This is a genomic window from Blastomonas sp. RAC04, assembly GCF_001713435.1.
GTDB lineage: Bacteria > Pseudomonadota > Alphaproteobacteria > Sphingomonadales > Sphingomonadaceae > Blastomonas > Blastomonas fulva.
Genome location: NZ_CP016460.1, coordinates 1,579,499 through 1,691,005, shown reverse-complemented (window position 1 = coordinate 1,691,005; position 111,507 = coordinate 1,579,499). Strand labels below are relative to the sequence as shown.

The window sequence follows — 111,507 nt, the reverse complement described above, 5'->3', positions numbered from 1 at the left end:
AGGAATGCGGGGGTGAAAATGGTGCGTGTGCGTTCCCTGAGCAGAAATCCGGCAAAATATGTGTCCGTTTCACGACCTGAGGCTGGCGCCAGCCGGATTTCCCGGCCTGAATCGTCGCCTAGGGGGCCTGCCTAGGCCGCTTGGGCGGGCATTTCAACCGTCAAAAGCCCTGTTCCGCCAATTATCTATGCAATTGAAAACTATTAGCAACAAGCCATCGGGTTGGCTTATTGAAGGTGCACTTCAGCCCGGGGGCATAGTGCGTACGGACTATATAATGCCTCATTTCGAAACACCCCGGAATTAACATCGGATAGACTTTGCGCGGCTGCGCGTGTAGCATTTTTAATGCGCTGCGACATTGGTAAGCCGGTTTTAACCCCCTCGACATAGAGCAGGATGATGGTCACCAAGGTTCAGTTCACCGTCGATACCGAATTGTCGCTCAAGCTCTTCCAGGAGGGCGCGAGCGCGCAGGACAATTTCGACAGCTCGATCGCCGGCAAGTGCCGCGATGGCGAATTCGGCATCTTCTACCAGATGGACCGGCTGGAGGCTGCAGGGCTGACCGGAGTGTTCTTCGTCGATCCGATGCCCGCATTGGTCTATGGCCCCGGGGTGATCGCGCGGATCGTCGAGCCGATCCTCAAGCGCGGGCACGAGGTGCAGTTGCACATCCACACCGAATGGCTGGAATTTGCCCGCGATCACGAACATGCGCATCTGCGCGGACGCAACATCGCCGATTTCCCGCTCGACGACCAGATCCGTTTGCTCGAACAGGCGCGCGCCTTACTGATCATGGCCGGAGCGCCAAAACCGACCGCGTTTCGCGCGGGCAATTTTGGCGCCAATGACGACACCCTGCGCGCGCTGAGCGCGATCGGGGTGCGCTACGACAGCAGCTTCAACCCCTCGTTCCTCTCGGGCGAATGCGATATCGACCTGCCACCGGCGACGCCGCCGTTCAGCGAGCATCTGGGGGTCGGCATCATCCCGGTGAGCGTCATCCAGGATCGCCCGGGCAGCATCCGCTCGGTGCAATTGTGCGCGCTCTCCGCCTGGGAAATGCGCGATGCGCTGACCCATGCTGCCGAAGACGGCTGGCCGTGCTTCACCATCGTCAGCCACAGCTTCGAACTGCTCAGCCGCGATCGCACCCGCGCCAATCCCATCGTCGTGCGGCGATTCGATGCGATGTGCCGCAACATCGCCGAGCACCAGCGGCTCGAGCCGATCGGCTTCGACGCGCTGGAGCCTCGCAGTCGCAAGTCGATCACCACCTTGCCCGCCAATCTGGTACGCACCGCGCTGCGCTATGGCGAGCAGGCGGTCAGCCGCATCCGCTATGAAGCGGGCATCCTGTCGACCTTCTTCCTCAACGAATTCGCGGTGTTCGAGTCACTCGCTGCCGTCTAGGCGAAGTTGCAGCGCCCCGGCTGTTCGTCAGCCGCGCAACAGCTTGCGGATCCTGGCCTTGGCGCCGATCCGGTCGAGCCACGCGCCGGTGCCCTCGACCGCGGCGTTGAAGCGCTGTTGTCCCGCGAGCAGGGCGCGGTTGGCGAGCGTGGACTTGAGCAGGAACAGCGTCGCGCACTGCACCTGATGGGTGCCGAACAGCGCCTTGTGCGCGCCATCGCCCTCGGTGAAATCGAAATAGCGAAAGCGCTGCTCGGCAAACAGTTGCTCGAGCGCGTGCATCTGCAGAACGGTGCCGGGAGAAAGCTGCGCGCACGCCTGATCATAGCCGAGATAGGCGTAGATCAGCACATCATCGGCGACCGGCAGATACAGATAGGCGGCAGCCCGGCCTTGCAGGAACAGCACATAGGCGCGCAGATTGTCCGCTCGCGCGAGCCTGTGTGCCTCGGCGCGGAAGCCATCGTCCCCTGGCAGTCCGGCATCGAGCAGCCGCGCCTGGTAGGTCTGCTGCGACAGCGGCAGCGCAGCGGCGAAAAAGGCATCGAGCTGATCGGATCGGTGATAGCTGCGGATATCCAGTTCGCCCCCGCCGGCATCGGCCAGCTTGCGCATCTTGCGCTTGAGCGTCGCGCGCGTCTTGGACGAGAACTGCGCCATATAGCCGTCATGGCCCGGCGCCATGTCGATATAATGCCGCGCGTAAAGCTGCGGCTGCGAGGCGACCAGCCCGGCAAAGTCGCGGTCCAGCTGCGCAATCCGCGCGACCGGGACCGATTGCAGCCGATAGCCATCGGCATCGGATGGCAACGGCGCTGCGGGCAGGGGCGCGTTTCGCAGGATGGCATCCAGCCCATAGCCAATCGGCACCAGCATTCGCCGCGCCGCAAGGATCGGGCGGTCGCCGAGCAGAAATCGGACCTGGGTGGCGACGGGTTGCATGCGAGCGATGGTTTCCGGGCAAGGGTGAAGCGATGCGCGCCGGTCTAGACAAGGACGGTTAAGATCGCTTGAACCCAATGGTGCGCGAAACAGGTTTACCCGTTGTTCACCGTCGCGCGATATCCCCTTGGGCGAGTTGCGACCTCGACATCGACACAAGCCGTCAAAAGGACCCTGACATGGCGCAGTCCTGGCCGCAGGCCGTATGCAATCATTGCGGATCGACCGGACCCCGCCTGCTCGCCAGCCTGGGGCGCTTTACCTTGGTCGAGTGTTCGAACTGCGGCCTGGCCTATATCGCCGACCCGCCCGAGCCTGCCGAGCTTTCCGCGATGTATCAAGGCGAAGCGGATTATCACACCGAACTGCACGATCCCCACAGCCCGGCCTTTGCGCGCATGGCGGGCGTGGCGGGCGAGCATCTGGCGTTCACCCGGCGCTGGGCCTCGGGCGGACGGCTGATCGATATCGGCTGTTCGACAGGGCTGTTTCTGGACAAGGCCAAGTCTGCGGGCTTCACGGCCGAAGGCGCGGAGTTTTCCGCTGCATCTGCCCAGTTCGCGCGCGACCATTTCGGCCTGCAGGTGACCGACGGGGATATCCATGCGGTCGATGCCGCGCCCGAAAGCTTCGATCTGCTGACGATGTTCGACGTGATCGAGCATGTCCGCGATCCGGCAGCTGATATCGCGGCGGCACACCGGCTGCTCAAGCCCGGCGGGTTGTTCATCCTCTCGACCCCGAACATCGACGGGCTGTTCCCCAGGGCCTCGCAACCGCTGGCGGGGGTGCTGGGCCACTGGCCGCATCCCGAGCCGCCCTGGCATCTCTACCAGTTCTCGGTGCGCACGCTGACAGTGATGCTCGAGCAGCGCGGATTTGCCTGTCTTGGGACGCAGCATACCTGCATCGACCTTGCCTATACCTTCGGCAGCATGAGCACGCTGAGGCGCAGCCCCAAACGGCTGGCCTATGCGCTGGCGTTCGCGCCGCTCGCGTGGGCGGGGCCGAAGCTGGGGATGGGCGACTGGTTCTACCTGGCCGCGCGAAAGCTTTAGCCGCTGATCTCGTAGGCGATCGGCTTGAACGAGCCGTTGTTCGATTGCAGCGCCGAACAGGCGGTGAGGCCGATGATCAGATCGCGGTGCGCGATGAAGGTCACGGTATCGCCCGCCTTGCTCAGCGGCGGATCGACCCGGAGCTCGCCGGTGGTGCCATCGACCGGCACGTTCATGAAGCAGTTGAATGCCACCGGGATCATGTCCTCGGTCACGCCATAAGGCTCCAGAGCAGCGGCGAGATTGCCGAAGCAGCCGCGGTGCGGATCGGTATCGCCATAGATGATCCGGAAGGTATCCTTCGAGCACGGAGTCAGCAGGAAGTCGTGACGGCCGACATCATCGGCGACGATCTCCAGCATCACGTTGCTGCGGTTGGAATAGAGCAGATCGCCGGTGGTGAGGTAAATTCGGCTGGCGTAATCCAGCGTGCGGCCCGAGGAGATGACCTCGTGAATGTCCTCGCGGTCGAACGCCAGCAGATCAGCCACCTGCTCGCCGCGCACATCGATGACGGTCAGTGTCTGGCCCTTGCGCAGCTCGAACGCGGTTCCCGAGCGCGGCGGGATTTCGCTGCGGGGATCAGAGGGCATGATCGGCAACCTTGCGCTGGCTCATCGGGCATTTCCAACTCTGGTCGACCTGGCGGCCGCTATATTGCCGGGCTTCGGAGACCGTTCCATGCACCGCCAGCATCGGGTTGGCATCGCCCGCAAGCGCGATGTCGCGCGCGATGATCGTGCCGCGCATTTTGTCGTAAAGCCCATTGGCGCGCAATTGCTCGAACTGGTCGTGCAGGTTGAAGATCAGCGCCGGACGCTCGAAGCGCCGTGCGGGGCGGCTGGCATGCGGGTGCAGCCCGACGACGAAAAACGCCTCACCGCCAAAGCTGAGCGAGAAATGCGGATCATCGGGGTCCGAGCTCACGCGCGGATCGGCCTCCTGTCCGAGCCATGCGTCCTTGTCGGTCAGCGATTGCACCCGCTGCCACAGATGCTGTTCGAACTGCTCTTCGTTCAGACCTGCGTCCTCCTCGAACAGCACCGCCAGCGACTGGAACGGCACGGGGTCGCGCGCATAATCCTGCGCAATGGCCATCAGCGAGGGCAGGATGCGCAGATCGTCCCAGCCGGAACGCAGATCGCGCCCGACGATGATCCGCATCTGCCCCTTGCCCAGAGCCGACTTGGCGCCGACACAGGGGAATTCGGGTTGCTTGATAAAGGCGCGAAACCGTTGCGCCAGCGGATGATCGGTATTGCTGCAAGGAATAAGCATTCCACCCCTACGCGGCGATCCCGATCAGGTTGCATCCAGTGCAAGCTGCCGCGCGGCTGCCAGATCGGCGATGAAAGCGGCGCGTTCGGCCGCGGCGCGCTGGCGGTCGGGCAGGCGCAGCAGAAAGGAGGGATGCACCGTCGCCACCAGCCTTTCGCCACCTTCCAGGGTCATCGGCTTGCCGCGCACCGAGGCGATGCTGGCGCTCTTGCCGGTGAGCCCGCGCAGCGCGCTGCCACCCAGCGAGACGATGATGTCGGGCCTGACCAGCCCGCGCTCCTGATCCAGCCACCAGCGGCAGATGTCGATCTCGCCGGTGGAAGGGTTCTGGTGCAACCGGCGCTTGCCGCGCGGCTCAAACTTGAAGTGCTTGACCGCGTTGGTGATGTAGAGCTGCGCGCGGTCCAGCCCCGCTTCCGCCAGCGCCTCGTCGAGCAGCTGGCCTGCCGGGCCGACGAAAGGGCGGCCTTCCAGATCCTCGCGGTCGCCCGGCTGTTCGCCCACCAGCATGATGCGCGAGCCTGCCTTGCCTTCGCCCGGGACCGCCTGGGTCGCATTGCAGTGGATCGGGCAGCGGGTGCATGTCTGCAGGCTGCGCGCCAGCTCCTCGAGGGTCGCTGTTTCGCCCGCTATCGGAGCCTCCATCTCCCCGCGCACGCGCCATTTGTCGCTGCGCGGATTGGCGAGCTGGACCGCGGTCTCGCGCATCCGCTCGACCCGCGCCCCCGCGCCCGCCAGCAGCGGGCCGATATCCTGCGCCTCGGGAAGGTTGTGCCAGTATTTCTTGGGCATCTCGGCGCGCATCGCGGCGATCTTGACCCGCGCGGGGTTGAAGATCGAACCGTAATACATCCGCCACTGCTCCTCCACCACGTCGGAATCGGGCACCTCGTCGCGGGTGCCGCCGGGGCCGAAAGTCAGCGTCTCGTCCTGCCAGATCGCGCGCGCGTCGGGCGTCAGGATCGCCCAGTCCATGCCGTAGAAGCGCTTGCGGAAGAAAGGTGCCGCCAGCCGCACGATCCGGTGTTCGGGCTCGAACCAGGCGACGAAGGATTCGCGTTCGGCATCCTCGCCGCCCAGCCTGCGGAAGCGGACGAACGCGTGCATCTTGTGCAGGTCGCGGCGGATCGCCTTGTCGGACTTGGCCAGCCAGTCGACGTCGTTGTCGGTGCGCCGTTCGAGCAGCCGCCGGTCGCCCAAGGCGCGCCAGACGATGGTGTAGAGCCGCGTCGGCACGTTCGCGTCGCGATGGCAGATCACGCGGTCGAGCGTGGTCACCAGCGCGCGGGGCAGGGCAACCGTGCGCCGGGGCACCAGCGGTGCGTCGTCGGAAAACAGCGAGGCGCTCTCGCCCGCCTGCCGCCAGACGACTTGCTCGGGCGGTACCTCGGCGGCGAGCAGCGCGCGCGCGGCATCGCGCCATTCGGCAAAGTCGCCGGGGGTGTTGAGGATGATCTCGCGCATGTATCTTGGCTTCAGAGCGCGAGGCTCATCTGCTCGGGCGGCGGGGCGAAGCGTGCGCGCAAGTTTTCGCTGTCGGTCAACCCGCCGGGGCGCCAGTCGGGGGTGGTGATGAACGGCAGCACCTTCTTCACCGAGGCGGTGAGCTTGGCCAGATCGCCGATCCGCACCGCGCCCAGCCGCCGCGCGGCGATGATCCGCTCGACCGCCTTGGTGCCGAGGCCCGGCACGCGCAGCAGCATCTCGCGCGGCGCGCGGTTGATGTCGACCGGAAACGCCTCGCGCCGCTGCAGCGCCCAGGCGAGCTTGGGGTCGATCGTCAGGTCGAGCATGCCGCCGTCTGCGCCTTCCATGATCTCGCCGCGAGAAAAGCCGTAGAAGCGCAGCAGCCAGTCGGCCTGGTACAATCGGTGCTCGCGGATCAGCGGCGGACGCACGGGGGGCAGGTCGCTGCTCGCATCGGGGATCGGGCTGTAGGCGGAGTAATAGACGCGGCGCAGTTTGTACCCCGAATACAGGCTGGTTGCCGATTGCAGTATGTCGTCATCCTTGGCCCCATCAGCGCCGACGATCATCTGGGTCGATTGGCCCGCCGGGGCAAAGCGCGGTGGCTTGGCTTTCTTGAGCAGCCGCCCGCGCGCAGCTTCTGCCGCATCGTCTAGCCCGACGCGCACGCCTGCCATCGTCTTGCGGATCGTCGCCGAGGTTTTTTCTGGCGCGAAGCTCTTGAGCCCTGCTTCGGTGGGCAGTTCGACATTGGTCGAGAGGCGGTCGGCATAGAGGCCTGCACGCGCGATCAGTTCGGGCGAGGCGCCGGCGATGGTCTTCAGGTGAATATAACCCCCGAAACGGTGCTCCTCGCGCAGCAGCCGCGCGACCTCGACCAATTGCTCCATCGTGTAATCTTCCGACCGGATGATACCGGAAGAGAGGAACAGCCCCTCGATATAGTTGCGCTTGTAGAAATCGAGCGTCAGCCGCACGACCTCTTCCGGATTGAACCTCGCGCGCGGCACGTTGCTCGACGCGCGGTTGATGCAGAAGCGGCAGTCATAAATGCAGAAATTGGTGAGCAGGATCTTGAGCAGCGAGATGCAGCGGCCGTCGGGTGCATAGCTGTGGCAGATCCCCATCCCGCCGGTCGATCCGATCCCCTTGGTACCGGTTGAGTCGCGCTTGATCGTTCCCGACGAGGCGCAGGAAGCGTCGTATTTGGCGGCGTCGGCCAGCACGCCCAATTTTTGCAGAATCGGTTTTTCGCTCATGCCACCGATATAGAGTCAAGAACAAAGAAAGAACAGGGGCTTGGCGGTGCTCCGCGCCCGGTCCGTCGCGTTTTCTGCGTACCGGGCGCGTGACCTTTGGGATCAGGATCGGATGAAGGCGAGAATATCGGCGTTGAGCGTGTCGGCGTTGACCGTCAGCATCCCGTGGGAAAGGCCTTCATAGATTTTCAGCGTGGCATCGGGGAGCAGATCGGCCTGCAGCAGCGCGGCGTTCTTGTAAGGCACCACCTGATCGTCATCGCCGTGCAGCACCAGGGTAGGGACGGTCATCGCCTTCAGGTCGTCGGTCTGGTCGGTTTCGGAAAAGGCCTTGATGCCATCGTAATGCGCCTTGGCGCTTCCCATCATGCCCTGCCGCCACCAGTTTTCGACCACCGCCTCATCGGGCTGAGAATCCTCGCGGTTGAAGCCATAGAACGGTCCGGAGGCGACATCGCGGAAGAAGGCGGCGCGGTTGGCGGCGAGGCCGCTGCGAAAGCCGTCGAACACCTCCATGTCGAGTCCGCCGGGGTAGCGCTCGGTCTTGATCATGATCGGCGGCACCGCCGCGACCAGCACGGCCTTGGCGACGCGGCTCTGCGGAATGCCGTGCTGAGCGACATAACGCGCAGCTTCGCCGCCGCCGGTCGAGTGGCCGATGTGCACCGCATTCTTCAGGTCGAGATGCGCGGTGACGGCTGCGGCATCACTGGCATAATGGTCCATGTCATGTCCCTCGCTCACCTGCTGTGACCGGCCATGGCCGCGCCGGTCGTGCGCGACGACGCGGAAGCCCTGATCGAGGAAGAACAACATCTGCGTGTCCCAGTCGTCGGACGACAGCGGCCAGCCATGGTGGAACACGATCGGCTGGGCATCCTTCGGACCCCAGTCCTTGTAGAAAATCTGCGTACCATCGGCTGCGGAAACATAGGCCATCATCGTTCTCCCTTGCTGATCGCGGTGATAGCCCGCGAAAAGGACTCGTCGATGACGCCAGCCTGGCGTCATCATCGCTCCGTACGCACTCGCCTTGTGTCCGGTTGCCGCAAGGGTCAGCCGGGCTTGGGCATCGTCCCTGGACGCAGGAAGGGGAACATGTGCGCGACGAAATCCGCCTTTCCGATGCCCACGCCCTCGGCCCGCAGGATGGCATAGGCGGCCATCACATGGAAATAGAGCTGCGGCAGCGCCCAGTCGCGGACGTATTGCGCGGCGGTGAGATCGAACACCATGCCGTTGGGCAAGGTGTGCGCCAGCGGCGCATCGGGCGACAGATCGGGCGCGTCCGCAGCGGCTGCCTCGACGATCCGCAGCGTCTCGGCGATTCGGGCCCGGGCATCGGCGATCGTCGGCGTGGTCGTGTCGGCGTTGCGCCCGTCCGCCAGCAGCGCGCCGACCGAGGCAGGCATTTCCTCCTGCCGCAGGCGGAAGATGCCCTCCTGCGCCTGGACGCACGAAAAGCAGATCTGGGTGAACAGCGGGAACATGTCCGGCGCGAGCCGCGCGCGCATCATCGCTGCGGCCCTGTCGGCGGGCAGCTGATCCGATGCCTTGTCCAGCCACGCGGAGAGCGCCCCGAGCATCTGGATGTAGGTGGGAACCAGCGTGTCTTTCAGCGTCATGTTCGTCTCCGTGCCTGATGCGCGATCATAGGCCGGGACCCCGTCAGGACAAGGCCTGTCCGCCAGACCGACGCGATACCGCGATCGCTGCGGCATGGCCCGCCGCCAGCGTCACCGCAGCGACCGGCACGAACCACATCGGGTGCGGCAGCGCGAACAGGTTGCCGATGGCGAGCAGCGCGAGGATCCCCGTCACTGCGACCGCGGTCCAGCGCGCCCCTGAGAGCCGGAATGCCAACAGGCTGCCGCCGAAAGCACCCAGCCCGTAACCCGCCGCCACTGCAGCGAACAATGCGTCGCCGGTGATGCGGCCATGCGCGAGCATCTCCACCCCCGCAATCGCGAGCCCTGCAGTGACCGTCCCCAGCACCACCGCCAAAATTTTCCGTCCCATGCTCATGCCAAGCTCCTTTCGATGCCTCGATTAGCAGCGGGCGCAAGCGCAGGATTGAACAAAGGGGTCATCGCGGCATCAGCATGTGCGGGGGATAATGCGCGGCGCGGTGCCGCAACTGGCCGGGGGTGGCGCCGGTGAACCGCTTCATTTCTCGCGTGAGATGCGCCTGATCGGCAAAGCCATGCTCGCACGCCAGCACCGCGAGCGAGAATTGCGGGTCGGCGAGCCTGGGATCGCGCAGCACCGCGTCGATCCGGTGGAGCAGCAGCCAGCGCTTGGGCGCCAGATCGGTACGGCCCGAAAACAGCCTGCGATAGTGCCGCGGGGTCGCCTCGACCGCCCTGGCGAGATCCATCGCGCGGTCGGTGTCGCGACAAGGGGCGGGCAGGGTGATCGCATCGCGGTCGGGCAGCCGTACCTCGAGCCACGCAGCAAAGCGTTCGAACAGCGAGTCCAGGCTGTCCGCAGCCTTGAGCGAATCGCGCAACAGACCTGCCTCGCGGCCGAGCAGCGCCGATAGCCTGGGGGGCGGGGTGCCATTGCCGGGGGGCAGCGTGCCAAGCCAGGCCTTGGCCGCCCAGGGCTGCAGCCGTGCGCCCACCAGCTCGCGCCGACTTTCGGCGCGGGCATATCGCGGGCCGTCCTGCACCGGGGTCACCCAGGCGGTGGCATAGCGATGCTCGGGCATGCCCGGTGCCGCGCGCCACCAGTGGATCCCGCGCAGGCTGACCACGATCTCGACATACGGCTTGGGCAAACCGCAATGCGGTGCCCCCGGATCGTCGAGATGCCACAGCTCGAGCACCGCATGATCGAGTGAAGGCGGCGCGGCGCGGGTGGTGAACCTGACATCGCCCGGCATCGGGTGCGCGACCGGCCCGGCCATGGCGTCAGGGCGCATTTCTTTGCGATGGATCGACCATGAACGCGCCGGGCCGCTTGCCGCCATCGCCGCGCTGCCGCGCAGCCGCTGCCGCCCACCAGCCCAGCTGGTCGAGCGTCCGGTCCAGATAGCCGTCCCAGCGCGCGGCATCGACGCCGGCAAGGTAGGTGCCATCCGCACCGAACACTTCGTGCGCGCGCGGCACATGGATCATCGCCGAGACCGGCAGGCAGCCCAGCTCGGACAGGAAGGTGCGCATGCTGACCGCAGCGCGCGTCCCGCCCCACTGGCCTGCCGAATAGGTGACGATGGCGCTGGGCTTGTACGAGAACAGCGAGCTGCCGAAATGGTTGAGCAGGTCGGCAAGCACCGGGCTCATCATGTGGTTGTATTCGGGGCTGACCATCACATAGCCATCAGCCGCGGCGATCTGCTCGGCAAGCCGGTCGAGCACTTCAGGCGCCGATCCGCGGCGATAAGCGAAATGCGGCTTGAAGGGGTGCGGCAGCTCGATCTCGACCGGATCGACCAGCGTGGCAGGCACCGCCTTTGCCTCCAGCCTGTGCATGCATGCGGCTGCCACCCGTTCGCCAAGCCGCGGCGGTTCGGGCGGGCCGGATATGCGCTCCGATCCCAGTATCACGAGAATGCTGCCGGTCATCTGGCTTTCCTTGCTGAAAAACGGACGCACGCCGATCATGGGCCGCCGGCGCGCGCCAAGCCAGACGTTTTTGCAGTGGGCTCAAGGCGGCGGGACGCCGGGGACCTGCTCGTGAAAGGAAGGAAGTGGTGCCCGGGGACGGGGTCGAACCGCCGACACTGCGATTTTCAATCGCATGCTCTACCAACTGAGCTACCCGGGCATCTGGTGGCACCGACGTGCCGCCTGCATCGCCTCACCGGCGATTTGGAGCGCCGCCTATAGGCAGGGCAGGCGGGGCTTGTCCATAGCAAAATCGCGCGACCGTTCTCCCTTTTCGGATTCGGCCTCAATCATAATCCGCATCGGGCTGGTCGGCGGGCGGGCCGGGGACGCTATAGCCTTCGCCCAGCCATTGCAGCAGGTCGCGGTCCTTGCAGGCCTTGCTGCAAAAGGGTGTGAATTCGGCGCGAGCGGGCTTGCGGCACATCGGGCAGGCGCGCGGATTGGGGCGGGGATCGGTCATGACGTGGTATCTAGGCGGTGCGTTCGGCGAGGACAACCGGGCGCCCGCTGCGGCGCTGCAGTGCTTCGAGCAGCGCCGGTTCGCGTTGCAGCAGCCGCGATTCGTCCGACGCCAGATCGAGCGTGATCGGGCCGGTGCCGCGATCGCGCTCGGCGCTGCGCAGCGCGGCGAGCAGCCGCCAGCGCACCGGGTCTGCAGCATGCAGTTCGATCAGCGAGGCGCGGGTGCGTTTGAGCACGATCTGCATCAGCCCGTAGCCGTTGATCGCGGTGCGCTCGCACGGGATGGTCATTGCGGCGTCGAAATAGTTGGCCACGGCATTGCGATCGGCCTTGTCGGCGAGCGTCGGGAAATCGACGACCACGCCGCCGCCGATGCCGTGGCGGCGGATCGCGAGCGCGCTCTGCGTTGCTGCTGCCAGCCCCAGCGCCCGCGGCGCGATGTCGCCATCGACATCGATCACCATCATCGCAGGGGTGGGCGACAGCGTCAGCGATCCGCCGGTAAAGGCGACCTCGCCGGTTTCAGCCTCGGCCAGCAGATCGTGCCAGCCCGAATCGGCGAGCAGATCGGCTCCGTGCGGTGTGGCGCGGACGATCTCGTGCCCATCGGCGGTGATCCGATCGAGCAGGCTCGGGGTCGCGCGCAACGGCGTATCGGCGGAGACCGCGCGCAGCCTGGCGGGCTTGTGGCGCGCGGTTCCGGCCTCGAACAGGCTTTCGCGCAGCACCTCGGCGCGCAGCATCTTGCCTTCGCTCAGCTCCTTGGGGACCGGCTGCAGCATCGCTTCGCTGCCATCGGCCAGCGCGACGCGCGCGCGGTGGCCGCCTGCGCTTTTCGCCAGCAGCCGCGCCTCGACCACCGCGCCGCAGCCCAGCGCAAGATCGCTGCGCTGGATGCGCGCTTCGATGATGCGGCCATGCTCGATCAGCGCGGCGCGCTCCTCGCCGATGCCGTCTTCGTGGATCCAGTGGGTCATGCGGCGGGGCTCAGCAGACCGGCGGTAACCAGCATGCTGCGCGTTTCGTACAAGGGCAGGCCCATGATGCCGCTATAGCTCCCCGCCATCGAGCGGATCAGTGCCTCGGCGCTGCCCTGGATGGCATAGCCACCCGCCTTGCCCTGCCATTCGCCGCTGGCGATATAGGCGTCGACCTCATCGGCGTGGAGCCGCTTGAAGATGACCGCGCTTTCGGACAGCCGGTGCAGGCTGCGGCCATCGGGCAGCATCAGGGTGACGGCGCTCAGCACCATATGGCGGCGGCCCGAAACCAGCTCGAGGCACATCCGCGCTTCGGCTTCGCTTTCGGCCTTGGGCAGGATGCGGCGGCCGACCGCCACCACGGTATCGCCCGAAAGCACCGCGCTGTCGGGGTGCTGGCTGGCGACGACCTGTGCCTTCTGCGCCGCCATCCGCCGCGCATAGACGCGCGGCAGTTCGGCCTTGATCGGGGTCTCGTCGATATCGGCAGGGACAATGGCATCGGCGGTCACGCCGATCCGCGCCAGCAGCTGCTGGCGTCGCGGACTGGCCGATGCAAGGATGAGCGGGGGCATCGCCGCCATGCTCATTTGAAGCGGTATGTAATCCGGCCCTTGGTCAGATCATAAGGCGTCAGCTCGACCAGAACTTCATCGCCCACCAGCACGCGGATGCGGTTCTTGCGCATCTTGCCGGCGGTGTGGCCCAGGATTTCGTGATCGTTTTCCAGCTTCACGCGGAACATGGCGTTGGGAAGCAGTTCGACCACCTGGCCGCGCATTTCGAGAAGTTCTTCTTTTGCCATTCGGCCCCTGCAATGTGGTTCTGGTTATGACGGCACAAACGGTGTGTCATCGAAATGCGCCGCTGTTCCGGGGAACCGCCTGCGCAAAGGTGAGCGCGCCTTACAGACAAAGCGTGCAAAAGAAAAGACGGGAGTTGATGTCGTCTGTCGCAGCGCTTCGCCGCTTGCGCGAAAATTTGTTACAATTCAGCACTGGCTAAGGCTCGGCCCCGCATCATATTGCACTGCAACAGATAAATTCCCCCTCGCGCCTCTCCCCCGGCGTCCGAACCATAAAAAGAGCCGTACCTAGCCATGATGTTTACGCTGCGCCCCCTTGCCGCCCCGATGCCCCATGCCCGTCCGGCGCTTGGGGTGACGCTTGCCACCGCACTGCTGCTGGCGGGGAGCCCTGCGGCCCTGGCGGCATCGCTTGCCGATACCGAGGCGAATGCCGAGGCAGCCAATGTGGCGATCACGGGGGCGGAAACGGGAGCGGCGATAACGGCCGAAGCCGATCAGGCGCAGACCGCGGCAACCCAGCCCGCCGATACCGAGCCCGACAACGATGGCGATACCATCGTCGTGCGCGCAGAGCGGTTGCGCGGATCGATCCAGACCGATGTGCCTCCGGTGACCGAGCTCAACACCACCGACATCGCAAGCTATGGCGCCTCCTCGCTTGCCGAATTGCTCGCGCAGATCGCGCCGCAGACCGGCAGCGCGCGTGGACGCGGCGGCGATGGCCCGGTGGTGCTGCTCAACGGCCAGCGCGTCTCGGGCTTCCGCGCGATCCGCGATATCCCGCCCGAAGCGATCCAGAAGGTCGAGGTGTTCCCCGAGGAGCTCGCGCTCAAATACGGCTTCCGCCCCGACCAGCGCGTGATCAACTTCATCCTGGTCGACAATTACCAGAGCATTGCCGCCGAGATCGACAACGGCCTGTCCACCCAGGGCGGCTATGGCACCACCGAGTTCGAGGGCACCTTCACCAAGCTGGGCAAGAACACCCGGCTGATCGTCGATGTCGAATACGAGATGGCAACCGCGCTGCGCGAAAGCGAGCGCGGCATCGTCCAGCCCGATAGCAGCGCACCGTTCGCGCTGGGCGGCAATATCGGTGCATCGCCCTTTGGCACGGGCGCCGAGATTTCGCCTGCGCTGAGCGCGCTGGCCGGACGGCCGGTGTCGCTGGCAGGGGTGCCGCAGGGGATCACCGGAGCGCCAGCACTCTCGGCCTTCAATGGTGCCGCGAACACCACCGATCTCGGTGAATTCCGCACGCTGATCCCCAATTCGGACCGCATCCAGGCGAACGCGACCTATATCCGCAATCTGGGGCCGGACACCAATGTCCAGGTCAACGCGACCTACACCAACAATTTCGCGACCTCGCTGCTCGGACTCAACACCGCGACGCTGACCATTCCCGCGACCAATCCGTTTTCGCCCTTTGGTCGCGATGTCACGCTGCTCACCGCGTTCGGTGATCCGCGCAGCATCACCCGCACCATCGACAGCGACACCTATTCACTGGGCTTCAACGCCAACGGCGTGCTGCCCGCCAACTGGAAATGGGCGCTGACCGGGGATTACACCCGGGTCGATACGCTGACGATCATCGACCGCGGCGCGGATGTCTCGGGGCTGCAGGCGGCGATCTCTGCGCCCACCGGCGCGATCAATCCGTTCACTGGCACGCTCGGCACGCTGCTGCCCGCGCTGATCAGCGATTCGGCGCAGAGCCGCAACCAGCTGTTCAATTCGCAGCTGACGGTCAACGGCACCGTGGCCGATCTGCCCGCCGGGCCGATCGCGATGACCCTGGTCGGCGGCTTTGCCCGGCGACTGCAGGATTCGACAGACAGCCGGCTGGCCGGGCAGGGCAACACTTCGCTCACCCGCAGCGAGGCGAACGTCTCGGCCAACATCGATGTGCCGCTGGTCGATCAGTACATGAGCGAATGGTTCGGCAAGCTCTCGATCAACGGCAACCTTGGCTATCGCGAGCTGAGCGATGTCGGCGGGCTGCTGAGCTTCGGCTACGGCCTCAACTGGGCGCCGACCGACACGCTGACGATCCAGGCTTCGCTGATCGCCGAAGAGGCCGCGCCCGGAATCAGCCAGCTGGGCGATCCGCGCATCGTCACCCCCAATATCAGCACCTTCGATCTGGCGCGCAACGAGACCGTGCTCGCGACGATCATCACCGGCGGCAACCCGCTGCTGACCCCCGAGGAACGGCGCGACGTCAAGATTTCGCTCAATTATCGCCCGCCTTTCCTCGAAGGACTGGATTTCCTCGCCGAGTTCATCCGCAACCGCAGCTATGGCACCACCTCGTCCTTCCCGGTGCTGACCCCCGAGATCGAGGCGGCGTTCCCCGACCGCATCATCCGCGACACCGATGGCACGCTGCTGGCGATCGACCAGCGCGCGATCAACTATGACCGGGTGACCAGCGACCGGGTGCGCTACGGCATCAACTTCTCCAAGCGGATCGGCAGCAACGACCAGCGCGGCGGTGGCTTTGGCGGCCCTGGCGCCGGTGGTGGACGCGGTGGCCCGCCGGGCGCTGCCCCGGCTGGCGCGGGCGGCCCTGCGCGCGGCGAAGGCCAGGCGGGCGCTCCTCCCGCAGGCGCCACCCGCGGCGATGCCGCTCCGCGCGGCCCCGGCGCCGGAGCTGGCGCAGCTGCCGGAGGCCCTCCGCGCGGCGGGCCTCCGGGCGGCTTTGGCCCGGGCGGACGCGGTGGTCGCTGGAACGTCTCGATCTATCACACCGTCCGCTTTGCCGAGACGATCCGCATCCGTCCGGGTCTGGCCGACCTCGACCTGCTCGGTGGTTCGGCGACTGGCTCCAGCGGCGGCGTGCCGCGCCATGGCGTTGAGATGGAAGGCGGGCTGTTCCTCAACGGCATCGGCTTGCGCTTCACCGGCAATTACCAGAGCGGATCGCGAGTCGATGGCGGCGGGCTGGTCGGCTCGACCGATCTGCGCTTCAACGACATCGCGACCTTCGGCCTGCGCGCTTTCGTCAACTTCGACAACAAGCCCAAGCTCACCGAAGCGGTGTCGTTCCTCAAGGGAAGCCGGCTGCGGCTGTCGGTCGACAACATCTTCAACGCACAGCAGCGCGTGACCACACAGGATGGCACCGTGCCGCTGCGCTACCAGCCCGGCTTCATCGACCCGCAGGGCCGCGTGATCTCGCTGAGCTTCCGAAAGCGCTTCTGAAACAGCGCCAACCAGCGCCAAATTTGCCATGGCTTTTGCAAGTTCCGGCAGGTAAAGACGCCAGCTTGAGCCGGGGCGGACGCCTTTCGGCAAGGGTTTTGATTCAGGGAGTCCCAATTGGCGCTGACACCTAACAAGGACGCAGATGCCGCGCGCGACAACATGTTCATGCGTGAGGTCGATGATGCCCTGCGGCAGGACCAGATGGCTGGAATCGTCCAGAATTACGGCAAGATCATCCTGATCGGCATCGTCGTTGTGCTGCTCGCTCTGGGCGGCTGGTTCTATTACCGCCATGCCACCGCAGAAGCGGCCGGCGAGCGCGGCGAAGAGCTGACCAACGCGCTGGATGCGGTGCGCAACAACAACCTCAGCGGCGCGGCCAATGCGCTCAAGCCGCTCGAAACCGCCGATCAGCCGGGCTATCGCGCAGTTTCGCAGCTGCTGGCCGCAGGCATCGCGCAGGAACAGGACAACCCCAAGGCGGCTGCCGCAACCTTCGCCAAGGTCGCGGTGGACGAAAGCCTGCCGCAGCCGCTGCGCGATCTGGCGCTGATCCGCCAGACCGCTGCGGAATATGACAGCCTCAAGCCCGCCGATGTCATCGCGCGGCTCAAGCCGCTGGCCGTGCCGGGCAATCCCTGGTTCGGCAGCGCAGGCGAGATGGTCGCCATCGCGCACATGCGCATGAACAAGCCCGATCTTGCAGGACCATTGTTTCTGCAACTGTCGGAAGATAAGCAGGTGCCTGAAACCATTCGTTCACGTAGCCGTCAGTTGGCTGGTGTCATGGGCGTCGATGCGGTGAGTGATCCCAGCAAGGCCCAGGGCGTTGCAGAACCTGTCACGGCGGCACTTTCCGCGCCGGCCGCGGGACAGTAATATCAAGTTTGCGGGTCGCTACCGTTGATGATGCACTATTGAAGATTCGGGAGCTGGACTGGCAATGCAAAAAGCGAAATGGGCAATGATTCTCGCGCTGTCGGCTACTGTCGCCGGGTGCGGTGTGCTGGGCGGCAAGGACAAGCCCAAGATCACGCCGACCGTGGGCAACCGCACCGCGATCCTCACCCGCGCGGAAAGCGGCGCGGAAGTCGACAAGGACCTCGCAGGCGTTTCGGTGATCCTGCCTGCGCCCGTCACCAACGCCAACTGGAACCAGCCCGGCGGCAGCGCGACCAAGGCGATCGGCCATCTGTCGATCGGCGAGACGATCACGCGCGCCTGGTCGGCCAAGATCGCAGGCTCCAGCCTGCGCGTCCGGCTGGCGGCGGCTCCCGTGGTCTATGGCGGACGGCTGTATGCGGTCGATACCGATGGCATGGTCCACGCCTTCGATACCGCCACCGGTGCCAAGGTGTGGCAGGTTGCACTCGAAGCGCGTGATGACGGTTCGGCCTCGGTGTTCGGCGGCGGCGTCAGCGCCGATGCGACCCGTGTCTATGCCACAAACGGCGTGGGAGAGGTCGCTGCGCTCAATTCCGCCGATGGCTCGCAGATCTGGCGGGTGAAGCCTGCTGGACCCTTGCGCGGCGCGCCGACGCTGGCGTTCGGTTCGGTCTATGTGATGACCCAGGACAACCAGCTTGTCTCGCTCAACCAGGCAGATGGCTCCATTGCCTGGCAGCAGGGCGGATCGCTGGGCCAGGCCGGCGTGTTCGGCGTTGCCGCTCCCGCGGCAGGCCAAGGCACCGTGGTCGCGGGCTTCTCGAGCGGCGAGCTCATCGCCTATCGCTATGAAAACGGCCGCAACCTGTGGTCCGATGCGCTTGCGCGCACCAGCATCTCGACCTCGGTGTCGTCGCTGACCGATATCGATGCCGACCCGATCATCGATCGCGGCCGCGTCTATGCGGTGGGAGAGGGCGGCCGCATGGCGGCGTACGAACTCGTTACCGGACAGCGCATCTGGGAACTCAACATCGCAGGCATTTCGACCCCGGTGATCGCGGGCGAATGGCTGTTCGTGCTGACCGACGATGCGCGCATCCTGTGCATCGCGCGTGCCACCGGCAAGGTGCGCTGGTCGACCCAACTGCAGCAGTATCGCAAGGAAAAGAAGAAGGAAGGCCAGGTCCACTGGAACGGCCCCGTGCTGGCCGGCGGACGCCTGTTCACCGTCGATACGCTGGGCGAGATCGGTGTGGTCAATCCTTCTGACGGCAGCTTCAGCGTATTGTTCGACGTGAAGGAAAAGGTCTCGCTGCCTCCGATCGTCGCGGACAACACGCTGTACGTCCTGGACGATGGCGGAACGATCACCGCGTTCCGCTGACACCGGCTAAAGCGACGCACCTGATCGCGGGGGGAGACAAAACCGCTTTCCCGCGATACAGGCGTGCGCATGTTACCTGAAATCGTCATCATCGGCCGACCCAATGTCGGCAAATCCACTTTGTTCAACCGTCTGGTGGGCAAGAAGCTGGCGCTGGTCGATGACCAGCCCGGTGTTACGCGCGACCGGCGTCTGGGCAAGGCGGAGCTGCTCGGCCTGCACTTCCAGATCGTCGATACCGCAGGCTATGAGGACGAGGACCCCGAAACGCTCCCCGGTCGCATGCGCCGCCAGACCGAGCAGGCGGTCGCGACCGCCCGCGCGGCGCTGTTCGTGTTCGATGCCCGCGCCGGAATCACCCCGCTGGACGAGGAAATCGCGCGCTGGCTGCGCACCACTAAGACCCCGATCATCCTGATGGGCAACAAGGCCGAGGGCCGCGCTGCCGATGGCGGGCTGATGGAATCCTATTCGCTGGGCCTGGGCGAGCCGATCGCGTTCAGCGCCGAGCACGGCGTGGGGCTTGCCGAGCTTTTCGACGCGCTGCGCCCGCTGATCGAGGACTGGGACGAGGGCGGCGATGACGACACGCAGCTGCCCGCGGTCAACATCGATGCCGAATCGGTGGACGAGAACGCGCTGGAGGCTGCACCGCTGCAGCTCGCCATCGTCGGTCGCCCCAATGCAGGCAAATCCACGCTGATCAACACCATCCTGGGCGAGGACCGGCTGATCACCGGGCCCGAGGCCGGGATCACCCGCGATTCGATCGCGATAGACTGGACCTGGAACCCCGCCGACGGCGCGCCCTCGCGCCCCGTGCGGCTGATCGATACCGCCGGCATGCGCAAGAAGGCCAAGGTGGTCGACAAGCTCGAAAAGCTCTCGGTCGCCGATGCGCGCCGTGCGATCGATTATGCCGAGGTGGTGGTGCTGCTGCTCGATGCGACCCGCGGGCTGGAACTGCAGGAGCTCAAGATCGCCGACAACGTGATCAAGGAAGGCCGCGCGCTGATCATCGCGATCAACAAATGGGATGTGGCGCAGGACGCCTCGAGCCTGTTCAACGGCATCAAGGCCGCGCTCGACGAAGGTCTGGCGCAGCTCAAGGGCGTGCCCGTGCTCACCATATCGGGCATCACCGGCAAGGGCATCGACACGCTGATCAAGGTCGCGTTCGAAACGCGCACCGCGTGGTCGCGGCGCGTCTCCACCGGCAAGCTCAACCGCTGGTTCGAAATGGCGATCGAAACCAACCCGCCTCCTGCGCCCGGCGGCAAGCGGATCAAGCTGCGCTACATGACGCAGGCCAAGGTCCGCCCGCCCGGTTTCATCATCTTTGGCACCCGGGTGGAGGAGCTGCCCGAGAGCTATTCGCGCTATCTGATCAACAGCCTGCGGCGTGACCTGGACTTTGGCGCGGTTCCGGTGCGGCTGACCTATCGCGCGCCCAAGAACCCGTTCGCCAAGGACTGACTGCGGGCAAGCGGCCTATTGTGCGAAAATTGCGGGCATCCGCGCGCGGTTATTGGGACGTTGCAAGACTTCGTTTACCATTGTCGGGGTAATTTACTCTCGGAGTGCTTTGGGGCACGACGGGAGATTGCATCATGTCCTATCTAGAGGCGCCGTTGATCAGCTGGTCGACCTTTGCAGAGGCGCGTGCCACGTTGGGGACCGATTTCGTGCGCATTCTGGGCTATTTCCGCGAAGACGGCACAAAGTCCGTCGACGCGATCGAGGCCGCGATGCGCGACAAGAGCGCTGCCAGGCTGGTGCTGCCTGCGCACACGCTCAAGGGCGAATCATGGCAGTTCGGCGCCGAGCAGCTGGCGATGCTGGCCGAGAAGATCGAGATGACCGCGCGCCATTGTGTCGAAACCCAGCAGGAACCCGACGAGCTGCTCGAGGATATCGTAGGGCTGCGCGATGTGTTCCGCCTGTCGCTGGCGTCGCTTGAAAAGGAGGCCAACCCGCTGGTCGAACGCCGCAGCTTCGGCCGCCGCACGCCGGTCGCGGGCGCCGCAATGGGCGCGCAGCGCAGCTTCGGGCGCGGCTGACCGCGTCTCTCCTTCTGCCCATGGCTTGACCAGGCAGCTTTGCAGTCATATCTGGGCGGCATGGCTATCCTCCCTATTCTTGAAGTGCCCGATCCGCGGTTGAAGACCGTCTCCACACCCGTCGAGACGTTCGACGAAGACCTGCGCACGCTCGTCGCCGACATGTTCGAAACGATGTACGACGCGCCCGGCATCGGGCTGGCCGCGATCCAGGTCGGCGTGCCCAAGCGCGTGCTGGTGATCGATCTGCAGCACGAGGGCGAAGACGGCGAGCTGGTCAAGACCCCGCGGGTGTTCATCAACCCCGAAATCCTCGATCCCTCGGACGAGCACACGCTGTACAACGAGGGCTGCCTGTCGGTCCCCGATCAGTATGCCGAGGTCGAGCGTCCCTCGACGATCCGCGCCCGCTGGCAGGATCTGGACGGCAAGGTGCATGAAGAGGCGATGGACGGGCTGATGGCGACCTGCCTGCAGCACGAGATGGACCACCTCGAAGGCATCCTCTTCATCGATCACCTCTCGCGCCTCAAGCGCCAGATGGTGCTGAAAAAGCTTGAGAAGCTGCGCAAGGCGGCTTGATCGCCAACGTTTTGACAGCTTAGATCAGATCGTCACCCCCGCGTATGCGGGGGTCCCGCTTCTGCGCGTACGTTACGCCAAAGCGGGATTCCCGCATTCGCGGGAATGACGGGTATACTACCCAGTTGTTTCCCCCGCGAAGGCGGCGGCAGTTGTCCCCAGAGCGATGGCTTTGCCCCATTGCCAAGCCTTCCCCTGCGCTTTAGGTTCGCTTTTCGTTCTCCATACCCCGATCGGAAAGTACCAGCATGGACCCCGTGGTCGCCGTCCTTATCGTTGTCGCCCTGATCATCGGGCTCGCCATTGGCTGGTGGCTGGGCGGCAGGCCGCTCGCCGATGCGCGCGCCGAGCGCGAGGAGGCGCAAGGCGCGCTCAAGGAGCTGCAGGAGCGGTTCAACGCCGCGATCCGCGATCTGGCAGGCGCGAGCGAGCGGGCGAAGCTGGCCGACGACCTGTCGCTGCGGCTGGAAGCCGTGCGCACCGACCATGCCGCGCTTTCGGGCCAGCTCGCCGCCGCTGCCGAGCGTGCACGCCAGGCCGACGAGCTGGCAGCAAAGCTCGACACCCTGCGTGCCGACCACGCCGCCGCCGCGCGCGAGCTTGCCACGATGAAGGCCGATGCCGCCAACCATGAAAAGCAGATGCGGATGCTGGTCGAAGCGCGCGAACAGCTCTCGCAGCAGTTCGGCGAAGTCGGCAACAAGCTGCTGGGAGAGGCGCAGGAAGCGTTCCTGCGCCGCGCCAACGAACGTTTCGCGCAGTCCGAAGAGAAGAACGAGGAAAAGATCCGCACGCTGCTGGCGCCGGTCGGCGAACGGCTCAAGACCTATGAGGAGCAGGTGCAGAAGATCGAGGCGACCCGCAGTGAGGCTTATGGCGACCTTAAGGGCTTGATGGATCAGATGCGTGCTGGCCAGCAGCAGGTCCGTGACGAGACCGCACGGTTGGTCAATTCACTTCGCAACGCTCCCAAGGCGCGCGGTCGCTGGGGCGAACAGCAGCTCAAGAACGTTCTCGAAAGCTGCGGGCTGTCGCAACACACCGACTTCATGATGGAAGTCAGCGTCGAATCCGAGGACGGGCGCCTGCGTCCCGATGCGGTGATACGCATTCCGGGTGGACGCACGCTCATTGTCGATGCCAAGGTTTCGCTCAACGATTACCAAGACGCGTTCGAGGCGGAAGACGATCTGGTCAAGTCCACCGCAATGGCGCGGCATTTCCAGTCGATGAAGAATCACGTCAATGCGCTTGGCGGCAAAGCCTATCAAACCCAGTTCGGTGACGCGCCCGATTATGTGATCATGTTTGTTCCGGGCGAGCATTTCCTGTCGGCCGCGATGGAGCATGACTCCACGCTCTGGGATTTTGCGTTCGGCAAGAAGGTGTTGATCGCGACGCCGACCAATCTTGTTGCCATTGCGCGGACGGTGGCGAGCGTCTGGCAGCAGGAGGCGCTCGCGGCCAATGCGCGTGAGATCGCCGAACTGGGCAAGGAAATGTACGATCGCCTCGCGGTCTCCGCCGAGCATTTGAAGCGCGTCGGTTCGGGCCTGTCGAGCGCGGTGGGGCACTACAACAAATTCGTCGGTAGCTTCGAGCGCAATGTACTGTCCACTGGCCGCAAGTTCGCCGCGCTCAACATCGAGACCGGCAAGCGCGAGCTGGAAACGATCGACGAGATCGAAGCGCTCCCGCGCTATGGCGATGCTGCGCTGATCGAGGCGGATGCAGAGGTGAAGGACGCGCCCCAGCTGGCCGCTGAGTAGACGCGCAACCGCCCGCCGTTACCGTCGTCCCGGACCTGATCCGGGACCCAGAGCGAAATCTTGCAGGCACCCGCCCCCGGCTTCGGGGCAAGCCCGGGGTAACCGGGAGTGGTAACGTGGCGGAAGTGTGCGGTACCAAAATCCTCCCCGAGACAAATTCGGGGAGGATCTGGAAGGTCACTGCCCCGTGAACTTCTTCGCGAAGCCCATGATGTCGTTCATCGGGTTGCCGTCGCCGTCGCGATCGAGAAAGCCGGTGACTTTTTTCAGCGCATCCTCGCCGCCGACCTGCGCGAGCAGGTCATTGAGCTTGTCCATCGGCAGGCCGGTCGACTCAGCAGCCGATGCGACGGTGTCCCCGGGCTGGGGGGCGGCCTTGCCGAGCGCGGCCATGGCTGACTGCACCTGCTCTTCGCTGAGGCCTACCTGCTTGGCGAGGCTGGCAATCTTGTCGACGCCGCCCAGCTGGCCGACGATGTTGTTGAGGAAATCCATCGATGCGTGCTCCCACCTCCAGCCGGGCTCTTCCGGCGAACGGGGAGCAAGTTAACATGGCGACGGCGCGCTCGCCACGCCAATCACCCCGGCAGGCGGGCGACATCTGGTAAAATCACCGCACGCCGGGCCTCAACCGAAAACAGCCGCTCGCGCGAATAGAAACGCAGCGGCCAGTCGCGCGCGCCTTCGGGCGCGTCGAGCAGCGCGTTGACCTTGTCGACCAGCGCAAGCGCAGGATCGATGCGCCGCACGAACGCGGCGACCCCGACCGCATAGCAATGAGTGATCGTGGCGTGGAACCCCTGCGCATCGGTGTTTGGCGTCCCGACGCTTTCGTTGTGCCGCCGGATGATGCCGGGCAGTTCGTGCGCCGCATCCAGATCGGGGCGCTCGGTGATCAGCCACAGGCAGGCGGCGACATGCGCCTCATGCGTCCATTCGGCGCGCGGCAGGCAAGCGCCAATCAGCCGCTCGCCCAGGAGGCGAACGGCTGACGACGTTTCAAAATAGCGGATTTCAGCTGCGGGCATCATCGGGCTTTCGACTGGAAAGGCCCGATGCTGTCCGGGCCGGATCAGGCAGCGACGGACTGCCGGACAGGAGCGGCGCTGCGAACGCCTTCATCGACATGGTCTTCGAATTGAGCGAAGTTGTCGATGAACTGGCCGACCAGCTTTTGCGCAGTGGCGTCATAGTCCGTCTTGTCGGCCCAGGTGCCGCGCGGATCGAGGATCGCAGTGGCGACGCCGGGAACGCTCACCGGAACCTCGAAGCCGAAGTTCGGATCCTTGCGGAATTCGGTGCTGTTGAGGCTGCCGTCGAGTGCGGCATTGAGCAGGGCCCGCGTTGCCTTGATCGGCATGCGGTTGCCCACGCCGTACTTGCCGCCGGTCCAGCCGGTGTTGACCAGCCAGCAGGTGACGTTGCCCTTCGCGATGCGCTCCTTGAGCAGGTTGCCGTACACCGAAGGATGGCGCGGCATGAACGGCGCACCGAAGCAGGTCGAGAACGTCGCCGAAGGCTCGGTCACGCCGATTTCGGTGCCCGCGACGCGCGCGGTGTAGCCCGAAAGGAAGTGATACATCGCCTGCTCTGCGGTCAGCCGCGCGATCGGAGGCAGCACGCCATAGGCATCGGCTGTGAGGAAGATGATGTTCTTCGGCACCGGACCCAGGTTTTCGGCCGAGGTGTTGGGGATGAAGTCAATCGGGTACGAACCGCGGCTGTTTTCCGCGAGCGTGTTGTCGGCGAAATCGAGCGTTCGGGTGTCCGCATCCATCACCACGTTCTCGAGCACGGTGCCGAAACGCTGGGTGGTGGCGTAGATCTCAGGCTCGGCTTCGGGCGAGAGGTTGATCATCTTGGCGTAGCAACCGCCCTCGAAGTTGAACACCGCGGTGTCCGACCAGCCATGCTCGTCATCGCCGATCAGCGTACGGCTGGCGTCAGCCGACAGCGTGGTCTTGCCGGTGCCCGACAGGCCGAAGAACACGGCGGTCTCGCCCTCGGGGCTGATGTTGGCCGAGCAGTGCATCGGCATCACGCCCTTGGTGGGCAGCAGATAGTTGAGGATGCCGAACACCGACTTCTTCATCTCGCCGGCATAAGCGGTGCCGCCGATCAGGATCAGCTTTTCGGTGAGGTTGACCGCGATCACGGTTTCGCTGCGCGTGCCATGCCTGGCCGGATCGGCGCGGAAGCTGGGCAGATCGATGATCGTGTATTCGGGCGCGAAATCAGCGAGCTGGTCGGCGGTGGGGCGGACCAGCAGCGTGCGGATGAACTGGCTGTGCCAGGCGAATTCGTTGATCACGCGAACGTTGACGCGGTACTCGCTCTGCGATCCGCCGAACAGGTCCTGCACGTACAGCTTGGGCTTCTCGGCGAGCGCGGCCAGGAAATCGGCCTTCAGCGCGGCGAAATTCTCGGGCGTCATCGCTACGTTGGTCTTGCCCCACCAGACCGAGTTTTCGGTCTCGGCATCCCGGACGATGAACTTGTCGGTGGCGCTGCGGCCAGTGTGCTTGCCGGTCGCGACGACCAGCGCTCCGCCCTTGGCGAGCGAACCTTCGCCATTGCGGAGGGCTTCTTCGACCAGCGCTTCGGTGCCGAGGTTCCATTTCTGGTTATCGGTTGCGGTAAAGCCCTGATCGGCAAGCGAAACTTTGGATTTGTTAGCCACTGGTAGTATTCTCCCATGTCGCGGTCACCGATGGCTGGACTTGCGCCCACTGGCCAGCCTCGACCTCGTGGAGGCGACTCGCATGTTTCATCCCTGATGTTCAATCGTCCAAGACCACTGCCACACGGTCTGTCAATAGCTGCTACCGGTGTCATAACATGGGTCAGCGATTCCGCGTCAGAGCGGTTCGCGATGGTGCGGCGCAGCATTGTGCATAAAGCAGTTGTCCCTGACGCGACGATATGCGACCGGCAGGCAGGTTCATCGAGGAGGTTTCAGCCCTGGCATGGCGGCAGTGATCGCGCTGGTCGACGACGACCGCAACATTCTGACATCGGTATCGATTGCGCTGCAGGCGGAAGGCTTTGTCACGCGGCTGTATTCGGATGGCGAAGCGGCGCTCAAGGCGATCGTCGAGACGCCGCCCGACCTGTGCCTGTTCGACATCAAGATGCCGCGCATGGACGGGCTGGAACTGCTGCGCCGGGTGCGTGAACACAGCGCCGTGCCGGTGATCTTCCTGACATCGAAGGACGAGGAGCTCGACGAGGCGCTGGGACTGGCGATGGGCGCGGACGACTATATCACCAAGCCGTTCTCGCAGCGGCTGCTGATCGCGCGGATCAAGGCGATCCTGCGCCGCGCCGAGCTGATGCGCACCCCCGATGCCGCAAGCGACGAACCCGCCGCCGAACCGATCGTGCGCGGGCGACTGGAGATCGATCCCGCGCGGCACATGGTCAGCTGGGATGGCAAGCGGGTGACGCTGACCGTCACCGAATTCCTGATCCTCGAGGCGTTGGCGGCGCGGCCCGGGGTGGTGAAGAGCCGCAACCAGCTGATGGATGCGGCCTATCAGGACGACGTCTATGTCGATGACCGCACCATCGACAGCCACATCAAGCGGCTGCGGCGCAAGTTCCGCGAAGTCGATCCCGAATTTTCAGCAATCGATACATTGTATGGCGCCGGATACCGTTTCTCAGGCGAGTAACCCGCCCGCGCTGCGCTTGCGCTGGACGCGGCGGGTCTCGCTGACCTGGCGGATTCTGGCGGTCAATATCTTTGCGGTCGCGATGCTTGGCGGCGGGCTACTGTATCTCGACAGCTATCGCGAGCAGATTATCCAGGAACGGCTGGAGCAGGAGCAGCAGAGCATCTGGCTGCTGGCGCACGCGCTCGAACGGCTCGACCAGCCTGACCGCATCGCGATGATGAAGGCGGTCGCCAGCCGCTATGCCTCGCGGGTCAGGCTTTACGACCGGGCGGGGGCGCTGCAGCTGGACAGCTTTGCGCTGGGCCGGCCGACCTACACCTTGCGCGATCCTGCCGACGAGCCCTGGCAGCGCCATGCCGCGAGGCTGCTGGATGAAGGGTTTGACGGGCTGGTCAACGCCCAGAAGGTGGACGCCTATGTCGAGCGCCGTCCCGACAGGCTGGAGAACTGGTCTGAAGCCGTGGCCGCGCGCGACAGCGGCGCTGCGCATGCGCGGATGCGCTATGCGCGCGATCGCACCCCGATGATCAGCGCCGCGATCGCGCTGCCGCAGGGCTCGGGCGTGCTGTTCACCAGCTACAACGCACGCGACATCACCCGCATCGTCCGCGCGGAGCGGTTCAACCTGGCGCTGATCGTGCTGGCGACGGCTTTGGTGTCGGTGCTGTTCTCGCTGTTCCTGGCGCGCACGATCGTACAGCCGCTGCGGCGGCTGGCGAGCGCCGCGGTGCGGGTGCGGCTCGGCCGGGCGCGTGAGGTCGTTGTGCCGCGGCTGCCTTCGCGCGGCGACGAGATCGGCCTGCTGGCACGATCGCTCTCGGACATGAGCCTGGCGCTCCGGCAAAAGATCGACGCGACCGAGGCTTTTGCCGCCGATGTCAGCCACGAGCTCAAGAACCCGCTCGCCTCGTTGCGATCGGCGCTCGAGGGGCTGGGCAGCGTCAAGGACGAGGGGCTGCGCGCGCAATTGTTCGACATCGCGTGCAGCGATGTGCGCAGGCTGGACCGGCTGATCACCGACATATCCGAAGCCTCGCGGGTCGATGCGCAGCTTACCCGCACCCGGTTCGAGCCGGTGGATCTGGGCGAGATGATCGAGAACCTGCTCGATCTTCGCCGCGCGCGCGGGCTCAACCATGGGCGCGAGATCGTGTTCGCGCGGCCCCGGCGCGGGGTGGCGGTTGTGATGGGCGAGGGCACAAGGCTCGAGCGCGTGATCTCCAACCTGCTCGACAATGCGGTGTCCTTCTCTCCCCCGGGCGGGCTGGTGCGGATTGAGGCGACGCAGGTGCGCGGGCCCGAGCGGTCGCGCGTGCTGGTGAGGGTGATCGACGAAGGCCCTGGCGTGGAGCCCAGCGAGCGCGAGGAAATCTTCCGCCGCTTTCACAGCGCGCGCCCGGAAGGCGAGGCCTTTGGCCAGCACAGCGGGCTGGGGCTGGCGATTGCGCGCACGATCATTGAGGGGCATCATGGCGCGATCAGTGTCGATGACCGCGACGACGGCAACACGGGGGCGTGTTTCGAGATCCGTCTTCCGGGGATCGACCAGGAGGGACTGCCGATATCACCGGCCTAAGGCGCGGGGTAAGGCGGACAAGGGGGGAGGACGATGATGCAGCCAGCAGGGCACTGCTCCTATCCGGCAAGCTGTGTCAGCATTGGCGGGGTGGCGCTGCTGATCAGCGGCGAATCGGGGATCGGCAAGTCCGAACTCGCGCTGGCGCTGATCGATCGTGGCGCGCGGCTGATCAGCGATGATCACGTCACGCTGCGCTGCGGCGATGACAGCCGGCTGATCGCATCGCCTGCGCAGAACATCGCCGGGCAGATCGAGGTGCGCAACCTGGGACTGATGCCGATGCAGCCGGGACCGGAATGCCCGGTGGCGCTGCTGATCGAGCTCAACCGCGCAGCGCCGCGCTGGATCGAGCGCTGCGAGCAGCGGGTGATCCTGGGGGTCGCGATCCCGCAGATCCTGCTCACTCCCGACAGCCATGTGCTGCCGATCAAGGCGGAAATGGCGTTGCATGCCTATGGCTTGAAGGGCTAGGTCTGGCGCAGAGCTGCGGCAGCATTCCCTCCGCACCAGGGGTGGCGACATGATCGATTCCAGCACTGACGAGGGCGCGGGTTCCACGTCCGATCCCGTGCCCCAGCGCATCATGCTGGTCACCGGCCTTTCGGGCGCGGGCAAGACCACCGCGCTCAAGACGCTCGAGGATCTGGGCTGGGAGGCGATCGACAACTTCCCCATCAGGCTGCTGCCGCTGCTGATCGATACGCCGCAATCGGCACGGCGCCCCGATCAGGGGCGTCCGCTCGCCATCGGGTTCGACGCGCGCACGCGCGGCTTCGATCCCGCCTCGATCGTGCGGCAGGTGCGCGAGCTGGAAGAGCACCCCGAATATGCGGTGAGCACGCTGTTTCTCGATTGCACGGGCCGCGAACTGCAGCGGCGCTACGCCGAGACCCGCAGGCGCCATCCGCTGGCGCAGGACCGTTCGGCCGAGGCAGGGATCGCCGAGGAGCGCGAATGGCTGCAGCCGCTGCGTCGCTGGTCGGAAAACGTCATCGACACCACCGACATGCCGCTGTCCGAGCTGCAGCAGGAGGTGCGCCGCCGGTTTTCGCTCGAAAAATCCCCCACCAGCGTGATCGTCACCAGCTTCGGCTTTGCCCGCGGAATGCCGCCGAGCGCCGATCTGGTGTTCGACATGCGCTTCCTGCGCAATCCGCACTGGGACAGGGACCTGCGCCCGCTCACCGGGCTGGATGCGCCGGTTGGCGCGTTCGTGATGGAGGACCCCGCCTATCAGGGCGCGGTGGACCGGATCGTCGATCTGCTGAGCTATCTGCTGCCCCATTATCAGGCGGGGGCCAAGGCCTATGTTCACATTGCCATCGGCTGTACCGGGGGGAGACACCGGTCGGTGTTCGTTGCCGAGCAGATAACCAAACGCTTGCAAGAAGCGGGGTTTTGTCCCACTGTCCAGCATCGCAACCTGACGTCAAGACCCGTCGATGCCATAGAAGGAAGCCCCGTGCAGCCGCCCGAATGATGGCGGCACAAGAGGGCAGGGAGAGCTGAAGCAGACGACGCAGGGTCAGGCAGAGATATTCTCAAGAACCAAGTAATTTGGCTCAGATACAGGCATATTGGTACAAGCATCCCCTATGATTGGTCTTATTCTCGTCACCCATGGACGGCTCGCGCAGGAGTTTCTGGTCGCGATGGAGCATGTGGTCGGCAAACAGCAAAGCATTGAAACCATCGCCATCGGCCCGAACGATGACATGGAACAGCGTCGTGCGGACATCGCCAGCGCCATTGCCAAGGTGGACACCGGCAAGGGAGTCATCGTGCTCACCGACCTGTTTGGCGGCACGCCCTCGAACCTCGCGATCTCGCTGCTCGATGCAGGCCGGGTCGAGGTGATCGCCGGCGTCAACCTGCCGATGCTGATCCGGCTGGAAGGCGCGCGCCGATCGATGAACGTGCGCGACGCAGTGGCCGCCGCGCGCGATGCCGGGCAGAAGTATATCAGCGTCGCCTCTGACCTGCTGGGGCAGGAAAGCGCGCAATGATCCAGCAGACGGTGACGATCACCAATGTGCGGGGGCTCCACGCCCGCGCCAGCGCCAAGTTCGTCACCGCCGTGGCGCGCCTGCCCGAAACGGTGCAGGTGCATGTCGCCAAGGATGACAATATCGTTACTGGCAGTTCGATCATGGGGCTGATGATGCTGGGTGCGGCACGCGGCGACAGCATCACCATCAGTGTCGAGGGCGAGGGTGCGGACGCTGCGCTCAAGAAGCTGGTCGGGCTGGTGATGGACGGCTTCGGCGAGGACTGATGGCCCGCTGCGCCCCCGGGTCCGAAACGCCATGACCATCTCCCGCCTGCCGATCACCGGCTTTTCCAACCCTGCGGTCAAGGCAGCGCGCGCACTGCGCGAGAAGAAGCACCGCAGGCGCGAGGAGCGTTTCCTTGCCGAGGGGTTGCGCCTGCTCACCGAAGCGCGCGAGGCGGGGATCGTGCCTGAAGCCCTGTGGTTGGGCCAGCATCGTGATCCGCACCCGCTGGTAGACGCGCTCGAGCGTGCGGTGGCGGACAGCGGCGGTACGATCTACGAAACCACCACCGACATTCTCTCCAAGATATCGGGCAAGGACAATCCGCAGACGGTGCTCGGCGTGTTTGCGGACCTGCCGACCTCGCTGGCAGCACTCGACCGCAACCGGTCGGGAATTTGGCTGGTGGCGCAGGCGATGCGCGATCCGGGCAACCTCGGCACCATGCTGCGCACCTGCGATGCGGTGGGGGCGGGCGGGTTGATCCTGGTCGACCAGTGCGTCGATCCGTTTTCGGTCGAGGCGGTGCGTGCGAGCATGGGCGCGGTGTTCACCGTGCCGCTGGCGCAGGCCGACTGGAGCGATTTCCTCACCTGGCTGCGCGCCGGGCCGGGCCAGCTGGTCGGCACGAGCCTCAACACGACCCACGACTATCGCGGCGCGGCCTATGCCAGCCCCACCTTCCTGCTGATCGGCAACGAGGCTCAGGGCCTGCCTGCGCAGTACGAGGCCGAGTGCGATCTTCTGGTCAAGATCCCGATGCTGGGCAAGGCCGACAGCCTGAATGCGGCGGTTGCTGGCGCAGTGATGGCCTATGAGGTGCTCGCGCAGCAGGGCTGAACTGCCAGGTTCTCGCCGAAATTCGACCTTCCGCTATCCGCAGCGCCGCTGTTGCGGCCGCGATCAGGTGGTCTTGTCCGATCCTGTCCGCAATTTCGTCAGTTCCGCCTGGCTGAGCAGCTTGGCTTCATCCTTGCTGCAACGGCCCAGCGCGAGATCCGCATCGGCAAAGGTGCGCCAGCCATTATGGGTCTTGATCAGCGGAGCATCGCAATACATGCAGTTACTTCGCCAATTCAAGTTATCGTACCATGCGCGCTTGCGATCCGGCTTGTGGCCGACAGCAAGACACGCAAGAGGAATACGAATCGCCATGGGTTTACTATACTGCAGTGCAGCATAAAGCCCTATTGCAAAGCACGCATTCACAATGCAGCTTCACTCAACTTGATATAGTTGTGTGGCATGCAATTGTTTTACAGACAACTGTCGTGTCCAATCCCTGCCGATAGCCTGGGAGATGGCTGCAAGCGCCTGAATCAATTCAATTTGTGATCGGCGTCGCCATCGTCAGCGAGCAAGCCGCCGCTTGCCCTTCAACCGGCTGGTGAGATGATATTGCCCGCACCGGTCGCAGACATAGGGGCGAAGTTCGATATCCGCGGCCAGCGCGGCGGCGATCGCATCGCTCTGGCTGGCAAAGCGGCGCTTGCGTACGCAGATGCTGAGCCGGGTGCGGGGCATTTTTGCAACAGCCTTGGGCATTTCGGCGCGGCGGGATGCCGTGCGCTGCTCGCTCTCTTGCACCAGCATCGGGCTTTGCGCCATGACGATGTCATGATCACCTGCATCCGGCGTCGTGCCCTGTCCGTCCTGGCCCTTGCGGCCGTTGCCTCACCCGTTCCTGCCGCCATGGCGCAGGACCGGCCCGCGCCGATTTCGGAATCCGAAGTGCGCAGCCATATCGCGGTGCTGGCAAGCGACGAGTTCGAGGGGCGTGCGCCGGGAACCGCGGGGGAAACCAGAACGCTCGATTATCTCGCCAAGACCTGGGCGTCCTACGGGCTGGTATCGGGCACCAACGATACCGCACGGCCCTGGTTTCAGCCGGTGCCTCTGGTCGAACGCAAGCCCTATGGCCAGGCGGTGAGCGCCGTGGCGCGCGGCAAGGCGCTCGCGCTCAAGGAGGATGGCGTCGTGCTGGCGGGCCGCAACCCCACCGATCGCGTGACTGGGGAGCCGGTGTTCGTCGGCTTCGGCGTGAAGGCCGATGGAACGCTGAACGCCGATGTTCAGGGGCGCGTTGTGCTCATGCTGTCGGCCGAACCCAAGTTCGCAGGCGCGGCCAAGCTGCCGAACCTGCGCGATCGCCAGAAGATGCTGGCGGATGCCGGCGCTGCAGCGGTGCTGATGACCGCACCCGAAGGCGCGTCCTGGGGTGCTTTGCGCGCGCAGCTCGCCAACGGATCGATGCGGCTGGCCAGCGATGACAAGGGCGCGAAGATCGGCGGCGTGCTGCGCGGCGACGTGGCCCAGGCGCTGATGCGTGCCGCCCGCCTTTCGCCCGACGATGCGATCGCCAGCGCGCAGGATGCGGCGTTTGCGCCGATCACTTTGCCGGTCACGCTCGACCTTGCCACCAGCACGCAGGTGCGCGCGTTCGCCAGCCACAACGTCATCGGCAAGCTGCCGGGCGCACGGCCGGGATCGGGCGCGGTGATCGTGCTGGGGCACTGGGATCACTTCGGCATCTGCCGCAGCGAGGAGGCCGAGGACCGCATCTGCAACGGCGCGGTGGACAATGCCAGCGGCATGGCGGTGCTGCTTACCGTGGCAGAACGCCTCGCGCGCAGCGCCGGGGCCGGTGCGCCGCTCGACCGCGACGTGTATTTCATGGGCACCACCGCCGAGGAACGCGGCCTGCTGGGCGCCTATCATTTCGCCGACAATCCGGTGGTGCCGCTCGACCAGATCCTGGTCGCGCTCAACATCGACACCGTGGCGATCGCGCCCAAGGGCGCTCCGGTGGCCCTGGTCGGGCGCGGCGAGAACGGGCTGGACGAAATCGTCGATCAGGTAGCCATCGCCGCCGGGCGCACCGTCGATTCGGACACCGAAGCCAATGCTTTCATCCGCCGCCAAGATGGCTGGGCGCTCGCCGCCAAGGGCGTCAAGTCGATCATGGCGGGCGGCTCGTTCGCCGACATGGCGCTGCTCCAGGCGTTCCTCACCACCGTCTATCACCAGCCTGATGACGAGCTGACCGATGCCACGCCGTTGGGAGGAGCAGCGGACGATGCCAATCTGCACGTCGATCTGGTGCGGCATTTTGCCGATGAAGCGAAATATAACCCCGCACCCACTGGCGATTGACGCGCAGCTTGGTTACATGGGCCGCCACCAGAAACCAGATTCGGATCAAGAAAGTGGCATTCCGCATGGACATCCCCCTCGGCCTTACCTTTGATGATGTCCTGCTGCGCCCTGCGGCATCGGAAATCGTGCCCAGCCAGGCCGATACCGCGACGTACCTGACCAAATCGATCCGGCTGAACATCCCGGTGCTGTCCTCGGCGATGGACACCGTGACCGAGGCGCGCATGGCGATCGTGATGGCGCAGCTGGGAGGCATCGGCGTGCTCCACCGCAACCTCAGCATCGAGGAGCAGCTCGCGGCGGTCCGCCAGGTCAAGCGCTTCGAAAGCGGCATGGTGGTCAATCCCATCACCATCACCCCCGATGCACCGCTCGCCGAAGCGCAGGCGCTGATGCGGCTGCACTCGATCTCGGGCATCCCCGTCGTCGAGGAATCGGGCCGTCTCGCCGGCATCCTCACCAACCGCGACGTGCGCTTTGCCGAGAACCCCAACCAGCCGGTGCGCGAGCTGATGACCTCGGAGAATCTGGCCACCGTTCCCGCCGATGTCGGCCAGGAGGATGCGCGCCGCCTGCTGCACCAGCGCCGGATCGAAAAGCTGCTGGTGGTCGACAACAACTATCACTGCATCGGACTGATTACGGTCAAGGACATCGAAAAGGCGGTGATGAACCCCGATGCGACCAAGGATGCCGCAGGCCGCCTGCGCGTCGCCGCCGCCTCCACCGTGGGCGAGGCTGGCTTCGAGCGCAGCAAGGCGCTGATCGATGCCGAGTGCGACGTCATTGTGGTCGATACCGCGCATGGCCACTCCAAGATGGTCGCGGTCGCGGTCGAGGCGATCAAGAAGTATTCGAGCAAGGTGCAGGTGATCGCGGGCAATGTCGCGACCGCCGGTGCCACCCGCGCGCTGATCGATGCGGGCGCCGACGGCATCAAGGTCGGCATCGGCCCCGGATCAATCTGCACCACCCGCGTCGTCGCGGGCGTGGGCGTGCCGCAGCTTTCGGCGATCATGGAATCAGCCGAGGAAGCGGACAAGTCGGGCATCCCGGTGATTGGCGATGGCGGCCTGCGCACCTCTGGCGATGCCGCCAAGGCGCTGGCTGCGGGCGCATCGACCATCATGATCGGGTCGATGCTCGCGGGCACCGAAGAGGCTCCGGGCGAGACCTTCCTGTACCAGGGCCGTGCCTACAAGAGCTATCGCGGAATGGGCAGCGTCGGCGCGATGGCGCGCGGCAGCGCCGACCGCTACTTCCAGCAGGACATCAAGGATCAGCTCAAGCTCGTCCCCGAGGGCATCGAGGGCCAGGTGCCCTTCAAGGGCCCGGCGCGCGATGTCGTCCATCAGCTGGTCGGCGGCATCAAGGCGGCAATGGGCTATACCGGATCGCCCACCATCGAATCGCTGCGCCGCAATGCCGAGTTCGTGCGGATCACCAATGCGGGGCTTCGCGAAAGCCATGTCCACGACGTGTCGATCACGCGGGAGGCTCCCAATTACCCGACCCGGTAACCGCGCATGACGCCCTCGGCCCGCGTCCAGGCGGCGATCGATCTGGTCGATGCGATCCTGGCCGCAGCGCGCGGGCAGGGGGCGAGCGCGGACACCCTGGCGCGCAATTTCTTCCGCGAGCGGCGCTATATGGGATCGGGCGATCGGCGCGCGGTGCGCGATCTGGCCTGGCGCGCGGTGCGGCGCTTCGGCGAGATTCCCGATAACGGCCGCGCCGCGATGGCGGGGCTGGCGCGCGAGGATGCCGAGCTTGCTGCATTGTTCGACGGCAGCAGCTATGGCCCGGCTGCGCTCGCCGATGACGAGCCTGTGGCAAGCGGCGACGTGATCCCCGGCTGGATCGAGGCGCGCTTGCCCGCGCTGTTCGACGCCGAGGCAAAGGCCGCCTTGCTCGATCGCGCCGCGCTCGACCTGCGCTACGATCCTGCGCGCACGACCCGGGCGGCGCTCAGCGCACACTGGCCCGAGATAGCCTTCAGCGATGCGCTGCCGCGTGCGGCGCGGCTGCCCAACGGCACCGCGATCGAGGCCAGCGATCCGTGGCTACAGGGCGCTGTCGATGTGCAGGACTGGGGCAGCCAGGCGATCGTGCAGGCGTGCCTGGATGACGATGCGCCCGCGCTGGTGATCGATCTGTGCGCGGGCGCAGGCGGCAAGACGCTCGCGCTCTCGGCGATGCTGCCAGCTGCGCGGATCATCGCCTCAGATACCAGCCGCGACCGGCTCGCGGCCATGGAGCCACGGCGCCGGCGCGCCGGGCCCGATAGCATCGAGACGCTGTTGCTCAACCCCAAGCGCGAATGGGAGAGCCTCGAGCATTTCGAGGGGCAGGCGGACGTGGTGCTGGTCGATGCGCCCTGCAGCGGCTCGGGCACCTGGCGGCGAAACCCCGAGACTCGCTGGCGGCTCACCCCCGAGCGGCTCGACAAACTGGTCGCCGAACAGGCGCGGCTGATCGAGATCGCAAAGCGGCTGGTGCGGCCCGGCGGGGCTCTGGTCTATGCGGTGTGCTCGCTGCTCCCCGAAGAGGGCGCACGGCAGGTCGCGCGCGGCTTGTGCGATCAGCCCGGCTGGCATATATCCTTGAAGACTATGAACATTGGCCGCCCTGTTAGGGCCGATGGCGCGCTGGCCGCATCGCACGATGCCGCCGACCAGCCCGCCGGAATGCTCCTGACGCCGCATCACGACGGCACCGATGGCTTTTTCTTCACAAGAGCGATCCGGTCGTGATAGCCTTGCGGTCAACCTGGGAGACTATCATGCGTTTCACGCCCGCAGCCGTCGCGCTGTCACTGCTGCTTGCCACTGTTTCCAGCACCGGGATCGGCCAGCCGGTGCGCTATGCCGTCAACCCCGCCTCGCAGGCGCTGGTGGACGAAGGCTCGAGCGTGCAGCAGGCGGGCAAGCTCGACGAGGCGATCGGACTGTACGAGGCCGCGCTGGCGGTCGATCCGGGCAACCGCACCGCCTATATCGCGCTGGCGCAGGTCGCGAGCGCACAAGGCCTGCCCGGCAAGGCGATCCGCTTCTACCGCGAGGCGCTCAGGCTCGACCCCAATGATGTCGCCGCACTGGCGGGCCAGGGCGAGGCGATGGTCCAGCGCGGCGCGGTCGAAAAGGCGCGCCGCAACCTGGTACGCATCGAGGCAATCTGCACCACCGGCTGCACCGAGACGAACCGCCTGATCACCGCCATCGACCAGGCCGCCGCCAAGCCGGTGCTGTCGGCAGAAGCGGTGGCGTCCACGCCGACGGTGGCGCCGGTGACCGAGCAGCCCTGAGGGGAGGCTGGGCTGAGGGGCGAGGCGATACCATTCGGTTGATCCCTGACGACCTGCGTTGGAATCTGTCTTTTCAGGCGGTCGAAGAGGATTTGAACCGCGCAGCCTGGCGTGACAGGATCAGATCCTCCCCTACCAAGTCCCCCCAATCCGTTCTCCCAGCACCCCGCGCACCCGTGCGACCACTGCCTCGGGCACCGCGTCCGCCTTGCGCATCAGCACGCCCAAAGTTCGTGTATGCGCAAAGTCTTCCATCGGCACCCGCGCCACGCCTGGTGCGGTGAAGCAATCGGGCATCACCGTCACGCCCACGCCCGCCGCGACCAGTGCGAGGATGCGGTCGTCGCTTCTTGAGCGGGCCGCAAAGAAGGGGCGGACGCCTCTGGCCGTGAAGTGCTGGCTGGTGGCGGTGAGCACCTCGCAATGGCGGCGCACCAGCATCACATTGTCGGCGAGCTCGTGCCCGGCGATCAATGTGCGCGCCGCGAGCGGGTGGCTGGCGGGCAAAGCGAGGCTGTAGCCTTCGGTTGCTACGGGCTGGAACTGCGCGCGGTGGCGTCCCTGCGGCTCAAGCGTCACCGCCAGATCGATCCGCGCCGCATCCAGTCGGTCGGTGAGCTCGCTCGCCCGGCCTTCGACGAACTCGGTGCGCAGGCCATCGATCTCGCCCAGCGCCTGCGCGATGGCCGCGACCACCGGGCTGGGCAGCGTGGAGAGCAGCCCGAGCCGCACGATCGCCTGGGGCTGGCGCTGCTGCATCGCCTGTTCGGCCAGATTGAACTGCGCCTCGATCCGCCGCGCATGCTCGGCGAACTGCGCGCCATTGGGGGTGAGGTCGACGCGGCGGTTGGTGCGGTGGAACAGGCGCTGGCCCACGCTCTCTTCCAGCCGCGCGATGCCCACCGACAGTGTCGGTTGGGTCACGTTGCAGCTCTCGGCGGCGCGGGTGAAATTGCCGTGCTCGACGACAGCGAGGAAATAGCGCAGCAGGTAGCGTTCGATCATAGACAGCGTCTAGGATAAACCCCTTTCAATATCAATTTTCCTTTGTTGACCGTGCCCTCTAAAAGCCGCTTCAATCGACAGATAAACGAGAGGATCATTGCGATGTCCACGATGCCCGATTTCGACTTCGCGCTGGGCGAGGCTGCGGACATGATCCGCGACACCACCGCGCGCTTCGCCGCGGACAAGATCGCGCCGATCGCCGCGAAGATCGATGCCGAGGACTGGTTCCCGATCGAATTGTGGCCGCAGATGGGCGCACTTGGCCTGCACGGCATCACCGTGGGCGAGGAAGACGGCGGGCTGGGGCTGGGCTATCTCGAGCATGTCATCGCGATGGAAGAGGTCAGCCGCGCGAGCGCTTCGCTGGGGCTGTCGTACGGCGCGCACTCCAACCTGTGCGTCAACCAGTTGCGCCGCTGGGGCAACGCGCACCAGAAGGCGAAGTATCTGCCCGGGCTCATCTCGGGCGAGCATGTCGGATCGCTGGCGATGTCCGAAGTCGCCGCCGGATCGGACGTGGTCTCGATGAAGCTCAAGGCCAGCGAAGTCGCGGGCGGATACCGGCTCAACGGCACCAAGTTCTGGATCACCAATTCGGCGTATGCTGAGACGCTGATCGTCTATGCCAAGACCGGGGAAGGATCGGGCGGGATCACCGCGTTCATCATCGAAAAGGATATGCCGGGGTTCAGCATCGGCCAGAAGATCCAGAAGATGGGGATGCGCGGGAGCCCGACGGCGGAATTGGTGTTCAATGACTGCTTCGTGCCGGCGGAGAACATCATGGGTCCGCTCAACGGCGGTGTCGGCGTGCTGATGAGCGGGCTCGATTACGAGCGCGCGGTGCTCGCTGCCGGGCCTTTGGGCATCATGCAGGCGTGCCTCGACGTGGTGCTGCCCTATGTGCGCGAGCGCAAGCAGTTCGGCTCCCCCATCGGCTCGTTCCAGATGGTGCAGGCCAAGGTCGCCGACATGTACGTCGCGCTCAACAGCGCCCGCGCCTATGTCTATGCGGTCGCGCGCGCCTGTGATGCGGGCAAGACGACGCGGTTCGATGCCGCCGGTGCGATCTTATTGGCCAGCGAGAACGCGGTCAAATGCTCGCTCGAGGCGATCCAGGCCTTGGGCGGGGCGGGCTACACCACCGACTGGCCGGTCGAACGCTTCCTGCGCGACGCGAAGCTGTACGACATCGGGGCAGGGACCAACGAAATCCGCCGCTTCCTGATCGCGCGCGAACTGATTGGAGCTCGGTGATGACCGCGCCAACCCTCGACACCAAGATCGACACCAATTCAGACACCTACCGCGCATCTTTCACGCACAATATCGCCCTGCGTGATGAGCTCTGGAGCAAGGTCGCCGAAGCCGCTCTCGGCGGCAACGCCAAGTCGCGCGAGCGGCACACATCGCGGGGCAAACTGCTGCCGCGCGAGCGCGTCGAGCGGCTGCTCGACCCAGGCTCGCCGTTCCTCGAGATCGGCCAACTTGCTGCCTGTGACCTGTACGATGGCGAAATTCCCGGCGCAGGGATGATCGCCGGCATCGGCCGCGTCTCGGGTCGCCAGTGCATGATCGTGTGCAACGACGCCACGGTGAAGGGCGGCACCTATTACCCGATGACGGTGAAAAAGCACCTGCGTGCGCAGGAGATCGCCGAGGCCAACCGGCTGCCGTGCATCTACCTCGTCGACAGCGGCGGCGCCAACCTGCCGCACCAGGCCGAGGTCTTCCCCGACCGCGACCATTTCGGCCGCATTTTCTTCAACCAGGCGAACATGTCCGCCAAGGGCATCCCGCAGATCGCCTGCGTGATGGGTAGCTGCACCGCGGGCGGCGCGTACGTCCCTGCGATGTCCGACGAAAGCGTGATCGTGCGCAATCAGGGCACGATCTTCCTCGCCGGGCCGCCTTTGGTGAAAGCGGCGACGGGCGAGGAAATCAGCGCCGAGGATCTGGGCGGCGGCGATCTGCACGGGCGCAAATCGGGCGTGGTCGATCATGTTGCCGAGAATGACGAACATGCGCTGACGATCGTGCGCGACATCGTCTCGCATCTGGGCCCGATCCCGAAGGTCAACATCGATGTCCGCGATCCGCGTCCGCCGAAGTTCGACGCGGAGGAGCTGTACGGCATCATCCCCTCGGATGTCCGCGCGCCGTATGACGTGCACGAGGTCATCGCGCGGATCGTCGACGGCAGCGAGTTCCACGAGTTCAAGGCGCTGTATGGCAGTTCGCTGGTATGCGGTTTCGCGCATATCTGGGGAATGCCGGTCGCGATCCTCGCCAACAACGGCGTGCTGTTCAGTGAAAGCGCGGTCAAGGGCGCGCATTTCATCGAACTCGCCTGCCAGCGGCGCATTCCCCTGCTGTTCCTGCAGAACATCTCCGGCTTCATGGTTGGTGGCAAGTATGAGGCCGAAGGCATTGCCAAGCATGGCGCCAAGCTGGTGACCGCGGTCGCCACCGCGAGCGTGCCCAAGGTCACCGTGCTGATCGGGGGCAGCTTCGGCGCGGGCAATTACGGCATGTGCGGGCGGGCGTACTCGCCCCGCTTCCTGTTCAGCTGGCCCAACTCGCGCATCAGCGTGATGGGCGGCGAGCAGGCAGCGTCGGTGCTGGCAACGGTGCACCGCGATGCAGACAGCTGGACCCCTGAGCAGGCCGAAGCTTTCAAGCAGCCGATCCGTGATGACTATGAGGCGCAGGGAAGCCCCTACCACGCCACCTCGCGGCTGTGGGACGACGGCATCATCGACCCCGCGCAGACGAGGGACGTCCTTGGGCTGGCGCTCGCGGCATGCCTCAACGCGCCGGTGGAGGAGGGGCCCCGGTTTGGGGTTTTCCGGATGTGATGGGGGTGGTGGGCAGCCAAATCAGTCACCCTGAACTTGTTTCAGGGCCCATTCCGCCTGCCGCGCGGTGGGACGGGATCGAAGCCCAGCGGTACCGCCAGATCGACCCAATGCGGGTTGTCGGTCTCGATCAGGTTTATCTTCCACTGTCGATGCCAGCGCTTGAGCTGCTTTTCCCGCTCGATCGCGCCTTCCATGGTGTCGAACAACTCGAAGCGCATCAGGCGATGGACATGGTAGCGCGAGGTGAAGCCCTTGATCTCGCTCGTGCGGTGCTCGTGGAGACGGCCAAGCAGGTTGGACGTCACGCCGATGTACAGCGTGCCATAGGGTGCGCTGGCCAGGATATACACGCACGGTTGGCGGTCGATCATCTCCTCGAAAATGCCGCGAAATGGGCCCTGAAACAAGTTCAGGGTGACGTAGAAGGTTGCGCTCCATGCTGAAATCCCTCCTCATCGCCAACCGTGGCGAAATCGCCTGCCGGATCATCCGCACCGCGCGGGCCATGGGTGTCCGCACGGTCGCGGTGTACTCAGACGCCGACGCCAAGGCGCTGCATGTGCGTTCGGCCGATGAAGCGGTGCATATCGGGCCTTCGCCGGCGCGCGAGAGCTATCTGGTGGGCGAGAAGATCATTGCCGCCGCGAAACAGACCGGGGCAGAGGCGATCCATCCGGGTTACGGCTTCCTCTCGGAAAACGCCGAGTTCGCGCAATCCGTGATCGACGCGGGCCTGATCTGGGTGGGGCCGAAGCCGGATTCGATCCGCGCGATGGGGCTCAAGGACGCGGCGAAGAAGCTGATGGACGCAGCGGGCGTGCCGACCACGCCGGGCTATCTGGGTGACAATCAGGACCCCGATTTCCTCGCCGAGCAGGCCGCTGCGATCGGCTATCCCGTGCTGATCAAGGCGGTCGCGGGCGGCGGCGGCAAGGGGATGCGGAAAGTGGATGCACCGGCGGATTTCGCCGATGCGCTGGTCAGCTGCAAGCGCGAGGCGGCGGCGAGTTTCGGCAACGATGTCGTGCTGCTCGAAAAATGGATCGAAAGCCCGCGCCATATTGAGGTGCAGGTGTTCGGTGACTCTCATGGGAACGTCGTCCACCTGTTCGAGCGCGATTGCTCGCTGCAACGCCGCCACCAGAAGGTCATCGAGGAAGCCCCCGCGCCCGGCATGGACGCAGCGACGCGCGCGGCGGTGTGCGGCGCTGCGGTGCGCGCGGCCAAGGCGGTGGATTATGAGGGCGCGGGCACGATCGAGTTCATCGCCGATGGCTCGCAAGGCCTGCGCGCCGACCGCATCTGGTTCATGGAAATGAACACGCGGCTGCAGGTCGAGCATCCGGTGACCGAGGAGATCACCGGGGTCGACCTCGTCGAATGGCAGCTGCGTGTTGCGAGCGGCGAGCCGATCCCGCTCAGGCAGGAGGAGCTCAGCATCAACGGCTGGGCAATGGAAGCGCGGTTGTATGCGGAAGATCCGGCGAAGGGGTTTCTGCCGAGTACGGGACGGTTGGAGCACCTGGTGTTCGGTGAGGCAGACCGCGTCGAGACCGGGGTCGAGCAGGGCGGGGCGGTCTCGCCCTTTTATGACCCGATGATCGCCAAGATCGTTTGCCATGGCGAAACCCGCAGCGATGCCATATCCGCGCTGGCGCATGCCGTCAGCGAGACCGAAGTCTGGCCCGTGAGGACCAATGCTGGCTTTCTGGTGCGCGCCTTGTGGTCGGACAGCTTTGTCGAGGCCGATCTGGATACCGGTTTCATCGCCAATGCTGGCGACGCGCTGATCCCGCCCAGCGAGCCCGAGGATGCCCTGTTCGAGGTGGCGGCGAGATTGGTGCACGACAGCACCGAGCCTGTGCACAATGCTGGCTTCCGTTTGAACACTGTGCCCGTGCATCGCGTCACGCTGGCAAGCGGCGGTGAAACCCGAACAGTCGATGTCGCGATGATCGGCGACCAGATCGTGTCCGTCGGAGACGATGCCGCCGACTATTACCTGCCCGAAAACACCGATGCTGCGGTTGTCACTGGGCATATCCAGGGCGACCAGGCGATCCTCTTTGCGGACGGGACAGCCTATGCGTTCGATATCACTGCCCGCGGATCCGGTCATGCGGCGGCGGGGAGCGGTTCGATCCTTTCGCCCATGCCGGGCAAGGTCATCGCGGTGGATGTGACCGCAGGCCAGTCGGTCACCAAGGGGCAGAAATTGCTGACGCTCGAGGCGATGAAGATGGAGCATTCGCTGGTCGCGCCGTTCGATGGCGTGGTGGCGGAATTGAACGCCAGCGAGGGTGCGCAGGTGCAGGTCGACGCTTTGCTGGTGCGGATCGAGGGGGCGGCGGATTGATGCGCGCGCAAAGCCTTCTCCCTTGACGGGAGAAGGATACGCAGCCTTGCTGAGCGCAGCGAGGCTAGGCGAAGTTGGAAGAGGGTGAGTGGCCTATGGGCCATCTATCGTTCTACCGTTGCCGCCCCCTCTCCCTCGGGGGGAGAGGGGTTTAAGGAGCAGAGAAAGCACGATGGCAGGCAGATATTTCGACGAGTGGCAGGTCGGCGACAAGATCGAGCATGAGATCCGCCGGACGGTGACCGAGACCGACAATCTGCTGTTCACCACGATGACGCACAATCCGCAGCCGCTGCATCTCGATGTCGAGGCGGCCAAGGCGAGCGAATTCGGGCAGATCCTTGTCAACGGCACTTTCACCTTCAGCCTGATGATCGGGCTGTCGGTGGGCGATACGACCTTGGGCACGCTGGTCGCCAATCTGGGATACGACAAGCTCGTCATGCCCAAGCCGGTGTTCATCGGTGATACCATGCGCGCGACCAGCGAAGTGACCGAACTCAAGGAATCCAAGTCGCGCCCCAATGCCGGGATCGTGACGTTCACGCATGAGCTGATCAATCAACGAAATGAGGTCGTCTGCCGTTGCCTTCGCTCGGCATTGCTCAAGAAGCGCGAGGCCTGACCCGTCATTCCTGCCAACGCGGGAATCTCGCTTTGGCGCTGCCGCAAAAAGGAAGCGGGACCCCGCGTGCGCGGGGGTGACGATGAGACAGTACCTATAGTCTCATTAAAACAGCTATTTGCGCTGATTTGTATACGATAGCTACGCCGAGCCCCTTGACCCTGCGACCCCGTCCTGCGTCTAATGCGGCGCACCAGAACACTGCTATCCGGGGTCCTCGATTATGCGCGCATCACGTCTTCTCGCTTCGTTTCTGATGGGCGCTGCGGCCATCCAGGCCGCGCCCGTGTTTGCGCAGGACGAACCCGTGCCCGCTGCCCCGGTTGTCGAGACGAAGAGCGCGCCGGGCCCCATGGATGCCACGCTGCGCGCGCTCTACGATGCCGAATGGGAGTGGCGGCAGGCCGAATATGCGCGGGTGAAGGAGGGTGGCCGCTGGATCCAGGGCGACAGCCTGGGCGATGTCACCGCCGAGGCGCAGGCGCGGCGGCTGGCCTATTGGACCGATGTGCTGCGCCAGCTCGATATGATCCCGATGGACCAGCTCTCGCCCGAAGAGCAGGTCAACGCCGCGGTCTTTCGCCAGTCGGTGTGGGAGAATGCCAACAGCATTGAGCACAAGACCTATGAGGCGCCGTTCAACAGCGACACCTTCTTCTGGGGCGGGCTGAACCCGCGCCAGGGCTTTCCCAATGCCGCCAGCTATCGCCGCTATCTGGGGCGAATGAATGACATTCCGCGCTATTTCGATGAGAATATCGTCAACATGCGCGCGGGCCTCGCACGCGGCTACACGGTGCCGCGGGTCGCGATCGAGGGGCGCGATGCGACGATCGAGGCCTATTCCGTCACCGGCGAGGCGAACCCGTTCTACGATGCCTTCCGCACGATGCCCGAGAGCATCCCGGCGGCGCAGCAGGCAAGACTGCGCGCCGATGCGCTGAAAGCAATCGAGACATCGGTCGCACCCGCTTATGCCAAGCTGCTGACCTTCATGCGGGGCGAGTATATGCCCAAGGCGCGCACGCAGATCGACGCGTACTCGCTGCCCGATGGCAAGGCCTTCTATCAGGACCAGATCAAGCTCTACACCACGCTCGATCTGACCCCTGAGCAGATCCACGAGATCGGCCTCAAGGAGGTCGCGCGGATCGATGCGGACATGCAGAAGACGATGCGCGAAACCGGGTTCAAGGGCACGTTCCCCGAGTTCCTGCAGTTCCTGCGCACCGACCCGCAATTCTATGCCAAGACCCCGCGCGAACTGCTCTCCTATGCGGCGTATGTGACCAAGAGAATGGACGGCAAGCTCAAGGAAACGTTCAATTTCCTGCCGCGCTATCGCTTCACCATCCTGCCGGTGCCCGATGTCATCGCGCCGATCTATACCTCGGGGCGCGGCGGGCTGGATAGCTGCCTTTTCAACACTTATGATCTGCCCTCGCGCCCGTTGTACAACCTCACCGCGCTGACGCTGCACGAGTGCATCCCGGGGCACAGTTTTCAGGCGGCAGTCGCGCTCGAGGCGCCAGATCGGCCGGACTTCCGTCGCCAGACCTATTTCTCGGGCTATGGCGAGGGCTGGGGGCTGTACACCGAATGGCTGGGGACAAAGCTTGGGTTGTACGAAACGCCTTATGAGGAATTCGGTCGCCAGACCTTCGAGATGTGGCGCGCGGTGCGGCTGGTGATCGATACCGGCATCCACACCCAGGGCTGGAGCCGGCAGAAGGCGATCGACTATCTGGCGGTCCACACCGCGCTGGCGCAGCGCGATGTCGAGACCGAGGTCGACCGCTATATCTCCTGGCCCGCGCAGGCGCTCGCCTACAAGCTGGGTGAGCTTGCGCTGCGCAAGATGCGCGCCAAGGCCGAGGCGGAGCTTGGCGCCGGGTTCGACCAGCGGCCGTTCCACGACACCTTCCTCAACCTGGGCTCGGTGCCGCTGCCGGTGATGGAGGCCAAGATGGAAGAGTTCATCACGCGGGAGAAGGCCAGGCTGGCCAAGACCGGCAAGCCGCGCAGCTGACCCTTATTCGTCGCCGTAGATCGCGACGCTCCTGCTTCCGTCGCTGCTCGCCATGCCGCGGTACATGCCCGGGGTGTCGAAGCTGTAGCCCTGATGGCCCCAGGGGGTGAGGTAGATGATCCCGCCCGAACCGCCCAGCGCGCCCATTTCGCCGATCACCGCATCGGCGATGGCCTGCACCTCCTCGGCGGTGAGCGCTGCCGCGATCAGCCTGGCCTGTGCCGCTCCGTCGAGCCGGGTGCCGCCGCGCTCGGCTTCCTGCGTCAGGAATTCTGCACGCGCTTCGGCCTTCATCCGGATGCGGGTGCAGATTTCGTGCGCCACGCCGACGCGGATGAAGAATTCGCCCGCGCCGGTGGCGGAGATCGCACACGCGCGGTCATCGGCATAGGTGCCAGCGCCGATCAGCGGGGAATCGCCGATGCGGCCATAGCGCTTGCCGGTCAGGCCCCCGGTCGAGGTGCCCGCTGCGACATGGCCCTGCGCATCGCGCGCGACTGCGCCGACGGTCCCGTATTTCAGATCGACATCGAACCAGCCGACCTTCTTCGCCTTGAGCTCCTCCAGCTGGCGCTTGCGCTCGGGCGTGCCGAAATAGGCGTTGTCGACCTGCTCGAGACCCTGTTCCTTGGAGAAGCGGTCCGCGCCTTCGCCCGAAAGCAGCACGTGCGGGCTTTCCTCCATCACCTTGCGCGCCAGCAGTATGGGGTTGCGGGTGTGGTGCGCGCGCGCGATTGCGCCGGCCTTGCGATCGATACCCTGCATGACCGCGGCGTCGAGCTCGTTGGTGCCTTCATAGGTGAACACCGCGCCGTGCCCGGCGTTGAAATTGGGGTCGTCTTCCAGCACCAGGATCGCCGCCTGCACCGCGTCCAGGGCTGCGCCGCCGCTCTGCAGCACGGCCGATCCGGCCTCGAGCGCCTTGTCGAGCGCCCTGCGCACCGCGGCGTCGGTCTCGGGCGAGACACGCGAGCGTTCGAGAATTCCGGCGCCGCCATGGATGACCAGCGACCAGCCCGGCTCTGCGGTGGTTTCGGGCTTGGCGGAGGTGGGGGCGGCAGACGACATCAACAGGGCTCCAAGCAACAGGATCAGGCGCATATTCAGCTCCCTTGGTCCAAGGCGAACGACAAGGCCGGGCGATTAAAGACCTTTGGACGGTCACGCAAACTTTGAGTGGAAACCGCAGCTGTGCTGTCGCAATGTCTCACCGGGGCAAAGGTTCCGCTGCAAGGGGAAGGCAGGCATGGATCAGACGATCACGATCGAACAGGATGATCTGAGCGGGGAGGATATCGTCGCATTGCTGCGCTATCATCTCGACCAGATGCAGCTGCATTCGCCGATCTGCTCGGTGCATGCCTTTCCGGTCGAACGGCTGCGCGCGGGCGATGTGACCTTCTACGCGCTGCGCGTCGATGGGCGGCTCGCCGGGTGCGGCGCGCTCAAGCAGATCGATGCCCGCCATGGCGAGCTCAAGTCGATGCGAACCGATCCTGCATTCCTGCGGCGCGGCTTGGGCGAGGCCATGCTGGTGCATCTGATCGCCGAGGCGCGCGCGCGCGGCTATTCGCGGCTTAGCCTCGAAACCGGCCTCCCAGAGCCCTTCCACCCAGCGCACGCATTGTACCGCAAGCACGGCTTCGAGCGGTGTCCGCCCTTTGCCGACTATACCGATGACCCGTTCAGCATGTGCATGACGCGCACGCTCTGAGCCCGGTCAGCGCACTACCGAGACCTCAGCGGTCCACACCCGCGGCCATTCCCACACGCCGCGGCACTCGCCCATTTCGTGCTTTTCGCTGAGGCGGAACATCTCTCCATCCCAGACATAGCTGCTGGCGACGCCGCAATCGCCGATGCTGCGACCCTTCGCGCGATCATAAAGCGTACCCGTTTCGGGCGTGAAATCGGCGTTGACCACCTGCGGCACCTGATCATCGCCGCCCCAGCCGGTGGGGCTGTCGAACTTGGCCGGGGCAAATTCCCATCCCGCATTGGGGTCTTCCATCGGACGGGTGGCGACCATGACTACCGAGCCGAAATTATACGCACCCGAATCGCAGGCGATCAGCACCAGCGCCATGTCCAGCCCGCCGCGCTGGCCCAGCGGGTGCACCGTGTCTTCCACCCCCTCCATCCGGTATTCGCACCCGGTTTCGGCGATGATCTCAGGGTATCGCTTGAGGTCGGGAAGCTCGGTGAGCTTCGAGGCGGCGCGCGCGGTCAGCTGCGGCAGCGCAGGGGGCAGGGCGGTGTCGGGCCTGGTGCCGGTGGCGATGATCGCGCCGAGTGTGCCCGCGCGCTGCTGCACCGCATCGATATAGCGCAGCGCCGCCGATGATCCGGCGAGCGACAGCGCAATGGCCTTGCCATCCGACAGGATCAGCACTGCCTTGGTGCCATTGGCGAGCGTGCGGGCGATCGCGAGCGACTGCGCCTCGTCCAACCAGGTGTCGCCTTCGGTGTCCTGCGTGCCGCTGAGCGCCGGGCGCGCGTCGATCTTCAGCCGTGCCGGGCCGGTCGCCATTTCCTCGGGCGGGCTCAATTCGATACGGAAGGGCGCGTCGGGTCCGCCTTCGCGCCGGATGCGCACCGCCATCGCGGTGGTGAATTCGCCGCCTTCTTCCGCCAGCGTTCCCGCCTCGCAGGACCACACATTGTCGCAGGCGACGTACCAGTCCTTGAAGGTCTTGACCTCGCCGGGGGTCTGATCCGCGGGCGCGGCAGCAACCGTCGCAGCGATGAGCAGGGCGGGCATCAGCATGGGCTTTTCTCGATCCTAGCCAGAGACGGAATCATCGGTTATGCGGCGGGCCTATCCTATTCCAGCGGCACCAGAAAGAGGCACTTATGGACAAAATGGCAGTTATCGGCGCGGGCCAGATGGGCGCGGGCATCGCACAGGTCAGTGCGCAGGCAGGCTATCATGTTTTCCTCTCCGACGTGTCGGTGGAGCTCGCGCAAAAGGGCAAGGCTGGCATCGCCAAGCAGCTGGCGCGTGCGGTCGAAAAGGGCAAAATGGATGCTGCCGACGCCGACGCGGCGCTGGCACGGATCGAGCCGGTGAGCGATTATGCCAAGATGGCCGAGGCAGGCCTGATCATCGAGGCGGCGACCGAGCGCGAGGACATCAAGCGCACGATCTTCGAGAATGTCGGCAAGGTGCTGGCAGCAGACGCGATCCTGGCGAGCAACACCTCATCGATCCCGATCACCCGCATGGCCGCCGCCACTACGGATGCGTCGCGATTTGTTGGGGTGCACTTCTTCAACCCGGTGCCCGTCATGGGGCTGATCGAGCTGATCCGCGGGCTTGCCACTTCAGATGCGACGGTCGATTTCGTCCGCGCGTACGCAGAGCGGATCGGCAAGCGGGTGGTGCAGGCCAATGACGCGCCCGGCTTCATCGTCAATCGCATCCTGCTGCCGATGCTCAACGAAGCGTGCTTCGCGCTAGGCGAGGGCGTGGCGACGATCGAGGACATCGACGCCGCGGTGCAACTCGGGCTCAACCATCCGATGGGCCCGCTGACGCTTGCCGATTTCATCGGGCTGGATACTTGCCTCAGCATCACCCAGGTGCTGCACAGCTCGACCGGCGACCCCAAGTTCCGCCCCGCGCCGCTGCTGGTCAAATATGTCGAGGCCGGCTGGCTGGGTCGCAAGACCAAGCGCGGTTTCTACGATTATTCGGGAGAAACCCCGGTTCCGACGCGTTGATGGTCACCACAGGCTGACAGCCCCGGCAAAACGCGATATGCTGCGCTTTGCCGGGGCGCGCCGACAGTTCAACTACCGGAGACCGACAATGACCGCCCATCCGCTCAAGATCGATATCGTGTCAGACGTGGTCTGCCCGTGGTGCATCATCGGCTACAAGCAGCTGCAAAAGGCGCTCGATATCGTCGGCGACGAGGTCGCACCCGAGATTACCTGGCACCCGTTCGAGCTCAACCCGAAGATGGCGCCCGAGGGCGAGGCGATTTCCGAGCATGTCGCGCGCAAGTACGGCGCCAGTGCAGAGCAGAGCGCGGCCAACCGATCGCGGCTGAAGGAAACCGGCGAGCGGCTGGGTTTTGAGTTCAACCATGCCCCTGGCATGCGGATCTACAACACCTTCAAGGCGCACCAATTGCTCACCTGGGCGGGCGACACGCAAGGCTGCGAGGCGCAGACACGGCTCAAGCTGGCGCTGTTCGCGGCGTATTTCCAGGACAACCGCGATATCAGCGATGAAGAGGTGCTGCTCGACGTGATCGCGGACATCGGCCTCGATCCTGATGAGGGGCGCGCTGTGCTCAACGATCCCGACAACGAAGCCGAAGTCCGCGCGCATCTCGACCACTGGATCGAACAGGGCATCAGCGGCGTTCCCGCGATCATCTTCGACGGCAAGTATCTAGTCCCCGGCGCACAGGAGGCCGAAACCTTCGTCAACGTGATCCGCAAGGTGCGCGAGAAGGCATTGGCCTAGTTCACCCGTGCTTTTTCCGTCATCCTGAACTTGTTTCAGGACCCATGGTGCGTCCTGGTGTGGCAAGAGCGGGAGGAGGGTTGGGTCCTGAAACAAGTTCAGGATGACGAGGTTCGAGACCCGTATGCCAGCCGAACCCTAAACCAGCCCCAATCTCGCCAGTTCGCCGAGCATCTCTGCGGGCATCAGGTCGGCGGCGTCCATCCCCTCGCCCAGGTCCGCGGGCGCATCGGCGGGTTCGAGATAGCGCCAGCCCTGGTGCGCGCGGCGGGGGATGGATTGGACTGCGATCAGCTTTGGCTCGACCCTGATCCAGTAGCGTCCCTGGCCGTTGTCCATGAAGCCCAGCAACGGGCTGCGGCCGATGATCGCCTTGTTGAAGATCCAGTAGAGCGAACCGCCCGCCATCTCCTCGTGGCGCTTGGGCATGTAGCGCGTGGTCAGCCGCGCTTCGCCCAGCGGGGCGTGGCTTTCCAGCCACTGCCGCAGCGATGCTGCGCTCTGCGCGCCGAACGCGATCTTTGTCATGTTGAGCGCCATCGGGATCAGAAGCTCGCCAGCCCGCTCGCGACCGCCAGGCCCAGAAACGCCAGAAAGCCCATGGAATCGGTGATCATCGTCACGAACACCGAGCTGGCGACCGCAGGGTCCTGTTCCAGCCGGTCGAGCGTGACCGGCACGATCACGCCCGCCATGCCGGCGATGATGATGTTGACCAGGATGGCAAGCGCGATCACCCCGCCGAGCATTGCATCGGCAAAGACGAGCGCGGTGCCCGCGCCGGTGAGCACCGCGACGGTGGCACCGTTGAGCACCGCGATGCGCAGTTCGCGGGCGATGATGCGGCGGGTGTTCGATTGCGTCAGCTGGTTCATCGCCAGCGCGCGCACCGCGACGGCCATCGTCTGGGTGCCGGCATTGCCGCCGACCGAAGCGACGATCGGCATCAGCACCGCCAATGCCACCAGTTGCTCGATCGCGCCGCCGAACAGCGCGATGATGCTGCTGGCGACCAATGCGGTGCCCAGATTGGCGATCAGCCAGCGTACGCGGCTGCTGTAGGACTGACGGATCGGCTCGTTGATGTCGCCATCGCCCGCGCCCGACATGCGCAGGATATCCTCGCCCGCTTCTTCCTGGACGATGTGGATGATGTCATCGACCGTGATCTGCCCGACAAGGCGTCCCGCGCCATCGATGACGGCGGCAGAGATCAGCGCGTATTTCTGGAAGCGCAGCGCGACCTCTTCCTGGTCCATGTCGGTGGGGATCAGCGTCTGGTCGCGCTTCATCACATCGGCGAGCGCGATGTGCCTCGGGGTGCGCAGAATCCAGCTCAGCTGGCAGGTGCCGACCGGGCGATGCTGCGGATCGACGATGAAGATTTCCCAGAACTCGGTGGTGAGATCGGCATGTTCGCGCAGATAATCGATCAGCTGGCCGACGTTCATGTGTTCCGGCACCGCGACCAGATCGCGCTGCATCAGTCGGCCTGCGGATTCCTCGGGGAAGGAGAGCGCATCGACGATCGCGGCGCGGTCTGCAGGTTCGAGTTCGGCCAGCACCGCGCGCTGGTCGGCCTCTTCCATCTCCTCGATGATCGCCACCGCGTCATCGGTTTCCAGCTGCCCGGCGAGCTCCGCCACCTGCGCGGCAGGCAGCGCGTCGATCACGTCATCGCGGACATAATCGTTGAGTTCGGTGAGCACGTCTGCGCCCAGCAGATCGGTGATCGCCCGCGCCAGCGGCCCGCGATACTCGCGCTCGACCAGCTCGAAAAGGTCGGCGATATCGGCGGGGTGCAGCGGCTCGACCAGATCATAGGCGGCCTCGTCGTCGCCTTCGTCGAGCGCATCGCACACCTGGCTGACAAAGCCCGGCAGCAGGCGGTTGTCCTCGTCCAGGCTGGTGCTGGCATCCATGGCATCATGGGGTGCATGATCGTGGAGCTGGGCGTCGGATGGGTCGGTCATGGCCTGCTCCTTTCTGTGGGAATGGGTGTATCCCGCGCGCGGGAATCACCGAGTGTGTGGCGGTTCGCACCTGCAAAAGCAATCCCGATGCGGCGGGTGTCGCCGGGGGTGACATTCGCCTGCGCGTCGCTATATCGGCGGCAGCATTTCTCGTGCCACCAAATCCTTCTCATGCCATCAAAGGACTGCATATGACCGCTGAGACGCTTACCTTTCACATCCAGGACGGCGGCGATGTCGTCATCAAGCTGCGCCCTGATCTTGCCCCCGGCCATGTCGAACGCATCGTCGAACTGGCCAATGAAGGCTTCTACAACGGCGTGAAGTTCCACCGCGTGATCGCGGGCTTCATGGCGCAGGGCGGCTGCCCCAACGGCACCGGTACCGGCGGATCGAAGAAGCCCGATCTCAAGCAGGAATTCAACGACGAGCCGCATGTCGAGGGCGTCTGCTCGATGGCGCGCACGATGGACCCCAACAGCGCCAACAGCCAGTTCTTCATCTGCCTCGACGATGCGCGCTTCCTCGATCGCCAGTACACCGTGTGGGGCCAGGTGACCTCAGGCATGGAACACGTCCACGCGCTGCCCAAGGGCGAACCGCCCGCAAAGCCCGGCGTGATCGCATCGGCAACGGTGGCGTAATACTTGAAGAGCCCTCCTGGAAACGGGAGGGCTTTTTCTATTCCCGGGTTTTAAATCCCCGCGTCGACCAGCCAGTCGTGGAACAGCCGCACAGCCCGGGTTTCCAGCGCGCGGGGCTTGCACACGAACCAGTAGCTGTAGGGGCTTTCCACGCGGACATCGAACAGCTTGGCCAGCCGGGTGTCGCCCGAACGGGTGAGGTGATCGTCGTGCATGATCGCGATGCCCAGGCCCTGGGCTGCGGCTTCGAGCATCAGCGGCCCGCTGTCGATATGATCGATCGATGCCGGTTGCAGGTCGACCAGCCCTAGCGCGTGCTTCCAGGCCTCGAACGATTCCGGCATGTCGTTGTGGATCAGGATCGTCTGGCGGTTGAGCCGCTCCAGATCGGGGGTGGACCCCAGGCTCTCCACGAGCTCGGTAGAGGCGATCGCATAGACATAATTGCGATCTAGCCGCACCGAGTGCAGCGAAGGATCGGGATTTTCCGACAGGATGATCGCGGCATCGAGTGTGTCGCCCAACCGAGCCTCGCCATGGCCCGAGGTGTCGACATCGATGTGCAGCAGCGGATAGAGCCTGCGCAACTCGCCCAGCCGCGGGACAAGCCGCTGGCTGCCGAACAGCGGCAGCATCCCCAGCCGCAGGCGCAGCACCCGGCTGTCATCCATGTGCGCGGCGACAGCATCGGCTAGCGCGTCGATCGCGGGGGCAACGCTGGCAAACAGAGCTTCGCCCGCCTCGTTGAGCTTGAGCTGCTGGTTGTGGCGCTTGAACAGTTTCTTGCCGACAAAGTCTTCCAGCCCGCCGATCCGGCGACTCAGCGCCGAGGGCGAGAGCGCCAGCTCGCTGGCCGCGGCCTTGGCCGAGCCGAGTCGCGCGACACGCAAAAATGCCTCGAGAGATCGCAAAGGGGGGAGACGTCGCATGGCCATATCGGCGAGCATTATTGCACTGCAGCGGAAATGTGCAATTGCAAATAGCGAACTTAGTGCGGTTTTCCGTCAGTGGACTTGCATTCTTTGCAATTATCCAAAGCTATTTCGCACTTGCACAATAAGGGTCTCTGACCCATATTGATCATGCCTTTCAGGCATCCTCTCCTAAAAACTTTATCGGGTCAGCCTTCGGGCTGGCCCTTTTTTTGTCTACTGAGGCCTGAGGGCGGTGGCGTAACCAATTGTTTCGCGCTTGGCAAACCCTTTGATTTCCTTGCTCTACGCGGCGTCTGCCCGGCAAAGGCTCTGCACACGATTGCATTGAATCGCTGTCCAGCGGTGTCAGGAGCGGGTGCGCCGCCTATCGGGTGCGCGCGAATGAAAGGTGATTCGGATTGCGAATCACATCTCGATAATGCGCGTCGCCGGATGGTGCTTGTCGAGATGCTTGCGGATGATCTTGAGATTGCGCGTATTCGACCGCCAGAACAGGTCGAACAGGTCGCCTGCCAGCGGTACCGCGCCGACCAGGCTGTCGAAGCCGACATTCGCAGCCATGCGCGCCAGCTGGAATTTGGACATCCCCAGGTTCCGCGCCTCCCACACCATGTAAAGGCCCATTGCGCCGGTTACGATATCGCCGACCACCGGGACCAGTCCGAGCGCGAAATCCAGCCCGACCTTGCGGTTGATGCCGGGCAAGGTGAAGCTGCGCTCGAGCACCTGCTCCATCATCTCGATGCGCCTGCGGATCGAGGCCGGGTCATTGGCAAGCGCAGCGCCCATGACCTTCAGCTGGGCCGCCTTGATCTGTTCCATCTGTTCAGGCCGGATCGTCTTCATGCTGTCCTCCGCAACCCCTTGCAGCGGCTTATCTGGGGATCGCAACCATATCCGGCAAGGCGTGCCATCCATCGGCGGTGATGGCAAAGCCGGGGACGTTGCCGCGCACCAGCGAAAAGCGCACCGGAGCCCCCAGCGGGATGTAGATGTTGGCGCTGGTCATCGACAGCTCGGCCTCGGCCATCTGCTGCGCGCGAACCGCCGGATCGCCCGCCCGCTTGGCCTGCGCCAGCAGCACATCGCCGTCCCTGTCGCACACCGGCCGCACGACACAGGCGAGCTGGTTGAGGAACCAGGAGGGCTGGCGATAGCGCGCGACCTCGTCGATCAGCTTCAGGTCGGCCTTGCCCTTGCCCTCCAGGAGCCGGCTATCGATGCCGATGGTGGCCAGATCGCGCTTGAGCCGCCCGAATACCAGCCGGCTGCCGGGTCCCTTGGGCATGGCGATGCGCAGCACGGGCAGCGTCTCGTTGTCCTGCCGCCAGCGAACTACGCGCGCACGCGCGAGCTCGCGGCGCTGATCGAGTGACAGATCCGTCCAGCGTTCACCCACCAGCGGCGCATACCGATCCAGCCCCAGCGGCACGATCCGCGTCATGGTCTGCCATTCGCGGATGCCCAGCGGGGTCATCAGCGCCTCGCGGTCGATTGCCAGCGCAATCGCCTCGCGATTGGCGGGATCGCCCAGAAACCCGCCGCTTTCGACCACCAGCAGCCCGAACAGCCCGATCACCGGGTCTGCGCGCACGGTGTTGTCGGCGACAGCAGCGGCGCTGAGATAGGGCAGATGCTCGAACCTGCCGCCTAGCACCATGCTGGTTTCCCCCATCGCGAACCGGGCGATGGCGTGCGCGGCTTTTTCGGTGCGCACCTGCAGCGGGCGCACCGGCGGGCGAAACTCGCCGTCGACCAGATCGTCGGCGCGCTCGGTCAGCACGGTCCAGTATTGCTGCCGATCGGCGACCAGCGGGCCCGAGCCCCGCCCGCTGCGGCGGATGCCAAGTTCGGGCAGCGCCAGGATGCGCAGCAGATCGGGCTGCGGGGCGAGCAGGCGGATCTCGATCACCCGCCCGGTCATCGACCTGATATCGCGCACCTCGGTAGTATCCGCGCCGATCGCGGTGCGGCTTTCGATCTGCAGCCGACGGCGCAGCGCCGCCGCGACATGTTCGGAGGTCACAGTATCGCCGTTTTCCCAGCGCGCGTTGCGCAGGCGAAAGATATAGCTGAGGCCGTCATCGGTGACGATCCAGCGTTCGGCGAGCGCGGGAACGATGTTGCCCAGCGAATCGAGCCGGACCAGCCCCTGCGATGTCGCCGCGCGCAGATATTCTGCGGCAGGCGCAAGCTCGGCGGCGTCCAGATTGTTCACCGGCGATGGATCGATGATCGAAATGCCCAGCGGCGAGCTGTCCGATCCGCTGCACGCGGCCAGCACCAGCACTGCAGCGATGCTGCAAGACCGCCAAGTCCTTGCCAGAGCGCGTGTCATTGTCCGCCTTTCAACCCGGTGCCGCTGCCGATGGCGATAGCAGGGCCGCGGCGAAGCGACAACGCGGCGCTGGGGTGGACGTTGCCGGGATTGTCGATCCAGCCGGTCACGCGGGGCGCAACCAGCGCGCCGCTGCGATAATACCATAAGGGGATGACCGGCATGGTTTCCAGCAGCCGCGCCTCGGCGGCGCGCATCGCCGCCAGCCGTGCCGGCGGATCAGCGGTGGCCATCGCTGTATCGAGCAGCGCGTCGAACACCGGATCGGCATGACCCGAATAATTGACCTCGCCCGAGTCCGAACGGTGCACCGCTAGAAAGTTCTCCGGCGCGGGCAGATCGGCGATCCAGCCCGAGCGCGCCATCTGGAAGTCGCCGCGGCGCATCGCGGCAAAATGCAGCGCAGGTTCGCTGTTGAGGATGCTCGCCTCGACCCCCAGCGGCTTCCACATCGCCGCCAGGGCGACGGCCATTCGGCGGTGTTCAGCCGACGAGTTGATCCGGATTTCGAAACGCAGCGGTTTTGCAGGGGAAAAGCCCGCCGTCGTGATCAGCCGCCGCGCCTCGCGCTGGCGCTGCGCGAGAGGCCATACCGCCCAGTCCGGCTGCACCGCTGCACCCCCGGCGAGCGCGGGCGGCACGATCGCATAGGCAGGTGCGTTGCCCATCGGCAGCAACGCACGCGCGATCCATTCGCGGTCCACCGCCATGCTCAGGCCCTTGCGCACCCGCGCGTCGTCGAATGGCGGCTTGCGGGTGTTGAGCGTGAAGTAGTAACTGCCCAGATAATCGCCGGTGCGCACCGCTTGCGGCCTTTGTGCGACCAGCCAGCCGTGGCGGCTCTGTGGAAAGTCGCCCGAGATATCGGCGTCGCCCGCCAGGAACAGCCGCATCCCGGCGAGCGCATCGTCCACCGGCTTCCACACCACCATAGCGATGGGCGCGCGTCCGGCATGCCAGCGCGGGTTGCGCTCCATCACCAGCCGGTCGTTGAGCCGCCATTCGCGGGTGCGATAGGGACCGGAGGTGACCAGCGGGCGTTGGGCAGTCCAGTCGCCCTGCGCGCCACCAATCCGGTGCAGCGGAAGCGCGGCCATGGCCGGGTGCGCCAGAAGGGCAGGGATTTGCGGGAAGGGGGCGTTGAGCGTCACGATCACCACGCCATCGCCATCTGCCCTCACGTCAGCAATCGCCGCGAACAGCGCGGTGTGCGGCGATCCGGTGGCAGGATCGTTCAGCCGCCGCCACCCCGCCACGAACACCCCGGCGGTGATCGCAGAGCTATCCGAAAAGCGCAGCCCGTCGCGCAGCGTAAACCGCCAGACCCGGCCGTCAGCCGAGACGGTCCAGTCGCGCGCAAGCCCTGCTACCGCGCGGCCCGCACCATCGAAGCGGGTCAGTCCTTCGAACTGGTCCGCCGCCACTCGCAGCGAGGCGATGTCGGAATAGACTTGCGGGTCCAGTCCGCGGATCTCGGAATCGGTCAGCCGGACCAGTCGGTCTGGTCCGGGCGTGCTGTCCGATGCCGCAGGCCCGGCATCACAGGAGGTCAGCAGCACGCTGAGCAGGACAAGGATCAGGAGGCGCATCGCTGGCAGCTTGCCCCGAATGACGGCGGCAGGGAAGGCGCGATGGAGCGCGTTTTGGCCAGGCCCTCAAAAATCCGGATTTTGCGGAACGGAACGCAGCGGCGGCGCGTCCATGCTTCAGCAAAAAGCGAGGAACATCATGACACTTTTCACCACCAAGGCATGGACTGTGGGCGCTGCGATTGCTGCGGCGACGGTCGTCAGCGGCTGCGCTGGATCGGGCTTCAACGATCGCGGTTTCAGCAACGCTCGGCAATACGACTATAACCGCCCGGATCCATCCTACGGTGGCTATGATGCCGGACGCTATTATCGTGACGACCGGCGCTATCGCGAGCGCCGCCTCAGCCGCAACGACCGCGTCTACCGGGGTCAGGACGGACGCTATTATTGTCGCAGGTCCGATGGCACCACCGGGCTGATCGTCGGCGGCGTTGCAGGCGGCGTGCTGGGCAATGTCATCGCGCCGGGCGGATCGGACACTTTGGGCACCATCCTGGGCGCCATTGGCGGCGCGGCCGCTGGCCGGGCGATCGATCGCAACGGGACACGCTGCCGCTGACGACCGCGAGCTTTACGGCTACAAAAAAGCGCCCCGGGTTTCCCCGAGGCGCTTTTTTTATGCGCGATACGCAGGCAGCTTACCAGCTGTAGTACATATCGAATTCGACCGGCGAGGGGGTCGTTTCCCAGCGGCTGACTTCAGCCCACTTCATGTCGATATAGGCTTCGATCTGGTCCTTGAGGAACACGTCGCCCTTGAGCAGGAAGTCGTGGTCGGCGATCAGCGCGTCGAGTGCTTCGCGCAGGGACGTACAGACGGTCGGCACTTCCTTCAGCTCTTCGGGCGGCAGGTCGTATAGGTTCTTGTCCATCGCCTCGCCGGGATGGATCTTGTTCTGGATGCCGTCGAGGCCTGCCATCAGCAGCGCCGAATAGCACAGATAGGGGTTGGCCATCGCGTCGGGGAAACGGAATTCCACGCGCTTGGCCTTCTCGCCGGTGCCATAAGGGATGCGGCACGATGCCGAGCGGTTGCGGCTGGAATACGCGAGCAGCACCGGTGCCTCGAAGCCCGGAACCAGCCGCTTGTAGCTGTTGGTGGTCGGGTTGGTGAAGGCGTTGAGCGCCTTGGCGTGCTTGATGACGCCGCCGATGAAGTACAGGCACATGTCCGAAAGGCCCGCATAGCCGTTGCCAGCGAACAGCGGCTTGCCTTCCTTCCAGATCGAGATGTGGGTGTGCATGCCCGATCCGTTGTCCTGCTTGATCGGCTTGGGCATGAACGTTGCCGTCTTGCCGTAAGCCTGCGCGACCATGTGGACGACGTACTTGTAGATCTGCATGCGGTCGGCGGTTTCGGTCAGCGTGCCGAAGGTCAGGCCAAGCTCGTGCTGCGCGGCGGCAACCTCGTGGTGGTGCTTGTCGCAGGGCAGGCCCATTTCGAGCATGGTGCTGACCATCTCGGCGCGGATGTCGACGACGCTGTCGACCGGCGCAACAGGGAAATAGCCACCCTTGGCGCGCGGACGGTGGCCCAGGTTGCCGCTTTCATAGGCGCGGCCCGAGTTGGTCGGCAGCTCGATATCGTCGATCGAGAACATCGATCCGGCATAGCCGTCCGAGAAGCGCACATCGTCGAACATGAAGAATTCGGCTTCGGGGCCGACATAGACGGTGTCGCCGATGCCGGTCGACTGCAGATAGGCTTCGGCGCGCTTGGCGGTGCTGCGCGGATCGCGGGCATACAGCTCGCCGGTGCCGGGCTCGACGATGTCGCAGAACAGGATCAGCATCGGATCGGCCGAGAACGGATCGATGTACGCCGCGTCCATGTCAGGACGCAGGATCATGTCGGATTCGTTGATCGCCTTCCAGCCTTCGATCGACGAACCGTCGAACATCAGACCGTCTTCGAGCTCATCCTCGCCAATCACGCCGGCGCACATCGTGAGGTGCTGCCACTTGCCCTTGGGATCGGTGAAGCGGACATCGACCCACTCGATCTCGTTTTCCTTGATCATTGCCAGAATGTCTTTGGCGGTTTTTGCCATCTTAGCTTTCCCTCTTCATGAAATCCGGTCCGGGCCTGTTGCCGGGCCCCCCTTTGGTGAAACTGACGTGTGTTCTTGCAGCCTTCCCGAGGCAGGCCTCTCCTTGGATCGCGCGCTGTTGTTCAGACCGCGTCGTTATCGCGTTCTCCCGTGCGGATGCGCAAAGCGGTTTCCACCGGGATCACGAAAATCTTGCCGTCGCCGATGCGTCCGGTCTGTGCAGCAGCAGCGATCGCCTCGACCACGCGGTCGGCCAGCGCATCGTCAACCACCACTTCCAGCTTCACCTTGGGCAGAAAATCGACGATGTACTCGGCACCGCGGTACAGCTCGGTATGCCCCTTTTGCCGCCCGAAGCCCTTGGCCTCGGTCACGGTGATGCCGGACACGCCCACTTCGTGCAGCGCTTCCTTCACTTCGTCGAGCTTGAAGGGTTTGATGATCGCTTCGATCTTTTTCATGTGGTCCTGATCATCCTGTGCTCGGCCACCCCGCCCTGACGGCGCGGTGCTGATGGGAAAGAACGGCGCGGGTTGCCCAGCACCGCCATGACATTGTGCAGGCAAGCCGGGCGGGCGCAGCGCGCCTCTCCCGAATCCCCCCTTGCATGCTACCAAACAATTAACGTGCCAAGACGCAAACCGCTACAATTGCTTGGCCGCATCGCAACATTATTGCGGCGGATGATGGAAATGCGGGCACGCGATATCGCGGTTGCCTATATTTTGGGCAAATGTTCTGCCCGCCGGACGCGTGCGAAGCGCAGCAAGGCCCGGTCCGGCGCGCCTCAATACGGCGGGCGGTCGAGGCCTGCCAGGCTCTTGGTGAAGATCTCGCAGCCGGTTTCGGTGATGCCGATCGAGTGTTCGAACTGTGCCGACAGCGATCGGTCGCGGGTGACCGCCGTCCAGCCATCCTCCAGCATCTTCACCGCGGGCTTGCCGATGTTGATCATCGGCTCGATGGTGAAGAACATGCCGGGTTTGAGCTCGGGTCCGGTGCCGGGGCGCCCGGCGTGGACGACCTCGGGCGCGTCGTGGAACAGCCGGCCCAGGCCATGGCCGCAGAAATCGCGGACCACGCCGTAGCGGTGCTTCTCGGCGAACGACTGGATGGCGTGCGCGACGTCGCCCATCGTGTTGCCGGGGCGCGCCTGCTCGATGCCCAGCATCAGGCACTCATAGGTCACATCGACCAGCCGCCGCGCCTTCACCCCGACATCGCCGATCAGGAACATGCGGCTGGTATCGCCATGCCAGCCATCGAGAATCGGGGTGACGTCGATGTTGATGATGTCGCCGTCCTTGAGCTTCCGGTCGGCGGGGATGCCATGGCACACGACATGGTTGATCGAGGTGCAGCAGCTATGAGTAAAGCCACGATAGCCGAGCGTGGCCGGAATACCGCCGCCCGCCAGCATCATTTCGCGCGCCTTGGCGTCGATCTCTGCGGTGGTGACGCCTTCGCGGACGAACGTCGTCAACTCGTCCAGCACACGCGCGGCAAGCTGCCCCGCCTTGCGCATGCCTTCGAAGCCCTCGGGGCCGTGCAGCTTGATGGTGCCATCGCGCATCGGCGTATCGGCGTTGGTGACGGTGACATACTGGTTCATGGTGATTCTATATAGGGGAGGGGCGGTCATTTTGCGACCCTGGATTGCAGCGGACTTAGTCCATTGACTTAGTCCGGTCAATGGACTAACCTTCGCATCATGACCAGTATCGTCAATGTCCACGACGCCAAGACGCACTTTTCCAAGCTGCTCGACCGCGCGCATGCGGGCGAGGAGATCATCCTCGCCAAGGCGGGCAAGCCCTATGCGCGGCTGGTCCCACTCGAAAAGCCCAAGGTTGAGCGCAAGCCGGGGCGGTTGAAGCTGAAGACGCCAATACCCGACAGCTTTTTCTTCGATCCGTTGCCCGAGGAAGAGCTCCGGGCCTGGGAATGACCGACTATCTGTTCGACACCCATGCGCTTGTCTGGTGGTGGACCGGCGACAAAGCCTTGCCTGGTGCAGTCTCCCGGGAAATCAGCGACGAAAGCAATACAGTCTATGTCAGCGCTGTCTCCGCTTGGGAGATTGCGACAAAGTGCCGTATCGGCAAATGGCAGGCAGCTGTGCCAGTTTTCGAGAACTTTGAAGAGCTTGCAGGTGCCGACGGGTTTATCGAGTTGAGCGTTTCGGTTGCCCACGGCCTGCTCGCCGGATCGCTTCCCGGCGAGCATCGCGATCCCTTCGACCGGATGATCGCTGCGCAGGCGATCCATGACGAACTGGTCGTCATCACCCGCGATCCTGCACTCGCAGGCCTGGGCTGCACCACCTTCTGGGCGGATTGATCCAGCCCTTCACGAACCGCTTGCGCGCTCCGGCGCACGCGCTAAACACCGGCGCATGACAGCAGACGCACCCGCATCAAGCCCCCGTATCTGGACCGCCGCGCTGATCGTCATCGGCGATGAAATCCTCTCCGGTCGCACCCAGGACAAGAATGTCGCGCAGGTCGCGACCTGGCTGAACGTGCAGGGCATCCGGCTGAAAGAGGTGCGGGTGATCGCCGATGACATGAATGCGATCGTCGAGGCGGTGAACCTGCTGCGCGCGCGCAACGACTATCTGTTCACCACCGGCGGCATCGGCCCGACGCACGATGACATCACGGTGGATGCGATCGCGCAGGCGCTGGGCGTCGATGTCGTGATCCATCCGGTCGCGCGGGCGATCCTCGATGGCTATTATGCGACACGCGGTGGCCTGACCGAAGGACGGCTGCGGATGGCGCGGGTGCCCGATGGCGCGGCGCTGATTGAAAACCGCATGTCGGGTGCACCGGGCATCCGCATTGGCAACCTGTTCCTGATGGCGGGCGTGCCGCACATCACCGCAGGCATGCTTGACGCGCTGACCGGGACGCTGGAGGGCGGATTGCCGCTGCTGTCGGCGACCCTGGGCTGCTGGGTGGCGGAAAGCGAAGTCGCAGACATGCTGGGCGCCACCGAGCGCGCGCATGAAGGCTGCCAGATCGGCAGCTATCCGTTTTTCCGCGAGGGCAGGGTGGGCGCGAATTTCGTCATCCGCTCCACCGATCAGGGCCAGTTGGACGCCTGCGCCGGGGCGCTGGTGTCCGCGCTGGAAGCCACCGGGCGCGAGGTCACGCCCGGCGGGATATGATCAATCTTCAGGCGCGATCGCGACCTTGAGGCCGTCCAATGCGGCCGTCATCTGGATCTGGCACGACAAGCGCGAGGTGGCGTTGCGATGATCCGAGCTGTCGAGCAGGTCGTCCTCATCGGCGCTGACCGGGGGAAGCTTGTCGGTCCATTCTGCATCGACGTGCACATGGCAGGTCGCGCACGAGCAGCAGCCGCCGCACAATGCGAGCAGTTCGTCAAAGCCATTGTCGCGGATCGCTTCCATCACGGACAGTCCGGTATCGGCCTCGATGGTGCTCTCTTCGCCTGCACGGTTGACGACAATCAGCTTTGGCATGGAAACTCCCCAAGATAATGAGCCAGGCTATGGCCCCCGCAAACGTCGCTGCTATGATCAACCGGGCGCGCGAATGCAAGCGGCGGATGCGAGAGGAACTGCAGTTATGGGATTGACCGCCGAGCAACTGAGCCACGGGCTCGATACCGTTGCCGCCCGCGAGCCCGCGATCGCGCGTGCGCTGGAGATAGCGGGCTATCCCGAACCCCGCATCCGATCGCGCGGCTATACCACCTTGCTGCGCACCATCGTCGGCCAGCAGGTCAGCGTGGCATCGGCGGCGTCGGTGTGGAACAAGCTCGAGGCGGCGCTGGGCGAGGGCTGCGCCCCCGATGCGCTGATCGCGGCAGATTTCGATGCCTTGCGCGCCTGCGGCATGTCACGGCAGAAGCAGGGCTATGCCCGCTCGCTCGCCGAACTGGTGGTCACCGGCGCGCTCGATCTGGAAAACCTGCCCGCCGACGACGAGGAGGCGATTGCCGAGCTGGTGCGGATCAAGGGCATCGGGCGCTGGTCCGCGGAAATCTATCTGCTGTTCGCTGAAGGACGCCCAGATATCTGGCCCGCAGGCGATCTGGCGGTGCAGGCGGGGATCGGGCGCATACTGGCGCTCGACGAACGGCCATCCGAAAAGCTGACCCGCGCCCTGGCCGAGCCCTGGTCGCCGCATCGCGGTGCGATCGCGATCCTCACCTGGTACTGCTATAACAACCCGGCTCTCTGAGGACGCGGCGGCGATGCAGGCCCATCTTGGCGGTCTGGCTCTGGGACTGGCGCTTGCGCTGGTCGGGGTGCTGACCTTCGTCACCGCATCGCAGGAGCGCTTGCTGCAAAAGTGGATGGGAAGCACTGTCGATCATGGCCAGTTTCCCGCTGCCAAAAGGGCGCTGCGGGGGCAGGGGATGGTACTGTTCCTCTCGGCTGCCGCCACGGTGCTGGTATCGGCAGGGCCATCCATTGGGCTGGCGGGCGAGGCAGCGATGGCACTCGTCGCTGCGCTGGTCGTCATCCAGGCGTTCCTGATCTGGCGGCTCTACGGCAATCGCGATCCGTTTGTGCGCCAGATCCTGGGCGAAACCGCCAGCATGGCGTTCTGGGTGGGAATAGCCGGATTGTTCCTATGGGCTGCGGCAGAGCGATTTGCCGGCGCCGGGCGGCTCGAAGCGCTCGATCTGGTGGTCGCCGGGATGGCGGTCCACGGCGCCACCGTGATGCGGATATGCGCGCGCCGGGTGCGCGGCTGAGCGCCGATCAGCCCTTGAACAGGATACGCCCGCTGGCGAGCCGCTCGCGGCTCAACGTGGTGACTTCCTTGAGGAAGCTGGTCGGCTTCTTGAAGAACTTGCTCTTGGAGTTGATCCTCAACCCCGCAGCCGTCGCAACTTCCGCGATGAAGTGCACGCAATTGGCGGTGTTGAGGTTGTAGCTCTTCTGCTTCTTGTTGCGCCACTTTTCGGTCACCGCCATCACCGCGCGATATTCGGCATCGGTCAGTTCATAGGTGAAATGCGGGTTGGAACTGGCGATATACTTGGGCTTGGCATGGCTGATCTCGCCCTGGACCCAGCCGAACAGGATGCTGGGGCCGGTGCTGGTGGCGGTGAAGCCGACATTGGTGTCCACGCTCTCTCCGGTGGAATCGACCTTGCCCTTGAGTGTTGCAAAGGCATGGGGAAACTGGCTGCCCAGTTCGTGGCTGTAGAAGGTGATGGTGACGCTGGCATGGGCGGCATTGGCCCACAGCATCATCGGGGCGATCAGAAAGGTCAGCAGCAGGCGCTTGAGCATCATCGAGTCTTCCCTTGTGCAGGCGCAGCCAGCGCCCCGTCGAGCCAGGCTGCCGAATCAGCCGGGCTTTGCTTGTTGTCGTCCCTGTCGACGCGATAATTGGCCTCACGCATTTTTTCCACCGGGATTGCGCCGACAAGCGGTTTGAGTGCCTCGACCAGCCGTGCGTCGCGGGCGGCTGAGCGGCTGACCATCAGGATGGCGTCATACGAGGGGATTGCGCCCTTGGGATCATCGAGCACGACAAAGCCGTTGGCGGCGATCCGTCCGTCGGACGAAAACGCCGAAATGATATCCGCCTCGCCCAGCGAGAGCGCGCGGTACATGAAGGTCGGCTCGAACGCCCGCCGGCCTTTGAAGCGCAGCGGATAGGCGGCCTGGACCATCTGCCATTCGGGCCGCTCGAGAAACTCGACATCGGTGCCGAACACGAACTGCGGCGCAACGCGCACCACATCGTCGAGCGAACGAAGGCGCAGCCGCCTCGCGTCATCGGGGCGCACGGCAAAGGCATAGGTGTTTTCGAAGCCCAATGGCCCGACCAGCTGCACGCCATGCTGCGCCTTGGCCCAGCGCGCGATCTCCGCGATCATCTGGGCCCGCGGCTCGGGGTCCTGCCGCTGCATCTCGTTGGTCCAGATGGTGCCGGCATAATCGACATAGACCTGCACCTCGTCGCTGGCGAGCGCGCGGAACACCACCGCGCTGCCCAGGCCTTCGCGGTATCGCACCGCATAGCCCGCCGCCTCCAGCCGCCGCCCGATCAGCCGTGCGAGAACATATTGTTCGGAGAAGCGCTTGGCGCCGATGGTGACCACCGGACGGTCGGCCTGCGGCGCGGGCCACAGAGCCGCACCCAGTCCCAAAGCGAGCGCGATTCCCGCCAGCCAGATGCGCAGGTGCTTGCGCCAGCGGATACCGCTCTCGATCAGCCCGAGCAGTAGATCGACACTGATCGCCAACCCCGCCGCTGCCAAGCATCCCGCGAGCACCAAAGACCAGTTCTGGGTCTGCAGCCCGGCAAAGATGAGATCGCCCAGGCTGGGCTGGCCCACGGTGGTCGAAAGCGTCGCTGCGCCGATGGTCCAGACCGCAGCGGTGCGCACCCCCGCCATGATGGTGGGGGAGGCGAGGGGAGCTTCGACCAGCCACAGTTTCTGCAGCGCGGTCATGCCCACGCCGTCCGCTGCCTCGACCATCGCCGGCTCGACCGAGCGCAGCCCGGTCACCGCGTTGCGCAGGATCGGCAGCAGCGCATAGAGCGTCAGCGCCAGCAGCGAGGGCAGAAAGCCCAGAGGGGAGATCGCATCGCCGAACACCGCCGAAAGCGCGAGCAGCAGCGGAAAGAACAGCGCAAGCAGCGCGAGCGCGGGGATCGTCTGGATCAGGCTGGCAAAGCCCAGCGTCACGCCTGCGACGGTGCGGCTGCGCGCGGACGCGATTCCCAGCGGCAGTGCGATCATCAGCGCCAGCCCCAGCGCGGCAAAGCTCAGCTGCACATGCTGGGCGAGCAAATCGAGGATGCGCGGCCAGTCCTGGTTCATGCGGCGGGCCCCGCCGCCCGCATCGCGGTGATCCGTTCTGCCTGTAGCCTCGGCACTGCGACCAAAGCCTCGGCCTCCGGCCCGCAGCGGCCCGCGATCAGCTGCGCAGGCGTGGCGTCCGCGACGATCCGCCCGCTCGCCATCACCCAGATGCGGTCGGCAAACAGCAGCGCCTCGGCCATGTCGTGGGTGACCATGATCGTGGTCAGCCCCAGCTGCTCGTGCAGCGCGCGATACTGCTCGCCCAGCGTCTCGCGCGTCACAGGGTCGAGCGCGCCGAACGGTTCGTCCATCAGCATCAGCCCCGGAGCGCCTGCCAGCGCGCGCGCGACCCCGACGCGCTGCTGCTGGCCGCCGGACAGTTGCTCGGGCAGCCGGGTGGCGAAATCGCGCGGCAGGTCGACCAGATCGAGCAGCGCGGTAACGCGGTCGTCCGCCAGCGGTTTGCCCGAGGCGAGCCGCGAGCCGATACCGATGTTCTGCGCGACGGTCATGTGCGGAAACAGGCCGATGTTCTGGAAGACATAGCCGATCGAGCGGCGCAGTTGGTGCAGCTCCTGCGCGGCCACGTCCGCGCCGTCGATTCGCACGCTGCCATGATCGGGCTCGATCAGCCGGTTGACCGTCTTCAGCAGCGTCGATTTGCCCGATCCCGACGATCCGACAATGGCGACGAAGGTGCCGGGCGAAATTCTCGCATCGACGCCAGCGATGGCGACCGTGCCGCCATAGGCCTTGCCGACGCCCTCGAACGCTACGGCAGGGCCGCGCGCGGTGGCAGGCCGGGAGAATGAGGGTGAGGTCGCCATGCAGAGATGCTTATAGGCGGCACAAACCGGCGCTGGCTAGCCACTTGCGCGAGGGTGGGGGGCGGCTTAGCGTTGAGCTCGAAACACCTCATCCGTTTGTCCTCGGGAACTCGGAGAACGGGGCACCAGGATTAGGGAAGCCTGAACTATGACCGACACCAAGTACATCTTCATCACCGGCGGCGCGTCGGGCATCGGGCGCGAGGTGGCGAAGTATTTCGCGCAGCGCGGATGGTTCGTCGGGCTTGCCGATGTCAACATGAAGGGCATGGAAGAAACCGCCGCGATGCTGCCTGCCGGCATGGCGGCGACTTACATGCTCGACGTGCGCAGCCGGCAGCAGTGGACCGCAGCGCTGGAGGCCTTCACCGAGGCCAGCGATGGCAAGCTCCATGTGCTGTTCAACAATGCCGGGGTGGGCATCGGCGGGCTGCTCGAGGAGCACAGCGAGGACGATATCGAGAAGCTGGTCGACATCAACTTTAAGGGCGTCGTCTATGGCGCGCATATCGGCCACAGATATCTGAAGGCCACTCCCGGATCGTGCCTGCTCAACACCTCGTCCGCGTCGGGCATCTACGGCTCGGCCGGACTGTCTGTCTATTCGGCGACCAAGTTCGCGGTGCGCGGCCTGTCCGAGGCGCTCGATATCGAATGGGGCCCGGACAACATCCGCGTGCGCGCACTGCTGCCCAGCTTCATCGACACGCCGCTGCTTGACGGACCGGTCGCGCGGACCAACCAGTCCAGCCGTGACAGCGTGACGGCGGCAGGGCTCGAGATCGCGCCGGTGGCGATCGTGGCGGAAGCGGCGTGGGCCGCGGTGCACGATCCCAGGAACGTCCACAGCTATGTCGGACCCACCGCCAAAAAGCTCGCCTTTGCGGCGAAATGGATGCCTGGCTCGATCCGCAAGCGCGGCGGCATCATGGCGCGCAAGCGCGCCGAAAGCTGATCTGCCGATTCCAGACACGAAAAGGGCGGCCGATGCGCTGTGCATCGGCCGCCCTGAAACTGTTGATCAGCCAAAGCGGCTGGATCAGGCCGAAACGCGCTCAGCAAGGATCGTCAGACCCTTTTCGTTGACTTCGGCAAAACCGCCTTCGACGGCGATGGTTTCGGGCTGCGACCCTTCGGTCTTGTAGATCGAGACCAGCCCGTCGCGCACGGTCGACATCAGCGGCGCATGGCCTTCGAGCACGCCGAACTCGCCCTCGCTGCCGGGCACGACAACCATGTGCACCGCTTCGGAGCGGACCAGCCGTTCAGGGGTTACGAGTTCAAACTGCAGTGCCATTCAAAAATTCCTCGATGCCCTCTCCCGTTGGGGAGAGGGCAATGTATCAGATTAAGCCGCTTCTGCGAGCGTCTTGGCCTTTTCGACCGCTTCGTCGATGCCGCCGACCATGTAGAAGGCTGCTTCGGGAAGGTGATCGTATTCACCGTCCACCACAGCCTTGAACGAACGCACGGTGTCTTCGATGGCAACGAACTTGCCGGGGATGCCGGTGAACACTTCTGCCACGTGGAAAGGCTGCGACAGGAACTTCTGGATCTTGCGCGCGCGGGCGACGGTGAGCTTGTCCTCTTCCGACAGCTCGTCCATCCCCAGAATGGCGATGATGTCCTGCAGCGACTTGTACTTCTGCAGGGTTTCCTGGACGCGGCGGGCGGTGTCGTAATGCTCCTGGCCGACGACGGCTGCGGTCAGCACGCGGCTGGTCGAATCGAGCGGATCCACGGCGGGGTAGATGCCCAGCTCGGAGATTGCGCGGTTCAGCGTGGTGGTCGCATCCAAGTGAGCGAACGAGGTGGCAGGGGCAGGGTCGGTCAAGTCATCTGCGGGAACGTAGATGGCCTGAACCGAGGTGATCGAACCCTTGTTGGTCGAGGTGATGCGTTCCTGCAGCGCGCCCATGTCGGTCGACAGGGTCGGCTGATAGCCCACTGCCGAAGGAATACGGCCGAGCAGCGCCGACACTTCCGAACCCGCCTGGGTGAAGCGGAAGATGTTGTCGACGAAGAACAGCACGTCCTGGCCTTCCTGGTCGCGGAAATATTCCGCGATGGTCAGGCCCGAGAGAGCGACGCGAGCGCGCGCACCCGGAGGCTCGTTCATCTGGCCGAACACCAGCGCAACCTTGGAACCTTCGCTGGTCGGGTTACCGTCGGCATCCTTGGCGATAACGCCTGCGTCGAGGAATTCGTGGTACAGATCGTTGCCTTCGCGGGTGCGTTCACCCACGCCTGCGAACACCGAGGTGCCGCCATGGCCCTTGGCGATGTTGTTGATCAGTTCCTGAATGAGAACGGTCTTGCCCACGCCGGCACCGCCGAACAGGCCGATCTTGCCGCCCTTGGCATAAGGCGCGATCAGATCGATCACCTTGATGCCGGTCACCAGAATGGCGGTTTCGGTCGACTGATCGACGAAATCGGGAGCCTTTGCGTGGATCGGCGCGAAGTTCTTGGCGTTGACCGGGCCACGCTCGTCAATGGGCTCGCCCACGACGTTGAGGATGCGGCCGAGCGTTTCGGGGCCGACCGGCATCGTGATCTGCGCACCGGTGTCGGTAACTTCCTGGCCGCGGGTCAGGCCGTCGGTGCCGTCCATCGCGATGGTGCGGACGGTGTTTTCGCCGAGGTGCTGCGCAACCTCGAGCACCAGCCGGTTGCCGTTGTTGTCGGTGACCAGCGCGTTCAGAATGGCGGGCAGATTGTCTTCAAAGGTCACATCGACGACAGCGCCGATGATCTGGCTGATCTTGCCCACATTATTGGTGATTGCCATAAATATTTCCTACTCGAATCAAGATGTAACTGTTTGAATCACAGTGCTTCGGCACCGGCAATGATTTCGATGAGCTCGGTGGTGATCGCCGCCTGCCGGGTGCGGTTGTAAACGATCGTGAGGTCATTGATCAGCTCGCCCGCGTTGCGGGTCGCATTGTCCATCGCGGTCATCGAGGCACCCTGTTCGGATGCCGCGTTTTCGAGCAGCGCGCCGAAGATCTGCGTCGTGACGTTGCGTGGCAGCAGCTCGGCGAGAATTTCCTCCTCGTCGGGCTCGTATTCCATCGCAGCATCCGATGCCGCAGCACCCCCTGCGGGGATCGCGACGGGAATGATCTGCTTGCCGATGGGTTCCTGCACCAGCGCCGAGCGGAACTTGGAATAGAACAGGTGCGCGACATCGAACTCGCCGCGTTCGTACATCGCGATCAGCTCGGCCGCGATCTCCTGAGCTTCGACGAAGCCCTGGTTCTTGAGCGCGGTCGTATCGAAATAGCGGTCGATCTGCTTGGGATACTCGCGCACGATGACCGCACGGCCCTTGCGACCCACCAGGTAGAAGCGCACGGTCTTGCCAGCCGCTTCGAGCTCACGCGCCTTGATGCGGGCGGCCTTGACGATGTTGGCGTTGAACGCTCCACACAGACCGCGGTCCGACGAGGCGACGACGATCAGGTGAATCTGATCCTTGCCCGTGCCTGCCAGCAGCCGGGGGCTGGAATCGCTGATCGCGATCTTGGAACCCAGCGATGCCATCACGCGCTCCAGCCGCTCGGCATAGGGACGCGCGGCTTCCGCCGCCGCCTGTGCCTTGCGCAGCTTAGCGGATGCCACCATCTGCTTGGCCTTCGTGATCTTCTGGGTCGACTTGACCGAGGCGATCCGGCCCTTGAGTTCTTTCAGACTGGCCATGGTGTCCTAACTTCAAACCCTGTTCGGTCTCCCCCGCGAAGGCGGGGGGCCATCTCCTGCCGTTTCACCTCGCGCCACCGGCGGGAGATGGGCCCCTGCCTGCGCAGGGGACCAGCAGTTTATGCAAACGTCTTGGCGAATGCGTCGAGCGCAGCCTTCAGGCTGGCCTTGGCATCGTCGCCCAGATCCTTGGTGTCACGGATCGTGCCGAGCAGGTCGGCGTGATCGGTGCGCAGGAAGCTGAGCATTGCGGCTTCATATTCATTGACCCGGTTGACCGGGATGCTGTCGAGATAGCCGTTGGTGCCGGCATAGATCGACGCGGTCTGCTCTTCGAACGGCAGCGGGCTGTACTGGGCCTGCTTGAGCAGCTCGGTCAGACGCGCACCACGGTTGAGCAGCTTCTGGGTCGAGGCGTCGAGGTCCGAACCGAACTGCGCGAACGCAGCCATTTCGCGATACTGCGCCAGCTCCAGCTTGATCGAGCCCGAAACCTTCTTCATCGCCTTGGTCTGCGCCGCAGACCCCACGCGCGACACCGACAGACCCACGTTGATGGCCGGACGGATGCCCTGATAGAACAGGTTGGTTTCGAGGAAGATCTGGCCGTCGGTGATCGAGATCACGTTGGTCGGAATGTAAGCGGACACGTCGCCCGCCTGGGTTTCGATGATCGGCAGTGCGGTCAGCGAACCCGAGCCATTGTCCGAGTTCATCTTTGCGGCGCGTTCCAGCAGACGTGAGTGCAGATAGAACACGTCGCCCGGATATGCTTCGCGGCCCGGAGGACGACGCAGCAGCAGCGACATCTGGCGATAGGCAACAGCCTGCTTCGACAGATCGTCATACACGATCAGGGCGTGCATGCCGTTATCGCGGAAATATTCGCCCATGGTGCAGCCGGTGTACGGTGCAAGGAACTGCAGCGGAGCGGGCTCCGAAGCGGTCGCGGCGACGACGATGGTGTATTCCATCGCGCCCGATTCTTCGAGCTGGCGGACGATTTGCGCAACCGTCGAACGCTTCTGGCCGATCGCGACATAGATGCAGTACAGCTTCTTGCCTTCATCGGTGCCGGCATTGGCCTGCTTCTGGTTGATGAAGGTGTCGATTGCGACGGCGGTCTTGCCGGTCTGACGGTCACCGATGATCAGTTCGCGCTGGCCGCGGCCGACGGGAACGAGCGCGTCGATCGCCTTGAGGCCGGTCTGCACGGGTTCGTGCACCGAGGTACGCGGGATGATGCCCGGCGCCTTGGTTTCGACGCGCATGCGCTTTTCGGCGACGATCGGGCCCTTGCCATCGATCGGGTTGCCCAAGCCATCGACCACGCGGCCGAGCAGGCCCTTGCCGACGGGGACGTCAACGATGGTGCCGGTGCGCTTGACGACATCGCCTTCCTTGATCTCGGAGTCCGAGCCGAAGATCACGACGCCGACATTGTCGGCTTCGAGGTTGAGCGCCATGCCCTGCACGCCGTTCGAGAACTCGACCATTTCGCCGGCCTGGACGTTGTCCAGACCGTGGATGCGGGCGATACCGTCGCCGACGCTGAGCACGCTTCCGACTTCGGATACTTGCGCATCCGTGCCAAAATTGGCGATCTGATCCTTGATAACCTTGGAGATTTCTGCGGCACGAATGTCCATGAGAATGTTAGCCTTTCATCGCTTGGCTGAGCGTGTTGAGACGAGTCTTGATGCTGGAGTCGATCATCTGGCTGCCCATGCGGACAATCAGGCCGCCCAGGATGGACGGATCGACCTTGGCGGTGATCTTGATGCTGTGACCGGCGCGGTCTTTCAGCTGCTTGCGGATTTCGTCGATCTGCGTTTCCGTAAGCGGAAAGGCGGAGGTGACTTCGGCGGTCACTTCACCCCGGTGCGCGGCGACCAGCGTGTCGAAGGCGGCCAGAATGTTGGACAGCTGACCCAGACGGCGGTTGTGGGCGAGCACGCCCAGAAGGTTGCCTGTCATGGTGTCGAGCTTGAGCGTCGTGCTCAGCGCTTCCACCACCTTTTCGGCGGCGCCGCGGCTGATCGTCTGGCTTTTGGTCATGGCCGCGAAATCGGGCGATTCGTTGAGTGCGGCGCGCAGCGTCGCAACGCTCGCCTCCACGTCGGCAAGCTGCTTGTCGTCGCGGGCCAGCGAAAAGAGAGCGGAGGCATAACGCCCCGCCAGACTGGCCTGTATCCCGCCGGAAATGTCCACGCGAATGCTTTCCCTTGCCGTGATGTTATTGTTGCAGGCTTGGTTGGAAAGGTCTGACCTCCCCACCTGTCGGCGCGGCGGTTAGCACTCATCATGTTGCATTGCAAGACGGGGACAAACATCGCTGGCCAAAGCTGGCGGCGCCGCAATTTTGGTGGTTTGCGACAATTTGATGAAAGCGTCGTTTACCAAATCTTGGGACCGATCGGGCATTTTACATATCACGCGAAGTGTCGCCACGCATTCAACGGAACCGCCCGGATCTATGTCGAAAATCGTCAGCATGCGCAGGGATATGCTCCACCGGCTGGCCGGGCTGAGCGTTCATGCCAAGGTGCGCCTGGGGCTGACGGTGATGCTGGGCCTGATGGCGCTGCTCGCCGTCGGCGCGATCGGCGTTGTCGCGATGACGCAGTACACCACCAGCCACCTGATTTCAGGGCGAATCCAGCCGACGGTGCGGATGCAGGCGGTGATCGACGGCTATCGGGAATCGCTGGCGATATCGAGCAAGGTGGAATCGGGGGTGATGCCGCCTGCCAGCGGGGTGAGCGCGCTCGATGCGCTGGAGCGCAAGATCAACCGCAACTGGAACAAGCTCGAGGCAAGCGACTTTGCCACCGAGTTCAAGCCGCAGATGACAGAGCTGCGCCACAGCCGCGCGACCGCCGATGCGGCGAAGGCCAAGTTGCGCCGGTTGCTCGAAAACGAGGCGATCGAGGAGATGGACTATTTCATCTCCAACGATCTGCACCGCGGGCTCGACCCGATGTTGATCACCAGCCAGAACGCGATCGACGTCATGCGCCAGCGCGCGGTGCAGCAGCTGGGCTTTCTGCGAAGCGTCTATGTCATCGCGCTGGCGTTCTCCGCGCTGCTCGTGCTGGCCGGAGGGTTTTTCGTCCACTGGTGCGTGCGCTACACCAATCGCGACTTCCTGCTGCCGCTGACCGAGCTGGGGCAATATGCGCTGCCCGAAAATCGCGATGCGGTGACGGTGCGCGATCTGGGACTGCGGCGCCGCGACGAGATAGGTGCCATCGCGCGTGCCATCCACCGCTCGCACGCCAAGGCGGACCGTGCGCTCAAGGCTGAGAAAGACCGCCAGGCGGCGCAGCTGCAGCTGCAGCGCGAGCAGATCGATCGCCAGCAGGAACGCGCACGGCGCGCGCTCGAGCTCGATCGGCTTTTCGCCAGCCACGAGGCGCGGCTGTCTGAACTGTCGGATAATCTCGCGCAGGCCGCCGTCGGCATGCGAGAGGGTGCGCAGATGATGAAGCGCAACGCGGCGCAGGCGCAGGACTACAGCATGTTCATCGCCGACAACGCGAATCAGGCGGCGCAATCGATGCAGGCCATCGACACCCATGGCCGCAGGCTTCAGCAGACCGGCGGCGAGGTGCGCGAGCTGGTCGCCGACAGCACGCGCAACATCTATGATGCGCACAACGCCAGCCAGTCGAGCCGCGATACGGCAGACCAATTGCATGCAGTCGCAGGCGAGATTTCGGACATTCTCTCGCTGATCACCCATATCGCCAAGCAGACCAATCTGCTGGCGCTCAACGCCACGATCGAGGCCGCGCGCGCGGGCGAGGCGGGCCGGGGCTTTGCGGTTGTGGCGCAGGAGGTCAAGAACCTTGCAAACCAGACCCAGCATGCCGCGGCATCGGTCGAGCAACGGCTGGGCAGCATCGCCAGCATGACCCGCGAGGTCTCCGGCACCATCGTCACTGTCGACGGCCATGTCGCCACGATCCGCCACAATGCCGACCGCATAGACCAGGCGGTTTCCGATCAGCACCGTGCCAGCAGCGACATCCTCAACGCGATCCGCGTGGTGCAGGGCGGCAGCCAGCAAGTGCTGGCACAGATGACCGAGCTCAAGGAGAAATCCTCCCGCGCCAACCTGTCTGCCGATGCGCTCAGCCAGACCGCCGAGGACGTCGCGCGCCAGTCGCAGGAGCTGCGCGCGCAGATGCAGCAGCTGGCGCAAGCAGTCCGCTCGGCCTGACGATTGCGGCTTTGACCGCATGATCCGGGACGCATCGCTCGGGCCCGCCCGATAACTATCGGACAACCCCATCAAGGAGTTGGTCCATGAGCTACGCGATTACCGGCCTTGCGCCGTCGTCCTTTTCCGATCTGTTCACCCTGTCCGATGCCGACCTTGCTGCCCGCAATGCCATGCGGGTGGAGGTGACCTCGCATCCAGGCTTTCCCTGCCGGATCAGCCTCGAGGATGCCGCTATCGGCGAAACCGTGATCCTGCTGCACCATGTCAGCTATGATGCACCCACGCCCTATCGCAGCGCCTACGCCATTTATGTGCGCGATGTCGGCGCTGCAGCGGACTATCGCGACAGCCTGCCGCCGGTGATGCGGGGCCGGGCGCTGGGGCTTCGAGCGTTCGATGCAAAGGGCATGCTTCGCGACGCGCGCCTTGCAGCGCCCGGGCAGGCCGATGCAGCGATCCGGGGCCTGTTCGACAATCCCGCGATCGCCTATATCCACGCGCACAATGCGGCGCATGGCTGCTTCGTGGCGCAGGTCGACAGGGCATGACGATGGATGACACGATCGACGACATCGCCGCGTGGGACGCGGTACTGCGCCGCGACCGCGGGTTCGACGGCCGCTTCGTCACCGGGGTGCTGACCACCGGGATCTATTGCCGCCCGTCCTGCGCGGCGCGGCATCCGGCGCGGGGCAATGTGCGCTTCTTTGCCGATGGCGCGGCGGCGCGCGCGGCGGGCTTGCGCGCCTGCAAGCGCTGCCTGCCCGACGATGTCGCACGCGACGAGGTTGCCGTGCTCAGCGCGATCAAGGCGATCCAGGCAAGCGAGGAACCGCTGGCGCTGGCGGCGCTGGCGGCAGAATGCGGCTATTCGCCGGCGCATTTCCAGCGCGTGTTCACCCGCCACACCGGCCTGTCGCCCGCCGCTTATGCCCGCGCATTGCGCGAGGAACGCGCGCGCGAGGCGCTCAGCCGCGAGCCCCGCGTGGTCGATGCGATCTACGAGGCAGGCTTCAGCGCGCCATCGCGCTTTTACGGATCGATGAAAGGACGGATCGGCATGGATCCTTCGGTATGGAAGAACAAGGGTGCGGGCGTCGATATCCACTGGACGCAAAGCCCGACCAGCCTTGGTCTGTTGCTGGTGGCATGGACCGACAGGGGCGTGTGCCGCCTGTCGTTCAACGAGGGGCCCGAAGCGCTCGCCGCACGCTTTCCTGCAGCCACGCTGCACAAGGCGGACACGGACGCCGCGACGATACTCGCCGGAGTGATCGCCGAGGTCGAAGCCCCTGCAACCGGCGCTGCCATCCCGCTCGATGTGCGGGGCACCGCGTTTCAGGAGGCGGTTTGGAAGGCGCTGTCCGAAATCCCGGCGGGCGAGACTCGCAGCTATGCCCAGATCGCAGCGAGTATCGGCAAGCCCAAGGCAGTGCGCGCGGTTGGGTCTGCCTGCGGGGCCAATCCGGTTGCGGTGCTGATCCCGTGCCACCGCGCGCTGCGCACCGATGGCACGCTGGGCGGCTATGCCTATGGCCTTGAGATCAAGACCGAGCTGCTCAAGCGCGAATCGGACTGACGCTCACCGGGCCGGTTCACTTGGCCGCCGGAGCCTTGGCGCTGCAGCTGTAGACCAGGATCTCGTTGGGCTGCGGGGGCAGCGCCTGGCGCAGCGCCTTTTGCATGTCCTCCAGATCGGCCATCGCATCGGCATTGGTGGTGCAGGCGTTGTTCGAATAGCGCGCGCGGATCTTGCGCGCGGTCTGCATCGCGCTCAGCCCCAGCTGGAAATTCTCGGTGCGGAATTCGCGGGTTTCGGGATCGAACCGGTTGATCGATACCGCCTGCTCCTCGTTGGGCACGAACACGCGGGTCCAGCCATCGGTGTCGCGGCCATATTGGGTACGGTCGTTGACGCAGCCCGTGGTGGTCCAGCCGATTTCCACAGGCTGCGGGCTGGTGCCGGTGATGCGGCTGCGTTCGGGCACGATCCGGCAGACATATTGGCCATCGGCAGACCCGGTCGCGGCACCTGGCTTGACGCCCTTGGCCTTGAGCGCGGCGATCGCCATGTCCTCGGCGCCGTCGAAGCCAGGGCGCAGCACCAGGCCGAGCGCGGCTGCCAGCACGAAGGCGCCGCCGATGCCGACAGCGATCTTGCGCCTTTCCAGGTCACCGCGTTCGTGCAGCACGAAGGTCGCGCCGCCCGCCATGCCGGCGAGCACCAGCATCAGCGCGACGAACGCGACATGGTTTTCGCGCGCGGCGATGATCGCATGTTCGGCCTCGCGCAGCGCGTTCTCTTCGAGATCGCGCCGCTCGGCCTTCTCGGCCAGTTGGCGCGCGCGCGCGGCCTGTTCCGCCTGCTCGGCGCGCTCGCGTTCCTCGGCGGAAAGTTCTGCGACCGAACGGCAGGGCGTATCGGCAAGGCGGTAGTCCACCTTGGCCGAGCGCAGGAAGGTGAACAGTTCGCGGTTGGAGACCGCAAAGCCATATTCGGCATCGTTTCCATCGGACAGCGAGCCGAAGCTGTTGACGCCTGCAACGCGGCCGCACAGGTCGACCAGCGGCCCGCCGCTGTTGCCCTTGGCGAGCGCGGCGGTGTGCAGGATGGTATCGAAATCGCGCGTCGTGCGTCCGCCCGAGATGACGCCGGGGGTCTTGACCGGGGCCATCGGCGCAACGGTTTCGCGCGCATCGAGCCCCTGGGCGCGATCAACCGCGGCAGGATAGCCGATCGCCATCACCTGCGCGCCATCGTCGAGCGGGGTGGCGAGCAGCGGCAGGCTGGGCAGGCGACCCTTTTCGACCTCGATCAGCGCCAGATCGTTGCGCACCGACAGCGCAACCAGCTTGCCGCCATACGTGGTGGTGCCTTCGGACGGGATGATGCCGATGCGGATCGACGCATCCTCGCGCATCGGGGCGACCAGATGCGCGTTGGTGATGATCTTGTCGGGCGCCACGGCAAAGCCGCTGCCATGGCCGACATAGAAGGTTTCGCCATCCTCTTCGGCGACCAGCACCACGCGCACGACAGAGCGGCTGGCGGCCTGGATATCGTTGGGATCGGCGGAAAGCGGTGCCGCCAGCAGGGCCGCGCAAGCCGCGATGACGAGGGCGAAAAGGCGCATCGGGTTCATGGGGCCCATCTCATAACGGTCGTGTCAGACAAAGCTATAGGGATCGACATCGACCGCGACGCGCACCCCTGGCGGCCAGCGCATCGGGTCCAGCCATTGCCGGATGATCCGCTGCATCTCGACATTGCGCCGGGCGTGGACCAGCAGCCGGAAGCGGTGGCGCCCGCGCAGCAGCGACAGCGGGGCTGGCGCAGGGCCATAGACCGCAAAGCCATCGAGTTCGGGCGCACTCGCCCCGGTCTGGCGCGCGGCATCGCGCGCCTCGTCATGGTCCTCGGACGAGATGATGATCGCCGCCAGCCGCCCGAACGGGGGCACATTGGCATCGCGCCGCGCCTGGGTTTCAGCGGCGTAGAACGCCTCGCGGTCACCCTGCACCAGCGCATCGATCACCGGCGCATCGGGGTGGCGGGTCTGCAGGAACACCTCGCCGGGCTTGGCGGCGCGACCCGCGCGGCCCGAAACCTGCGCGATCTGCTGGAAGGTGCGCTCGCCTGCGCGCAGGTCACCCCCCTCAAGCCCGATATCGGCATCGATCACGCCTACCAGCGTCAGGTCGGGGAAGTGGTATCCCTTGGTCACCAGCTGGGTGCCGATGATGATGTCGATCGCGCGCGCCTCGACCGCCGCGACGAATTCGGCCGCCTTTTCGGGCGACCAGATGGTGTCCGATGTCACGATCGCGCGGCGCGCCTGGGGGAAGACCGCAGCGACCTCGTCGGCGATCCGCTCGACTCCCGGACCGCAGGCAACCAGGCAGTCACTCTCGCCGCATTCGGGGCAGGCGCTGGGCGAAGGTTCGGCATGGCCGCAATGGTGGCAGGCAAGCCGCCCCGATAGCCGATGATCGACCATCCACGCACTGCAGTTGGGGCATTTGAACCGGTGCCCGCAGTTCCGGCACAAGGTCAGCGGTGCATAGCCGCGCCGGTTGAGAAACAGCAACGTCTGCTCGCCACGCTCCAATCGTTCGCGCATCGCCTCGATCAGCGGCGGCGCGATCCACTGGCCGCGCGGCGGCGGGTTTTCGGTAAGGTCGATCAGCGCGATTCGCGGCAGCTGCGCGCCGCCATAGCGGTGGGTGAGGGTGAGCGCCTCATAACGCCCCGCTTCGGCCATCACCCGGCTTTCGAGTGCAGGGGTGGCGCTCGACAGCACCACCGGGCAGCCTTCGAACCGCCCGCGCATCACCGCGACATCGCGCGCATTGTAGCGCACGCCGTCTTCCTGCTTGAAGCTGGTCTCGTGCGCCTCGTCGACGATGATCACGCCCAGGTTGGCATAGGGCAGGAACAGGGCGGAGCGCGCGCCGACGATGATCCGCGCGTCGCCGGTGATGATCGCGTTCCATGCGCGCCGCCGCTCGGTCTGCTTGAGCCCAGAATGCCACGCGACCGGGGTGGTACCGAAGCGCTTTTCGATCCGGGTGAGGAACGGCTGGGTCAGCGCGATCTCAGGGAGCAGCAGCAGCGTCTGCTTGCCCTGCCGCAGCGCCTGCGCCACCGCCTCGAAATAGACCTCGGTCTTGCCCGATCCGGTCACCCCGTCGAGCAGGAACGGCGTGGGTTCCGCTGCTGCCACCGCCTGCGCCAGCCTCGTCGCGGCCTCGCGTTGCTCGTCGTTGAGCACGGGCGTGATATGATCGGGGTCGGGGCGCGGATAGGGGCGATCGACGGGCACCTCGACCGCTTCGAACGCGCCCGATTGCACCAATGAGCGGATCACACCTTCGGACACCTCGGCCAGTGCCGCCAGCTCGCGCACAGTTGCCTGCGCGCCTTCCAGCGCGTCATACGCCTTCTGCCGTTGCGGGGTCATGCGCACGGGCACCGACCCGTTCAGCCGGTATTCGGTGATCGCGCGGCCCGGGCCCAGCAGCGATCCGCCGGGCAGCGCCATCCGCGCGACGGCGGCGGGCGGGGCGAGGTAATAATCGGCGGTCCAGTCGATCAGGCGGCGAAGCGGCGCGGACAGGGGCGGGATGTCGTGCCGGGCCGCGACCGGGCGCAGCCGGCTGGCCTCGACCTCGGTTGCATCGAGCGCGCCTGCGTCCCATACGATCCCGTCGATCCGCCGCGGCCCGAGCGGCACCTGCACCACCGATCCGGCTGGCAGCTCCATGCCCGCAGGCACGCTATAGTCGAGCGGACCGATGGCTGAGTTGAAGAGGAGGACCCGAACGCGATTCATGGTGGGGTCTGCATAGGCGGTGAAGCAGCGTGCGTATAGCTGCGGCCAACTTTCTCCCTTCCCGCAAGCGGGAGGGGAGAGCGCGCGCCCTTATTCGGTTAACCCCATCGGCTCCCCGCGCTATAGCGGCGTCACGAATCGCACCCCATCCAGCCATCCGGAGCCCGCCGCCATGAAATTCTTCGTCGACACCGCAGACACCGCCGATATCGCCGATCTGGCCGCCACCGGACTGCTCGATGGCGTTACCACCAACCCCTCGCTGATCGCCAAGTCAGGCCGAGATTTCCTCGAGGTGACCAGGGAAATCTGCGCGCTGGTCGAAGGTCCGGTGTCGGCAGAGGTCGTCGCGCTCGACCATGAAACGATGATGAAAGAGGCCGAGATCCTGCGCAAGATCGCCGACAATGTCGCGATCAAGGTGCCGCTGACGCTCGACGGCCTGAAGACCTGCAAAAAGCTGACCGACGATGGCACCATGGTCAACGTCACCTTGTGCTTCTCGGCCAACCAGGCGCTGCTCGCGGCGAAGGCCGGCGCGACCTTCATCTCGCCCTTTGTCGGCCGTCACGACGACAACGGCTTCGACGGCATGGCGCTCATCGAGGACATCCGGCTGATCTATGACAACTATGCTTTCGAGACCGAAATCCTCGTCGCCTCGATCCGCCACCCGATCCATGTGCTCGAATCCGCCCGCATCGGCGCCGATGTCGCCACCATGCCGCCCTCGGTGATTCGCAGCCTGTTCAAGCATGTGCTGACCGACAAGGGCATAGAAGGCTTCATGGCCGATTGGGCCAAGACCGGCCAGTCGATCGGCTGAGCCAGCTCCCCCCGGCGGCCTGGATCAGGCCGCCTTGGCCGGGCTGTAGCTCGCCAGATAGTCGATCAGCGCTTCGTACGGCATCGGCCGTCCGATCAGATAGCCCTGTGCCTTGTCGCAGCCCATCTGCGCGAGCAGCTGCAGCGTTTCGCTGTCCTCGACGCCTTCGGCCACCACTTCCTCGCCCAGCGAATGCGCCAGCTCGATCGTCGAGTTGACCATGATGCGGTCCGAGCGGCTGGTGACCAGCATCTTGACGAAGCTGCGGTCGATCTTGAGCTCGGTCGCGGGGCAACGCTTGAGATAATCGAGCGTCGAAAAGCCCGTGCCATAATCGTCGATCGACAGCTGCAGACCCAGGCTGCGCAGGTCTTTCAGCTCCTGCATCGCGGCATCGGCGCTGGACATGGCGGCGGTTTCGGTGATCTCCAGGATCAGCCGCTCGGCGGGAAGGCCATGGCGGCGCAACGTCTGGATGACCATCGGCTTGAGATTGGCATGGCCGATCAGCCGCGGCGAGAGATTGACCGCCATGTCGAAGCGCTGGCCGTTGCTGTTCAGCTTGGCGGCAACCTGCACCGCGCGGTTGAGCACGTGGTCGGTGAGCTTCTCGATCCGGTCATGACGCTCGGCCGCGGTGATGAACTCTTCGGGGTTGATCGGGCCTTTTTCGGGATGCGTCCACCGCACCAATGCTTCGGCGCCGCAGATTTCGCCTGACAGCAGGTCGAGCTTGGGCTGGAACGCGACCCAGACTTCACCATTGTCGATCGCCGCGTCGAGTTCGCCTAGCATCGAGACGCGCCATTCGGTGGCCTCCAGCTTGGTCGGATCATAGACGCGCCAGTGCTCGCCCGCATTCTGCGCTTCCTGGCAGGCGAGCAGCGCGCTCGACATGCGGCTCTGTATGGTGCGGCCCGGATCGGCATCGACCCCGAAGGCGATGTTGAGATCGATCAGCCGGCCCGAGACATTGGCCGGGCTGCGGAAGATCGCGCTCAGTCCCGCGAGCTGGTCACCGACATTGTTGATGCCGGCCGCAGGCATCAGCCACATGAAGATGCCTTCGTCGCCCTGATAGACCTTGCAGCCGCCGTTGCCGAGCGTCAGCCGCATGATGATCTGGTCGACCAGCTCCTTCTCCGCGGCCGAAGGCAGCGCGGTGGCGGCTTCGGCGTAGTTGTGGATCCGCGCGGCGATCAGGCCATCCTGGCTGTCGAGCCCGGCAGCGCGCAGCGCATTGAGGTTGGGCTGGCCCGAGACCTCGTTGACCATGCCGCGCTCGTCGAAAGTCTGGCGGTGCAGCTTCCAGGCATGGTGGCCCATCGCACCCAGCATCAGGACAAGCGCGGGCATGATGTCGGCGTAGCGGCCCAGGCTTTCGAGCAGCAGCGGAAGGCCCACGGCGCACACTGGCAGCGTTGCGATCATCCCCAGCACCAGCTGGGTGCGCGATACCCGCATCAGCAGCGCCGATGTCAGGAACGCGACCAGGAATGGCACCCACCAGCCATAGGTCACCGGCGCTCCATCAAGCAGCGTCTCGGCAGCAAGCGCGGTGACGAACACGCTCGCCGACGGGCCCTGGCCCGGAACTGCATAGCGGTTGCCGATCCCGGTGGCATTGGTGCCGATGATGACATCGCGCCCGCGCAGCTGGTCGAGGCTGGCGCGTCTGTCCAGAACTTCGCCCGCGCTGACATAGGGCAGCGATTTCAGGCGGACGGCATAGTCGATCGGGAATGCCTCGCCGGGCTTGCCGGTCACGCCCGAAATGGCGGACGCGATCGAAGGGATGTTCTGGTTGCCGACCTTGTTGCTGTAGGGCATGTGCCAGGCGACGTTGAACCCGTTGGTACGGATGTTGGTGTTCACCAATCCAGCAACGGCACGCAGCGCTGCCGGCGGTAGCAGCTGCTCGCCGCTGTTGTCGGCAGCTTCCGGCGCGAAGTTGGCGGCGATATACACATGGCCGTTCATGCTCGCCATGGCATCGACAAGCTGCGGCAGCTGCGGATCGTTGGCGGCGACGTTAATCGGAAAATCGAAGAACACCCGGCGTGCGCCGGCCTGCGACAGGCGGTCGATCATGTCGGCATAGCGCTGGGCCGACCATGGCCAGTCGCCGATCTGCTGCTGGGCGCGGCTGTCGATGCCGACCACGGCGATCTGGCCGGTGGCGTCGTGATCGCGCGCCTTGTTGCGGATCGCGCGGAACATGTCGTCGACGGGCTCGCCGAACTCGGCCAGCCCGAACAGCAATGCGGACACGAGCGACCAGATGAGCAAAATGCGCATCGGACGTGCCGTGTTCCTGCTGTTACGAGTGACGACTGGTTGCATGTGGTTACTTCCTCGTAAACCGTAATACCGCGCAGAGGGTTACCAAACTGCAAATTTGCCTCGTTCCGAGGGTATCGCGATCCCCCAATTCCAAGGGGTTTTCGCAGGTGCAGTCGGTGGCCCTTCCGTCCCCGCTCCGTTTATCGGGGGGGGTGGGGCAGCGTCACTACCGTTTTGAAAAAATTATATTTTCTCTCCTTCGAAGATGCGCGCCTCGCAACCTTGTGCTGCTATCGAAGCTCCGCTGGCGAAGCGGAAGTCCCGATTTGGCACATTTGCCAGGTGCAGTTAATCTATCGATTACCGACATTAGACGCAGAAAGCCTAATCCGGCTTTGGCAAAACCGGTTGGCTGATATGCTTAATGCGTAAAGCATGCACGCCGCGTCTAATTGGCGGCGGCTGGGCCATGACGTTCAGGTGCCCGGCTGGCGGATCCACTGGCCGCTGTTGCGGTATTCCGGGCGGATCTGGCTGTTGTCGGGCAGGTTGGATCCGCGGAACACAGCATCGCCGCCGCGCCGGACGACGTCGGGGGCGTAAGCCGGAGCCTGCACCGCGTTCAGCGACGGCGCGGTGGCGGGTGCTGCACGGCCCAGACGCTGGGCCTCCAGCGTCACGGCGTTGTCGGCCTCGGCCTTCAGGCGCGCGGCCTCATAGGCCTTGGCCAGCACCAGCGGGTCGAGCGGATCGACTGCGCTCGCCAGGATCAGCGTGCTGCGCGGCTTGGGGCCGGGGAAGGGTTCCGCGCCCAGATGCGACCGGACAAAGGCCATGCTGCGTCCGGCGGCGCCCTTCCAGCGATAGAAACGGTGCGCGCCGATGGTGCCGATGAAGTCAAGACTGGGCGCCCAATAGGGCGAAACTTCGGTGGTGTGGTAATGCGTCGCGGTGCCGACCGGGCGATAGACATAGCCCGACAGCGCACGTTCCGCGACCCGGCGCGCGCGCGCCCAATAGACCTGGCTGGGTACGCGCGCCATGGCACCATCGCAGCTGAAGCTGAACTGGCAGCCGGTTGCACGTTCGGATCCCTGATAGACCACGCCGCAGACGGTGTCGGGGTAGCTGGGGTGCATCATCCGGTTGAGCACGACCTGTGCAACCGCCTGCTGCCCGGCGTCGGGCTCCATCGCGGCTTCGTAATAGATGGCGGCGGTGAGGCACTGCAGTGCGCGGCCCTGATCGACCGGGGATCCACGCAGCACCACGCCGCGCACGAATTCGCCACCCGAAAGCCCATCGGCAACGTCACCGCTGAGCACGGCAAGCGACGGCTGGACCAGCGATCCGGCATCGTCGAGATAGTAGAACGCAGAGCCCGGGAAGTTTTCGCCCGAATGCTCGAACGGCAATCCCTCGCGTGGCTGATATCGCGGGGCGGCCGTGTCATCCTCGCCGCGCTGTGCACGAACGATCTGCGAGGCGCCCAGCGACAGCACCAATGCCAGCGCCAGCCATGCCACCCACTCGCGCAATCCCATCGCGGCGCTGAAACGCTTCATTCCGGTGGGGGCACGAGACATGATGGAGACGCGAATCCTGACAAGCGGTGGTGGGAGGAAAGCCCTGAGCATGCCGCCTAGCGCAAATCGGTTACCAAATCTGCGGGCAATTTGCGCTGTCTCTGGACGGGACAGCCGATGTGACAGGAATTAACAATTCGGAAACACGCGGAAAAGCCAGGTTCGGACCGGCGCTTTCAGTAGCGGACAAGGTCGTAGGACAGGGTCAGCGCCTGCGGGATCATCCCCAGCTTGACCAGCCGTCCGGCAGTGCGCCAGAAGCCGTGCTTGGTGCCGCCCTCGCGCAGATGCGCCTGCATCAGTTCCAGCCCGCCGCTGGTCATCGCGTCGCGCGAATATTTGACGCTATCGATCACTTCAAGGCGCATGCGTGCCCCGACCCCCTGGGTGCCCAGCACCGCATCGATGGTGTCGAGCGAGGGCAGGGAGGTCGCGCCCTCGAACGGATCGGGCCGCCCGGCGCGGCGCTGCTGCGCTGCGTAGCGGGCGCAGGCCGCGCCGATCGCCTGCACCAGGATGTGCTTTTCGCTCACCTGATCGGGCGAGCGACGATAGAGGAACAGCCGGTCGCGCAGGTTCATCATGTCATGATGCTCGCTGACGCGCAGCCACAGGTCGTAGTCCTCGCAATGGCGGAATGCCGCGCGGTATCCGCCCAGCGCGCGGATAACATCGCGGCGCATCATCACCGAAGGATGGCAGATGCCGCTGGCGACCATCAGCCGCTCGCGAATGTCTTCGGGCTGCTCGGGATGGAAATCGCTGCACGGAAAGTAGGCGCCGTCTGCGTCAAGTTCGTCGGTGTTGGTGCCCAGCACCGCGATCTCGGGTCTTGCAGCCATTTCGGCGAGCTGCACAGCAAAGCGTTCTGGCCGCGAGACGTCGTCGCTGTCCATCCGTGCCACCAGCGACGCGCGTGCCTCTTCGAGCAGCAGGTTGAGGCTGGCGATCAGGCCGCGGTTTTCCTGATGGATCACCCGGATGCGCGAATCCTGCGCGGCGTAGCGATCAAGAATCGAGGCAGAAGCGTCGCTCGAGCCGTCGTTGACGATCAGGAATTCAAAGCGCCCCTCGGTCTGGCCAAGGATGCTCTGGATCGCCTCGGCAACATAGCGCTCGGCGTTGTACACGCTCATCAGCACGGAAATGACAGGCGTGTCGGTCTTGTTCATGGCGTGACTGTAATCGTTAATCCGTTGGGTTGGGCGCCTAAATAACGTGAAGTCCCCTGCACGCAAAATGGGTTAACCTATATTTTTCTCGAGCTGCGCCAGCCGGTGTCGGACCAGCCAATAGCCGCCCAGCCCGAACAGCACCCCGCCGATCGCCTGTCCGATCAGCACGCCCGGTGCTCCGGCGACGGCACTACCCACCATCGCGAAAGGCAACACGCCCAGCGTGTTGCGGCCCCAGTTGGTCCAGCTCGACCAGTTGGCGCGGTCCAGATTGTTGAAGCTGGCGTTGGAGATGAACAGCAGCCCGTTGAAAAAGAACAACGGCACCACGATCCACGCAAAGGCGTGGATCAGGTCCATGCCACCTGCGGGCAGATCGAACACCCAGCCGATGCCATCGCTGCCCAGGATCAGCGCAGGCCAGATCAGGAGCGTGAAGCCTGCGGCGAACAGCACCGCGCGATCGATTGTGCCGCGCACCCTGTCGAGCTGGCCCGCGCCGTAATTCTGGCCGATGATCGGGCCGATCGATCCGGAGAGCGAGAACAGCAGGCAGAAAGCCAGCGGGATGATCCGGCCGATCACCGCATAGCTGGCCACCGATGCCTCGCCATATTCCGCGATCAGGCGAAAGGCGATGATCCCGCCGACCGGGGTCGCCAGATTGGTCAGCACGGCAGGCACCATGATCTTGCGGATATCCACCAGATTGGCAGCGAAGCTTTCGCGCGTCGGCATGGCAAAGCCGCCATAATGCCGCAGGATCGGCACGATGCCGGTCACCGCCATCAGCAGGATCGAGATTACGGTCGCCCAGGCGGCGCCGACAAAGCCCCAGCCCAGGCCGAACATCAGCAGCGGATCGAAGATCGCGTTGCCTGCCGCCATCGCCAGCGTGGTGTTCATCGCGCGGCGGGCATCGCCATAGGCGCGCAGCAACCCCGAACAGACCATGCCCACCACAGTGATCGGCCCAAACGGGGCAACGATGCGGATATAGCTGACCGCGGCATCCCTGGCTCTGCCGGTCGCCCCCATCATCTCGACCCATTGCGGCGCGAAGATCCAGAACACCAATGCGATCAGCGCCGCCATGGCAACGCCCAGCATCAGCACCTCGCCCAGCAGCGCACGCGTGGTTTCGCTGCGGCCCATGCCGATGCGGCGGGCAGCGAGCGCGCTGATTGTGATCATCAGCCCGATATTGAGCGAGGAATTGAGGAACAGCAAAGTGCTGGCAAAGCCGATCCCCGCGGTCAGCGACGGGTCGCCCAGCTGCGAGATGAAAAACAGATCGGCGAAATCGACCAGGAACAGCGCAAGCAGGCCGATGCTGGAGGTGAGCGTCATCACGGCGACGTGCCGCATCAGGCTCCCGGTGAGGAACTTGCCGGTGCCGACCGACCGTGCGGACGTTGGCGCGCGCGTGGGCGATGGGCCGCTGCTGCCCGATGGGGCAGGGGTCAGATCGGCGGACGATGCAGTGGAATCGGAAATGGCGGGTCGTCCGGTTGCGAATGCGGCGCGGGATGGCGCCGGGGCTTCTTGCATATAGGGCATTGCTGCCGATGCAAAAGACCGTTTCGGTTCGCAACCGGACTTCGTGCCGGTCAGAGGCGCATGCTCAGGTCGCCGAGCGCGCGATCCAGTCGTCCACCCGGCGCTCCAGGATCGACAGCGGCTGCGATCCCGATGCGATCAGCAGATCGTGAAATCCCTTGATGTCGAATTTCTTGCCCAGCTTGCTTTCGGCGCGCTGGCGCAGCTCGACGATCTTGAGCATCCCCATCTTGTAGCCGGTCGCCTGGCCCGGCAGCGTGATATAGCGGCGGATTTCCGATCGCGAGCGTTCGATCGGCTGGCGACCGGTGGTGTTCATGTACGCAACCGCCTCGTCCTCGGTCCAGCCCATCGCATGGATGCCGGTGTCGACCACCAGCCGCGCCGCGCGGAACAGCTCGGCATCCAGCCGCAGGAAATCGGCCGCGATATCGGGGAAGGCGTTCATTTCCTTGCACAACGCCTCGGCATAGAGCGCCCAGCCTTCGCCGAACGCGACATAGCCGGTGACCGCGCGGAACTTGGGCCCGCTGGTCTGCCGCACCTGGATGTCGCCCTGCATGTTGTGCCCGGGAACCGCCTCATGGCACATCAGCGTGTACATCGCCGCCGGATCGGGCACGGTTCCCACCAGATGGACATAGGTCTTGGCCGGGCGCGATCCGTCGGGGCTGGGGGCAGAGGCGTGCGCTGCGCCGCCTGCGACTTCAGAGAATGCCGGCTCGCGCACCACCTCGATGCCGTATTTGGGCAGCGAGTTGAAATAGGGCTCGAGCAGCGAGCGGGTGTGCGCGACAAAGGCATTGGCGGTCGTCAGGTACTCGGTCCGCGCCGCGTCGTCATAGGGCCGCGGCGGGTTGAGCCGGGCGCGCTCGGCATAATAGGCGCTACGGTCCTTGAACCCTGCCTGCTTTGCCAGCGCATCCTGCTCGGCCTCGATCCGCGCGACCTCCGATCGGCCGATGGAGTGGATCTGCTCGGCGGTGTAGTCGCTGGTGGTGTTGAGCTTGAGCTCGTTGGCATAATAAGCCGCGCCTTCGGGCAGGGTGATCGCACCGACCTTGCCGCTGGGCGCGTTGGGCAGGCTGGCCCTGGCCCAGGCGACGACCCGGTCATAGGCCGGCTTCAGCGCGACGATCGCCGCGCGCGCTTCGGCCAGCATGGCATCGGCCTCGGCGCGAGGGAGCTTGCCGGCCTTGACCAGTGCCTCGGTCTTGGCCTTGACGTCCGCCCAAAGCGCGGCATCGGGACCATCGCCGAACGGCGCGCCGCTGGTCAGCTTCTCGCTGCCGGTGATGATGGTCTCGATCTGGAACTTCGGCGCGCGGATACCCGCCGCTTCGCTCGCCTTGGTGCGCGCGATCGCGACATCAAGCACAGCAGGGATGCCGCGCAGCCTGGCGATGTAGTTCTTGAGGTCGGTCGCGTCGGCAACCGTGTGCGTGTTGATCAGGAAATCGGGCAGCTGGCTGTGCGCCGAATAGAGCCGCGAATAGAAGGGCGGGCGGTACACCCGGTTGGCCTGCTGCATTTCGGCACGCTCGGCCTCGAGCGCCCAGATGTCGTAGTTGACCTGCGCCTCGGGCGAGAGCTTCGCGCGGTCGAACTGCGCCTTCATCCGGGCGACCGAAGCCTTGCGCCAGGCAAGCTGCGCCTCGGCAGCTTCATCGCCGATGTCGTTCCACTGGTCGCCGCCGTCCTTGCGGCCAAGGCGCGTGGCGAGCTGCGGCTGCTGCTTGATCGCTTCTTCGAACTCGGCATCCAGAAACGCGGTCAGCGCGGCATCCTGATTGGCCTCGGCGGGCTGCGCGGCGATCGCCGGTGCAAGCGCGATCGTGCTGGGTACGGCAAGCGCGATGGCGAGCGCGGATACGGCAAAGCGAATGGTGTGGTGCATGATGGTCCCCGTGGTTAGGCGGCGACCATAAGAGCCTGATCACAAAGGGGGCAAGCGCAGAATGGACGGCATGAGACAGCCCGAGCGACGTGGGTTGCACCCACATACCTGTGCCTCAGGTTCGCCGTCGTCTGACAGACGCGCGCCAGAGGTTCTGTGGAAAGCAAATATACGCTTTCCTACAGCCCTGATCGTGCATCATCGTGTCACCATGCGTAGAATCGACCAGACCGAACTCGAGGCCATGCTATATCAGGCGCTCAAGGCAGCACCGCCCACAACAAAAACCGCCATGCGGTCCAAGCTGGCGATGGAAAGTGACCGCGCGCATGAAGCGATGGCCAAGCATATCGCGGCCAGGCTCGCGGGCGGTTCAACGGCTGTCGTGGTCGCGGATCCGGTCGACAATGGGTATTTCGATAAACGGCCCGGCGTGTGGGGCAAGGATGAACCAGGGCCGGATTAGCGGTTGTCCGCGCCTAACCATGCCGGTGCAGGGCGCCCAGACGCCTTAGCGTGAGCCCGATGATAAACCAGCGCCGCTATGGCGGTCGCGTTCAAGCCGGCAATCAGGGCGAATGCAGTTGCTGCGGTCATGTATCTTGGCCCGTAGTTAGTTGCTTGCAAGCCTTACGGCAGCCGCGCAACTTCGTTCCGACCAATGGGCAAGTGTTACCTACCGGGTTACCTACAGAGGCGGCTGCAGGATCGCTTGACCGCCACCGTCTCATAAACCATTGAGTTAATTGCTATAATGGTGAGCCCTGCTGGGTTCGAACCAGCGACCTACTGATTAAAAGTCAGTTGCTCTACCGACTGAGCTAAGGGCCCGTAAGGGGTGGCGCAGCGGTGTGGCGCCATCGGATGTCGACCGGTGTGTCCCGGTGCGGCGTCTCCCCTAGTCGGGGAGCCTTGGCGGGTCAAGCCCGCGTGAGCCGGTGCAGAAGCTGGCCGATGCTGCGCCCGGTGACCGGGTCGCGCAGCTGCGGCGCGATCATCGCGGCGGGTTGCAGCACGAAGCGCCGCTCGCGAAAGGCGATATGCGGGACGATCAGCTCAGGCCGGCGCGAATGCCAGGTGCCGCCCGACCACCAGATGATGTCGAGATCGAGCGTGCGTGCCGACCAGCGCTGGCCGCGCCTGGTGCCGAAGCGCGCCTCCAGCGTCTTGAGCAGCGCCAGCAGATCGTCGGGGGCAAGCCGCGTGCAGATCAGCGCCGCGCTGTTGGCATACATGCGCTGCGAAGGGCCGATCGGGCGCGTGCGGATGGCAGGCGCGAGCGCGAGAATATCGACATCCTCGGCCGCGAGCGCCTCCATCGCGGCCTCCAGCACCCGCTCAGGCGGACCGATGCGGTGGTGCCGCCGGTTCGATCCCAGCGCGATCAGATACTGGGCAAGGCTTGCCTGACGCATGGTCTGCGCCTAGCGCTTGGGCGTGATCAGCGTAAGCCCCATTCCGCACACCGAGCCGCCGCGCGACTGTCCTTTATGCCCAAGGCTGGTGGCGCTGCGCCACGCCTGCCAGGCCGAGCATCCCGACTGGTGGAACGCGCCCGTCGCTGCCTTTGGCGATGCCGATGCGTGGCTGGGGATCATCGGGCTGGCGCCGGGCAAGCACGGGGCGAACCGCACCGGACGGCCGTTTACCGGCGATTATGCGGGCGATCTGCTGTTCGCGACTCTGGCGAAGTTCGGCTTGAGCAACGATCGCTACGAGAGCAATCTCGGCGATGGCCTCGCGCTCAGCGGCGTGGTGATCATCAATTCGGTCAAGTGCCTGCCGCCGCAGAACAAGCCGACGCCGCAGGAGATCAACACCTGCCGCCGCTTCCTCACCGCCCAGATCGCCGCGCTACCGCGCTTGCGCGTGTTCGTCGCGCTGGGACGGATCGCGCACGACAGCTTCCTGCGCCACTGGGGCCACCGCCTCGCCGATCATCCTTTCGGCCACGGCGCGGTCCACGAACTGGGCGAGGGCAGGGTGCTGATCGACAGCTATCACTGCAGCCGGTACAACACGAACACTGGACGGCTGACGGCCGCGATGTTCGAGGATGTGTTCGCGATCGCCTGCGGGGTGCGGGGCGAACGCTTGGCGTGATCGGCCCTGGGTCCCGGATCAAGTCCGGGATGACGAGAGTTGCATCCGTTTCCGGTCAAATACATCCGTCACCCCGGACCTGATCCGGGGCCCGGGGTGTTCCGGTCTTCAAACGTCCTGCGCCAGCCGTCCGTAAAGCTCCGGCCTGCGGTCGCGGAAGAAGCCCATGCCGGCGCGGTGCATCCGTGCCTGGTCGAGGTCGAGCGTCGCGACCAGCACGCCGGTTTCCTCCGCGCCATATTCCAGCACCTTGTCGCCCCATTCGTTGGTGATGAAGCTGTGGCCGTAAAAGGTCTGCTCGCCCTCGATCCCGATGCGGTTGCTGGCGATCACCGGCATGCAGTTGGAGACCGCATGTCCCTGCATCGCGCGCTGCCACATCCGGCTGGTGTCGAGCGTGCTGTCATAGGGCTCGGAGCCGATCGCGGTCGGATAGAACACCAGTTCCGCCCCCATCAGCGCCATCGCGCGCGCGCATTCTGGGTACCATTGGTCCCAGCAGATGCCGACGCCAATGCGGGTGCCGCACACGTCCCACACCTTGAACCCGGTGTTGCCGGGGCGGAAATAATATTTCTCCTCATAGCCCGGACCGTCCGGGATGTGGCTCTTGCGGTACACCCCCATGATCTCGCCATCGGGATCGATCATCGCCAGCGAGTTGTAGTGATGCGGTCCGTCGCGCTCGAAGAAGCTGGTGGGGATCGCGACCTTGAGCTGGCGGGCGAGCTTCGCCATCGCGCGCACGCTGGGGTGCTCATTCGTCGGACGCGCGGTGGCGAACAGCGCCTCGTCCTCGGTCCGGCAGAAATACGGTCCCTCGAACAGCTCGGGGGGCAGGATGATCGCTGCCCCCTTGTCGGCTGCATGGGCGACCAGATCCGTCACCGCCTCGATATTGTCGGCTTCGCTTGCGCCCAGCGGCAACTGCAGGGCGGCGACGGTGATCTCGGTCATAGTCTTGAGCTTACTTCTTCTTGAACAACAAGGTCATGCGGTCGGATTCGCCGATCGCGGCGTACTTGTCCTTGTCCACGTCCTTGAGCGCATAATTGGGCGGCAGCGTCCAGACACCCTGCGCGTGGTTGGCCGGGTCCTTGGGGTTGGCGTTGATCTCGCTCTTGCCAGCCAGCACGAAGCCGTGCTTTTCGAACATCGCGATCACATCGGCTTCCTTGAGATAGCCCTTGGAACCATCGACATATGCCGCAGGCGCATCGGCCTTGGCGCGGTGCTGTTCGATGCCGACCATGCCGCCGGGGGCGAGCATGCCGTGGATCGCGTCAAGCTCGCTGCCCAGGATGCCCGAGCGCTGCAGGTTGTGCAGCATGCGGAAGATCAGCACGCGGTCGACCTTGCCCTGCATCTCGGCGGGGACGGCGTTGGTGACGAAGGCGTGGATCTTGTCCGCGCTGACCCCGGTCGCCTTCGCGGCGCGCGCGGGATAATTGGCAGGGAAGGCGTTCATCTGCGCCTTGCGTTCCTCGTTCAGCGACGGGCTGCTCGGCGAGACGCCCAATGCCACATATTTGCCGCTGGTGGCGGTGAGCGGCGCGAGGATCTTGCTATACCAGCCGGCATCGGCGGCATATTCGGCGACCACCATGTTCGGTTTCACCTGGAAGAATTCGAGCGTTTCCTTGGGGTGGCGATACTGGTCGCGTGCCTTGTCGGTGCCGCGCAGATCGGCGGCAACCGCAGCGTCGATCGCGGATGCAGGGCTTGCATCGGCAGCGTCGGCGGCGAAGGCAGGCTGGGCGGCTCCGATCAGCGGCAGGGCGGTGCCCGCGATCAGGGCAGGGATGATCAAATGGCGCATGGGGGCAATCCTCTTCAAAGGTTCTGGGGAATATAGGCAGTAACCTGACAGGCGCTATACCCGGCAGCGACTGGCCGATCAATCGATCTGGGCGTCAGCCCACGGGCAGCGGCATCTGCTGGCTGGCGCAGTGGAAGCTGCCCCCGCCGGCGAGCACTGCATCGGCGCGCAGCCCGATCGTCCTGCGCCCGGGGAAGCAGGCGGCGATCGCCTCCACTGCGGGCTGGTCCGACGCTGTGCCGTAGGTCGGCACGATGACCGCATGGCTGGTGATCGCGAAGTTCATATGGCTCGCGGGCTGTACCTTGAGCTGCCCTTCGGCATCCACCCGCTCGACCAGCCCGGGCGAGGGGATGGGGACGACCGTCACCCCGAACGCCTCGGCGCGCGCTTTTGCATTGGCATATATCGCGGCATTCGGGTCATCGTGCCCGGCAGCAACCGGTAGCGCCAGCGTGCCGGGCGCCACGAACCGCGCCAGATTGTCGACATGGCCATCGGTGTGATCGTTAAGCAGGCCATCGCCCAGCCACAACAGCCGCTCGATCCCCAGATCCCGGTGCAGCCGCGCCTCGATATCGCTGCGCGACAGATGCGGGTTGCGGTTGGGGTTGAGCAGGCACTGTTCGGTGGTGACGCCCAATCCGGTGCCATCGACATCGATCGCGCCGCCCTCGAGCACCCAGTCGGCCCGCACCGAGGCGAGCCCGGCCTCTTCACTGAGCGCGCCGCCGATCTCGGTATCGCCCTCCATTACATATTTGCCGCCCCAGCCGTTGAAGCCGAACAGCTGCGCCCGCAGCGCGCCGCCGGGCCCTGTAACCACCAGTGGCCCGGTATCGCGCAGCCAGATGTCGCCATAATGGTGGATGCGGATATCCACCCCATCGCCCGACAGTTCGCGGGCGATGGCCGCGCTCGCCTCGTCGCGGCAGACCAGGCGCGCCGGCTGTCCGCTTTCGGCCACCGCGCGCGCAAATGCCGCGATCTCGGCTTGCGCTGCAGCAAAAAAGCCCTGCCATTCATCGGCGAGATGCGGAAAGCCGATCCACAACCAGGCTTGCGGCGACCATTCGGCGGGCATGCGATACGTCAACGGTCTGTCCTTACTTCGCGGCGGCGCGGCTGGCGTCGCGGGTGGCGCGGAATTCGTCGCCTTCCACCCAGTTGGGCCAGCTGGTCGACATCGCCAGCGATCGGCCGATGCGGTAATAGAGCGACAGGTCGGCTATCACGCCAGACCAGTTCCAGTCGGGGTTATATTCGTCCTTGGGGCCGTGATAGCGGTTGACGGTATAGTCCTTGGCCGCGGCTGCGCCTGCCGCGGTGCCACCCTCGATCAGGTCCTCGCCGCCATCGATATACAGCATCGGCACGCCCTGCTTGGCGAGGCTGAAATGGTCGGAGCGGTAATAATAGCCGTTCTGGGGGCTGCTGTCCGGAGACGCGACGCGGTCGGCGGATGTCAGCGCCGCGTCGAGATACGCCTCGAGCTCGGACTTGCCCTTGCCCACCACGGTCACGTTGCGCGACGGACCCGCCATCAGGAACGCATCCATGTTGATGCCGCCTGCGGTCTTTGCCAACGGATAGATCGGGTTCTGCCCGTAATAGGCAGAGCCCAGCAGGCCGGATTCCTCAGCCGTCACCGCCAGAAACACCACGCTGCGATCGGGCGCGCCAGCCTTTGCGAAGGTTTCGGCGAGCGCCACCAAGGCTGCGGTGCCGGTGGCGTTGTCGACCGCGCCGTTGCAGATGTCGTCGCCATCGGACGCAGGCTTGCAGCGGCCCAGATGGTCCCAGTGCGCGGTGTAGAGGACATATTCGTCGGGCCGCTTGGCGCCGGGCAGAATGCCGATGATGTTGTTCGACATCGTCGTGTCGATGGCGTTGGCGAACGACACCGATGCCTTGACGCCCAGCGGCACCGCCTTGAAGCCCTTCTTCCTGGCAGCCGCGCTCAGCGTGGCGAGATCCTGCCCGGCGCTGGCGAGCAGGGTTTCGGCGGCGGATTTCTGGATCCAGCCGTTCGCCTGGGTCTGGCTTGCGCCCTTGTCCTTGGTCTGGGCGAAGAACTGAGGGCCGGTCCAGCTCGATTCGACCACGCCCCAGCCATAAGCGGCGGGAACGGTATCGTGCACGATCAGCGCGGCAGCGGCACCCTGACGCGCGGCTTCCTCGTATTTGTAGGTCCAGCGGCCGTAATAGGTCATCGCCTTACCGCCGAAGTCGCCAGTGAGGTCCGCGCTGTCGTAGTCGGGGTCGTTGACCAGGATCACCACGGTCTTGCCCTTGACGTCGACCCCGGCATAGTCGTTCCAGCCCTTTTCGGGCGCGTTGATGCCATAGCCGACGAACACGACATCGCTTCCCGCGATGGTGATGCTGTCCGCCTCGCGATAGGTGCCCAGCACCATGTCGGTGCCATACGCCAAGCTCAAGGGGGTCTTGCCGCCAGTGATGGTCAGCGGGCTGACCTTGCCTGCCTCGATGCTGACCAGCGGCACGGGCTGCAGCCAGCTGTCGCCATTGCCGGGCTTCAGCCCCGCCTTGGCAAAACGCTCGGTCAGCAGCGCGATGGTCTTCTGTTCACCGACGCTACCGGGCGCCCGGCCTTCAAATTCATCCGATGCCAGCATCCGCGTCACGTCCTGCATCGTAGCTTGCGACACCGGCTGGGGGGCGACATCCGGGATATCGAGAGGCGCTGTCTGCTGCGCGCCAGCATGCGCAGCGGACATCACGAAGAACGGCAGGGGAGCGAATTTGAGCAGCGTTTTGATCATGATACGGGCGCTTTTCGACCAGAGGACACAGGGCCGGACGGCAGGTCCGGTGGCCGCGTCTGTTTGCCAGCTTGGCCTGCGGCAGGCAAGCGCGGCGGGACGAACCGATTCGCGCCATGCTTGTGATATGCAACGAAATTCCCTATCGGACGTATCAAAGTTAACATGCGTCAATGTGGCGCGGGTCGATCGGCTTGCTCACCACCCCGTAAAACCCATGCGTGAAGGCCAGGCCAGATACTGATGTCGGCGGAAACCCCCGCAGATACCCCGCCGGAAATCGGCGGTGCTCCGCTCGACGACGGAGCATTCAAGGCGGAGCTGGCTGCGCTGATTCCTCATCTGCGTGCCTATGGCCGGTCGCTTAGCGGCAATCGCGATGTCGCAGACGACCTCGTGCAGGACACCATGCTGAAAGCCTGGGCCGCTCGCGAGCGCTTTGCCGCGGGCACCAACATGCGCGCCTGGACCTTCATCATCCTGCGCAATTCTTTCCTGTCGCAGCGGCGTCGCGCGCGGTTCACCACCGAGTGGGACGACGTCGTTGCCGACCGGATCCTCTCGATGCCTGCAGGCCAGGGTGACCAGCTGCATCTTGCCGATGTCCAGCGCGCGCTGATGCAGCTTCCCGAAAGCCAGCGCGAGGCGCTGATCCTGGTGGGGGCGGGCGGCTTCTCCTATGAAGAAGCGGCCGAGATCTGCGGCGTGGCGTTGGGGACGATCAAGAGCCGGGTCGCGCGCGGTCGCGCCGCCCTGGGCGCGCTGATCGAGGATGTGGTGACCAACGAAAGCCGCGGCGAACGCACAGCGGACCCTATGGCGGCGATCATGGCCGATGTCGACCGGGTGAGCGGCGGGCTGCCAGGCCGGGGCGGCGACGACGCATAACTGCGCAAGGTGGGGCGGATCGCCGCGTGCGCGCTGCATCGCTCATTGCACAGACACGGGCAGGCGGTTAGCACCCGTCGCATGACGATGCCCGATGCATATTCCGACGCCATAAGCCGCGCCTGCACGCATTCGCCATTTCTGGCGCTGGCGATCGAGCGTCATCCCGAACCGCTCGCCGTGCTGCGCGATCAGGGCGTGGATGCAGCGATTGCGGACATCGTGGCAGCCTATGCCGATGCACCGGTGGGCGAGGCGCTGCGCCGCCGCAAGAATGCGTTGGCGATGGTGCTGGCGGTGGCCGATCTGGCAGGCGTCATCGGGGTCGACAAGGTGACGCACTGCCTGTCCGATTTTGCCGATGCCGCTCTCGATTGCGCGCTTGGCGATGTTTTTGCCAGGCGCACCCCGGGCGAGCCGGTGCGCGGCTTTGCGGTGATCGCGCTGGGCAAGCATGGCGGGCAGGAGCTCAACTACTCGTCGGATATCGACCCGATCTTCATCTATGATCCCGAGACGCTTCCGGTGCGCGCGCGCGAGGATGCCGCCGATGCCGCACAGCGAATCGCGCGGCAGCTGATCGATCTGATGAGCGCGCGCGACGGGCATGGCTATGTCTTCCGCATGGATCTGCGGCTGCGCCCCGCCGCCGAGGTGACGCCATTGGCGATCCCGGTCGATGCGGCGCTGTCGCATTATGAATCGCAGGCGCTGACCTGGGAACAGGCGGCATTCATCCGCTCGCGCGCTGCGGCAGGCGACCGCGTGCTGGGGCCCTATTTCATGGAGGCGCTGCGCCCGTTCATCTGGCGGCGCTCGCTCGATTTCGGGACGATCGACGAGATCGCCGCGCTCACCCGGCAGATCCGCGACCATTACAGCAAGGGCCAGCTGCTCGGCCCCGGCTTCGATCTCAAGCGCGGTCGCGGCGGTATTCGCGAGGTCGAGTTCTTCACCCAGGCGCACCAGCTGATTCATGGCGGGCGCAACCCTGCACTGCGCGCGCGATCGACGCTGGATGCGCTGGCGGCGCTGGCCGGGCAGGGGATCGTGCCCGAGGACGAGGCCATGATGCTGTCGGCGCATTATCGCACCCTGCGCACCTTCGAGCACCGGTTGCAGATGGTCGACGACCAGCAGACCCACAGCCTGCCGCAGGATCCGGCGGCGCTCGACAATGTCGCACGGCTGCACGGGCTTGCCGATGGTGCGGCGATGATTACCGCGCTGGAGGGCGTTACGGGAGAGGTGGCTGGGGTCTATGACGGGCTGATCGCCTCGCAGCGATCGAGCAGTGACGATGCCGCGATCACGCTGAGCAACGATCCCGAACTGCTTGCCGATGCGCTTGCCGCAGCCGGGCTCGAGGCGCCCGAGGCGCTGGCCGCGCGGGTGCAGGGCTGGCGCGGCGGCGCGGTGCGCGCGCTGCGCAGCGCGGCAGGGCGCAAGGCGTTCGAGGCGGTGCTGCCCGCCTTGCTCGCGGCGTTTGCCGATGCGCCCGACCAGCCTGCCGCGCTCAACCGGTTCGACGATCTGCTGCGCCAGCTGCCCAGCACGGTCAACGTCTTCCGCCTGCTGCAGGCTCGCCCTGCGCTGATGCAAACGATGGTCGATATCCTCAGCCATGCGCCGCCGCTCGCCGAATCGCTGGCGCGGCGCGGCGATCTGCTCGACGGGCTGATCGATGCCAGCGCCTATGATCTGGTGGGGTCGGTCGACGAGATCGTCCAGCGGCTGTCGCGCGAGGAACCTGGCGACGATTACCAGCAGCGGCTCGATGCGGTGCGGGTGCGGGTTGGCGAAATGCGCTTTGCGCTGAGTGTGCAGCTGATCGAGGGGCGGCACGATCCGGTCGCCATCGCTGGCGGCTATGCGCGGGTGGCGGAGGCCGCGATCATCCGGCTGGCCAGTTGCGCGGTCGATGAATTCACCCAGGTGCACGGCACGATCGCCGGCAGCGAGCCGGTGATTCTGGCGCTGGGCCGGTTGGGAGGCGGCGCGCTGACGCATGCATCGGACCTCGATCTCATCTTCCTGTTCAGCGGCGAGATCGGCGCGGAATCCGATGGCCGGCGGCCGCTGGGGAGCACACAATACTACAACCGCCTGGCACAGCGGATCATCGCAGCCTTGAGCGTCCCCACCGCCGCGGGGGCGCTGTACGAGGTCGACACCCGGCTGCGTCCCAACGGCGCGCAGGGGCTGCTTGCGGTGTCGTTCGCCAGCTTTGCCGAATATCAGCGGGGTCAGGCCTGGACATGGGAACATATGGCCCTGTGCCGCGCGCGCGTCGTCTTTGGCTCGCCCGAGGCGCGGGCGCGGCTGGAGGGGATCATCGGCGATGTGCTGCATCACCCGCGCGACGCGGGCGAGATCGCCGCAGCCGCGCTCAAGATGCGGACCGATATCGCCAGCCACAAGCGCCCGCTCGGGCCGCTGGACGTGAAATTGCTGCCCGGCGGGCTGGTCGATATCGAATTCATCGTCCACACGCTCCAGTTGCAGCACCGTACCGCCTTCCACCCCGATCTGCGCGAGGCGCTGGCAGCACTGACCGCAGCGGGGCTGGTCGATGCGTCGCTGGGTGCCGCGCATGATCTGATGACGCGGCTGCTGGTGACCTTGCGGCTGGTGGCGCCCGATTGCGCCGAGCCGCCGCCCGCCAGCCAGGTGCTGATCGCGCGTGCCTGTGGCTGCCAGACATGGGATGGGCTGATGGCTGACGTCGAAATCGCGCGCGCGGGTGTTCAACAGGCCTGGCAGAAATTATTTGCAACCGGCTGACCCGCATCAGCCGCACCAGTGAAAGGAACGACGATGACCGATATTGGAGACACCATCCCCGACATGGCGCTCACCCGCCCCGATGGCAGCGAGGTGCGGGCCAGCGATTTCGCCGGAAAACCCTGGGTGCTGTATTTCTATCCCAAGGACGACACCACCGGGTGCACCAAGGAAGCGCAGGAATTCAGTGCGCAGCTGCCCGCGTTCGAAGCCGCGGGCGTTTCGGTGCTGGGCGTGTCGAAGGATCCGCCCAAGAAGCACCTCAAGTTCATCGAAAAATACGGCCTCACCGTCCCGCTCGCCAGTGATGCGGAGACGGATGGCCTTGCCGAGGCGATGGGCGTGTGGATCGAAAAATCCATGTACGGCAAGAAATACATGGGAATGGACCGCTCGACCTTCCTCATCGGCAAGGATAGCAAGGTGGCGAAGGTGTGGCGCAAGGTGAAGGTCGCCGGGCATGTCGACGAGGTGCTCGCCGCAGCGACCGCGCTCTGATCATCCCAGGCGCGAACGAATCATGCGGCTCGCCCGGCAAGGGCGGGCCGTTTTGGTCGGCAAAAAGCGGGTCGGATGACGTTTTCTTGCAATACGAAGTAGGGTTGGTGGCGTAGATAACCCGTGCTGATTCACCATTCACCGGTCGGCTTGCACCAGCCAATATGCCGAAAATCAGCCCTTTTTGCCTGCGATTAAACGACTCAACGTGCCAACCAGACGCTTCAACGCGCGATTGGCCGAGACGGGTTGCGGCGCACAAACTTTTGCCCCTACTCACTGTTCAACGAAATCGGAGGGAAGGGGTTCCAACGATTTTTGGTTTTTCTACCCCGGTCTCATTTGAGGCTGCGGGAAAGAAGGGCAGGCGCCAGGGCTCAACGGCCAGACGCACTGCCCGATAAAAAGGTGCTGAGTATTCATGGTCGCAACCAGAATTATCGCAACGGTTCTTACCACCACCACAGCCGGTCTGCTGTGCGCTGCGTCACCCGCAATGGCTGAAAATGGTTCCGCCGACGTTGCATCGAATATTGCCTCTGCCGCTGCAGATAACGGCACCGGCGCTCAGGACACCGAATTCCGCGCTCTCTTCGCTGACTGGAAGTCGCTCGAAAATCGCGACACCGGCCGCATCGCCATCCCGTCGCGCAAGCCCGTCGACAGCTTCAAGCTCACCAGCCAGTACGGCTTCCGCGCCGATCCGTTCGCCGGCCGCCGCGCCCGCCACAAGGGCGTTGACATGGCAGGCCCCATCGGCACCCCGATCTACGCCACCGCTGACGGCATCGTCGGCCGCGCGCAGTGGGTCGGTGGCTATGGCCAGTATGTCGAACTCAACCATGGCGGCGAAATCCAGACCCGCTACGGCCACCTCTCGCAGATCCTGGTGCAGCCCAATCAGCGCGTCACCAAGGGCCAGGTCATCGGCCTGATGGGCTCGACCGGCCGCTCGACCGGCAGCCACCTGCATTATGAAGTGCGCATCGCCGGCAACTCGGTGAACCCGATGCCCTTCATCTCCTCGCGCGATTACCTTCTCGCCATCCGTGATGGCAGCCGCGTCGCCCAGGGCGGCCCCGCCGAATAAGTGCGCGGCCCCGCCGAACAAGCGCGCGGCTGGGCCGAACAAGCGCGCGGCCTGGCGCCAAGCCAGCCATCAGACTTTCGATAAAGGCGCCGGATTTCCGGCGCTTTTTTCGTTTGAGAGGTCCGCCACGCGCAGTTTGGCGTTGCTTTAATCGCGCGATTAAACGATGCTCCGTCCAACAACAGGAATCGCCCCGGGCGGCTTATGCTGCCCTGCGGGGGAAATCCTTGCACAGGAGGGAATGTCGCAATGCATCCATCGGTCCATGCCCGGACGGAGGGCGCCAAGCCCGCGATCATCATGGCCGGATCGGGTCGCCAGATCAGCTATGACCAGCTGGATCGCCGTTCCAACCAGATCGCGCACTATCTGCGCAGCCAGGGGCTGGCCATTGGCGACACCGTGGCGCTGTGTCTGGAGAATCGCGCCGAATATTTCGATGTCGTTTGGGGCGCGCAGCGCTCGGGGCTGATTTTCGTGGCGATATCCAACCGCCTGACCGCCGACGAAATCGCCTATATTGTGCAGGACAGCGGTGCAAAGCTGCTGGTGACGTCGGACACTCTGGCTGCGCAGCTGCCTGCCATCCGGCAACAATGCCCCGATGTGCCGGCGGTCAGTCTGGACGATGCAGGCTTCCTGGCGGTGCTCGATGGCCTGCCTGACACCCCCATCGCCGATCAGCGCGCGGGCGCCGACATGCTCTATTCGTCGGGCACCACCGGGCGCCCCAAGGGGGTCAGGCTGCCGTTGCCCGAGGATGGCGACATCGCCGCGAGCAATTCGCTGGTCGCACTGGCGCAAGGCGCATTCGGCTTTGGCGCGGACAGCATCTATCTTTCGCCCGCGCCGCTGTATCACGCCGCGCCGCTGCGCTGGTGCATGACGGTGCACAAATTGGGCGGCACCGTGATCGTAATGGAAAAGTTCGATCCGGAAGCCGCGCTCGCTTTGATCGAACGCTACAAGGTCAATGTCAGCCAATGGGTGCCGACGCATTTCACCCGTATGCTGAAGCTGCCCGAGGACATCCGCACCCGCTACGATGTCTCGAGCCTCAGGTCCGCAGTCCATGCCGCAGCGCCGTGCCCGGTGCCGGTCAAGCAGGCGATGATCGACTGGTGGGGGCCGGTGCTCAAGGAATATTATGCCGGGACCGAGGGCAATGGCTTCACCTTCATCTCGAGCGAAGACTGGCTGACGCACCAGGGCTCGGTCGGCCGCGCGCTGATGGGTATCGTGCGGATCTGCGACGAGGAGGGCAACGAGGTTCCCGCGCGCACCGAGGGCACGGTGTATTTCGAGGGCGGCGGCACGTTCGTCTATCACAATGATTCGGCCAAGACCCGCGAGGCGACGCATCCGCAAGGCTGGACAACCTTGGGCGATGTCGGCTGGGTCGACGAGGATGGCTTTCTGTATCTGACCGACCGCAAGAGCTTCATGATCATCTCGGGCGGGGTCAACATCTATCCGCAGGAGATCGAGAACCTGCTGGTCAGCCATCCGCGCGTGGCGGATGCTGCGGTGATCGGCGCGCCGTGCCCCGATATGGGCGAGCGTGTGGTCGCCATCGTGCAGCCGCTCGATCTGGCCGAAGCCGGCGATGCGCTCGCCGAGGAGCTCAGCGGCTATCTGCGCAAGTCGTTGTCGGGGGTAAAGATTCCGCGCCAGATCGATTTCCGCGACGAACTGCCCCGCCACGCGACCGGCAAGCTCTACAAACGGCTGCTGCGCGACGAATATTGGGCCAAGGCCAAGGCCGACAGCGCGCTGGCGGAGGGTTGATCGCATGGCGACGATCGCCCCCGCCACGCTGCCTTCCGAGATCGCATCGGCGATCGTCAACCCGGTTGCCTATGGCCAGTGGGACGATCTGAAGACCAAGTTCCGCTGGGCGCGTGACAACATGCCCGTGGGGCTGGTGCAGGCGGAAGGCTATATGCCGTTCTGGGCGATCACCCGGCATGAAGACATCATGACGGTGAGCAAGGACAATGCGCGGTTTCTCAACGCGCCCAAGTCGGTAGTGCTGGGCCCGGTGGCGGTGCAGATGCTCACCCACATGATCACCGGCGGAAGCCCGCATCTGGTGCGATCGCTGGTGACCATGGATGCGCCCGAGCACATGGATTACCGCAAGCTCACCCAGAGCTGGTTCATGCCCAAGAACCTTGCCGGCAGCGAGGCGCGGATTCGCGAGATCGCGCGTGCCTCGATCGACGCGATGGTGGCGACCGGCGGCGCGTGCGATTTCGTCCACCAGGTCTCGGCGCTGTATCCGCTGCATGTCGTCATGCAGATCCTCGGCGTGCCGCACGAGGACGAGCCGCTGATGCTCAAGCTCACGCAGGAGATGTTCGGCGGCGAGGACCCCGATCTCAACCGGGCGCGCTCGGTCGACCTGACACCGGAGCAGGTGATGCAGTTCGTGGTCGATGCGGTGCGCGATTTCGAAGGCTATTTCATGAAGCTGGCGGCGGACCGCCGCGCAAGTCCGCGCGACGATGTCGCCAGCGTCATCGCCAATGCGACTATCGATGGCGAGCCGATCAGCGACCGCAATGCTGCAGGCTATTATATCATCGTCGCTGCCGCCGGACACGACACCACCTCGGCCTCGACCGCAGGCGCGATGTGGGCGCTGGCCAACGATCCCGAGCAGTTCGCCCGGATCAAGGCCGACCGCAGCCTGCTGCCCGGGCTGATCGAGGAAGCGATCCGCTGGACCACGCCGGTGCAGCATTTCATGCGCACCGCAGCGGAGGATTGCGAGATCGGCGGACAGGCCATCGCCAAGGATGACTGGCTGATGCTGTGCTATGTCTCGGGCAACCACGACGAGCGCGTGTTCGATGATCCCGACCGGTTCGATGCTGCGCGCGGGCCCAACCGGCACGTCGCGTTCGGCGCAGGGGTGCACCAGTGTCTGGGGCTGCATCTGGCGCGGATGGAAATGCGGATATTGTTCGAGGAACTGCTCGACCGGGTCGAATCGGTGGAGCTTGCGGGCACCCCGCAGCGCGCCTCCAGCACCTTCGTCGGCGGGCCCAAGACGCTTCCGATCCGCTTTGTTGCAAGCTGAGCGTTCAGGTGCATCGGCGGACGAATAGATAGTGGCTTGAGGCCGGGTGGCGATGTAACCTCGCGGCCAAAGCCCATATGAAAACACTTCACAGGAAAGGAACATCTCATGGTTCAGCAATATAGCGTGCTCATCGACGGCAAGCTCGAAAAGCCCGGCAAGTGGATAGACGTGGTCAACCCCGCCAACGAGCAGGTGATCGGCCAGGTGCCCGATTGCGGCCAGGCAGAGCTGGACCGTGCGGTCGCCGCGGCGCGTGCCGCGTTCAAGACCTGGTCCAAGACCCCGATCGAGGATCGCCGTGCGGTGATCATGAAGATTTCCGCCGCGATCAAGGAAAATGCCGACGAGCTGATGCGTCTGCTGACCAGCGAGCAGGGCAAGCCGCACGCGCAGGCCACCGGCGAGATCTATGGCGCCGCAGCGATGTCCGCAGCACAGTCGACGCTGAGCCTGGAAGACGAGATCAACGAGGACAGCGAGACCCGGTTGTCGCGCACCCGGCGCGTTCCGGTGGGCGTGGTCGGCGGCATCGTGCCGTGGAACTTTCCGGTGATGATGGCGGTCCAGAAGATCGTCCCTGCGCTGCTGTCGGGCTGCACCATCGTGCTCAAGCCCTCGCCGTTCACCCCGCTGGCGACGCTCCGCATCATGGAACTGGTCGCCGACAAGGTGCCCGCAGGCGTGCTCAACGTCATCACCGGCGGCGATGATCTGGGCCCGATGATCACCTCGCACCCCGATATCGACAAGATCACCTTCACCGGATCGACCGCGACCGGCAAGCGGGTGATGGAATCGGCTTCGAAGGACTTGAAGCGCATCACGCTCGAGCTCGGCGGCAACGACGCGTCGATCGTGCTGCCCGATGCCGACGTCAAGAAGGTGGCCGAGCAATTGTTCTGGTCGAGCTTCACCAACGCCGGCCAGATCTGCGTCGCGGCCAAGCGCATCTACATCCACGAGGATATCTATGACGAGCTGTCCGCCGCGATCGCCGAATACGCCCGCCATGTGAAGGTCGGCGATGGCGCCGAGCAGGGCACGGCGGTCGGACCGATCCAGAACAAGAAGCAGTATGAGCGCGTGCTCGAGCTGATCCAGGATGCCAAGGACAATGGCTACAAGTTCCTGGTCGGCGGCGATCACGATCCCTCGGTGCCCGGCTATTACGTGCCGATCACCATCCTCGACAACCCGCCCGAAAATGCCCGGATCGTTGCCGAGGAGCAGTTCGGCCCGGTGATGCCGCTGATGAAGTTCGCCACTGTCGACGAAGCGATCGCGCGCGCCAATGCTTCGGATTACGGCCTGGCTGGCGCTGTCTGGACCAGCAATCCCGAAGAGGGCGTGCGCGTTGCCGAGCAGCTTGAAACCGGCACCGTGTGGGTCAACGAATTCCTCCACCTGTCGCCCTTCGCGCCTTTCGCCGGGCACAAGCAGTCAGGCTTCGGCGCTGAATATGGCAAGGAAGGCCTGCTCGAGTTCACCTATCCGCAGGTGATTACCGTCAAGCGCGAGAAAGCAGTGGCGTGATCCAGCCCTCTCCCCGGGCGCGCCCCGGGGAGAGGCTCTGCTGCAGATTTTGGGCGATCGATGCGCCCTCGCTTTCGCGGGGGTGATGAAGATGGGCCGCGATTGACCTTATCGTTGACGCCAGGCGCAACGCTGTTTAATCGAACGGTTAAATCCACGACGGACTCGGGCCCAAGGGTGGCCCGGTCCCCTGGTTCCAAGGAGAGAAATTCATGGCTCATGCATATATTGTCGATGCGGTGCGCACCGCAGGTGGTCGTCGCGGCGGACGGCTTGCGGGCATCCACCCGGTCGATCTGGGCGCAGCGGTGTTTGATGCCATCGGCAGCCGCAACGATTTCGACCTCAAGGCGATCGACGACGTCATCACCGGCTGCGTCGGCCAGGGCGGCGAGCAGACGATGGATCTGGGCCGCAACGCGGTGCTGGCATCCAAGCTGCCCGACAGCATCCCTGCCGTCACCATCGATCGCCAGTGCGGTTCGTCGCAGCAGGCGATGCAGTTTGCAGCGCAGGCGGTGATGAGCGGTACGCAGGACATCGTGCTCGCCAGCGGGATCGAAAGCATGACCCGCGTGCCGATGGGCTCGACCGCAGTGCTCTACATGAAGGCGGGCATGGGCAACTACAAGTCGGCGCGGCTTGAAGAAGCCTTCCCCGGCGTGATGTTCAGCCAGTTCGATGGCGCCGAAATGATCGTCAAGAAGCACGGCCAGACCAAGGAGCAGATTGACGCCTTTTCGCTCGAGAGCCACCGCCGCGCAGCTGCCGCCACCCAGGCGGGTGCATTCGACAACGAGATCGTTCCGCTCGAGATCGAGACTCCCGAGGGCAAGGAATGGCACAAGGTCGATGAGGGCATCCGTTTCGATGCGACGCTCGAAGGCATCGCCGGAGTCAAGCGGATCTCCGAAACCGGGCTGCTGTCCGCCGCCAATGCCAGCCAGATCTGCGATGGCGCCTCGGCGGTGCTGATCGTGTCCGAACAGGCGCTCAAGGACCACGGCCTGACTCCGCGCGCGCGTATCCACCACGTATCGGTGACCGCGGGTGATCCGGTGATCATGCTCGAAGAACCGCTGTTCGCCACCGAGCGCGCGCTCAAGCGGGCGGGGATGAAGATCGACGACATCGATCTGTACGAAGTCAACGAAGCGTTTGCGCCGGTGCCGCTGGCGTGGTTGTCGTACCTCGGCGCGAGCCACGACCGGCTCAACGTCAACGGCGGCGCGATTGCGCTGGGCCATCCTCTCGGCGCATCGGGCACCAAGCTGATGGCGACCTTGCTCAATGCGCTGGAAACGCGCGGCGGCAAATACGGCCTCCAGACGATGTGCGAAGGCGGTGGCCAGGCCAATGTCATGATCATCGAACGGCTGAGCTGAGCCCTGATTGACCCTCCCCGGAACGGGGAAGGGGACCGCAGAGCGGTGGAGGGGAAACGTCTAGGCGCAGTCGCGAATGTCGGCATGAGCCCGTTGCCCCTCCGTCAGTCCTGCGGACTGCCACCTCCCCGGTCCGGGGAGGACTGAAGATTGATTACATTTCCAGGAGACACTTCATGATTCTCGATTCCACCATTTCCGCGGTCGTCACCGGCGGCGCATCGGGCCTTGGCGCTGCCACCGCCCGCGCGCTTGCCGCCAAGGGCGTCAAGGTCGCCATCTTCGATCTGCAGGAAGAAAAGGGCACCGCGCTCGCCAACGAGATCGGCGGCGTGTTCTGCGAAGTGAACGTGACTGACGATGCCAGCGTCGACGCAGGCTTCGCCAAGGCGCGCGCTGCCATCGGCCAGGAGCGTATCCTGGTCAATTGCGCAGGCACCGGCAACGCGATCAAGACCGCCAGCCGCTCGCGCGACGACGGCAGCATCAAGCACTTCCCGCTCGATGCGTTCAACTGGATCATCCAGATCAACCTCGTCGGCACCTTCCGCTGCATCGCCAAGTCGGCCGCGGGCATGATGACGCTCGACCCGCTGCCCGATGGCGATCGCGGCGCGATCGTCAACACCGCATCGGTGGCGGCAGAAGACGGCCAGATCGGCCAGGCGGCCTATTCGGCATCCAAGGGCGGCGTTGTCGGCATGACGCTGCCGATCGCGCGCGACCTTTCCGGCGAGGGCATCCGCGTCAACACTATCCTGCCTGGCATCTTCAACACCCCGCTGCTTGCCGCCGCGCCGCAGCCGGTCAAGGATGCGCTGGGCGCATCGGTGCCGTTCCCCAAGCGTCTGGGCAATCCGGAAGAATATGCACAGCTTGCGATGACGATGATCGAATGCGGCTATTTCAACGGCGAGGATGTGCGTCTCGACGGCGGCATTCGCATGGCGCCGCGCTGACACCTCAACAATCCCGCCCGGTTCACGCCGGGCGGGGTGTCTTTTCGGGAAGGGCGATCGCAATGGATTACACCACCATCCGCTATTCGGTTGATGACGGCATTGCGACCATCACGCTGAACCGTCCCGAAAAGATGAATGCCTTTACCGGCACGATGATGCTCGAGATGATCGACGCGTTGGACCGGATCGACGCCAATGACGACGTCCGCGCGGTGATCGTGACCGGCGAGGGCAAAGGTTTCTGCGCCGGAGCGGACCTGACTCCCGACAGCGGCGGCGGACCGTTCTCCAGCGACGAAGCGGTCACCGACCTGTCTGACGAGCGCGTGCGCGACAGCGGCGGCAGGCTGACCTTGCGAATGTTCCAGTGCACCAAGCCCATTATCGGTGCGATCAACGGCGCGGCGGTGGGTATTGGCGCGACGATGCAATTGCCGATGGACATGCGGCTTGCTTCCAGCAGCGCGCGGTTCGGTTTCGTCTTCGCGCGGCGCGGGATCGTCCCCGAGGCTGCGTCGTCGTGGTTCCTGCCCAGGCTGGTCGGGCAACAACAAGCGCTCGAATGGTGCATGACCGGCCGGGTGTTCGATGCCCAGGAAGCGCTGGCAGGCGGACTGGTGCGATCGGTGCATGCCCCCGAGGACCTGATCCCCGCAGCGACCGCTCTGGCGCGCGAGATTGCCGACAACACCGCGCCGGTCTCGGTGGCGCTAACCCGCGCGATGCTCTGGCGGCTGCCTTCCGCGCCGCACCCGATGTATGCGCACCGCATCGACAGCCGGGCGATCTACACCCGGTCGCGATCGGGCGACGCGGCAGAAGGCATTGCAAGCTTCCTCGAGAAGCGCGCCGCGACTTATCCAGACCGGGTTGCATCCGACATGCCGGGTTTCTATCCATGGTGGGATGAACCCGATTATGAATGACGCGCCACAGGCTCCCGATGGCGAACGCAACGCCCGTGATCAGCTGATCGAAGCGGCCAGCCAGATCATGCGCGATGGCGACACGGTTGACCTGTCGCTGAGCGAACTGTCGCTGCGCTCGGGGCTCAACAGCGCGCTCGTCAAATATTATTTTGGCAACAAGCAGGGCCTGATGCTGGCGCTGTTGGAACGCGATATGCGCAACATCGTCAACAGCCTGGGTGCGCTGGTGGCCAAGGACTTTGCGCCCGACGAAAAGCTGCGCGTCCATATCCGTGCGGTGATCGGCACCTATTTCCGCTTCCCCTATCTCAACCGGCTGCTGATGCGGCTGGTGCGCGATGCCTCGCCCGATGTTTCGCGCAAGATCGCGGACGATTACCTGCTTCCCATCTCGGCCGCCTATGCGCGGCTGATTGATGAGGGCGTGCAGAAGGGGGTGTTCCGCCCGATCGACCCGCAATTGTTCTACTTCACCGTCACCGGCGCTGCCGACCGGTTCTTCTCGGCGCGGCTGGTGCTGCAGCATTGCTATGGCCAGAGCGAGATGACCGAGCAGATGCGCGACGACTATGCCGATCACACGCTCGACATCATCATGCCGGGTCTGCTGCGCGCTGACGCGGGCTGAAAGACACCGGTATCAGCTGAACATCGGATGAACTGTTGGTTACATAAGTTCGTTTTACGGTAATAAACTTACAATCACCGGAAACATTCCGTAGACGGGGAGGATGAACACATCCGCCCCCCTTTCGAATCCAGATCACGCGTCGCCCTTTGCCGCGGAGACCCCGCGTCCCGCGACGGTGAGCCTGAGCGAGCAGCAGGCGTTCGAGGCGGCCACCGCGCGGCTGCGCGCCGCTTTGCTGGTCGCCGCCGACAGCCAGGGCTTCGAGGAAGTGGCGGATGCGCGGCTGAAACTGCGTGCGCTGGCCGTAAAGCTGCGCGATGCCGGCTTTTGGCGGTCCGACAAGCACGGATTGCGCAGCACGGTATCATTGCTGTGGGAGGCCGACCGTTTCGTCAACGAGCAAGCGCTGCTGCGCCCGGAGGGCGATCCCGCCCGGAACTGAATCGCTATAGCGGAATCTTCATGCCTGCCGGGTCGCAACCGGGAGCAGGCGGGAAGAGGCGGGTCGGTCGCGGCTTTGAGGCAAGTTACGTACCGGCCCGCCATTCAATACATCAATGTTACCGTTTAATGACACTTGTTGTGCCATAATGTAACAGGTCGAATCGACTGTTACGCAAGTGCTCGCGCCGTTTTACTTGGCCTTGGTCCAGACCTGGGTCTGACAAAACACCGAAACGCACCCTTCGACATTCAGTTTCCCGCCGCCTGCTGCCGAAACGACGGAGC

General features: G+C 64.9%; 108 protein-coding genes and 2 tRNA genes (1 of these 110 running past the window's edge). 54 read left to right on the top strand and 56 right to left on the bottom strand.

From position 1 onward, the window contains the following. Nucleotides 1-399: 399 nt before the first annotated feature. Nucleotides 400-1,419, top strand: a complete 1,020-nt coding sequence (locus BSY18_RS08970; protein WP_171900197.1) for a polysaccharide deacetylase family protein — start codon at nt 400-402, stop codon at nt 1,417-1,419. A gap of 27 nt (nt 1,420-1,446) precedes the next feature. Here BSY18_RS08970 and BSY18_RS08965 read toward each other — a convergent pair whose 3' ends face one another. Continuing rightward, on the bottom strand, nt 1,447-2,361 hold the full coding sequence (locus BSY18_RS08965) for a GNAT family N-acetyltransferase (protein ID WP_069050362.1): 915 nt from the start codon (nt 2,359-2,361) through the stop codon (nt 1,447-1,449). Nucleotides 2,362-2,540: 179 nt separating this feature from the next. Here BSY18_RS08965 and BSY18_RS08960 point away from each other — a divergent pair, with 179 nt between their 5' ends. Then, nucleotides 2,541-3,419, top strand: coding sequence for a class I SAM-dependent methyltransferase (locus BSY18_RS08960; RefSeq protein ID WP_069050361.1), 879 nt, complete (start codon nt 2,541-2,543; stop codon nt 3,417-3,419). Here BSY18_RS08960 and BSY18_RS08955 read toward each other — a convergent pair. From BSY18_RS08955 to infA, 14 genes are all read right to left on the bottom strand, one after another. Next, nucleotides 3,416-4,012, bottom strand: coding sequence for a DUF1989 domain-containing protein (locus BSY18_RS08955; protein WP_069050360.1), 597 nt, complete (start codon nt 4,010-4,012; stop codon nt 3,416-3,418). The genes BSY18_RS08960 and BSY18_RS08955 overlap by 4 nt on opposite strands. Further along, a complete protein-coding gene (gntA, locus tag BSY18_RS08950; RefSeq protein ID WP_069050359.1) occupies nt 4,002-4,697 on the bottom strand; it encodes a guanitoxin biosynthesis heme-dependent pre-guanitoxin N-hydroxylase GntA in 696 nt (231 codons plus the stop codon). The genes BSY18_RS08955 and gntA overlap by 11 nt, the downstream gene beginning before the upstream one ends. Before the next feature lie 24 nt (nt 4,698-4,721). Next, nucleotides 4,722-6,161, bottom strand: a complete 1,440-nt coding sequence (locus tag BSY18_RS08945) for a UdgX family uracil-DNA binding protein (RefSeq protein WP_069050358.1) — start codon at nt 6,159-6,161, stop codon at nt 4,722-4,724. Nucleotides 6,162-6,172: 11 nt separating this feature from the next. Further along, complete coding sequence (locus BSY18_RS08940) at nt 6,173-7,423, bottom strand: putative DNA modification/repair radical SAM protein (RefSeq protein ID WP_069050357.1); 1,251 nt, start codon at nt 7,421-7,423, stop codon at nt 6,173-6,175. A gap of 102 nt (nt 7,424-7,525) precedes the next feature. Beyond that, a complete protein-coding gene (locus tag BSY18_RS08935; RefSeq protein WP_069051819.1) occupies nt 7,526-8,362 on the bottom strand; it encodes an alpha/beta fold hydrolase in 837 nt (278 codons plus the stop codon). A gap of 116 nt (nt 8,363-8,478) precedes the next feature. Next, a complete protein-coding gene (locus BSY18_RS08930) occupies nt 8,479-9,048 on the bottom strand; it encodes a DUF1993 family protein (RefSeq protein WP_069050356.1) in 570 nt (189 codons plus the stop codon). Nucleotides 9,049-9,091: 43 nt separating this feature from the next. Continuing rightward, complete coding sequence (locus tag BSY18_RS08925) at nt 9,092-9,442, bottom strand: hypothetical protein (protein ID WP_150126243.1); 351 nt, start codon at nt 9,440-9,442, stop codon at nt 9,092-9,094. Between the two features lie 67 nt (nt 9,443-9,509). Then, entirely contained in the window at nt 9,510-10,346 is an 837-nt protein-coding gene (locus BSY18_RS08920; RefSeq protein ID WP_069050354.1) for a helix-turn-helix transcriptional regulator, read from the bottom strand. Beyond that, nucleotides 10,336-10,989, bottom strand: coding sequence for an NADPH-dependent FMN reductase (locus BSY18_RS08915; protein ID WP_069051818.1), 654 nt, complete (start codon nt 10,987-10,989; stop codon nt 10,336-10,338). Before BSY18_RS08915 ends, BSY18_RS08920 begins: the two co-directional genes overlap by 11 nt. Nucleotides 10,990-11,115: 126 nt before the next feature. Beyond that, nucleotides 11,116-11,191 (bottom strand) — tRNA-Phe (locus BSY18_RS08910). Between the two features lie 126 nt (nt 11,192-11,317). After that, a complete protein-coding gene (locus BSY18_RS08905) occupies nt 11,318-11,494 on the bottom strand; it encodes a DNA gyrase inhibitor YacG (protein ID WP_054134729.1) in 177 nt (58 codons plus the stop codon). Nucleotides 11,495-11,504: 10 nt separating this feature from the next. Then, nucleotides 11,505-12,473 (bottom strand): ribonuclease E/G, encoded by a 969-nt coding sequence (locus BSY18_RS08900; protein WP_069050353.1) that lies wholly within the window; start codon nt 12,471-12,473, stop codon nt 11,505-11,507. Next, nucleotides 12,470-13,066: a Maf family protein gene (locus BSY18_RS08895; protein WP_442856573.1), complete on the bottom strand. Its 597-nt coding sequence runs from the start codon at nt 13,064-13,066 to the stop codon at nt 12,470-12,472. The genes BSY18_RS08900 and BSY18_RS08895 overlap by 4 nt, the downstream gene beginning before the upstream one ends. Next, on the bottom strand, nt 13,063-13,281 hold the full coding sequence (infA, locus tag BSY18_RS08890; RefSeq protein ID WP_010162480.1) for a translation initiation factor IF-1: 219 nt from the start codon (nt 13,279-13,281) through the stop codon (nt 13,063-13,065). The genes BSY18_RS08895 and infA overlap by 4 nt, the downstream gene beginning before the upstream one ends. Before the next feature lie 327 nt (nt 13,282-13,608). Here infA and BSY18_RS08885 point away from each other — a divergent pair, with 327 nt between their 5' ends. The 7 genes from BSY18_RS08885 to rmuC all read left to right on the top strand — a co-directional run bounded on the left by BSY18_RS08885 (nt 13,609) and on the right by rmuC (nt 23,180). Then, complete coding sequence (locus BSY18_RS08885; protein WP_069050352.1) at nt 13,609-16,494, top strand: TonB-dependent receptor plug domain-containing protein; 2,886 nt, start codon at nt 13,609-13,611, stop codon at nt 16,492-16,494. 117 nt (nt 16,495-16,611) lie between these two features. Next, nucleotides 16,612-17,376 carry a tetratricopeptide repeat protein gene (locus BSY18_RS08880; RefSeq protein WP_069050351.1) on the top strand — a complete coding sequence of 255 codons (765 nt, stop codon included), beginning with the start codon at nt 16,612-16,614 and terminating at the stop codon, nt 17,374-17,376. A gap of 64 nt (nt 17,377-17,440) precedes the next feature. Continuing rightward, nucleotides 17,441-18,769, top strand: a complete 1,329-nt coding sequence (locus tag BSY18_RS08875; RefSeq protein WP_069050350.1) for an outer membrane protein assembly factor BamB family protein — start codon at nt 17,441-17,443, stop codon at nt 18,767-18,769. Between the two features lie 69 nt (nt 18,770-18,838). After that, a complete protein-coding gene (gene der, locus BSY18_RS08870; RefSeq protein ID WP_054134724.1) occupies nt 18,839-20,245 on the top strand; it encodes a ribosome biogenesis GTPase Der in 1,407 nt (468 codons plus the stop codon). A 134-nt stretch (nt 20,246-20,379) separates the two neighbouring features. Beyond that, nucleotides 20,380-20,829 carry an Hpt domain-containing protein gene (locus BSY18_RS08865; protein WP_069050349.1) on the top strand — a complete coding sequence of 150 codons (450 nt, stop codon included), beginning with the start codon at nt 20,380-20,382 and terminating at the stop codon, nt 20,827-20,829. A 60-nt stretch (nt 20,830-20,889) separates the two neighbouring features. After that, nucleotides 20,890-21,411: a peptide deformylase gene (gene def, locus BSY18_RS08860; RefSeq protein ID WP_054134722.1), complete on the top strand. Its 522-nt coding sequence runs from the start codon at nt 20,890-20,892 to the stop codon at nt 21,409-21,411. Nucleotides 21,412-21,659: 248 nt separating this feature from the next. Next, the gene (rmuC, locus tag BSY18_RS08855; protein WP_069050348.1) at nt 21,660-23,180 is read left to right on the top strand and encodes a DNA recombination protein RmuC; all 1,521 of its coding nucleotides are present in this window, start codon (nt 21,660-21,662) and stop codon (nt 23,178-23,180) included. A gap of 177 nt (nt 23,181-23,357) precedes the next feature. Here the strand turns inward: rmuC and BSY18_RS08850 are convergent, their stop codons facing one another. The 3 genes from BSY18_RS08850 to BSY18_RS08840 form a co-directional block, all read right to left on the bottom strand. Then, complete coding sequence (locus BSY18_RS08850) at nt 23,358-23,675, bottom strand: hypothetical protein (protein ID WP_069050347.1); 318 nt, start codon at nt 23,673-23,675, stop codon at nt 23,358-23,360. Between the two features lie 83 nt (nt 23,676-23,758). Beyond that, nucleotides 23,759-24,211 (bottom strand): hypothetical protein, encoded by a 453-nt coding sequence (locus BSY18_RS08845; protein WP_083231383.1) that lies wholly within the window; start codon nt 24,209-24,211, stop codon nt 23,759-23,761. 41 nt (nt 24,212-24,252) lie between these two features. Continuing rightward, nucleotides 24,253-25,860: a phosphoenolpyruvate carboxykinase gene (locus BSY18_RS08840; protein WP_069050346.1), complete on the bottom strand. Its 1,608-nt coding sequence runs from the start codon at nt 25,858-25,860 to the stop codon at nt 24,253-24,255. A gap of 286 nt (nt 25,861-26,146) precedes the next feature. Here BSY18_RS08840 and BSY18_RS08835 point away from each other — a divergent pair, with 286 nt between their 5' ends. The 7 genes from BSY18_RS08835 (at nt 26,147) to BSY18_RS08805 (ending at nt 31,549) form a co-directional block, all read left to right on the top strand. Beyond that, nucleotides 26,147-26,854: a response regulator transcription factor gene (locus BSY18_RS08835; RefSeq protein ID WP_054134718.1), complete on the top strand. Its 708-nt coding sequence runs from the start codon at nt 26,147-26,149 to the stop codon at nt 26,852-26,854. Beyond that, nucleotides 26,823-28,433, top strand: coding sequence for a sensor histidine kinase (locus BSY18_RS08830; RefSeq protein ID WP_054134717.1), 1,611 nt, complete (start codon nt 26,823-26,825; stop codon nt 28,431-28,433). Before BSY18_RS08835 ends, BSY18_RS08830 begins: the two co-directional genes overlap by 32 nt. 33 nt (nt 28,434-28,466) lie before the next feature. Next, nucleotides 28,467-28,907 (top strand): HPr kinase/phosphorylase, encoded by a 441-nt coding sequence (locus BSY18_RS08825; RefSeq protein ID WP_236823492.1) that lies wholly within the window; start codon nt 28,467-28,469, stop codon nt 28,905-28,907. Between the two features lie 49 nt (nt 28,908-28,956). After that, nucleotides 28,957-29,916, top strand: coding sequence for an RNase adapter RapZ (gene rapZ / locus BSY18_RS08820; RefSeq protein WP_069050345.1), 960 nt, complete (start codon nt 28,957-28,959; stop codon nt 29,914-29,916). Between the two features lie 115 nt (nt 29,917-30,031). Continuing rightward, complete coding sequence (locus BSY18_RS08815; RefSeq protein WP_054134715.1) at nt 30,032-30,442, top strand: PTS sugar transporter subunit IIA; 411 nt, start codon at nt 30,032-30,034, stop codon at nt 30,440-30,442. Continuing rightward, nucleotides 30,439-30,711, top strand: coding sequence for an HPr family phosphocarrier protein (locus tag BSY18_RS08810; RefSeq protein WP_069050344.1), 273 nt, complete (start codon nt 30,439-30,441; stop codon nt 30,709-30,711). Before BSY18_RS08815 ends, BSY18_RS08810 begins: the two co-directional genes overlap by 4 nt. Before the next feature lie 31 nt (nt 30,712-30,742). Next, nucleotides 30,743-31,549 carry a TrmH family RNA methyltransferase gene (locus tag BSY18_RS08805; RefSeq protein ID WP_069050343.1) on the top strand — a complete coding sequence of 269 codons (807 nt, stop codon included), beginning with the start codon at nt 30,743-30,745 and terminating at the stop codon, nt 31,547-31,549. 63 nt (nt 31,550-31,612) lie between these two features. On the opposite strand, the gene BSY18_RS21255 is transcribed toward BSY18_RS08805, so the two are convergent. Together BSY18_RS21255 and BSY18_RS08800 are read right to left on the bottom strand one after the other, a co-directional pair. Then, nucleotides 31,613-31,768, bottom strand: coding sequence for a hypothetical protein (locus BSY18_RS21255; RefSeq protein WP_162892644.1), 156 nt, complete (start codon nt 31,766-31,768; stop codon nt 31,613-31,615). Between the two features lie 291 nt (nt 31,769-32,059). After that, nucleotides 32,060-32,317, bottom strand: a complete 258-nt coding sequence (locus BSY18_RS08800) for a hypothetical protein (protein WP_069050342.1) — start codon at nt 32,315-32,317, stop codon at nt 32,060-32,062. 9 nt (nt 32,318-32,326) lie between these two features. Here BSY18_RS08800 and BSY18_RS08795 point away from each other — a divergent pair, with 9 nt between their 5' ends. The 4 genes from BSY18_RS08795 (at nt 32,327) to BSY18_RS08780 (ending at nt 37,169) form a co-directional block, all read left to right on the top strand. Then, nucleotides 32,327-33,862 (top strand): M28 family peptidase, encoded by a 1,536-nt coding sequence (locus BSY18_RS08795; protein ID WP_069051814.1) that lies wholly within the window; start codon nt 32,327-32,329, stop codon nt 33,860-33,862. 65 nt (nt 33,863-33,927) lie between these two features. Next, a complete protein-coding gene (gene guaB / locus BSY18_RS08790) occupies nt 33,928-35,385 on the top strand; it encodes an IMP dehydrogenase (protein ID WP_054134710.1) in 1,458 nt (485 codons plus the stop codon). 6 nt (nt 35,386-35,391) lie between these two features. After that, nucleotides 35,392-36,618 carry an RsmB/NOP family class I SAM-dependent RNA methyltransferase gene (locus BSY18_RS08785; protein ID WP_069050341.1) on the top strand — a complete coding sequence of 409 codons (1,227 nt, stop codon included), beginning with the start codon at nt 35,392-35,394 and terminating at the stop codon, nt 36,616-36,618. A 29-nt stretch (nt 36,619-36,647) separates the two neighbouring features. Further along, nucleotides 36,648-37,169 (top strand): tetratricopeptide repeat protein, encoded by a 522-nt coding sequence (locus BSY18_RS08780; RefSeq protein ID WP_069050340.1) that lies wholly within the window; start codon nt 36,648-36,650, stop codon nt 37,167-37,169. A gap of 132 nt (nt 37,170-37,301) precedes the next feature. Here the strand turns inward: BSY18_RS08780 and BSY18_RS08775 are convergent, their stop codons facing one another. Further along, the gene (locus BSY18_RS08775) at nt 37,302-38,174 is read right to left on the bottom strand and encodes a LysR family transcriptional regulator (RefSeq protein WP_069050339.1); all 873 of its coding nucleotides are present in this window, start codon (nt 38,172-38,174) and stop codon (nt 37,302-37,304) included. A 102-nt stretch (nt 38,175-38,276) separates the two neighbouring features. Here BSY18_RS08775 and BSY18_RS08770 point away from each other — a divergent pair, with 102 nt between their 5' ends. Both BSY18_RS08770 and BSY18_RS08765 read left to right on the top strand, forming a co-directional pair. Next, entirely contained in the window at nt 38,277-39,434 is a 1,158-nt protein-coding gene (locus BSY18_RS08770; RefSeq protein ID WP_171900196.1) for an acyl-CoA dehydrogenase family protein, read from the top strand. Beyond that, nucleotides 39,434-41,035 carry a carboxyl transferase domain-containing protein gene (locus BSY18_RS08765; RefSeq protein WP_069050338.1) on the top strand — a complete coding sequence of 534 codons (1,602 nt, stop codon included), beginning with the start codon at nt 39,434-39,436 and terminating at the stop codon, nt 41,033-41,035. The genes BSY18_RS08770 and BSY18_RS08765 overlap by 1 nt, the downstream gene beginning before the upstream one ends. Nucleotides 41,036-41,076: 41 nt before the next feature. Here BSY18_RS08765 and BSY18_RS08760 read toward each other — a convergent pair whose 3' ends face one another. Beyond that, entirely contained in the window at nt 41,077-41,409 is a 333-nt protein-coding gene (locus BSY18_RS08760; RefSeq protein WP_069051812.1) for a GIY-YIG nuclease family protein, read from the bottom strand. 65 nt (nt 41,410-41,474) lie between these two features. On the opposite strand from BSY18_RS08760, the gene BSY18_RS08755 reads away from it, so the two are divergent. The 3 genes from BSY18_RS08755 to BSY18_RS08745 all read left to right on the top strand — a co-directional run bounded on the left by BSY18_RS08755 (nt 41,475) and on the right by BSY18_RS08745 (nt 46,048). Continuing rightward, a complete protein-coding gene (locus BSY18_RS08755) occupies nt 41,475-43,394 on the top strand; it encodes an acetyl-CoA carboxylase biotin carboxylase subunit (RefSeq protein WP_069050337.1) in 1,920 nt (639 codons plus the stop codon). 172 nt (nt 43,395-43,566) lie between these two features. Continuing rightward, on the top strand, nt 43,567-44,019 hold the full coding sequence (locus tag BSY18_RS08750; RefSeq protein ID WP_069050336.1) for a MaoC family dehydratase: 453 nt from the start codon (nt 43,567-43,569) through the stop codon (nt 44,017-44,019). Nucleotides 44,020-44,242: 223 nt separating this feature from the next. Further along, on the top strand, nt 44,243-46,048 hold the full coding sequence (locus BSY18_RS08745) for a DUF885 family protein (RefSeq protein WP_069050335.1): 1,806 nt from the start codon (nt 44,243-44,245) through the stop codon (nt 46,046-46,048). A 3-nt stretch (nt 46,049-46,051) separates the two neighbouring features. Here the strand turns inward: BSY18_RS08745 and BSY18_RS08740 are convergent, their stop codons facing one another. After that, nucleotides 46,052-47,149 (bottom strand): isoaspartyl peptidase/L-asparaginase family protein, encoded by a 1,098-nt coding sequence (locus tag BSY18_RS08740; RefSeq protein ID WP_083231381.1) that lies wholly within the window; start codon nt 47,147-47,149, stop codon nt 46,052-46,054. Nucleotides 47,150-47,294: 145 nt separating this feature from the next. On the opposite strand from BSY18_RS08740, the gene BSY18_RS08735 reads away from it, so the two are divergent. Continuing rightward, complete coding sequence (locus BSY18_RS08735; RefSeq protein WP_069050334.1) at nt 47,295-47,762, top strand: GNAT family N-acetyltransferase; 468 nt, start codon at nt 47,295-47,297, stop codon at nt 47,760-47,762. A 6-nt stretch (nt 47,763-47,768) separates the two neighbouring features. On the opposite strand, the gene BSY18_RS08730 is transcribed toward BSY18_RS08735, so the two are convergent. Then, a complete protein-coding gene (locus BSY18_RS08730) occupies nt 47,769-48,815 on the bottom strand; it encodes a DUF1176 domain-containing protein (protein ID WP_069050333.1) in 1,047 nt (348 codons plus the stop codon). 86 nt (nt 48,816-48,901) lie between these two features. On the opposite strand from BSY18_RS08730, the gene BSY18_RS08725 reads away from it, so the two are divergent. Both BSY18_RS08725 and BSY18_RS08720 read left to right on the top strand, forming a co-directional pair. Further along, a complete protein-coding gene (locus BSY18_RS08725) occupies nt 48,902-49,771 on the top strand; it encodes a 3-hydroxybutyryl-CoA dehydrogenase (protein WP_069050332.1) in 870 nt (289 codons plus the stop codon). 88 nt (nt 49,772-49,859) lie between these two features. Beyond that, nucleotides 49,860-50,525 carry a DsbA family oxidoreductase gene (locus BSY18_RS08720; RefSeq protein ID WP_069050331.1) on the top strand — a complete coding sequence of 222 codons (666 nt, stop codon included), beginning with the start codon at nt 49,860-49,862 and terminating at the stop codon, nt 50,523-50,525. 138 nt (nt 50,526-50,663) lie between these two features. Here the strand turns inward: BSY18_RS08720 and BSY18_RS08715 are convergent, their stop codons facing one another. Both BSY18_RS08715 and mgtE read right to left on the bottom strand, forming a co-directional pair. Further along, the gene (locus tag BSY18_RS08715) at nt 50,664-51,065 is read right to left on the bottom strand and encodes a DUF1489 family protein (protein ID WP_069050330.1); all 402 of its coding nucleotides are present in this window, start codon (nt 51,063-51,065) and stop codon (nt 50,664-50,666) included. 5 nt (nt 51,066-51,070) lie between these two features. Continuing rightward, on the bottom strand, nt 51,071-52,498 hold the full coding sequence (gene mgtE, locus BSY18_RS08710) for a magnesium transporter (RefSeq protein ID WP_054134696.1): 1,428 nt from the start codon (nt 52,496-52,498) through the stop codon (nt 51,071-51,073). 191 nt (nt 52,499-52,689) lie between these two features. Between mgtE and BSY18_RS08705 the strand changes: the two genes are divergently transcribed. Further along, nucleotides 52,690-53,142 carry a peptidylprolyl isomerase gene (locus BSY18_RS08705; RefSeq protein WP_054134695.1) on the top strand — a complete coding sequence of 151 codons (453 nt, stop codon included), beginning with the start codon at nt 52,690-52,692 and terminating at the stop codon, nt 53,140-53,142. Nucleotides 53,143-53,192: 50 nt separating this feature from the next. On the opposite strand, the gene BSY18_RS08700 is transcribed toward BSY18_RS08705, so the two are convergent. The 4 genes from BSY18_RS08700 to BSY18_RS08685 all read right to left on the bottom strand — a co-directional run bounded on the left by BSY18_RS08700 (nt 53,193) and on the right by BSY18_RS08685 (nt 58,004). Then, nucleotides 53,193-54,077: a LysR substrate-binding domain-containing protein gene (locus tag BSY18_RS08700; protein WP_082382260.1), complete on the bottom strand. Its 885-nt coding sequence runs from the start codon at nt 54,075-54,077 to the stop codon at nt 53,193-53,195. 405 nt (nt 54,078-54,482) lie between these two features. Next, nucleotides 54,483-54,899, bottom strand: a complete 417-nt coding sequence (locus tag BSY18_RS08695) for a DUF4112 domain-containing protein (RefSeq protein ID WP_069051810.1) — start codon at nt 54,897-54,899, stop codon at nt 54,483-54,485. Nucleotides 54,900-54,951: 52 nt separating this feature from the next. Next, nucleotides 54,952-56,415, bottom strand: coding sequence for an ABC transporter substrate-binding protein (locus BSY18_RS08690; protein WP_069050329.1), 1,464 nt, complete (start codon nt 56,413-56,415; stop codon nt 54,952-54,954). Next, on the bottom strand, nt 56,412-58,004 hold the full coding sequence (locus BSY18_RS08685) for a peptide ABC transporter substrate-binding protein (RefSeq protein WP_069050328.1): 1,593 nt from the start codon (nt 58,002-58,004) through the stop codon (nt 56,412-56,414). The genes BSY18_RS08690 and BSY18_RS08685 overlap by 4 nt, the downstream gene beginning before the upstream one ends. 139 nt (nt 58,005-58,143) lie before the next feature. Between BSY18_RS08685 and BSY18_RS08680 the strand changes: the two genes are divergently transcribed. After that, nucleotides 58,144-58,566: a glycine zipper 2TM domain-containing protein gene (locus tag BSY18_RS08680; protein ID WP_082382245.1), complete on the top strand. Its 423-nt coding sequence runs from the start codon at nt 58,144-58,146 to the stop codon at nt 58,564-58,566. A 79-nt stretch (nt 58,567-58,645) separates the two neighbouring features. Here the strand turns inward: BSY18_RS08680 and glnA are convergent, their stop codons facing one another. The 3 genes from glnA to map form a co-directional block, all read right to left on the bottom strand. Next, complete coding sequence (glnA, locus tag BSY18_RS08675) at nt 58,646-60,058, bottom strand: type I glutamate--ammonia ligase (protein WP_069050327.1); 1,413 nt, start codon at nt 60,056-60,058, stop codon at nt 58,646-58,648. A gap of 122 nt (nt 60,059-60,180) precedes the next feature. Continuing rightward, a complete protein-coding gene (locus tag BSY18_RS08670; protein WP_017671887.1) occupies nt 60,181-60,519 on the bottom strand; it encodes a P-II family nitrogen regulator in 339 nt (112 codons plus the stop codon). A gap of 326 nt (nt 60,520-60,845) precedes the next feature. After that, nucleotides 60,846-61,670: a type I methionyl aminopeptidase gene (gene map / locus BSY18_RS08665; protein WP_069050326.1), complete on the bottom strand. Its 825-nt coding sequence runs from the start codon at nt 61,668-61,670 to the stop codon at nt 60,846-60,848. A 99-nt stretch (nt 61,671-61,769) separates the two neighbouring features. On the opposite strand from map, the gene BSY18_RS08660 reads away from it, so the two are divergent. From BSY18_RS08660 to BSY18_RS08650, 3 genes are read left to right on the top strand one after another with little or no spacing between them, the layout of a single operon-like run. Continuing rightward, nucleotides 61,770-62,006 carry a type II toxin-antitoxin system Phd/YefM family antitoxin gene (locus tag BSY18_RS08660; protein WP_069050325.1) on the top strand — a complete coding sequence of 79 codons (237 nt, stop codon included), beginning with the start codon at nt 61,770-61,772 and terminating at the stop codon, nt 62,004-62,006. After that, on the top strand, nt 62,003-62,398 hold the full coding sequence (locus BSY18_RS08655) for a type II toxin-antitoxin system VapC family toxin (protein WP_069050324.1): 396 nt from the start codon (nt 62,003-62,005) through the stop codon (nt 62,396-62,398). Before BSY18_RS08660 ends, BSY18_RS08655 begins: the two co-directional genes overlap by 4 nt. Before the next feature lie 55 nt (nt 62,399-62,453). Beyond that, nucleotides 62,454-63,230: a competence/damage-inducible protein A gene (locus BSY18_RS08650; RefSeq protein WP_069050323.1), complete on the top strand. Its 777-nt coding sequence runs from the start codon at nt 62,454-62,456 to the stop codon at nt 63,228-63,230. Here BSY18_RS08650 and BSY18_RS08645 read toward each other — a convergent pair whose 3' ends face one another. After that, nucleotides 63,231-63,548 (bottom strand): 2Fe-2S iron-sulfur cluster-binding protein, encoded by a 318-nt coding sequence (locus tag BSY18_RS08645; protein WP_054134686.1) that lies wholly within the window; start codon nt 63,546-63,548, stop codon nt 63,231-63,233. A 106-nt stretch (nt 63,549-63,654) separates the two neighbouring features. Here BSY18_RS08645 and BSY18_RS08640 point away from each other — a divergent pair, with 106 nt between their 5' ends. Together BSY18_RS08640 and BSY18_RS08635 are read left to right on the top strand one after the other, a co-directional pair. Then, nucleotides 63,655-64,272 carry a DNA-3-methyladenine glycosylase family protein gene (locus BSY18_RS08640; protein WP_069050322.1) on the top strand — a complete coding sequence of 206 codons (618 nt, stop codon included), beginning with the start codon at nt 63,655-63,657 and terminating at the stop codon, nt 64,270-64,272. Nucleotides 64,273-64,285: 13 nt separating this feature from the next. Continuing rightward, nucleotides 64,286-64,792 (top strand): hypothetical protein, encoded by a 507-nt coding sequence (locus BSY18_RS08635; protein ID WP_069050321.1) that lies wholly within the window; start codon nt 64,286-64,288, stop codon nt 64,790-64,792. Nucleotides 64,793-64,799: 7 nt separating this feature from the next. Here BSY18_RS08635 and BSY18_RS08630 read toward each other — a convergent pair whose 3' ends face one another. Genes BSY18_RS08630 through BSY18_RS08620 form a run of 3 tightly spaced genes read right to left on the bottom strand, consistent with a single transcriptional unit; the run spans nt 64,800 to nt 67,689 of the window. Next, nucleotides 64,800-65,339: a hypothetical protein gene (locus BSY18_RS08630; protein ID WP_069050320.1), complete on the bottom strand. Its 540-nt coding sequence runs from the start codon at nt 65,337-65,339 to the stop codon at nt 64,800-64,802. Further along, nucleotides 65,336-66,880, bottom strand: a complete 1,545-nt coding sequence (locus BSY18_RS08625) for an ABC transporter permease/substrate-binding protein (RefSeq protein ID WP_069050319.1) — start codon at nt 66,878-66,880, stop codon at nt 65,336-65,338. Before BSY18_RS08625 ends, BSY18_RS08630 begins: the two co-directional genes overlap by 4 nt. Then, nucleotides 66,877-67,689 carry an ATP-binding cassette domain-containing protein gene (locus BSY18_RS08620; protein ID WP_069050318.1) on the bottom strand — a complete coding sequence of 271 codons (813 nt, stop codon included), beginning with the start codon at nt 67,687-67,689 and terminating at the stop codon, nt 66,877-66,879. The genes BSY18_RS08625 and BSY18_RS08620 overlap by 4 nt, the downstream gene beginning before the upstream one ends. A 148-nt stretch (nt 67,690-67,837) precedes the next feature. On the opposite strand from BSY18_RS08620, the gene BSY18_RS08615 reads away from it, so the two are divergent. Further along, on the top strand, nt 67,838-68,644 hold the full coding sequence (locus BSY18_RS08615) for an SDR family oxidoreductase (RefSeq protein ID WP_069050317.1): 807 nt from the start codon (nt 67,838-67,840) through the stop codon (nt 68,642-68,644). A gap of 84 nt (nt 68,645-68,728) precedes the next feature. Here the strand turns inward: BSY18_RS08615 and BSY18_RS08610 are convergent, their stop codons facing one another. From BSY18_RS08610 to BSY18_RS08590, 5 genes are all read right to left on the bottom strand, one after another. After that, nucleotides 68,729-68,986, bottom strand: a complete 258-nt coding sequence (locus BSY18_RS08610) for an ATP synthase F1 subunit epsilon (protein ID WP_069050316.1) — start codon at nt 68,984-68,986, stop codon at nt 68,729-68,731. Nucleotides 68,987-69,037: 51 nt separating this feature from the next. Beyond that, complete coding sequence (gene atpD, locus BSY18_RS08605; protein WP_054134678.1) at nt 69,038-70,480, bottom strand: F0F1 ATP synthase subunit beta; 1,443 nt, start codon at nt 70,478-70,480, stop codon at nt 69,038-69,040. Nucleotides 70,481-70,518: 38 nt separating this feature from the next. Then, complete coding sequence (locus BSY18_RS08600; RefSeq protein ID WP_069050315.1) at nt 70,519-71,394, bottom strand: F0F1 ATP synthase subunit gamma; 876 nt, start codon at nt 71,392-71,394, stop codon at nt 70,519-70,521. A gap of 119 nt (nt 71,395-71,513) precedes the next feature. Then, nucleotides 71,514-73,043 carry a F0F1 ATP synthase subunit alpha gene (atpA, locus tag BSY18_RS08595; RefSeq protein WP_054134676.1) on the bottom strand — a complete coding sequence of 510 codons (1,530 nt, stop codon included), beginning with the start codon at nt 73,041-73,043 and terminating at the stop codon, nt 71,514-71,516. A gap of 7 nt (nt 73,044-73,050) precedes the next feature. Further along, nucleotides 73,051-73,605, bottom strand: coding sequence for a F0F1 ATP synthase subunit delta (locus BSY18_RS08590; protein WP_054134675.1), 555 nt, complete (start codon nt 73,603-73,605; stop codon nt 73,051-73,053). Between the two features lie 283 nt (nt 73,606-73,888). On the opposite strand from BSY18_RS08590, the gene BSY18_RS08585 reads away from it, so the two are divergent. From BSY18_RS08585 to BSY18_RS08575, 3 genes are all read left to right on the top strand, one after another. Beyond that, nucleotides 73,889-75,619 carry a methyl-accepting chemotaxis protein gene (locus BSY18_RS08585; RefSeq protein WP_171900194.1) on the top strand — a complete coding sequence of 577 codons (1,731 nt, stop codon included), beginning with the start codon at nt 73,889-73,891 and terminating at the stop codon, nt 75,617-75,619. Between the two features lie 86 nt (nt 75,620-75,705). Further along, nucleotides 75,706-76,170 (top strand): DUF1203 domain-containing protein, encoded by a 465-nt coding sequence (locus BSY18_RS08580; RefSeq protein WP_069050313.1) that lies wholly within the window; start codon nt 75,706-75,708, stop codon nt 76,168-76,170. Continuing rightward, a complete protein-coding gene (locus BSY18_RS08575) occupies nt 76,167-77,201 on the top strand; it encodes a bifunctional transcriptional activator/DNA repair enzyme AdaA (protein ID WP_054134672.1) in 1,035 nt (344 codons plus the stop codon). The genes BSY18_RS08580 and BSY18_RS08575 overlap by 4 nt, the downstream gene beginning before the upstream one ends. A gap of 16 nt (nt 77,202-77,217) precedes the next feature. On the opposite strand, the gene BSY18_RS08570 is transcribed toward BSY18_RS08575, so the two are convergent. Beyond that, complete coding sequence (locus BSY18_RS08570) at nt 77,218-78,756, bottom strand: S1C family serine protease (RefSeq protein ID WP_171900193.1); 1,539 nt, start codon at nt 78,754-78,756, stop codon at nt 77,218-77,220. A gap of 33 nt (nt 78,757-78,789) precedes the next feature. Then, nucleotides 78,790-80,955 carry a primosomal protein N' gene (locus tag BSY18_RS08565; protein ID WP_069050311.1) on the bottom strand — a complete coding sequence of 722 codons (2,166 nt, stop codon included), beginning with the start codon at nt 80,953-80,955 and terminating at the stop codon, nt 78,790-78,792. 172 nt (nt 80,956-81,127) lie between these two features. Here BSY18_RS08565 and fsa point away from each other — a divergent pair, with 172 nt between their 5' ends. Next, nucleotides 81,128-81,781, top strand: coding sequence for a fructose-6-phosphate aldolase (gene fsa / locus BSY18_RS08560; RefSeq protein ID WP_054134670.1), 654 nt, complete (start codon nt 81,128-81,130; stop codon nt 81,779-81,781). Nucleotides 81,782-81,805: 24 nt separating this feature from the next. Here the strand turns inward: fsa and BSY18_RS08555 are convergent, their stop codons facing one another. The 5 genes from BSY18_RS08555 to BSY18_RS08535 form a co-directional block, all read right to left on the bottom strand. Beyond that, the gene (locus tag BSY18_RS08555; protein WP_069050310.1) at nt 81,806-84,079 is read right to left on the bottom strand and encodes an EAL domain-containing protein; all 2,274 of its coding nucleotides are present in this window, start codon (nt 84,077-84,079) and stop codon (nt 81,806-81,808) included. A 461-nt stretch (nt 84,080-84,540) separates the two neighbouring features. After that, complete coding sequence (locus BSY18_RS08550; protein WP_236823491.1) at nt 84,541-85,650, bottom strand: cell wall hydrolase; 1,110 nt, start codon at nt 85,648-85,650, stop codon at nt 84,541-84,543. A 176-nt stretch (nt 85,651-85,826) separates the two neighbouring features. Continuing rightward, a complete protein-coding gene (locus tag BSY18_RS08545) occupies nt 85,827-86,822 on the bottom strand; it encodes a glycosyltransferase (RefSeq protein WP_054134668.1) in 996 nt (331 codons plus the stop codon). Nucleotides 86,823-86,894: 72 nt separating this feature from the next. Beyond that, nucleotides 86,895-88,385, bottom strand: coding sequence for an MATE family efflux transporter (locus BSY18_RS08540; protein ID WP_069050309.1), 1,491 nt, complete (start codon nt 88,383-88,385; stop codon nt 86,895-86,897). Between the two features lie 64 nt (nt 88,386-88,449). Then, entirely contained in the window at nt 88,450-90,282 is a 1,833-nt protein-coding gene (locus tag BSY18_RS08535; RefSeq protein ID WP_069050308.1) for a DUF885 domain-containing protein, read from the bottom strand. Between the two features lie 211 nt (nt 90,283-90,493). On the opposite strand from BSY18_RS08535, the gene BSY18_RS08530 reads away from it, so the two are divergent. Then, nucleotides 90,494-90,748 (top strand): hypothetical protein, encoded by a 255-nt coding sequence (locus BSY18_RS08530; protein ID WP_054134665.1) that lies wholly within the window; start codon nt 90,494-90,496, stop codon nt 90,746-90,748. 289 nt (nt 90,749-91,037) lie between these two features. Here BSY18_RS08530 and BSY18_RS08525 read toward each other — a convergent pair. Both BSY18_RS08525 and folK read right to left on the bottom strand, forming a co-directional pair. Then, nucleotides 91,038-91,113 (bottom strand) — tRNA-Lys (locus BSY18_RS08525). An 89-nt stretch (nt 91,114-91,202) separates the two neighbouring features. After that, entirely contained in the window at nt 91,203-91,697 is a 495-nt protein-coding gene (gene folK / locus BSY18_RS08520) for a 2-amino-4-hydroxy-6-hydroxymethyldihydropteridine diphosphokinase (protein ID WP_069050307.1), read from the bottom strand. 22 nt (nt 91,698-91,719) lie between these two features. Between folK and BSY18_RS08515 the strand changes: the two genes are divergently transcribed. Continuing rightward, nucleotides 91,720-92,385, top strand: coding sequence for a uracil-DNA glycosylase (locus tag BSY18_RS08515; protein WP_069051808.1), 666 nt, complete (start codon nt 91,720-91,722; stop codon nt 92,383-92,385). A gap of 108 nt (nt 92,386-92,493) precedes the next feature. Here the strand turns inward: BSY18_RS08515 and aguB are convergent, their stop codons facing one another. The 4 genes from aguB to BSY18_RS08495 all read right to left on the bottom strand — a co-directional run bounded on the left by aguB (nt 92,494) and on the right by BSY18_RS08495 (nt 96,990). Next, on the bottom strand, nt 92,494-93,342 hold the full coding sequence (gene aguB, locus BSY18_RS08510) for an N-carbamoylputrescine amidase (RefSeq protein ID WP_069050306.1): 849 nt from the start codon (nt 93,340-93,342) through the stop codon (nt 92,494-92,496). 10 nt (nt 93,343-93,352) lie between these two features. Further along, entirely contained in the window at nt 93,353-94,204 is an 852-nt protein-coding gene (locus BSY18_RS08505) for a class I SAM-dependent methyltransferase (RefSeq protein ID WP_069050305.1), read from the bottom strand. Between the two features lie 94 nt (nt 94,205-94,298). Beyond that, a complete protein-coding gene (locus BSY18_RS08500) occupies nt 94,299-95,288 on the bottom strand; it encodes an agmatine deiminase family protein (RefSeq protein ID WP_069050304.1) in 990 nt (329 codons plus the stop codon). Nucleotides 95,289-95,310: 22 nt separating this feature from the next. After that, nucleotides 95,311-96,990, bottom strand: coding sequence for a M28 family metallopeptidase (locus BSY18_RS08495; protein WP_069050303.1), 1,680 nt, complete (start codon nt 96,988-96,990; stop codon nt 95,311-95,313). Nucleotides 96,991-97,233: 243 nt separating this feature from the next. On the opposite strand from BSY18_RS08495, the gene BSY18_RS08490 reads away from it, so the two are divergent. The 12 genes from BSY18_RS08490 (at nt 97,234) to BSY18_RS08435 (ending at nt 111,220) form a co-directional block, all read left to right on the top strand. Then, the gene (locus BSY18_RS08490) at nt 97,234-97,878 is read left to right on the top strand and encodes a sigma-70 family RNA polymerase sigma factor (protein ID WP_069050302.1); all 645 of its coding nucleotides are present in this window, start codon (nt 97,234-97,236) and stop codon (nt 97,876-97,878) included. Between the two features lie 87 nt (nt 97,879-97,965). Beyond that, a complete protein-coding gene (locus BSY18_RS08485; protein ID WP_442856580.1) occupies nt 97,966-100,662 on the top strand; it encodes a bifunctional [glutamine synthetase] adenylyltransferase/[glutamine synthetase]-adenylyl-L-tyrosine phosphorylase in 2,697 nt (898 codons plus the stop codon). 33 nt (nt 100,663-100,695) lie between these two features. After that, entirely contained in the window at nt 100,696-101,160 is a 465-nt protein-coding gene (locus BSY18_RS08480; RefSeq protein ID WP_069050300.1) for a peroxiredoxin, read from the top strand. A gap of 421 nt (nt 101,161-101,581) precedes the next feature. Further along, the gene (locus BSY18_RS08475) at nt 101,582-102,250 is read left to right on the top strand and encodes a M23 family metallopeptidase (RefSeq protein ID WP_054134656.1); all 669 of its coding nucleotides are present in this window, start codon (nt 101,582-101,584) and stop codon (nt 102,248-102,250) included. 249 nt (nt 102,251-102,499) lie between these two features. Next, entirely contained in the window at nt 102,500-104,038 is a 1,539-nt protein-coding gene (locus BSY18_RS08470; RefSeq protein ID WP_069050299.1) for an acyl-CoA synthetase, read from the top strand. Between the two features lie 4 nt (nt 104,039-104,042). Next, nucleotides 104,043-105,335: a cytochrome P450 gene (locus tag BSY18_RS08465; RefSeq protein ID WP_069050298.1), complete on the top strand. Its 1,293-nt coding sequence runs from the start codon at nt 104,043-104,045 to the stop codon at nt 105,333-105,335. Nucleotides 105,336-105,443: 108 nt separating this feature from the next. Then, nucleotides 105,444-106,871, top strand: coding sequence for an aldehyde dehydrogenase family protein (locus tag BSY18_RS08460; protein ID WP_069050297.1), 1,428 nt, complete (start codon nt 105,444-105,446; stop codon nt 106,869-106,871). 212 nt (nt 106,872-107,083) lie between these two features. Continuing rightward, nucleotides 107,084-108,256 carry an acetyl-CoA C-acetyltransferase gene (locus tag BSY18_RS08455; protein WP_069050296.1) on the top strand — a complete coding sequence of 391 codons (1,173 nt, stop codon included), beginning with the start codon at nt 107,084-107,086 and terminating at the stop codon, nt 108,254-108,256. 176 nt (nt 108,257-108,432) lie between these two features. Then, nucleotides 108,433-109,215, top strand: coding sequence for an SDR family NAD(P)-dependent oxidoreductase (locus BSY18_RS08450; protein WP_054134651.1), 783 nt, complete (start codon nt 108,433-108,435; stop codon nt 109,213-109,215). Between the two features lie 62 nt (nt 109,216-109,277). Then, nucleotides 109,278-110,144 (top strand): crotonase/enoyl-CoA hydratase family protein, encoded by an 867-nt coding sequence (locus BSY18_RS08445; protein ID WP_069050295.1) that lies wholly within the window; start codon nt 109,278-109,280, stop codon nt 110,142-110,144. Then, entirely contained in the window at nt 110,125-110,775 is a 651-nt protein-coding gene (locus BSY18_RS08440) for a TetR family transcriptional regulator (RefSeq protein ID WP_054134649.1), read from the top strand. The genes BSY18_RS08445 and BSY18_RS08440 overlap by 20 nt, the downstream gene beginning before the upstream one ends. Before the next feature lie 103 nt (nt 110,776-110,878). Next, nucleotides 110,879-111,220, top strand: a complete 342-nt coding sequence (locus tag BSY18_RS08435) for a hypothetical protein (RefSeq protein ID WP_069050294.1) — start codon at nt 110,879-110,881, stop codon at nt 111,218-111,220. 192 nt (nt 111,221-111,412) lie between these two features. On the opposite strand, the gene BSY18_RS08430 is transcribed toward BSY18_RS08435, so the two are convergent. After that, nucleotides 111,413-111,507, bottom strand: partial view of a DUF2147 domain-containing protein gene (locus BSY18_RS08430; protein ID WP_335617685.1) — the 3' end only. Its footprint extends 376 nt past the window's final position; 95 of the gene's 471 nt are visible here — the last part of the coding sequence; its start codon lies beyond the right edge, outside the window; the stop codon is at nt 111,413-111,415.

Coding starts and splice junctions, on each gene's coding strand:
- BSY18_RS08970 (WP_171900197.1), top strand. CDS start 400: ATGATGGTCACCAAGGTTCAGTTCACCGTCGATACCGAATTGTCGCTC.
- BSY18_RS08965 (WP_069050362.1), bottom strand. CDS start 2,361: ATGCAACCCGTCGCCACCCAGGTCCGATTTCTGCTCGGCGACCGCCCG.
- BSY18_RS08960 (WP_069050361.1), top strand. CDS start 2,541: ATGGCGCAGTCCTGGCCGCAGGCCGTATGCAATCATTGCGGATCGACC.
- BSY18_RS08955 (WP_069050360.1), bottom strand. CDS start 4,012: ATGCCCTCTGATCCCCGCAGCGAAATCCCGCCGCGCTCGGGAACCGCG.
- gntA (WP_069050359.1), bottom strand. CDS start 4,697: ATGCTTATTCCTTGCAGCAATACCGATCATCCGCTGGCGCAACGGTTT.
- BSY18_RS08945 (WP_069050358.1), bottom strand. CDS start 6,161: ATGCGCGAGATCATCCTCAACACCCCCGGCGACTTTGCCGAATGGCGC.
- BSY18_RS08940 (WP_069050357.1), bottom strand. CDS start 7,423: ATGAGCGAAAAACCGATTCTGCAAAAATTGGGCGTGCTGGCCGACGCC.
- BSY18_RS08935 (WP_069051819.1), bottom strand. CDS start 8,362: ATGGCCTATGTTTCCGCAGCCGATGGTACGCAGATTTTCTACAAGGAC.
- BSY18_RS08930 (WP_069050356.1), bottom strand. CDS start 9,048: ATGACGCTGAAAGACACGCTGGTTCCCACCTACATCCAGATGCTCGGG.
- BSY18_RS08925 (WP_150126243.1), bottom strand. CDS start 9,442: ATGGGACGGAAAATTTTGGCGGTGGTGCTGGGGACGGTCACTGCAGGG.
- BSY18_RS08920 (WP_069050354.1), bottom strand. CDS start 10,346: ATGCGCCCTGACGCCATGGCCGGGCCGGTCGCGCACCCGATGCCGGGC.
- BSY18_RS08915 (WP_069051818.1), bottom strand. CDS start 10,989: ATGACCGGCAGCATTCTCGTGATACTGGGATCGGAGCGCATATCCGGC.
- BSY18_RS08905 (WP_054134729.1), bottom strand. CDS start 11,494: ATGACCGATCCCCGCCCCAATCCGCGCGCCTGCCCGATGTGCCGCAAG.
- BSY18_RS08900 (WP_069050353.1), bottom strand. CDS start 12,473: ATGACCCACTGGATCCACGAAGACGGCATCGGCGAGGAGCGCGCCGCG.
- BSY18_RS08895 (WP_442856573.1), bottom strand. CDS start 13,066: ATGAGCATGGCGGCGATGCCCCCGCTCATCCTTGCATCGGCCAGTCCG.
- infA (WP_010162480.1), bottom strand. CDS start 13,281: ATGGCAAAAGAAGAACTTCTCGAAATGCGCGGCCAGGTGGTCGAACTG.
- BSY18_RS08885 (WP_069050352.1), top strand. CDS start 13,609: ATGCCCCATGCCCGTCCGGCGCTTGGGGTGACGCTTGCCACCGCACTG.
- BSY18_RS08875 (WP_069050350.1), top strand. CDS start 17,441: ATGCAAAAAGCGAAATGGGCAATGATTCTCGCGCTGTCGGCTACTGTC.
- der (WP_054134724.1), top strand. CDS start 18,839: ATGTTACCTGAAATCGTCATCATCGGCCGACCCAATGTCGGCAAATCC.
- BSY18_RS08865 (WP_069050349.1), top strand. CDS start 20,380: ATGTCCTATCTAGAGGCGCCGTTGATCAGCTGGTCGACCTTTGCAGAG.
- def (WP_054134722.1), top strand. CDS start 20,890: ATGGCTATCCTCCCTATTCTTGAAGTGCCCGATCCGCGGTTGAAGACC.
- rmuC (WP_069050348.1), top strand. CDS start 21,660: ATGGACCCCGTGGTCGCCGTCCTTATCGTTGTCGCCCTGATCATCGGG.
- BSY18_RS08850 (WP_069050347.1), bottom strand. CDS start 23,675: ATGGATTTCCTCAACAACATCGTCGGCCAGCTGGGCGGCGTCGACAAG.
- BSY18_RS08845 (WP_083231383.1), bottom strand. CDS start 24,211: ATGATGCCCGCAGCTGAAATCCGCTATTTTGAAACGTCGTCAGCCGTT.
- BSY18_RS08835 (WP_054134718.1), top strand. CDS start 26,147: ATGGCGGCAGTGATCGCGCTGGTCGACGACGACCGCAACATTCTGACA.
- BSY18_RS08830 (WP_054134717.1), top strand. CDS start 26,823: ATGGCGCCGGATACCGTTTCTCAGGCGAGTAACCCGCCCGCGCTGCGC.
- BSY18_RS08825 (WP_236823492.1), top strand. CDS start 28,467: ATGATGCAGCCAGCAGGGCACTGCTCCTATCCGGCAAGCTGTGTCAGC.
- rapZ (WP_069050345.1), top strand. CDS start 28,957: ATGATCGATTCCAGCACTGACGAGGGCGCGGGTTCCACGTCCGATCCC.
- BSY18_RS08815 (WP_054134715.1), top strand. CDS start 30,032: ATGATTGGTCTTATTCTCGTCACCCATGGACGGCTCGCGCAGGAGTTT.
- BSY18_RS08810 (WP_069050344.1), top strand. CDS start 30,439: ATGATCCAGCAGACGGTGACGATCACCAATGTGCGGGGGCTCCACGCC.
- BSY18_RS08805 (WP_069050343.1), top strand. CDS start 30,743: ATGACCATCTCCCGCCTGCCGATCACCGGCTTTTCCAACCCTGCGGTC.
- BSY18_RS21255 (WP_162892644.1), bottom strand. CDS start 31,768: ATGTATTGCGATGCTCCGCTGATCAAGACCCATAATGGCTGGCGCACC.
- BSY18_RS08800 (WP_069050342.1), bottom strand. CDS start 32,317: ATGGCGCAAAGCCCGATGCTGGTGCAAGAGAGCGAGCAGCGCACGGCA.
- BSY18_RS08795 (WP_069051814.1), top strand. CDS start 32,327: ATGATCACCTGCATCCGGCGTCGTGCCCTGTCCGTCCTGGCCCTTGCG.
- guaB (WP_054134710.1), top strand. CDS start 33,928: ATGGACATCCCCCTCGGCCTTACCTTTGATGATGTCCTGCTGCGCCCT.
- BSY18_RS08785 (WP_069050341.1), top strand. CDS start 35,392: ATGACGCCCTCGGCCCGCGTCCAGGCGGCGATCGATCTGGTCGATGCG.
- BSY18_RS08780 (WP_069050340.1), top strand. CDS start 36,648: ATGCGTTTCACGCCCGCAGCCGTCGCGCTGTCACTGCTGCTTGCCACT.
- BSY18_RS08775 (WP_069050339.1), bottom strand. CDS start 38,174: ATGATCGAACGCTACCTGCTGCGCTATTTCCTCGCTGTCGTCGAGCAC.
- BSY18_RS08770 (WP_171900196.1), top strand. CDS start 38,277: ATGTCCACGATGCCCGATTTCGACTTCGCGCTGGGCGAGGCTGCGGAC.
- BSY18_RS08765 (WP_069050338.1), top strand. CDS start 39,434: ATGACCGCGCCAACCCTCGACACCAAGATCGACACCAATTCAGACACC.
- BSY18_RS08760 (WP_069051812.1), bottom strand. CDS start 41,409: ATGATCGACCGCCAACCGTGCGTGTATATCCTGGCCAGCGCACCCTAT.
- BSY18_RS08755 (WP_069050337.1), top strand. CDS start 41,475: ATGCTGAAATCCCTCCTCATCGCCAACCGTGGCGAAATCGCCTGCCGG.
- BSY18_RS08750 (WP_069050336.1), top strand. CDS start 43,567: ATGGCAGGCAGATATTTCGACGAGTGGCAGGTCGGCGACAAGATCGAG.
- BSY18_RS08745 (WP_069050335.1), top strand. CDS start 44,243: ATGCGCGCATCACGTCTTCTCGCTTCGTTTCTGATGGGCGCTGCGGCC.
- BSY18_RS08740 (WP_083231381.1), bottom strand. CDS start 47,149: ATGCGCCTGATCCTGTTGCTTGGAGCCCTGTTGATGTCGTCTGCCGCC.
- BSY18_RS08735 (WP_069050334.1), top strand. CDS start 47,295: ATGGATCAGACGATCACGATCGAACAGGATGATCTGAGCGGGGAGGAT.
- BSY18_RS08730 (WP_069050333.1), bottom strand. CDS start 48,815: ATGCTGATGCCCGCCCTGCTCATCGCTGCGACGGTTGCTGCCGCGCCC.
- BSY18_RS08725 (WP_069050332.1), top strand. CDS start 48,902: ATGGACAAAATGGCAGTTATCGGCGCGGGCCAGATGGGCGCGGGCATC.
- BSY18_RS08720 (WP_069050331.1), top strand. CDS start 49,860: ATGACCGCCCATCCGCTCAAGATCGATATCGTGTCAGACGTGGTCTGC.
- BSY18_RS08715 (WP_069050330.1), bottom strand. CDS start 51,065: ATGGCGCTCAACATGACAAAGATCGCGTTCGGCGCGCAGAGCGCAGCA.
- mgtE (WP_054134696.1), bottom strand. CDS start 52,498: ATGACCGACCCATCCGACGCCCAGCTCCACGATCATGCACCCCATGAT.
- BSY18_RS08705 (WP_054134695.1), top strand. CDS start 52,690: ATGACCGCTGAGACGCTTACCTTTCACATCCAGGACGGCGGCGATGTC.
- BSY18_RS08700 (WP_082382260.1), bottom strand. CDS start 54,077: ATGGCCATGCGACGTCTCCCCCCTTTGCGATCTCTCGAGGCATTTTTG.
- BSY18_RS08695 (WP_069051810.1), bottom strand. CDS start 54,899: ATGGAACAGATCAAGGCGGCCCAGCTGAAGGTCATGGGCGCTGCGCTT.
- BSY18_RS08690 (WP_069050329.1), bottom strand. CDS start 56,415: ATGACACGCGCTCTGGCAAGGACTTGGCGGTCTTGCAGCATCGCTGCA.
- BSY18_RS08685 (WP_069050328.1), bottom strand. CDS start 58,004: ATGCGCCTCCTGATCCTTGTCCTGCTCAGCGTGCTGCTGACCTCCTGT.
- BSY18_RS08680 (WP_082382245.1), top strand. CDS start 58,144: ATGACACTTTTCACCACCAAGGCATGGACTGTGGGCGCTGCGATTGCT.
- glnA (WP_069050327.1), bottom strand. CDS start 60,058: ATGGCAAAAACCGCCAAAGACATTCTGGCAATGATCAAGGAAAACGAG.
- BSY18_RS08670 (WP_017671887.1), bottom strand. CDS start 60,519: ATGAAAAAGATCGAAGCGATCATCAAACCCTTCAAGCTCGACGAAGTG.
- map (WP_069050326.1), bottom strand. CDS start 61,670: ATGAACCAGTATGTCACCGTCACCAACGCCGATACGCCGATGCGCGAT.
- BSY18_RS08660 (WP_069050325.1), top strand. CDS start 61,770: ATGACCAGTATCGTCAATGTCCACGACGCCAAGACGCACTTTTCCAAG.
- BSY18_RS08655 (WP_069050324.1), top strand. CDS start 62,003: ATGACCGACTATCTGTTCGACACCCATGCGCTTGTCTGGTGGTGGACC.
- BSY18_RS08650 (WP_069050323.1), top strand. CDS start 62,454: ATGACAGCAGACGCACCCGCATCAAGCCCCCGTATCTGGACCGCCGCG.
- BSY18_RS08645 (WP_054134686.1), bottom strand. CDS start 63,548: ATGCCAAAGCTGATTGTCGTCAACCGTGCAGGCGAAGAGAGCACCATC.
- BSY18_RS08640 (WP_069050322.1), top strand. CDS start 63,655: ATGGGATTGACCGCCGAGCAACTGAGCCACGGGCTCGATACCGTTGCC.
- BSY18_RS08635 (WP_069050321.1), top strand. CDS start 64,286: ATGCAGGCCCATCTTGGCGGTCTGGCTCTGGGACTGGCGCTTGCGCTG.
- BSY18_RS08630 (WP_069050320.1), bottom strand. CDS start 65,339: ATGATGCTCAAGCGCCTGCTGCTGACCTTTCTGATCGCCCCGATGATG.
- BSY18_RS08625 (WP_069050319.1), bottom strand. CDS start 66,880: ATGAACCAGGACTGGCCGCGCATCCTCGATTTGCTCGCCCAGCATGTG.
- BSY18_RS08620 (WP_069050318.1), bottom strand. CDS start 67,689: ATGGCGACCTCACCCTCATTCTCCCGGCCTGCCACCGCGCGCGGCCCT.
- BSY18_RS08615 (WP_069050317.1), top strand. CDS start 67,838: ATGACCGACACCAAGTACATCTTCATCACCGGCGGCGCGTCGGGCATC.
- BSY18_RS08610 (WP_069050316.1), bottom strand. CDS start 68,986: ATGGCACTGCAGTTTGAACTCGTAACCCCTGAACGGCTGGTCCGCTCC.
- atpD (WP_054134678.1), bottom strand. CDS start 70,480: ATGGCAATCACCAATAATGTGGGCAAGATCAGCCAGATCATCGGCGCT.
- BSY18_RS08600 (WP_069050315.1), bottom strand. CDS start 71,394: ATGGCCAGTCTGAAAGAACTCAAGGGCCGGATCGCCTCGGTCAAGTCG.
- atpA (WP_054134676.1), bottom strand. CDS start 73,043: ATGGACATTCGTGCCGCAGAAATCTCCAAGGTTATCAAGGATCAGATC.
- BSY18_RS08585 (WP_171900194.1), top strand. CDS start 73,889: ATGCGCAGGGATATGCTCCACCGGCTGGCCGGGCTGAGCGTTCATGCC.
- BSY18_RS08580 (WP_069050313.1), top strand. CDS start 75,706: ATGAGCTACGCGATTACCGGCCTTGCGCCGTCGTCCTTTTCCGATCTG.
- BSY18_RS08575 (WP_054134672.1), top strand. CDS start 76,167: ATGACGATGGATGACACGATCGACGACATCGCCGCGTGGGACGCGGTA.
- BSY18_RS08570 (WP_171900193.1), bottom strand. CDS start 78,756: ATGCGCCTTTTCGCCCTCGTCATCGCGGCTTGCGCGGCCCTGCTGGCG.
- BSY18_RS08565 (WP_069050311.1), bottom strand. CDS start 80,955: ATGAATCGCGTTCGGGTCCTCCTCTTCAACTCAGCCATCGGTCCGCTC.
- fsa (WP_054134670.1), top strand. CDS start 81,128: ATGAAATTCTTCGTCGACACCGCAGACACCGCCGATATCGCCGATCTG.
- BSY18_RS08555 (WP_069050310.1), bottom strand. CDS start 84,079: ATGCGCATTTTGCTCATCTGGTCGCTCGTGTCCGCATTGCTGTTCGGG.
- BSY18_RS08550 (WP_236823491.1), bottom strand. CDS start 85,650: ATGTCTCGTGCCCCCACCGGAATGAAGCGTTTCAGCGCCGCGATGGGA.
- BSY18_RS08545 (WP_054134668.1), bottom strand. CDS start 86,822: ATGAACAAGACCGACACGCCTGTCATTTCCGTGCTGATGAGCGTGTAC.
- BSY18_RS08540 (WP_069050309.1), bottom strand. CDS start 88,385: ATGCCCTATATGCAAGAAGCCCCGGCGCCATCCCGCGCCGCATTCGCA.
- BSY18_RS08535 (WP_069050308.1), bottom strand. CDS start 90,282: ATGCACCACACCATTCGCTTTGCCGTATCCGCGCTCGCCATCGCGCTT.
- BSY18_RS08530 (WP_054134665.1), top strand. CDS start 90,494: ATGCGTAGAATCGACCAGACCGAACTCGAGGCCATGCTATATCAGGCG.
- folK (WP_069050307.1), bottom strand. CDS start 91,697: ATGCGTCAGGCAAGCCTTGCCCAGTATCTGATCGCGCTGGGATCGAAC.
- aguB (WP_069050306.1), bottom strand. CDS start 93,342: ATGACCGAGATCACCGTCGCCGCCCTGCAGTTGCCGCTGGGCGCAAGC.
- BSY18_RS08505 (WP_069050305.1), bottom strand. CDS start 94,204: ATGCGCCATTTGATCATCCCTGCCCTGATCGCGGGCACCGCCCTGCCG.
- BSY18_RS08500 (WP_069050304.1), bottom strand. CDS start 95,288: ATGCCCGCCGAATGGTCGCCGCAAGCCTGGTTGTGGATCGGCTTTCCG.
- BSY18_RS08495 (WP_069050303.1), bottom strand. CDS start 96,990: ATGATCAAAACGCTGCTCAAATTCGCTCCCCTGCCGTTCTTCGTGATG.
- BSY18_RS08490 (WP_069050302.1), top strand. CDS start 97,234: ATGTCGGCGGAAACCCCCGCAGATACCCCGCCGGAAATCGGCGGTGCT.
- BSY18_RS08485 (WP_442856580.1), top strand. CDS start 97,966: ATGCCCGATGCATATTCCGACGCCATAAGCCGCGCCTGCACGCATTCG.
- BSY18_RS08480 (WP_069050300.1), top strand. CDS start 100,696: ATGACCGATATTGGAGACACCATCCCCGACATGGCGCTCACCCGCCCC.
- BSY18_RS08475 (WP_054134656.1), top strand. CDS start 101,582: ATGGTCGCAACCAGAATTATCGCAACGGTTCTTACCACCACCACAGCC.
- BSY18_RS08470 (WP_069050299.1), top strand. CDS start 102,500: ATGCATCCATCGGTCCATGCCCGGACGGAGGGCGCCAAGCCCGCGATC.
- BSY18_RS08465 (WP_069050298.1), top strand. CDS start 104,043: ATGGCGACGATCGCCCCCGCCACGCTGCCTTCCGAGATCGCATCGGCG.
- BSY18_RS08460 (WP_069050297.1), top strand. CDS start 105,444: ATGGTTCAGCAATATAGCGTGCTCATCGACGGCAAGCTCGAAAAGCCC.
- BSY18_RS08455 (WP_069050296.1), top strand. CDS start 107,084: ATGGCTCATGCATATATTGTCGATGCGGTGCGCACCGCAGGTGGTCGT.
- BSY18_RS08450 (WP_054134651.1), top strand. CDS start 108,433: ATGATTCTCGATTCCACCATTTCCGCGGTCGTCACCGGCGGCGCATCG.
- BSY18_RS08445 (WP_069050295.1), top strand. CDS start 109,278: ATGGATTACACCACCATCCGCTATTCGGTTGATGACGGCATTGCGACC.
- BSY18_RS08440 (WP_054134649.1), top strand. CDS start 110,125: ATGAACCCGATTATGAATGACGCGCCACAGGCTCCCGATGGCGAACGC.
- BSY18_RS08435 (WP_069050294.1), top strand. CDS start 110,879: ATGAACACATCCGCCCCCCTTTCGAATCCAGATCACGCGTCGCCCTTT.